General features: G+C 43.9%; 81 protein-coding genes, 2 pseudogenes and 1 riboswitch (1 of these 84 cut by a window edge). Of the genes and pseudogenes, 54 read left to right on the top strand and 29 right to left on the bottom strand.

The genetic code is table 11. The features are described from left to right. Positions 1 to 794: the 5' portion of a zinc-dependent metalloprotease family protein gene (locus AACR75_RS04095; protein WP_047687616.1), read on the bottom strand. It extends 442 nt beyond the left edge of the window; 794 of the gene's 1,236 nt are visible here — the first part of the coding sequence; it begins with the start codon at positions 792 to 794; its stop codon lies off the left edge, out of view. A 55-nt stretch (positions 795 to 849) separates the two neighbouring features. Then, positions 850 to 1,506 (bottom strand): hypothetical protein, encoded by a 657-nt coding sequence (locus AACR75_RS04100; RefSeq protein WP_047687618.1) that lies wholly within the window; start codon positions 1,504 to 1,506, stop codon positions 850 to 852. Positions 1,507 to 2,684: 1,178 nt separating this feature from the next. Here AACR75_RS04100 and AACR75_RS04105 point away from each other — a divergent pair. From AACR75_RS04105 to nhaD, 3 genes are all read left to right on the top strand, one after another. Continuing rightward, the gene (locus AACR75_RS04105) at positions 2,685 to 3,128 is read left to right on the top strand and encodes a DoxX family protein (RefSeq protein ID WP_013868258.1); all 444 of its coding nucleotides are present in this window, start codon (positions 2,685 to 2,687) and stop codon (positions 3,126 to 3,128) included. Between the two features lie 482 nt (positions 3,129 to 3,610). Continuing rightward, positions 3,611 to 4,915: a dicarboxylate/amino acid:cation symporter gene (locus tag AACR75_RS04110; protein WP_029189696.1), complete on the top strand. Its 1,305-nt coding sequence runs from the start codon at positions 3,611 to 3,613 to the stop codon at positions 4,913 to 4,915. Between the two features lie 169 nt (positions 4,916 to 5,084). After that, positions 5,085 to 6,533 carry a sodium:proton antiporter NhaD gene (gene nhaD, locus AACR75_RS04115; protein WP_156117078.1) on the top strand — a complete coding sequence of 483 codons (1,449 nt, stop codon included), beginning with the start codon at positions 5,085 to 5,087 and terminating at the stop codon, positions 6,531 to 6,533. On the opposite strand, the gene AACR75_RS04120 is transcribed toward nhaD, so the two are convergent. The 4 genes from AACR75_RS04120 to AACR75_RS04135 all read right to left on the bottom strand — a co-directional run bounded on the left by AACR75_RS04120 (position 6,530) and on the right by AACR75_RS04135 (position 11,371). Continuing rightward, positions 6,530 to 7,459, bottom strand: coding sequence for a Gfo/Idh/MocA family protein (locus tag AACR75_RS04120; RefSeq protein WP_047687693.1), 930 nt, complete (start codon positions 7,457 to 7,459; stop codon positions 6,530 to 6,532). The genes nhaD and AACR75_RS04120 overlap by 4 nt on opposite strands. Positions 7,460 to 7,564: 105 nt before the next feature. Beyond that, positions 7,565 to 8,095 carry an MltR family transcriptional regulator gene (locus AACR75_RS04125; protein ID WP_010319258.1) on the bottom strand — a complete coding sequence of 177 codons (531 nt, stop codon included), beginning with the start codon at positions 8,093 to 8,095 and terminating at the stop codon, positions 7,565 to 7,567. A gap of 61 nt (positions 8,096 to 8,156) precedes the next feature. Further along, complete coding sequence (locus tag AACR75_RS04130) at positions 8,157 to 9,305, bottom strand: mannitol-1-phosphate 5-dehydrogenase (RefSeq protein WP_026027761.1); 1,149 nt, start codon at positions 9,303 to 9,305, stop codon at positions 8,157 to 8,159. A 116-nt stretch (positions 9,306 to 9,421) separates the two neighbouring features. Further along, positions 9,422 to 11,371, bottom strand: a complete 1,950-nt coding sequence (locus tag AACR75_RS04135) for a PTS mannitol transporter subunit IICBA (RefSeq protein ID WP_047687622.1) — start codon at positions 11,369 to 11,371, stop codon at positions 9,422 to 9,424. 639 nt (positions 11,372 to 12,010) lie between these two features. On the opposite strand from AACR75_RS04135, the gene AACR75_RS04140 reads away from it, so the two are divergent. Together AACR75_RS04140 and AACR75_RS04145 are read left to right on the top strand one after the other, a co-directional pair. Continuing rightward, positions 12,011 to 12,958: a M23 family metallopeptidase gene (locus AACR75_RS04140; RefSeq protein WP_017044959.1), complete on the top strand. Its 948-nt coding sequence runs from the start codon at positions 12,011 to 12,013 to the stop codon at positions 12,956 to 12,958. Between the two features lie 8 nt (positions 12,959 to 12,966). Further along, a complete protein-coding gene (locus AACR75_RS04145) occupies positions 12,967 to 13,263 on the top strand; it encodes a bactofilin family protein (protein WP_305951630.1) in 297 nt (98 codons plus the stop codon). A gap of 127 nt (positions 13,264 to 13,390) precedes the next feature. On the opposite strand, the gene nagB is transcribed toward AACR75_RS04145, so the two are convergent. Beyond that, positions 13,391 to 14,191, bottom strand: a complete 801-nt coding sequence (gene nagB / locus AACR75_RS04150) for a glucosamine-6-phosphate deaminase (RefSeq protein WP_013868251.1) — start codon at positions 14,189 to 14,191, stop codon at positions 13,391 to 13,393. 311 nt (positions 14,192 to 14,502) lie between these two features. Between nagB and AACR75_RS04155 the strand changes: the two genes are divergently transcribed. Then, positions 14,503 to 14,754 carry a DUF3081 domain-containing protein gene (locus AACR75_RS04155; RefSeq protein WP_017044957.1) on the top strand — a complete coding sequence of 84 codons (252 nt, stop codon included), beginning with the start codon at positions 14,503 to 14,505 and terminating at the stop codon, positions 14,752 to 14,754. Positions 14,755 to 15,020: 266 nt separating this feature from the next. On the opposite strand, the gene AACR75_RS04160 is transcribed toward AACR75_RS04155, so the two are convergent. After that, positions 15,021 to 15,380 (bottom strand): DUF413 domain-containing protein, encoded by a 360-nt coding sequence (locus tag AACR75_RS04160; RefSeq protein WP_017049330.1) that lies wholly within the window; start codon positions 15,378 to 15,380, stop codon positions 15,021 to 15,023. A gap of 148 nt (positions 15,381 to 15,528) precedes the next feature. Here AACR75_RS04160 and AACR75_RS04165 point away from each other — a divergent pair, with 148 nt between their 5' ends. The 4 genes from AACR75_RS04165 to AACR75_RS04180 all read left to right on the top strand — a co-directional run bounded on the left by AACR75_RS04165 (position 15,529) and on the right by AACR75_RS04180 (position 18,846). Then, positions 15,529 to 16,419, top strand: coding sequence for a LysR family transcriptional regulator (locus AACR75_RS04165; RefSeq protein WP_013868248.1), 891 nt, complete (start codon positions 15,529 to 15,531; stop codon positions 16,417 to 16,419). A 165-nt stretch (positions 16,420 to 16,584) separates the two neighbouring features. Next, positions 16,585 to 17,949 (top strand): DNA-3-methyladenine glycosylase 2 family protein, encoded by a 1,365-nt coding sequence (locus AACR75_RS04170; RefSeq protein WP_047687625.1) that lies wholly within the window; start codon positions 16,585 to 16,587, stop codon positions 17,947 to 17,949. A gap of 1 nt (position 17,950) precedes the next feature. After that, positions 17,951 to 18,442, top strand: a complete 492-nt coding sequence (locus AACR75_RS04175; protein WP_047687627.1) for a methylated-DNA--[protein]-cysteine S-methyltransferase — start codon at positions 17,951 to 17,953, stop codon at positions 18,440 to 18,442. Further along, a complete protein-coding gene (locus AACR75_RS04180; protein ID WP_047687629.1) occupies positions 18,439 to 18,846 on the top strand; it encodes a hypothetical protein in 408 nt (135 codons plus the stop codon). Before AACR75_RS04175 ends, AACR75_RS04180 begins: the two co-directional genes overlap by 4 nt. A gap of 15 nt (positions 18,847 to 18,861) precedes the next feature. Here the strand turns inward: AACR75_RS04180 and AACR75_RS04185 are convergent, their stop codons facing one another. Then, positions 18,862 to 19,719 carry a Vmh family MBL fold metallo-hydrolase gene (locus AACR75_RS04185; RefSeq protein ID WP_047687631.1) on the bottom strand — a complete coding sequence of 286 codons (858 nt, stop codon included), beginning with the start codon at positions 19,717 to 19,719 and terminating at the stop codon, positions 18,862 to 18,864. Positions 19,720 to 19,960: 241 nt separating this feature from the next. Between AACR75_RS04185 and AACR75_RS04190 the strand changes: the two genes are divergently transcribed. Then, complete coding sequence (locus AACR75_RS04190; protein ID WP_047687633.1) at positions 19,961 to 20,827, top strand: hypothetical protein; 867 nt, start codon at positions 19,961 to 19,963, stop codon at positions 20,825 to 20,827. A 79-nt stretch (positions 20,828 to 20,906) separates the two neighbouring features. Here AACR75_RS04190 and AACR75_RS04195 read toward each other — a convergent pair whose 3' ends face one another. The 3 genes from AACR75_RS04195 to AACR75_RS04205 all read right to left on the bottom strand — a co-directional run bounded on the left by AACR75_RS04195 (position 20,907) and on the right by AACR75_RS04205 (position 22,888). Then, positions 20,907 to 21,338 (bottom strand): YccF domain-containing protein, encoded by a 432-nt coding sequence (locus tag AACR75_RS04195; protein ID WP_026027764.1) that lies wholly within the window; start codon positions 21,336 to 21,338, stop codon positions 20,907 to 20,909. Positions 21,339 to 21,411: 73 nt separating this feature from the next. Further along, positions 21,412 to 22,134, bottom strand: coding sequence for a sulfite exporter TauE/SafE family protein (locus AACR75_RS04200; protein WP_047687635.1), 723 nt, complete (start codon positions 22,132 to 22,134; stop codon positions 21,412 to 21,414). 115 nt (positions 22,135 to 22,249) lie between these two features. After that, the gene (locus tag AACR75_RS04205) at positions 22,250 to 22,888 is read right to left on the bottom strand and encodes an NAD(P)-dependent oxidoreductase (RefSeq protein ID WP_047687637.1); all 639 of its coding nucleotides are present in this window, start codon (positions 22,886 to 22,888) and stop codon (positions 22,250 to 22,252) included. A gap of 125 nt (positions 22,889 to 23,013) precedes the next feature. On the opposite strand from AACR75_RS04205, the gene AACR75_RS04210 reads away from it, so the two are divergent. The 6 genes from AACR75_RS04210 (at position 23,014) to makE (ending at position 28,637) form a co-directional block, all read left to right on the top strand. After that, positions 23,014 to 23,901: a LysR family transcriptional regulator gene (locus tag AACR75_RS04210; RefSeq protein WP_013868239.1), complete on the top strand. Its 888-nt coding sequence runs from the start codon at positions 23,014 to 23,016 to the stop codon at positions 23,899 to 23,901. Positions 23,902 to 24,526: 625 nt separating this feature from the next. Beyond that, positions 24,527 to 24,907: an alpha-pore-forming tripartite toxin MakABE regulator MakD gene (gene makD, locus AACR75_RS04215; RefSeq protein ID WP_019283038.1), complete on the top strand. Its 381-nt coding sequence runs from the start codon at positions 24,527 to 24,529 to the stop codon at positions 24,905 to 24,907. A 24-nt stretch (positions 24,908 to 24,931) separates the two neighbouring features. Beyond that, on the top strand, positions 24,932 to 25,327 hold the full coding sequence (gene makC / locus AACR75_RS04220; protein WP_013868236.1) for an alpha-pore-forming tripartite toxin MakABE regulator MakC: 396 nt from the start codon (positions 24,932 to 24,934) through the stop codon (positions 25,325 to 25,327). A gap of 11 nt (positions 25,328 to 25,338) precedes the next feature. Then, positions 25,339 to 26,403: an alpha-pore-forming cytotoxin subunit MakB gene (gene makB / locus AACR75_RS04225; protein WP_013868235.1), complete on the top strand. Its 1,065-nt coding sequence runs from the start codon at positions 25,339 to 25,341 to the stop codon at positions 26,401 to 26,403. A gap of 12 nt (positions 26,404 to 26,415) precedes the next feature. Next, a complete protein-coding gene (gene makA, locus AACR75_RS04230) occupies positions 26,416 to 27,525 on the top strand; it encodes a cytotoxin MakA (RefSeq protein WP_047687639.1) in 1,110 nt (369 codons plus the stop codon). 50 nt (positions 27,526 to 27,575) lie between these two features. Further along, a complete protein-coding gene (gene makE, locus AACR75_RS04235; RefSeq protein WP_019280791.1) occupies positions 27,576 to 28,637 on the top strand; it encodes an alpha-pore-forming cytotoxin subunit MakE in 1,062 nt (353 codons plus the stop codon). A 35-nt stretch (positions 28,638 to 28,672) separates the two neighbouring features. On the opposite strand, the gene AACR75_RS04240 is transcribed toward makE, so the two are convergent. The 5 genes from AACR75_RS04240 to AACR75_RS04260 form a co-directional block, all read right to left on the bottom strand. Continuing rightward, positions 28,673 to 29,908 carry an aromatic amino acid transport family protein gene (locus AACR75_RS04240; RefSeq protein ID WP_443089060.1) on the bottom strand — a complete coding sequence of 412 codons (1,236 nt, stop codon included), beginning with the start codon at positions 29,906 to 29,908 and terminating at the stop codon, positions 28,673 to 28,675. Positions 29,909 to 30,370: 462 nt separating this feature from the next. Then, positions 30,371 to 31,234 carry an NAD(P)-dependent oxidoreductase gene (locus AACR75_RS04245; protein WP_047687643.1) on the bottom strand — a complete coding sequence of 288 codons (864 nt, stop codon included), beginning with the start codon at positions 31,232 to 31,234 and terminating at the stop codon, positions 30,371 to 30,373. Between the two features lie 167 nt (positions 31,235 to 31,401). After that, on the bottom strand, positions 31,402 to 32,118 hold the full coding sequence (locus tag AACR75_RS04250; RefSeq protein ID WP_017044945.1) for a YebC/PmpR family DNA-binding transcriptional regulator: 717 nt from the start codon (positions 32,116 to 32,118) through the stop codon (positions 31,402 to 31,404). 89 nt (positions 32,119 to 32,207) lie between these two features. Then, the gene (locus tag AACR75_RS04255) at positions 32,208 to 32,417 is read right to left on the bottom strand and encodes a DUF3283 family protein (protein ID WP_017046863.1); all 210 of its coding nucleotides are present in this window, start codon (positions 32,415 to 32,417) and stop codon (positions 32,208 to 32,210) included. A 159-nt stretch (positions 32,418 to 32,576) separates the two neighbouring features. Continuing rightward, positions 32,577 to 32,774: a PA3496 family putative envelope integrity protein gene (locus tag AACR75_RS04260; RefSeq protein WP_017043498.1), complete on the bottom strand. Its 198-nt coding sequence runs from the start codon at positions 32,772 to 32,774 to the stop codon at positions 32,577 to 32,579. 344 nt (positions 32,775 to 33,118) lie between these two features. On the opposite strand from AACR75_RS04260, the gene AACR75_RS04265 reads away from it, so the two are divergent. Next, complete coding sequence (locus AACR75_RS04265) at positions 33,119 to 33,574, top strand: hypothetical protein (RefSeq protein WP_047687645.1); 456 nt, start codon at positions 33,119 to 33,121, stop codon at positions 33,572 to 33,574. A gap of 189 nt (positions 33,575 to 33,763) precedes the next feature. Here AACR75_RS04265 and AACR75_RS04270 read toward each other — a convergent pair whose 3' ends face one another. After that, a complete protein-coding gene (locus tag AACR75_RS04270) occupies positions 33,764 to 35,740 on the bottom strand; it encodes a replication initiator protein RctB domain-containing protein (RefSeq protein WP_017043500.1) in 1,977 nt (658 codons plus the stop codon). Between the two features lie 1,229 nt (positions 35,741 to 36,969). Between AACR75_RS04270 and AACR75_RS04275 the strand changes: the two genes are divergently transcribed. Together AACR75_RS04275 and AACR75_RS04280 are read left to right on the top strand one after the other, a co-directional pair. Next, positions 36,970 to 38,187, top strand: a complete 1,218-nt coding sequence (locus AACR75_RS04275) for a ParA family protein (protein WP_026027506.1) — start codon at positions 36,970 to 36,972, stop codon at positions 38,185 to 38,187. 7 nt (positions 38,188 to 38,194) lie between these two features. Continuing rightward, a complete protein-coding gene (locus AACR75_RS04280) occupies positions 38,195 to 39,166 on the top strand; it encodes a ParB/RepB/Spo0J family partition protein (protein WP_017044943.1) in 972 nt (323 codons plus the stop codon). Positions 39,167 to 39,237: 71 nt separating this feature from the next. Here the strand turns inward: AACR75_RS04280 and AACR75_RS04285 are convergent, their stop codons facing one another. Further along, entirely contained in the window at positions 39,238 to 40,272 is a 1,035-nt protein-coding gene (locus AACR75_RS04285; RefSeq protein WP_047687647.1) for an ABC transporter substrate-binding protein, read from the bottom strand. A gap of 173 nt (positions 40,273 to 40,445) precedes the next feature. Here AACR75_RS04285 and AACR75_RS04290 point away from each other — a divergent pair, with 173 nt between their 5' ends. The 14 genes from AACR75_RS04290 (at position 40,446) to AACR75_RS04355 (ending at position 56,372) form a co-directional block, all read left to right on the top strand. Then, on the top strand, positions 40,446 to 42,509 hold the full coding sequence (locus tag AACR75_RS04290) for a tRNA(Met) cytidine acetyltransferase TmcA (RefSeq protein WP_047687649.1): 2,064 nt from the start codon (positions 40,446 to 40,448) through the stop codon (positions 42,507 to 42,509). 308 nt (positions 42,510 to 42,817) lie between these two features. Further along, the gene (locus AACR75_RS04295) at positions 42,818 to 43,081 is read left to right on the top strand and encodes an STAS domain-containing protein (RefSeq protein ID WP_017044940.1); all 264 of its coding nucleotides are present in this window, start codon (positions 42,818 to 42,820) and stop codon (positions 43,079 to 43,081) included. Between the two features lie 23 nt (positions 43,082 to 43,104). Then, positions 43,105 to 43,464, top strand: a complete 360-nt coding sequence (locus AACR75_RS04300) for a response regulator (RefSeq protein ID WP_026027193.1) — start codon at positions 43,105 to 43,107, stop codon at positions 43,462 to 43,464. Between the two features lie 59 nt (positions 43,465 to 43,523). Continuing rightward, positions 43,524 to 45,680 carry a chemotaxis protein CheA gene (locus AACR75_RS04305; protein ID WP_047687652.1) on the top strand — a complete coding sequence of 719 codons (2,157 nt, stop codon included), beginning with the start codon at positions 43,524 to 43,526 and terminating at the stop codon, positions 45,678 to 45,680. A gap of 21 nt (positions 45,681 to 45,701) precedes the next feature. Beyond that, entirely contained in the window at positions 45,702 to 46,232 is a 531-nt protein-coding gene (locus AACR75_RS04310) for a chemotaxis protein CheW (protein WP_017044938.1), read from the top strand. Beyond that, positions 46,232 to 46,696, top strand: a complete 465-nt coding sequence (locus AACR75_RS04315; RefSeq protein ID WP_013868216.1) for a chemotaxis protein CheW — start codon at positions 46,232 to 46,234, stop codon at positions 46,694 to 46,696. Before AACR75_RS04310 ends, AACR75_RS04315 begins: the two co-directional genes overlap by 1 nt. Positions 46,697 to 46,706: 10 nt before the next feature. Continuing rightward, positions 46,707 to 48,725, top strand: a complete 2,019-nt coding sequence (locus AACR75_RS04320; RefSeq protein WP_047687654.1) for a methyl-accepting chemotaxis protein — start codon at positions 46,707 to 46,709, stop codon at positions 48,723 to 48,725. Then, positions 48,710 to 49,570 (top strand): CheR family methyltransferase, encoded by an 861-nt coding sequence (locus tag AACR75_RS04325; protein ID WP_047687656.1) that lies wholly within the window; start codon positions 48,710 to 48,712, stop codon positions 49,568 to 49,570. Before AACR75_RS04320 ends, AACR75_RS04325 begins: the two co-directional genes overlap by 16 nt. A 10-nt stretch (positions 49,571 to 49,580) precedes the next feature. Then, positions 49,581 to 50,222, top strand: coding sequence for a chemotaxis protein CheD (locus tag AACR75_RS04330; RefSeq protein WP_017049349.1), 642 nt, complete (start codon positions 49,581 to 49,583; stop codon positions 50,220 to 50,222). Further along, positions 50,219 to 51,262: a protein-glutamate methylesterase/protein-glutamine glutaminase gene (locus tag AACR75_RS04335; protein WP_047687658.1), complete on the top strand. Its 1,044-nt coding sequence runs from the start codon at positions 50,219 to 50,221 to the stop codon at positions 51,260 to 51,262. The genes AACR75_RS04330 and AACR75_RS04335 overlap by 4 nt, the downstream gene beginning before the upstream one ends. 44 nt (positions 51,263 to 51,306) lie before the next feature. Beyond that, complete coding sequence (locus tag AACR75_RS04340; RefSeq protein WP_017049351.1) at positions 51,307 to 52,485, top strand: methyl-accepting chemotaxis protein; 1,179 nt, start codon at positions 51,307 to 51,309, stop codon at positions 52,483 to 52,485. 9 nt (positions 52,486 to 52,494) lie between these two features. After that, on the top strand, positions 52,495 to 52,794 hold the full coding sequence (locus tag AACR75_RS04345; RefSeq protein ID WP_017049352.1) for an STAS domain-containing protein: 300 nt from the start codon (positions 52,495 to 52,497) through the stop codon (positions 52,792 to 52,794). 18 nt (positions 52,795 to 52,812) lie between these two features. Further along, on the top strand, positions 52,813 to 54,507 hold the full coding sequence (locus AACR75_RS04350; protein WP_017049353.1) for an ATP-binding SpoIIE family protein phosphatase: 1,695 nt from the start codon (positions 52,813 to 52,815) through the stop codon (positions 54,505 to 54,507). A gap of 188 nt (positions 54,508 to 54,695) precedes the next feature. After that, positions 54,696 to 56,372: a DUF342 domain-containing protein gene (locus tag AACR75_RS04355; RefSeq protein ID WP_047687660.1), complete on the top strand. Its 1,677-nt coding sequence runs from the start codon at positions 54,696 to 54,698 to the stop codon at positions 56,370 to 56,372. Between the two features lie 81 nt (positions 56,373 to 56,453). On the opposite strand, the gene AACR75_RS04360 is transcribed toward AACR75_RS04355, so the two are convergent. From AACR75_RS04360 to AACR75_RS04375, 4 genes are read right to left on the bottom strand one after another with little or no spacing between them, the layout of a single operon-like run. Then, on the bottom strand, positions 56,454 to 58,568 hold the full coding sequence (locus tag AACR75_RS04360; RefSeq protein ID WP_013868207.1) for a type I secretion system permease/ATPase: 2,115 nt from the start codon (positions 58,566 to 58,568) through the stop codon (positions 56,454 to 56,456). A 15-nt stretch (positions 58,569 to 58,583) separates the two neighbouring features. Further along, on the bottom strand, positions 58,584 to 60,494 hold the full coding sequence (locus AACR75_RS04365) for a bifunctional diguanylate cyclase/phosphodiesterase (protein ID WP_013868206.1): 1,911 nt from the start codon (positions 60,492 to 60,494) through the stop codon (positions 58,584 to 58,586). 5 nt (positions 60,495 to 60,499) lie between these two features. Continuing rightward, on the bottom strand, positions 60,500 to 61,162 hold the full coding sequence (locus AACR75_RS04370; RefSeq protein ID WP_026027195.1) for a transglutaminase-like cysteine peptidase: 663 nt from the start codon (positions 61,160 to 61,162) through the stop codon (positions 60,500 to 60,502). Positions 61,163 to 61,206: 44 nt separating this feature from the next. Beyond that, the gene (locus AACR75_RS04375) at positions 61,207 to 62,598 is read right to left on the bottom strand and encodes an HlyD family type I secretion periplasmic adaptor subunit (RefSeq protein ID WP_047687663.1); all 1,392 of its coding nucleotides are present in this window, start codon (positions 62,596 to 62,598) and stop codon (positions 61,207 to 61,209) included. Between the two features lie 297 nt (positions 62,599 to 62,895). Between AACR75_RS04375 and pdxH the strand changes: the two genes are divergently transcribed. Then, positions 62,896 to 63,531: a pyridoxamine 5'-phosphate oxidase gene (gene pdxH / locus AACR75_RS04380; RefSeq protein ID WP_013868203.1), complete on the top strand. Its 636-nt coding sequence runs from the start codon at positions 62,896 to 62,898 to the stop codon at positions 63,529 to 63,531. A 39-nt stretch (positions 63,532 to 63,570) separates the two neighbouring features. Here pdxH and AACR75_RS04385 read toward each other — a convergent pair whose 3' ends face one another. From AACR75_RS04385 to AACR75_RS04395, 3 genes are all read right to left on the bottom strand, one after another. Further along, the gene (locus AACR75_RS04385; protein ID WP_017046874.1) at positions 63,571 to 64,287 is read right to left on the bottom strand and encodes a helix-turn-helix transcriptional regulator; all 717 of its coding nucleotides are present in this window, start codon (positions 64,285 to 64,287) and stop codon (positions 63,571 to 63,573) included. Positions 64,288 to 64,597: 310 nt separating this feature from the next. Then, complete coding sequence (locus tag AACR75_RS04390) at positions 64,598 to 66,418, bottom strand: SUMF1/EgtB/PvdO family nonheme iron enzyme (protein ID WP_013868201.1); 1,821 nt, start codon at positions 66,416 to 66,418, stop codon at positions 64,598 to 64,600. Positions 66,419 to 66,574: 156 nt separating this feature from the next. Further along, the gene (locus AACR75_RS04395; RefSeq protein ID WP_026028446.1) at positions 66,575 to 67,678 is read right to left on the bottom strand and encodes a PEGA domain-containing protein; all 1,104 of its coding nucleotides are present in this window, start codon (positions 67,676 to 67,678) and stop codon (positions 66,575 to 66,577) included. A 426-nt stretch (positions 67,679 to 68,104) separates the two neighbouring features. On the opposite strand from AACR75_RS04395, the gene AACR75_RS04400 reads away from it, so the two are divergent. The 8 genes from AACR75_RS04400 (at position 68,105) to AACR75_RS04435 (ending at position 79,314) form a co-directional block, all read left to right on the top strand. After that, complete coding sequence (locus AACR75_RS04400; RefSeq protein ID WP_017042345.1) at positions 68,105 to 68,929, top strand: AraC family transcriptional regulator; 825 nt, start codon at positions 68,105 to 68,107, stop codon at positions 68,927 to 68,929. Positions 68,930 to 69,220: 291 nt separating this feature from the next. Next, positions 69,221 to 72,343 carry a bifunctional proline dehydrogenase/L-glutamate gamma-semialdehyde dehydrogenase PutA gene (gene putA, locus AACR75_RS04405; protein WP_047687665.1) on the top strand — a complete coding sequence of 1,041 codons (3,123 nt, stop codon included), beginning with the start codon at positions 69,221 to 69,223 and terminating at the stop codon, positions 72,341 to 72,343. 21 nt (positions 72,344 to 72,364) lie between these two features. Then, positions 72,365 to 73,063 carry a 1-pyrroline-5-carboxylate dehydrogenase gene (locus AACR75_RS04410; RefSeq protein ID WP_017042347.1) on the top strand — a complete coding sequence of 233 codons (699 nt, stop codon included), beginning with the start codon at positions 72,365 to 72,367 and terminating at the stop codon, positions 73,061 to 73,063. 68 nt (positions 73,064 to 73,131) lie between these two features. Next, positions 73,132 to 74,622 carry a sodium/proline symporter PutP gene (putP, locus tag AACR75_RS04415; protein ID WP_047687667.1) on the top strand — a complete coding sequence of 497 codons (1,491 nt, stop codon included), beginning with the start codon at positions 73,132 to 73,134 and terminating at the stop codon, positions 74,620 to 74,622. Between the two features lie 215 nt (positions 74,623 to 74,837). Then, positions 74,838 to 75,065, top strand: coding sequence for a hypothetical protein (locus tag AACR75_RS04420; RefSeq protein WP_013868195.1), 228 nt, complete (start codon positions 74,838 to 74,840; stop codon positions 75,063 to 75,065). Between the two features lie 218 nt (positions 75,066 to 75,283). Then, entirely contained in the window at positions 75,284 to 77,173 is a 1,890-nt protein-coding gene (locus tag AACR75_RS04425; protein WP_013868194.1) for a methyl-accepting chemotaxis protein, read from the top strand. Between the two features lie 221 nt (positions 77,174 to 77,394). Further along, a complete protein-coding gene (locus AACR75_RS04430) occupies positions 77,395 to 77,877 on the top strand; it encodes an Lrp/AsnC family transcriptional regulator (RefSeq protein ID WP_010317305.1) in 483 nt (160 codons plus the stop codon). 21 nt (positions 77,878 to 77,898) lie between these two features. Then, on the top strand, positions 77,899 to 79,314 hold the full coding sequence (locus AACR75_RS04435; protein WP_047687670.1) for a coniferyl aldehyde dehydrogenase: 1,416 nt from the start codon (positions 77,899 to 77,901) through the stop codon (positions 79,312 to 79,314). Here the strand turns inward: AACR75_RS04435 and AACR75_RS04440 are convergent. Next, positions 79,311 to 81,209 carry an SgrR family transcriptional regulator gene (locus AACR75_RS04440; protein ID WP_047687672.1) on the bottom strand — a complete coding sequence of 633 codons (1,899 nt, stop codon included), beginning with the start codon at positions 81,207 to 81,209 and terminating at the stop codon, positions 79,311 to 79,313. The genes AACR75_RS04435 and AACR75_RS04440 overlap by 4 nt on opposite strands. Positions 81,210 to 81,354: 145 nt before the next feature. Here AACR75_RS04440 and AACR75_RS04445 point away from each other — a divergent pair, with 145 nt between their 5' ends. The 5 genes and pseudogenes from AACR75_RS04445 (at position 81,355) to AACR75_RS04460 (ending at position 84,414) form a co-directional block, all read left to right on the top strand. Next, positions 81,355 to 81,492 (top strand): hypothetical protein, encoded by a 138-nt coding sequence (locus AACR75_RS04445; protein WP_013868191.1) that lies wholly within the window; start codon positions 81,355 to 81,357, stop codon positions 81,490 to 81,492. 181 nt (positions 81,493 to 81,673) lie between these two features. Further along, positions 81,674 to 81,830: riboswitch (FMN riboswitch) on the top strand. A gap of 92 nt (positions 81,831 to 81,922) precedes the next feature. Continuing rightward, positions 81,923 to 82,579 carry a 3,4-dihydroxy-2-butanone-4-phosphate synthase gene (gene ribB, locus AACR75_RS04450; RefSeq protein ID WP_047687676.1) on the top strand — a complete coding sequence of 219 codons (657 nt, stop codon included), beginning with the start codon at positions 81,923 to 81,925 and terminating at the stop codon, positions 82,577 to 82,579. A gap of 336 nt (positions 82,580 to 82,915) precedes the next feature. Further along, positions 82,916 to 83,389, top strand: a pseudogene (locus tag AACR75_RS18575) (methyl-accepting chemotaxis protein); the annotation flags it as partial. Positions 83,390 to 83,431: 42 nt separating this feature from the next. Then, positions 83,432 to 83,812, top strand: a complete 381-nt coding sequence (locus AACR75_RS18580; protein WP_405054803.1) for a CZB domain-containing protein — start codon at positions 83,432 to 83,434, stop codon at positions 83,810 to 83,812. Between the two features lie 119 nt (positions 83,813 to 83,931). Next, positions 83,932 to 84,414 (top strand): YehS family protein, encoded by a 483-nt coding sequence (locus AACR75_RS04460; RefSeq protein WP_038148283.1) that lies wholly within the window; start codon positions 83,932 to 83,934, stop codon positions 84,412 to 84,414. Between the two features lie 130 nt (positions 84,415 to 84,544). Here AACR75_RS04460 and AACR75_RS04465 read toward each other — a convergent pair whose 3' ends face one another. Next, on the bottom strand, positions 84,545 to 86,206 hold the full coding sequence (locus AACR75_RS04465) for a methyl-accepting chemotaxis protein (protein WP_047687681.1): 1,662 nt from the start codon (positions 86,204 to 86,206) through the stop codon (positions 84,545 to 84,547). 291 nt (positions 86,207 to 86,497) lie between these two features. Between AACR75_RS04465 and AACR75_RS04470 the strand changes: the two genes are divergently transcribed. Next, the gene (locus AACR75_RS04470; RefSeq protein WP_026027197.1) at positions 86,498 to 86,854 is read left to right on the top strand and encodes a YibL family ribosome-associated protein; all 357 of its coding nucleotides are present in this window, start codon (positions 86,498 to 86,500) and stop codon (positions 86,852 to 86,854) included. A 62-nt stretch (positions 86,855 to 86,916) separates the two neighbouring features. Here the strand turns inward: AACR75_RS04470 and malT are convergent, their stop codons facing one another. Then, positions 86,917 to 89,625, bottom strand: a complete 2,709-nt coding sequence (gene malT, locus AACR75_RS04475; protein WP_017046883.1) for an HTH-type transcriptional regulator MalT — start codon at positions 89,623 to 89,625, stop codon at positions 86,917 to 86,919. A gap of 586 nt (positions 89,626 to 90,211) precedes the next feature. Here malT and AACR75_RS04480 point away from each other — a divergent pair. The 5 genes and pseudogenes from AACR75_RS04480 to AACR75_RS04500 all read left to right on the top strand — a co-directional run. Further along, complete coding sequence (locus AACR75_RS04480) at positions 90,212 to 92,665, top strand: glycogen/starch/alpha-glucan phosphorylase (RefSeq protein ID WP_047687683.1); 2,454 nt, start codon at positions 90,212 to 90,214, stop codon at positions 92,663 to 92,665. A 101-nt stretch (positions 92,666 to 92,766) separates the two neighbouring features. Beyond that, positions 92,767 to 94,944, top strand: a complete 2,178-nt coding sequence (gene malQ, locus AACR75_RS04485) for a 4-alpha-glucanotransferase (RefSeq protein ID WP_047687685.1) — start codon at positions 92,767 to 92,769, stop codon at positions 94,942 to 94,944. Positions 94,945 to 95,125: 181 nt separating this feature from the next. Then, positions 95,126 to 97,315 carry a 1,4-alpha-glucan branching protein GlgB gene (glgB, locus tag AACR75_RS04490; protein WP_047687687.1) on the top strand — a complete coding sequence of 730 codons (2,190 nt, stop codon included), beginning with the start codon at positions 95,126 to 95,128 and terminating at the stop codon, positions 97,313 to 97,315. Between the two features lie 290 nt (positions 97,316 to 97,605). After that, positions 97,606 to 98,124 (top strand): Hcp family type VI secretion system effector, encoded by a 519-nt coding sequence (locus AACR75_RS04495; RefSeq protein ID WP_013868180.1) that lies wholly within the window; start codon positions 97,606 to 97,608, stop codon positions 98,122 to 98,124. Between the two features lie 141 nt (positions 98,125 to 98,265). Then, positions 98,266 to 98,517: pseudogene (locus AACR75_RS04500) on the top strand (type VI secretion system tip protein VgrG); the annotation flags it as partial.

A 98,517-nucleotide genomic window follows, 5' to 3' on the forward strand; every position in this document is an offset into this window, starting at 1 on the left:
CCAATCGCTCGCACCGAGTTCGCGTAGTCAGTGACACCACATGCTTGACCTTTACACACTTTGCTTGGGTTAGAGAATGTGTAAGAACGGCTATGAATACCAAATAAGAAACCATAGGCCATGGTCGTCGCAAATTGGCCTTGAACCCCATAACCATACGCATCTTGCTCTGTACCATTTGAAAGATGGGGTTCGCCATTGTACTGTTCATGAGCATGGTTCAAGCCCAAATTGTGGCCTAATTCGTGAATAAACGTATCATCGCCACACTCATTCAAATAGCTATGACTGTACATTCTAGATTGCGCATAACGCGCACTATTGTTCCAATACGCGGCAGGGATTATCCATGCTAGACCACAGCTCAGCATGTAAGTACCATTGCCTTTATCTTCATAATCAGGAGAATTTTTAATATCTAGATTACGAAACAGCGCCACCATATCCGCGCCAACCTGCTTACGATATTGCTCAATATCGGCAAACGCCGGATCTTGTTTATTGCCGGGAGTAATCGCATCAAGCGCCTGCTCTTGCGATTTTTTCAGCCCTCTTTGCGTATCGTATTTTACTTCTTTCGTGCCAATTAAGTTGACTTTGATGTCCAGACCACTTTGACGCAGAATTTCATTTCCCACGTTAAATCGGTGCTGGATTTGAGCCACGTGATCTTGCTGAAACCACTCAGCCGTGCCGGGTGTATAAACACCTAGAATATCAATTTCAGTGGTTGCACTACTCGGTAACGCATGTGTTGCTAACACCACGGCTAATGCCAATGACGCTATTTTCATAGAAAACTCCTACATTATTTATTTTATTAACACACAAAGCCGTGCGTTTTAGGTATCAATGGCTGGTCGAGGTTTCGTCATAGCCATGATTCGGTGGTACTCGGTAAACCCATGCTTCACTGCCGTTGCCTTCAAGCTTCACTTGACCACTGGGATGACCAATAAAACCAAGTATTGCCGTTTTGCCGAAAGTGAATGTGGCCGGGTAAACTTCCCCGTCGAGTTCAAACTGCCCAGACCAAGTCCGGACGCCTTCATTCTGAATTTCTGATGAAGTGACTTGGATATTGACTGGCTGGTTATCAGGCATAGTGACCGTGACAGCATCGCCCGTTGCCAGAACTCGGAATTGTTCAATATTTTCGATTTCGATCGCTTTGATTTCCGTCACTGCATCACTTTTTGGCCTAATGGCTTGCAACGCTGGGCTTGGGTTGATGTCGTGCCATACTTCATCAACGGTTTGTGCCGCAAGCATGCGCTCTTCAGTGATAGGCTCTGAATTCAGAGCAGAACGAGCATCTCCAGCGCTCGATGCATCTTCTCGTGGTGGCTTCATCAGCTGACGCTCATCAGCAACTGTTGCGGCTTTAAAATCAGTATCCTTGTTATTATTCGGTGCTTTTGGAGCAGGCACTAATGTTAATGAACTATGGCTAATGTAATATTTACCAACAATGAGACCGAATATTACTAATAACAAAATGGTCATTATCTTAACTTTCAAACTTTATATCTCCGACAATTAGACGTGGCATATATATAGATACATAAGATGTATGAATACAATTAAATAACGTGATCTTAAGTCAATAAAGTTAAGGTTAAATATAATCAAACTTTATAGATTTGAATGATGATCTAATTTTCAAAAAAATGAATGCAATGCGCTAAATAAAATATCAAGCCAAAAGAAAAACAATAATCCGTAATTAATAAATTAGTTATTATTGTTTGATGGCAATAAACAGAGAAAATTAAAGAAGATGGTACTCTTGATAACGACGAGTCTTATGAAAAAGGCACTTAAAAGCGCAAAAATACAGTTTAGGCTGTCTATGACTAAACAACTTGAAGTTGCAGGTCGATATGGTAAGTGAGCACCCCATAGCAATAGCTAAAAATGTAGCCAACATCGCTGCAGCTTTCAATGGGAAGGAAAAAGCCTTCATTCTCGAAGCTCTTTAATCTATGGCTGAGCACTTTTCTGGAACTGTAAACCAACTAATTTGGTATTTTATCAAAACGTAATTCACTATTTATCCTAATGACCAAACAATAAGATATTTATCTATTCGGACATAAATCTGATTATTTCTTGACACTTATTCCATTATTTTAATATTTGCACTTTTTATAAACCATGGGAAAGAGAAAACAGATGATGGATGACATTGTAAAGAAAGATATAGCTAACGACCCAAAGGTAGCCCGTTTATTTTAGTAACCTTCTTCGTTTTTTAATTCATTATCTGCTCCTTTGAAAAGACACTACTATGAAATACAGGTCAATCCGAATGCTATTAGTGTCCGTATAAATGATAATATTGTGTATAACTAAACAACTTGAAGTGGCAGGTAGGTTGGAAAGTAAGTTTCCCCCATGAGTATAGATAAACGATTTGATGAAGTGAGCGAACGTAACCAACACCGCTGCAGCTTCAAGTAGGAAGGGGATATCAGACGATCAATCGGCATGATTCATCATAGATAGAAGGTCACAACATTCCCCGCGCTAAGAAAAGTACTATATAAATCTTGTTCAATTTTTTCGAACTTAATCATCAAACAGAGTGAGTTATCTCAGGTTACGAATCACTCTACACTGGCTCCAACAGCTAGGAAGCCGCTGAGCACCTACTACCTTTTAATGAATCTGAGGACACTTTAATGAAAGCACTATTGAAACAACTAACCACATCAACTTCTGGATTTTCTGCGCTTGCGCTTCGTTTCCCAATTGGCATCATTTTTATGGCGCACGGTGCGCAGAAACTCTTTGGCTGGTTTGGAGGATATGGATTAGAAGGCACAGGTCAATGGATGGCTTCAATTGGCTTAAACCCAGGTGTGCTGATGGCATTTTTAGCGGGTAGTGGTGAATTCTTTGGGGGCCTATTCATTTTACTTGGCTTACTAACTCGCCCTGCCGCCTTGCTTCTTTCTATTACGATGATCGTCGCAATCGCTTCTGTACACTTAGGTAACGGCTTATTCATGGCTAATAACGGTTATGAGTTTGGCCTTGCGCTGCTTGCAGCCAGTGTATCGTTGGTTTTCTCTGGTGCTGGCAAATTGGCACTTGATAACTGGTTAAATAAAAAGCTTGCATAATCTATGCCTAAGGCCAGCATACCGTTTCATTGAAGGAGGCCAAGCCTCCTTCAAACGTTAAGATTTTCAGTCGATAACATTCAACTTAGTATCACTTTCCTTCCTTTCTCTACTTGTGTTGCATGCCCTTCTTTTTATGCTACATAAAAGTGCCGTTGAGACCCTATTCATATAAAGCAACCTTAATGGGTAAATATGCAACCAAACGAGCTTAAAATTGAATGAAAACTAGCGAATTACCATTAGATGAGAATAGTGATATTTGTTAACACAAAAGACTCATGTGTTGCCAAATGATAAAAAATAAAAATTTAAAACCAAAAATAGGTTATTAAAACGTAAAGGATGGGCGATTTTAAGTGATAAAGATCACGGCAATTAACCGTTAACATTATTTTACTTTTTGATTTGCACTCAGCCCTGCTAACCTGCGGCACGCTTTGAAATGATGTCGAAGTGCATAAAATAAAGGAGTGTTCACAATGAATACCAAAAAACCGATGTCGCTTACCGGCCGTGTTATTTTAGGTATGGTAGCGGGTATTTTGACTGGCTTTGCCATTCGAGCCCTATTTGCTGAAAACGGATTTGTTGACGCGTATATCGTTAACGGCTTATTCGATGTTGGCGGAAAAATCTTTATCGCCAGCTTAAAAATGTTAGTTGTACCCCTCGTGTTTGTTTCTCTCGTTTGTGGTACGAGCTCACTGAAAGATCTCACCACACTTGGCCGCATGGGCGGTAAAACCCTAGCCTTTTACATCGCAACCACTGCGATTGCCATCACACTGGCACTGACAATGGGCACTGTGTTTCAACCGGGGTCCGGAGCCGATTTAACCGCAGCAAGCTCATTCCAATCTGCGCAAGCCCCTTCTTTGGGCCAAGTGTTTATTGATATGTTCCCGACCAACCCAATCAGCGCGATGGCAGAAGGTAAAACACTGCAGGTCATCGTCTTTGCAGTACTATTTGGCATAGCCATCAGTGCCGCGGGTAAACCGGGCGAGCGTATTGCGGGCGTTTTTAATGACTTGAACGAAGTTATTATGAAACTAGTCGCTTTGTTGATGAACCTTGCTCCATACGGCGTATTTTTCCTGATGGCGAAACTGTTCACCAGCCTTGGTTTAAGTGCCATTTTGAACCTCGCAGAATACTTCGTAGTACTGACGGTTACCCTGCTGCTACACGGTTTTGTCACCTATAGTTTGATGTTGAAAGGCTTTACTGGTTTAAGTCCAATCACCTTCTTCCGTAAAATGGAAGATGCCATTATGTTCGCTTTCTCTACAGCCTCTTCCAATGCGACTATACCCGTCACCATGGAAACGGCTAAAAACCGCTTAGGGGTTGATAACAAGATAGCTTCTTTCACCATTCCGCTAGGTGCGACCGTTAACATGGATGGCACAGCGATCATGCAAGGCGTTGCGACAGCATTTATTGCCCAAGCGTTCAATATCGACCTAACCATGGGTGACTACGTGATGGTCATCCTCACGGCAACACTAGCCTCTGTTGGTACAGCAGGCGTTCCGGGGGTTGGTCTTGTCATGCTAGCGATGGTGCTAAACCAAGTCGGCTTGCCACTAGAAGGTATTGCTTTGATTATGGGTGTTGACCGCTTATTAGATATGATCCGCACCGCAGTCAATATTACTGGTGATAGCTGTGTGACTCTTATTGTGGCGAAAACAGAAGGCGCGTTAGATGAAGCTCGCTTTAATGATCCACAAGCTGGCGTGAAAGAAGAAGAAGTCCATTTAGCAAAAGCTCAAGCCTAACTTTCTTCACTTCCACTCATCAAAATCAAACCCTGTCGCTATTGCTACAGGGTTTTTCTTTATTTGCTTTACAGGTCAAGAATAAGATTAAAAATCAAGCAGATCGGAGCTATCTCACACCGAACTATCTTCAATAGATCTAGAATTTTATCAACCTAACTTTCTAGGAGTGAACACAATGATACCTCGACGCACATGGCTTCTTTTGTTCTGCACTTTACTCTTTCCTTCAGTCGCTCTCGCTTCCTCTAACGATATCGATTCGTTAGATCTAACGCACTCAACGATTGGTTATGCCTCTTTAGTCATTTTTACTCTGGCATACACTTTGGTCATGATGGAGGAGTACCTTAAGCTACGAAAGTCTAAACCTGTGTTACTTGCAGCTGGTTTAATTTGGGCCATGATTGGTTATGTTTATCAGCAGTATGAATTAACCGAGATTGCCAAAAACGCGCTAGAGCATAATTTGCTGGAATACGCCGAATTATTGCTGTTTCTGTTAGTCGCGATGACCTACATCAGTGCAATGGAAGAGCGGCGATTATTTGATGCATTACAAGCGTGGATGGTGGGAAAAGGTTTTGATTTTCGTGCTCTTTTTTGGATCACGGGGCTGCTTGCATTTTTCATCTCGCCAATTGCCGATAACCTAACCACCGCGCTGTTGATGTGCGCTGTCGTACTAAAAGTGGCAGGAAACAACCCCCGTTTTATCAACATTGCTTGTATTAATATCGTCTTAGCGGCTAACGCCGGAGGCGCTTTTAGCCCTTTTGGAGACATCACCACCTTAATGGTTTGGCAAGCAGGCCATGTGCCATTTTCACAGTTCCTTTCTCTGTTTCTCCCCTCCGTGATCAACTACCTTGTTCCTGCATTGCTGATGTCATTTTTTCTGCCCAAGGAAAAGCCAACCACCCTGCATGAACATGTCGAGCTTAAACGTGGAGCCCGCCGTATTGTCGTACTTTTCATGTTAACCATTGCTACCGCCGTAGCATTCCATGCTGTGGTGCACTTTCCACCCGTTATAGGCATGATGATGGGGCTCGCTTACTTACAATTTTTTGGCTATTTCCTCAGGAAAACCTTACCTACTTCGCTGGCCAAAAAAACCGTAATTGCGATTGCAAATAATGACGAGGCCGCCCTAAAACGTATTGGCTCTGTGGTGCCATTCGATGTCTTTAAGCGAGTTTCACACGCCGAATGGGATACGCTACTGTTTTTCTACGGGGTGGTCATGTGCGTAGGAGGGCTAAGCTTACTGGGTTATTTAGGCTTGATCTCGGAAGTGATGTATAGCCAATGGAACCCCATATGGGCAAACGTGATGATTGGGTTTCTTTCGGCGATTGTCGATAACATTCCCGTCATGTTTGCAGTACTGACGATGGAACCCGATATGTCCACCGGAAACTGGTTGCTCGTCACATTAACAGCGGGCGTCGGCGGCAGTTTACTCTCGATTGGCTCAGCCGCTGGAGTGGCTCTGATGGGCGCTGCACACGGCAAATACACCTTTGTAGGCCATCTAAAATGGACACCGATTATTGCAACAGGCTACGCCGCAAGTATTGGTGTCCACTTACTACTCAATCACGCTTTGTTTTAACGAATTTGCTTCGCAATATAATGACACAGCGCCTCTGCCAGCTGGTGCGAGGCCAAGTTACGTGCCACCACTTCTGAAGCCAGCTTTCCACTATTTATCACGCCAATCCAATCGTCAATCATGGCGCTAAAGCCTTTACTGGCAAGCATTGGCGTCCAATCTTTTAAACTAAGGGCTTGCTCTTGCCCTTGATGCCAACGTTTTCCTTGTGTAAACGAATCAAACTCAAAACCTTCATTCACAAAGCTCGCGCTGACTCGCTCAGCGGTTATGCCGAACTGGCGATTCATTGAGGCATGCAGCAAACTTTCGCCGTGTTGCCATTGAACATCCAAGCGGGATAACTGACCTTGATGCTGCTGGTAGGTAATATAAGCATCATCCAATGTGGCTTTAGCATTCACGTTTACGCTGTCTAGCGGATGGATAAAATCATCAAAGATAAAGGTGCGCACATCACCGGGCAGATCATAGCGGTGCTTTTCCCAACGAAGCGAACGTAAGTCGTTTCTATTACCAGTTTGCACTGCATTTAGGTGTTGGTTATAGAGCGGAATATGACGGCGATTAAACCCCACATACAAAGGTTGACGATGCTTTTCTGCAAGCTCATACAACATTTCACAGGCGCTTGCACTGTCGGCTAGCGGCTTATCAACAAAGGTTGGAATTCCGTGTTCAAGGAAAAATTGGGCGATTTGAGGGTGAGCCGAGGTCGCCGCATGGATCATAACCGCATCAACGTTATAGCCAAGTAGCTCTCGATAATCCGTGCAATTCTCTGAAATGCGGTAACGCTGCGCTAGTTGCGTAACAAGAGCTGGATTACGAGTACAAAATACCAATTCTAAATCTGGGCGCTGTGTGATGACCGGAAGATACGCCTTTTGCGCGATATCACCTAGACCAATAATGCCAATTTTCATCATCAAATCTCTTTTCGTTAGATGAAGGTTAGGCTAACACAAGAAGATTAAAAAGGGAGGTGTAGAACTCAGTGAAAAGGCAATCCTTGCCTGTCTGGGATGAGGTTAAAATGGGCTCTCTTTGTTCAGCTCATTGCAAATTTCGACAATCGCCAATGAGAGCCCGGATTTGATGATTTGTTGCTGACGCTGAAGTTGAAGCTGGTAAAAATCCAGTTCAATGTCGCCATCCGGTTCCAATACTTCCAACTGCACCATGCCCATTTTGGCCACCAAATGGAGCTTTTTTATCGGCACCAAAATTTTCGGGTCGGTGAACTCGTATTCAGCACCATCACTGTTGAGTTGATTACGCAGTTTGATGATATCTTCAATATCGTGGTAAACATCATCAGGTAATACCCCAAGGCCAAACAGCAGTTTTAGCCTGACAGACAAGTTGCCGAGTGGTCCAGAATCTTGCAATAGAGGGCCAACTACTGATTGGACAGCGAAGTTATCTTTGCGAAAAATGCGTTGCATTAATGCATCAATCGCCTCATTGAACACTTCAACCGTCGTAATAAAGAATCCGCGCACCGAATGGGCACTATTCAGTCGTTCAATTATATCGCTTTCGTTAATTCTATCTGCCATACGCTGTACTAATTGTTGTTATAAAGGGAGGGCATTAGCGCCCCCCAAAGTATTTATGTGATTAAAGCTGTTTGTAGATCGCTTCGATTTGCTTAACCTGCTCGCTCTGCTCATCTAACCCTGTGTAATGGGCCAGTGTTTTACATACGCCATATTGGTTCAATGATGTTTGAAGCTCGACCGCTTGAGGATCGCTGTCGTTGGTATATTTAAGGGCCGCCGCAATCCCTTTCAATAGCGTTTTGTTTTCAACACCGTACTCGATTGTACCGAGTAATGGCTTGATTAATCTATCATTGGGGCCTAATTTTCGTATTGGCTGACGACCAACGCGATCCACTTCATCCACCAAATATGGGTTGGCAAAGCGGCTCAATATTTTTTCGATATAAGCGGCGTGCAATTCACGGTCAAAACCGTAACGACGAATGAGTACTTCACCGCTTTCATGCATGGCTTGCTTCACTTGCTGACGAATTGCAGGATCTTCAATCGCTTCACGAATCGTCTTATGACCACTCAAACAACCCAAATAGGCGGTAATGCAGTGCCCAGTATTTAGGGTGAAGAGTTTACGCTCAACAAAAGCCATCAGATTATTGGTTTTTTCCATCCCTTCAATGTTGGGGATCTCACCTTTAAATTGCTGTTCATCAACAATCCATTCGCTGAAACTTTCAACCGTCACGGCCAACGGGTCATCGTTCGCGGCTTCGACAGGTGGCACAATGCGATCCACCGCGGAATCGACAAAACCAATTAACTCATCGGTTTTAGCATGCAGCGATGGGTCTAGATATTTATACACTTCGCCTTTCAGGTGTGTTGTACCGCGAACCATGTTTTCACAAGCGATCACATTGAGTGGCTGCTCATTGCCCGCTTCAAATCTTTTGGTGATGCCTTTGGCGATCGTTTTCGCAATGATATCAAGCACTGCAGGGCCGACAGCTGTAGTAACTAAATCCGTTTTTACAATGCGATCAATCACATCATTACTGGCTGAATTCACCGCAGTGACATGAGTGACAGTATCAATTTTGCACTCAGAACCCACTACCTTTACTTTGTATTCTTGACGATGACTCAATTGATCGACCAAAGGTTCATTTACATCGGCAAAAGTCACTTCAATGTCTGCATCGGCCAATAATTTACCAATAAAACCACGACCAATGTTACCCGCGCCAAAATGTACTGCATTTTTCATAATCTTACCTACCAAAAACTTATCTAAAAGAGAAAAGAGCGCTTAATACTTCAATTGAGGTGAGGTCAGCAGTATAGGGGAACAGCCGACCTCGTTTTGCCTCAGGAGCAAAAGCGTTACGCTGCTTGGTTACCCGATAGGATGGCCAAGATATCGCTCACGTCTCTGGTTGAGGTGAGCTTCTCGATAGCATCAGGCTCATCGAGTGCGTTGGTAATGGTGGTAATAACTTGAATATGTTCATCATTTTTGGCGGCAATACCGATAACCAGTTTCGCTACGCCATCTTGGTCGTCCGTAAACTGCACACCAGCAGGATATTGGCAAATCACAATACCCGTTTTAATCACACGGTCTTTGGCGGCGACGGTGCCATGAGGAACGGCAATCGATTCTCCAAGATAAGTGGATACCATTTTCTCACGTTCAAACATGGCATCAACATACTCAGGCTCCGCATAGCCAAGCTCAACTAACTTATTGCCAGCGAAACGAATGGCTTCTTCTTTATTAGCGGCATTCAAACCTAAGTGAATGTTTTCTTTTTGGATTTGAAAAACGGACGTTTTTTGAATTTCAAAGCTGTCGTCATTCGCAGCGAGGATGGATACTTTAACCACATCGCTATCATTCGCCGCCTTAGGGCGTTGAGCTGCCAAAAGCTTAGTCACAAGCTGGTTGTACATTTCACTGTCTAAAAAGTTGCTCAGTGAAATATGCTGTGCACTGGGTGCATGTGTGCGTGCGCGGCCAGTCAGGTCTTTATGAGTAATCACGATTTCTGCGTTCTCCGGCAAACTATTGATGGCAAGGTTAGTGACGTGAATCGCTAAACCCGCATCTTTGATTTTTTTACGCAGCATGCTTGCGCCCATTGCGCTTGAACCCATACCCGCATCGCAAGCAACAATAATGCTTTTCACGTTGGCTAAATCAATATTGCTTTTTTGAGAAGCCGCCGTCACATTGCCCTTTGCGCTCGATTTCATCTCTTTCATTTGTGATGTGGCTTTTTCTAACGCCGCTTCATCACCTTCTTCCTCGGTGCTGCTCTGTGCTTTCATCAATAATGACGCAACGGTAAAGGACACACCTGCCGCACCAAATATTGAGCATAATACGCCAACAATCGATCCTTTCTGTGTCATCAGTAGCACTGCAAAGATAGAGCCAGGAGACGCTGGAGAAACAATACCTGCATTAAAGAGAGTCAAAATGAATACCCCTGTCATACCACCAGCAATCGCTGCAAGAATCAGACGTGGATTCATCAGTATGTATGGGAAATAAATCTCATGGATGCCGCCGAAGAAGTGAATGATGGAAGCGCCACCAGCTGTTTGACGTGCTGTACCTTTACCAAACACCATGTAAGCCAACAAAATACCGAGACCGGGGCCAGGGTTTGCTTCAATCAAGAAGAAGATTGACTGACCCATTTCACTGGCTTGTTGAATACCTAACGGTGAGAAAATACCGTGGTTAATCGCGTTGTTAAGGAACAAGATCTTCGCGGGTTCAACAAAAATAGAAGTCAGTGGTAAAAGGTGTGCTGAAACTAAGAAGTTTACGCCTGCCGCTAAACCACCAGAGAGCACTTTGACAAATGGCCCAATAAGGTAAAACGCCAAGATTGCGCCAAGCATACCAATAATGCCTGCCGAGAAGTTGTTTACCAACATCTCAAAACCGCTTTTTACTTTACCTTCAACACGTTGGTCAAAGGTTTTGATCGCCCAACCACCCATAGGACCAACCATCATGGCTCCCATGAACATGGGGATATCTGTTCCGACAATCACACCCATTGTGGTGATAGCACCGACAACAGCGCCACGTTCTCCACCAACCAATTTACCACCCGTGTAACCAATCAGCAGTGGTAATAAGTAAGTAATCATCGGCCCAACCATAGACGCTAACGTTTCATTCGGTAGCCAACCCGTTGGGATAAATAGTGCGGTTATAAAGCCCCACGCGATAAACGCGCCAATGTTTGGCATAACCATGTTAGATAAGAAGCGACCAAAATTTTGTATCTTGATCTTTGCATCTGGTGATATCATGTGGATTCCCCGTTCGATGTTCTGATGAATATTGTTGTTGTAACGGTTCTGCGAAAAACCGTTGATTGCTTAGTACACAATCAATTTACCACACAATTTCATTCTGGAGCTGACGACGGGTTTTTCGTGATCAGCCCCTCATAAATCCTAGCTTACAAATCATTTCTTCGTGATCATGGTCATTAAATTGACATGTAAATTTACAACAAAAAACAAAAATACAACTTGTCAACAATATTTAATCGATCAATATCATACTTTTTGAATTTTAACTTTTGATAAAAAAGAGATTCAAATCACAATTTCACTCTAATTATTAAAAATTAAAGAACCGAAAGTGATAAACATCACAATTACATCTTTATTTCACTAATCAAAATAAAGCCACCACTTCCATATTGTCTATTTTGTAACTTATATACACAAAACCATATTAATATTAGCTCATACATTAATATGGCTTTTTTTACTAACAACATCGGAGCTTCCTCTAAAAGCAGGCCAAGGATACGCTCCAATTCACAAACCGAACAATAAGAGGTGGGACGAGTATAGCCTTACAACGCAAAATGTTTTGACCCTGAGCATTCCCTGTTAGAATCGGCTGTACTGTTAACCATAGACGCTGTGAACGAATTCATGAAAGAAAGAGTGGTTGTTTCCGTTTCATCCATCCATGGGACGAAGCACTTTCATCTCGGTAAATGGTTCCGACATTTTTTAAAAGGTTTTGGCTATGTGCTGGTTGCCAGCATTCTCGCCACTGGCGGCGTTATCTATTACCTTCTTGATGAAGTTGATTTTGCTAAACTCAAGCAACAAGAGTTAGAGAGCCAGTCGATGTCACTGACTGAAGAAGTCACCTCTTTAAAGGAGCTAAAAAACAGCTTAGAGAATGACCTGCTCGAACGAGAAGAAAAGATGCAGGTTGTTTCAGACAGGCTCGGCGATCTTGAAAAAGTATTGGGTATGGATGAAAGCGGAGCGGAATTAGAATCACGTTTAGACACCGCCGCTATCACTTCTTCAGTTAGAATGGTGATGCTGACCCAAATACCCAGCGGTGCACCTGTGCATAATGCGAGAATTTCGTCAGGATACGGTGAGCGTATTCATCCTGTCACCGGCAACGTCAAAATTCACCGCGGGCAAGATTTTGCGGTTAACATAGGCACGCCAATTTATGCACCAGCCGATGGCGTTGCCGAAGTCACTCGCGCCAGTGATAAAGGGTCAGGCAATTTTTTACGCTTACAGCACTCTTATGGATTTACCAGCTCCTATTCTCATTTGCAAAAATTTGCCGTGAAAGGGGGCGATTTTGTACAGAAGGGCGACTTAATTGCTTATTCTGGAAACAGTGGGTTATCTTCTGGCCCACATTTGCACTATGAAATTCGATTTGTCGGCCGTTCATTAGATCCAAGACCTTTTGTTGATTGGGGCGTGAATGATTTTGAAACGATATTTAGTAAGGTAAGAGGTATCCGATGGGAATCTTTAGTAAACAAAGTCGAGCTAAGAGTCAGCACTCAGCTACAACTCTCATCGCAAAAGGCTGTTCCATTAGTGGGGAACTCAGGTTAGAAAGCGACATTCAAATTGACGGGTCGGTAGAAGGTCAATTGCACGTTGATAAAACCATCGTCATTAGTGAAACAGGCACGGTTAATGGTGAACTGTACGCAGGCCACATCATCATTAATGGCGAGTTCCAAGGCACATGTCACGCGACTAAAATTGAAATTTTAAGCAAAGGGAGCGTCACAGGGTCTATTTATAGCGACGACTTGAGCATTGAACAAGGTGGGCGCTTTAATGGAGTAACCTACCCTGCCCCGGAGAAACAAGTAGTTGAATTAAAAGAAGCGAAAATCGCTGCTGAAGGTTAATTCAACTACCGATTTCGTTCGCACTTCCCCATTTGATAGAAAGTCCCATTTGCTACAAAGTGTAAAAAGGCCTGCTGATGTTAGCAGGCCTTTTGTTTATGAATGTCCTTTCCCAGCAGGGAGAGACTTAGAAACCTTCGATATTTTTTGCTTCTAATTCCGCAAAGTATTTTACGGTTTTCACTTTTAGTTCTTGAGTCGATGGTTCATCACATACAATCACTGATTTCGCGTGAAGTTGTAGTGCGGAGACTGTCCACAAATGGTTGACGCTTCCTTCCACGGCCGCTTGCAAAGCCAGCGCCTTATTGTGGCCTGTTACCAAAATCATGATCTCTTCTGAATCTAGCAGTGTGCCTACACCAATCGTTAGCGCGTATTTAGGAACTTGGTTGATATCACCATCAAAGAATCGAGAGTTTGCAATGCGCGTATCTTCTGTCAGTGTCTTAATGCGAGTGCGCGACGAAAGTGAAGAAGCAGGCTCGTTAAACGCGATGTGCCCATCATTACCCACACCGCCCATAAATAGATTAATGCGGCCGTATGATTTAATTTTGTCTTCATAGCGCTTACATTCTGCATCAACATCTGGTGCGTTGCCATTCAGTAAGTTGATATTTTCTTCTTGAATATCAACATGATTGAAGAAATTGTTATACATAAATGAGCGGTATGACTCCGGATGATTTTCAGGAATACCAATGTATTCATCCATATTAAATGTCACGACATGCTTAAAGCTCACCTCGCCTGCTTTATGCATTTCAATCAGTGCATTATAAGTCGTCAATGGTGTACCACCAGTAGGTAAACCCAATACAAAAGGACGGTCTGCCGTTGGGTTGAATGCGTTGATACGTTTTACGATGTGTGCTGCTGCCCACTTGCCGACTTGTGCAGCCTGTTTTAACGGGATAAGTCTCATGATTGGCCCCTAGTTATTGGAATATTATGGTGTAATAGAACATTAATTCGCATTATAAAATAAGTATTAGGTAACTGCCATTGTTTTAGGTCAAATTTTCGTTCTTTCTTCAAATCTCAACCAGAAATGCGCTTAAATTTGTAGCAATTTCTACAGGTACGCTTAACTAATACGGCACATGCTATAACCAAATGAGATAAAAATTCATCTATAAAATTAAGTAAAGTTTGAGTCGCTATCACTCCACTATCTGGCGAAGCGTGCATTCATTACCCATACTTGGAGTAACAAGCAAGAAAGGAGCAAATGCCATGAAAAACGAACTTGAACCCGCGAAAATTCTCCATGCTTATGAAACAGTAATGGCGCATGGTACACCGACTGAATTCGGGAAAATCTATGAAGGTATCGAAGCTTTTTCAGACTATGACGGCTATAACATTTACATGCGAGGAAATGGTGTGGAGCTAAAAGTTGGCTTCCACAATACCTACCATCTCGATTATGACCAAGAGCATCTACGCGACAGCTTTTTGAAAAAAGTAGCCATTTTGGCTAAGTAGCGGTGTTGACTCAGCTCATGGATTGGCTAAGCGCGACCACATGAGCGGAGTGGCGATAATGCAAAGCCCGAGTGAGTCATCAATACTAGGACTTTGAGCGAAAGCACTTTTCTCATCTTGATTGAGTCACACTCTTTTGCACAGAGATCTCTTATATGAAAGGCGATGCGAGCAAGTTTGTCAGCCTTATTGAGACAATAAGGCTGAAGAAATAAATGAGAAAGCTGACCAAATTACGGCTTAAGATCCTGCATTAGAGATACAGATTAATCTTCTTCCGTTAAGCTGACTTCTTCATCATTATAATCGTCACCACTTTCCGGTTTATTGCGACCGTTCAACGTATGGAAACGCTTACGACCACGAGCAAGTTGAGTGTATTTCAACCAGACACGCTCTAACTTAGATTTCGCTTTACCTGGGTTTTCAATCGCCTTAACAAAATGAGCTTCTTCGGCATTCTCTGGCGTGAGTTCACCAGATTCAAGACCAAGCATGGTACCACCATAAATGGTGAGAAGTTCTTCTTCTGCAAGAGTAAAATCACCAGACTTAGCAAAGCCTCGTGGAAACTTTGTATTGTCGTAAAAACGTTTTTTTCCGTGACGGAATTCAGTCTCAGACATATCAACCTCATGTGAATGGCGCTACTACCATGTAGCGATAGATCACGCGAAAATTAGGCGTAAATCTCCGAAAAGAAAAACAAAAATTTTTTATCGTCATAATTGCACTTCCTTGTTAATCTGACGGGGTAATTTCAGAGGATTTAATATGGATGTAAAAGTTTTTCGCACTTTTCTCGAACTCGCCAAAGTACGTCATTTTGGGCGAGCAGCTGAAAACCTTTATTTGACCCAAGCCGCCGTCAGCGCACGCATCAAGCAATTAGAAAATTATTTTGATGCTCAGCTGTTTACGCGTGATCGCAACAACATAAAGCTCACATCGGCAGGAGAACGACTCGTTGGCTATGCCGAAGTGATGGTGGCAACCTTGCAACAAGCCAAGTTTGAGCTCTCTTTGGAAAATGGCCGAGCTTTACAGCTGACATTAGGGGGAACGCCCAACGTTTGGGATGCTCATCTACAAAACTGTTTAAGCGTTGTGACTGATGCTTTTAGCGGTTATGGCTTTATGGCGGAAGTTATGGGGCGCGAGCAGCTCAACCGCAGCCTACTGGAGCGTACCTTAGATATGGCGTTTGCCTTTGACCCAATTAAAGCCGAAGAGCTAAACTGCAAAAAAGTCGCAGATTTAGTACTGGTGTTGGTTTCGACGCGTCCTGACACACTGGAAACCGCCTTTGATAATAAATACGTGTACGTCGATTGGGGAAGCCGTTTCGCCTCAGAGCATGCTGAGCGACATCCGAAGACGCCGACCCCCTATTTGCGCACCTCGACCGCTCGTATCGCACTTGATTTCATTTTAGAAAAAGGGGGAAGCGCTTACCTTCCTACCTCACTTGTTGAACCTTTTATCCACTCTGGCCAATTGTATCGAATTGACAATGTGGAAGATTGGCAGCGTCCCATCTTCCTCAGCTACCGAAAAAACAGCTCATCGATAGAAGCCATTATGCAAGTGGAAAAGTTAGTCAAAAACATCAACCCTAGTAGTGCTTACTCATTACAACAAGCAGGCGAGGTCATTCTCGACTGACCCAACAAATTCATAACGTTGTAGCGGGTATTGAATACAGCGTTATGAATATCCTTTTTCAAGAGAAGCCGCAGGAAAATCCATCCAGTTCCGAAAATGGCTAGTATCGACAGAATTCATGCATACACTTAGCTTATAAAAACTGCATAAGGCTCGTTATACCAAATGACACCATGGATGGAACTCGATAAAGAACAATGCCAACAGGCTCGCACTAGCCGTGATCCGCGATTTGATGGACGATTTTTCGTTGCCGTCAAAACAACCAACATCTTTTGTCGCCCAATATGTCCGGCAACCCTGCCAAAAGAAAAGAATGTTGAATACTTCGCCAACTCCGCACTGGCTCTACAAGCGGGTTATCGGCCATGCCTGCGTTGCCGTCCAGACAGTGCACCTCATTCTTGGGCATGGAAAGGAGTTGAAACCACCTTTTTGCGTGCAATCAAGCTTATTGAGCAAGGTGAATTACAATCGAGCAATCTGGCTCAATTTGCCGAACGTTTGGGGATCAGTGACCGCTATCTACGACAACTGTTTCAAACTCATTTAGGAGTGTCACCGAAACAATATGCTCAGTACCATCAGTTGATGTTTGCTAAGCAGTTGTTGCATTCCAGTGCTCTGTCCATTACCGATATAGGATTCGCTTGTGGGTTCAACAGTACCCGCCGCTTTAACGATGCGTTTATCAAAACGTTGAAACTGACCCCCAGCCAAGTGCGGCAATCTAAAACTGCATTGATGACAAAAAACCTATTAACACTCTCTTTTCGCGGCCCTTTCGATTGGCAACATATGCTAGATTTCTATCGATTACGTGCAGTAAACGCCATTGAACAGGTCAGTAACAATCATTATCAACGCACCTTCAACATACACAATACGACTGGCTGGTTTCGTGCCAGCTTAACCTCTGAGACCCATTTAGAGGTTGAATTCGAGTTGCAAGACATCACCAAACTGCGTTACTTGGTGGCAAAACTACGCCGCCTATTTGACCTCGAAGCCGACATCAGCCACATCGAGGCCTATTTGGAAGACTGCGCTCCGGGTTTAGTCACTCGTTCAGGAATCCGCATTCCCGGCGTTTGGAATTGTTGGGAGGCGGGAGTCAGAGCTATTTTAGGTCAACAAGTTTCGATAAAAGCAGCCATTCGCCAGCTCAACCTGTTAGTCGATGCGGTAAACCCAGCTCAAAATACGAGCAGTTACTTTCCAAGCCCGGAACAAATCGCACAGCTTGACTTGCACTTTTTAAAGATGCCACACAGCCGAAAAGAGACCTTAACACGCTTTGCTCAATTCATGTACCAACACCCTGAAGCCGATGTGGATGCTTGGCTTTCACTAAAAGGTATTGGGCCGTGGACCGTAAACTACGCTAGGTTAAGAGGTCAGTCCGATTCAGATTGCTTTCTAGACACTGATTTGGTGGTTAAGAAGGCCTTAAGCCATTTTCCTGAGCTGAACGCAGACAAGGTTTCACCTTGGGGAAGTTACGCCACCTTTCACTGTTGGAATTACTAATATGAATAGCTTCACCCACTATCACAGCCCCTTAGGAATCATGACATTGCAAGCCTGCGAGCAAGGTTTATTGGGGGCTTGGTTTGAAACCGAAACCACCATGCCAACAGAGTTAGGGGTAAAATCCGAATACTGCACTATACTCATCAATACTATCAAACAGTTAGATGAGTACTTTTCCGGAAAACGGACTATATTTACTTTACCTTTAGCGGCAAAAGGCACCGAGTTCCAACAATCTGTGTGGCAAGCATTATGCAAGATACCTTATGGCGAAACTTGGAACTACCAACAGATTGCAGAGGCGATCGGTAACCCCAAAGCCGTAAGGGCTGTCGGCTTGGCCAATGGTAGAAATCCAATTTCGATCATCGTTCCTTGCCATAGAGTGATCGGAAAAAGTGGTAAACTCACTGGCTATGCGGGGGGCTTAAACCGTAAAGCGAGCTTATTAGAACTTGAGCGAACAACAACAGAGGTTGCAGCAACATGATAAGATCTACGGCAAAATCAATCAGTATTCTCGTCCTTACAGCCACTTTGCAAGGCTGTTTTCAAGATGACCTTGAACGTTGGTTAAACCGTGAAACTTATGAGTTCAAAGGGACTTATGACAACCAGTTCAATGATGACTTATTAATTTTCGAAGAGGGTATTGTACGTGCTGAATCTAAAACTCAGCACTGGTCTCGCGCTTACAGCGTGGATGGTAATCAACTGACGATCCAGCTACGCAATAACTCGAAAGAAAAACGAGAAGATATCGTGCTTGTGATCCATGGCAAAGGAGAAGTGCTCACATGCAGTGTCTGCGCCATGTATAAATTGAGTAACGTATGGGTAAAAACAGGCAATGTTGAAGCCAAACCGTCTGGAGTAGAAAACGCGAGCCAATAACTCGCGTTAATATTGTTACCAAGTACGCTCACCCATATTCACTTGCGCACTTAATTCAAGGTCCTCTTTACCTGGAAGCGCTGGATAAGCTGCGACCATTTTAGATACCACTTGTGCCGAGTCTTTCGAGGTTGAAATAGCCTGTTCGAATTTCGCCAAGTAGGTTTTAGTAAATTTTACGGCTTCGACACCCTGCGGTATATCAGCAAAATAATGTCCAGGAATGACTTTCTTTGGCTTAAGCATCTGCATTTTCTCTAAAGCTTGAACCCACTCACCACGCGCTTTCGGGGTTTGGCTATCAGCCGTCCAAACATGCATACCAGAGACAACCGCTACACCACCGACAATCGTTTTCTCAGAAGGCACCCATAAGTAAGCTTGGTGTGTATTAAGCTCTTTCACTTCGATCTTCTCACCTTCTAATGAAAACTCGCTGTGGTCAAAAATCTTAGGGACAATAATTTTATTTGGCGCACTCTCTCCTAGTATCGGGCCCCAAAACTGTAGCTTAGCGTCTTTCGTCGACTTGATATGCTCAACAATCGCTTGGCTTGCTAAAACATCAACGTTAGGAAACGCCGAAACCAACGGTTCCAGACCAAAATAATAATCAGGATCACCAGCGCTAATATAGATGGCCTTAAGTTCTTTACCTGACTGCTTAATCATGTCTACTAAAGCTTGGCCATCTTTTGTACCAAACTGAGCATCAATTAAAATCGCTTGTTTCTCACCACTGATCAGTGTTGAGCTAACTGGAAAGACTCCATTTTCCCCTGGGTTGTACGTTTGAAACGTCAATGCGGCTAAGCTTGAGAAAGAAGTGCTTGCTAGCAAAAAACCCGTTATCAACGGTTTTGAAATTGTCATTGTGTTTACCTTTCATTCATTGTTCGAAGTAATAACATCTTATTGTTTTTTATTTAGAACAAATAGATCCAATAATGAACTTCACTGATTCAATTTAAGATACTAATAAAAGCATTATTCACTCAAACCACTCCGTTTTTTAAAAACGATCTCATGCTCTCACACTGTCATTTATTAAAAATTCAAGTAAGGTAGGGATATCAATCTGTTGGATCGATTTCAAGAGAGATAGGAGAGAACGATGGTAGAAAAACATTCAACCTCGGCACTGGCTAAATTGCGTAATACAGACGCTAAACAACTATTCAGTAACCTCCAAAAAGCAGGGTACATTAACCGCTTCGACAACAAGTGGGTATTAACAGAACTGGGAGCAAAATTTGGCGGCGAATACGCCCAGCACACGCAATATGGCCAATTTATTGTCTGGCCGGAAAACTTGCTCGTCGACACACAAGCCACCAGCGGGAAAACGTTAAGTGCCACTCAGCTTGGCAATCATTTCAGGCTCAACCCAAAAAAAATAAATCAGCTATTGAGTGAGTTAGGCTGGATATCTAAAACAGAAAAAGGCTGGCAAGTAACGGAGGCTGGGCTCAGAGCTGGCGCCCAGCAACGTGAAGACAAAGCTTCTGAGCAATTATTTGTTGTTTGGCATGATACGGTGACTCGCCATAAACGTCTGAAACAATCCATTGTCGAATTTTTAGGGCAAGAGGCTCACAGCCAATCGACCGATAAATCATTGTCCCACTTTCGCCAAAAATTTGAGGCAAAACATCGCACCTTAGATGGCCACTATGTTCGCTCAACCGGCGAATTATTGATCGATAATTGGCTCTATTTGGCGGGCGTCGTCCACGCTTATGAGCGTCAGTTGCCGATAGAAACTGATGTGATGTGTGATTTTTATCTGCCAACAGGGAAAGTCTATTTACAATATTGGGGTTCAGATAGTGGCGCAACCGACGAAAAAACGCGCTTACAAACTCAAGCGATTTACCACGATCACGGCTTTGCTCTGATTAATATTCATCCGCAAGACATTGCGCATTTAGATGACATTCTGCCTAGAAAACTGCGAGAGTTTGGGATTAAAGCGTATTAATCGCGTTGGCAAGATGCCCCCTTCCCCTCGTCACTGAGAGAGCAACACGAGAGAAAAGGAGCAAAAAACAAAACCTATATTAACGATAAGAAGAATAGCGAGCTCTCGCCGCCTCTTCTTTCGGGACGATGGTTTTACCAATCGGAGCCAAAGAAATAACCGCGAGTTTCAAATGCTGTAGTGCGAAAGGGATGCCAATGATGGTAATAAAACACGCCACCGCCGATAAAATATGACCAACGGCTAACCAAAAACCAGCGAAAACAAACCAAATCACATTGCCGATTAAGCCAAATGGGCTGGTACCAATATCTTGCTGATTGGTCAATTCATCACGGGAAATCGCCTCTTGTCCAAAAGGAAAAAACGAAAAGTTACCGATAACAAAGCAAGCACGCCCCCATGGAATGCCAATAATGCTGATAAAGGCAAGGAGACCAAAAAACCACCAAGCGAGCCCCATAAACACTCCGCCCAGTAAAAACCAAATAATATTGCCGATTGTTCTCATCACTACTACTCCGTACAAAATAGATCCATAAACCCTTTCAGTATCATTGCATGACCTGAACGGAAGATTAACGCTAGGATAAACCATGCCATACCGCCGTAACGCCGCTTATCGTACAAAGCAGCAACGCAGCGAAACGGATGTTATCTTTGGGCAGTGATTGCGTGGTCATCATCGCCAACTTATAGCCCAACCAAGCTGAGGGGATAAGCGGAATCGTTATCCATAAATGATGCAACGTCAGAAAACCTGCCGGTATTTGAATGATCAAAGAGATGATCGAGCTAAACACAAAAAATGCCGAAAGATTACCACGCAACTGATTCGCTTCTTGATGCTGTAGGATCAACGCCATCGGCGGCCCACCAATCGCGGAACTGGTGCCAAAGAAACCGGAGAAAAAACCCGCAATACCCATTTTTATCGGGGTAGGTTCGATGCGATACGGCAATAAACTAACAGCCACGGCAAATAACACCAATAAACCAAGCCATAACGCCAGTACATCCGTCGAGACTAAAACCAGAAGGATACCGCCCGCAATTGAACCGGGAACGCGACCAATCAGCGCCATTTTTAAACCGCCGAGCTCAATGTTCGAGCGATGCTTTAAGGCGTTCAAGATAGAAATAAACAGCGCCACGATACAAATGGGGGCAGGAACGTAATCGGCGGAGATCAAGAACAGCAAGGGCGCTGCGACGATCGCTAAACCAAAACCAATCGCCGTTTGCACAAATGAACCCAAGAAAATAAGAAACATGGCGATAAGCGCCGTACTACTGAACATTTCCATTAAAATGCCTATAAGCGAAACAAAGAAAAGTAATGCCCATAGAGAGCATTACTTCGTTCACGTTATCAGCAATTTTCGATCAAGAGAATAGCCAAATGGATCTATCGGTCTGGTATCAGTAAGCAACACCAATACGTTGACGAGGGTGAGCGGCACTTTCTAACTCATCGATCATCGCGAGGGCATAATCACTGACTGAGATTTTGCTGTTGCCTTCAGCATCAGACAATAGAGTGTCACCACCCACACGGTAAGCACCTTGCTTCTCACCCGGAAAAATCTCAGCGGCCGGGCTAACAAATGTCCAATTAACCTTGCTTGTACTCGCACGGAAGAGATCCAACGCTTCGCCTTGCGCTAATGCTTCCCCTTTGTACTCTTCAGGGAAACCTTCTACGGTCACCAATTTGATACCGGGAGCGACTTCCAATGAACCCGCACCACCAACCCACAGTAGGCGCTCCACACCCACTTGCGGTAGATCCGACAGCAGTTTTTGCGCCGTAGCCGCAACAATATCGTGGTTGCCAGCTGCACGTCCGCCGATAGAAGCGATCACGACATCAACACCAGCTAACGCAGCGCTAATTTTTGACAAAGGCTGTTGTAAATCAAATTGTTGAACGCTAACACCTTCAGCATCAACTTTACTTGAATCACGCACTAACGCGATCACCTCGTGGCCCCGTGCTTTTGCTTCATTGACAATGTGACTACCAATCCAACCTGATGCGCCTAATACTGCAATTTTCATAATTTATTTCCTCATTCGGTTTCTGTTTCTCGACAACAATTGTAGTCTAGTAGTTAAACGAAGGAGGAAAAACACCCAAAAATGATGTAGATTGTATCAATATTCGTATCTAATAAAGGCCTACCATGGACAGACTAACCGCCATGCGCAGTTTTATCGAAGTGGCAAATACTGCCAGTTTTACCAAAGCCGCAGACAACTTGAGCTTAAGTCGATTACAAGTGTCACGTCATGTCCAAGAAGTTGAGGATTGGTTAAAGCAGAGGTTACTGCACCGCACGACACGCAAAGTCAGCCTAACCACCGCCGGTGAAGAGGCTTTAATCCGTTGCGAACAAATTTTGCACCAAACTGCCGAACTTGAAACACGGGCGTTGGAACAGTCACAACTCTTAAACGGTACCATTCGCATTGCCGCGCCGATAGGCCTTGCTCAAAACATGCTATTGGCCGTTGTTGAAGACTTCACGCAACGACACCCCAATGTGTTAATTGACATTGTCGCTTCAGATCGCCTTTCACAACTGGTCGATGAACGCGTGGATATTGCCCTGCGTTTTACCCAACAGCCGGATGATACGCTCATCGCTCGCCGTTTAATGAGCGTCGGCACCGTCATATGCGCTTCCCCTAGCTATCTCAACCAACACCCTCCTATCAATACACCCAATGACTTAACCCAGCACAACTGCTTTGTGCACATGAGTAATAACAAGTGGGATGTGGTTAAAGACAATGAACAGCTCTCTGTCACCGTGAATGGCAACATCCGCGCTAATGATATGGAAATTTTATGCCGTGCTGCCCTACATCACAAAGGCATCGTACGGCTACCATGCGATCTTGCAAATGTCTTTATCGCCTCAGGAACACTAGTACGCGTTTTGCCAGAGTTTCACAGCCCAAGCAGCGCACTATGGGCTGTGTATCTTTCTCGTAGCTATCAAACCCCATTGGTTCGCCAATTCATTGATTTCATCGCTCAAAGCTGGAAAAACGATCTCATCGCTTAGCGTTAAGTCATTCTAGCTAATAATTTAATCAATATTATTAGCTAGATTAAACATAGTGTTAATGCCAAAAATGAAATTATCTATAATTAATATTGTAGATGACCTCATTTATCTCACAGACATACTACCTACCTATTAAAAAGTTAAGTGAAAATAAAAATATATTTTTACTTACACTAAAACAATCAACAATAAATGTTGATAAGTTACTTAATACTATTAGTAAAAATAACCAGCATTGTTGAAATCATCATTTAACCCTGAAATAAAAATTTCATCAAGTAAATGAGCATTTATTATCCCTTTCAATATCTCACGAAAAAACATGATTAAGCTAGAAAATTAAGCGCTTAATAAATAACAAAAATGAAATTAAACTTAAGATCTATCCATGAATATCATTATAAAATTATTTTATGTACATACTGATATGTACATATTAGTTATGCAACCTTGATTAACTGAAATCACTAACTATATTTATCCACATAAAGATTATAAACATGTAAATATCAACACTAATATCAATAAGATTTAATAGATATAACCCAAAAAACCATTCGAAATGGTTAAATCAGTACAGTGATATTCTGTGGATCCATAAATAAACGTCAGTAGGTATTGAATGAAAAAAATAGAAATACTTATCGTGGTTGATTGTGCCGGAGCATTAGCAACCACGAGCTTAATGGATAACGTTTACTTAATTGATAGTAACCAATGGCTTGGTTCTTGGGATGAAGGAACGTGCCAACTCCACACGGTATCTCAAGATGGTCAGTTTATTTGCTGGCGTAGCTGCGCCATTTCGCCAGATGACGAAGTCAATATAACGGGATTCTCTGGTGACATGATTGATCAAAACGCTTGCTTACCAAGCCCTGTTAATGACGCGTGGGAAGGCAGAGTTCAGACTCGCGGGGATACTGGGCGTTATCTATATACCATTTCTCTTTCAATAAACGGAATAACAATGAATTTTTCACCTTATCTCGAAGTTCAATAACTCCATCTAAATAAGGAACATTGTATGAAAAAAGTAGAAATACTCATGGTCGTAGATGCAGCAGCAGCGCTGGCAAGTCGAGATCTGCAAAGTAACATTTATCTCATTGATACAAATAAATATATGGGCTCGGGTAATGAAGGCCAAGCTGAGTTAAAAACAGCCTGTAAAGACGGTCAATTATTATGCTGGCGAGTTGTCGCTATTTCACCAGACAATGAAGTTGATATTGTCGAGTTTAATGGGCAAATGATAAATGACAGAGTTTGTATACCCACTAAGCAAGGACTAAGCGGTGATGAATTCTGGGAAGGCCGAGTTGAAGCGCAAGGACAAGCCAGCACACAACAATACAATGCGACCTTGTCTATTGATGGTGCAAGATTAACGTTTGATCCTTTCCTCGTTATTTCACTGTAGAGGGCGAACTCATGTTAAGCCCAAATGTTGATACCGCATTAAATATGCTGACCGACGTATATACTGATTTTTTAGGTATTAGTAACTACGATGCAACCTGCAACTCTCTCTTTATTGGCCATGTAGCAAAAGATCCAAACTGGCTCGTAGAAGTTCGAAGCAGGACTGAGATCTTAAGAGCGGTAATGAATGAGTTTATGCAGCAAAAGCCTAAAATTTTTGCGCAAATTATTACATCGTTTATTAATTATCAGACCACGTTCGATGCCTGCGCACAAAACAGTAAGGCGATAACAAGTACGAAGCAATGGATTGAATGCTTACAATTATTGCAAAAAACGTTAAAGCAAAATATCACGTTAACAAATGAAGCTCAGCAAGTTTTCACGAAATCTTACAGCCAAGCGAAAAATGCAGAGGAGCTGCTCGCATCCAGCATTCAAGATGGCTGGAATGAACTTGCGAGCGAAGAACAAGCAATGGTACGCATTGCAACAGAGATAGGCTCTCTATCGCAATCCATTGCCAGTTTAGGAGCCAATGTTACGGCGGCCCAATTAAGAGCAGGAAAAGCTTACATACAAAGTATGGTCACTATTTCCTACGGTGTCGTAATGGGAGCAACGACGTCTGTACCATTCCTTTCCTTTGCTGGTGCGCTATTCACGGTTGGTTACAGTGCATACAGCACAATATCGAGCGCGAAAGAGGTACAACAAGATTTAGACAAACTCACTCAATTACAAACACTAGCCAGTGAAGAAGCACAAGCGGCTGCCATTACTAAAGCCATTATTCAAACCCTCAGCAACATGAGCGAAGAATTCCTAAAGATTGATGATAGCTTGCCAGCACTTTCATTGTTATGGCAAGACGAATTAGACAAGGTAAACGAACTGATCAACGCCTTACAAAGCGGTTCAGACCCAGCCCTATTGACTGATTTGCAAACTATCAAGATTGCTTCAGCCTCATGGAAAACCATTTCAGAATTTGTGCAACTCATTAGTTTACCGCCAAACGTTGGAAAACCCGTTTTAGTCAACACACTAAATAACACCATTCAAGAACAGTAAAGGAGATACACAATGTCACAACAAGTTACTCAGTTGAACCCAACACAGCAAACCACTCAATCTGCATTTTTGGCAACCACAGTCATCACAGCGCAGTGCCATGCCATTTTAAACACACAATTTACGCCACCTACGGTAAAACCAGATTGGTTTGATGACCTGAGTAAAAAATTAGACTCAGCCAAATTGGTTGCTAAGCAATGGATTGACCATTTGGGACCACAAGTATCAGCATCGATTCCCTCCAGCGTAATTAATTTTGACGCCACTTTCCAAGCATCAATCGATGCCATTCATGAGTTATATAAAGCGGATCCAACAGCAAGTGGCAAAGACAATACGACGGTTCAGCAAGCTTCACAGATTATGACCGCCCTATCTTCTCAAGTCAGCGGTATCGAAGCCACAGTCAAAGGGATGAATAAGGAACTCTCTGATTGGGGGGTGAAAATGCAAGCAGCACATGATGACTTAGTCAATGGTGCGACCAATATTCAAAAAACAATTATCGATTTACAAACAGATATTGAAAGTATGAATAACGCAATAGACAACAATCGTGCAGCCATTGAGAAACTGAATAAAGATCTAGTCTATGCACAAGTTGCGGTTGGTGTTGGCATCTTTATGCTCGTCGCAGGCGTTGCGCTTACCATCGCAACCGCTGGTACCGCAGCTGTAGTCTCCGGCGGTATCGCAGCCGTTGGCGCGGCATCGATTATTGCTGGTGGTGTTACGTGGGGCGTATTACAAAATCAAATTGATGATGACTACGACAGCATCGCGCAAGAACAAAAGCAAAAAGCTGAAGATCAACAACAGATTATCGCTTTACAGGGGCTTTCCAATGCCAGTAGCGCCGTCGTTTCAGCGATTGAAACATCGACATCAGTATTATCTGATTTTGAAACGACGTGGACTGTCTTTGGTAACGAGTTAGATGATGTAGTAACCAAGCTTAATAATGGTGCATCCATGCAGAGCATTATTATGGAAAAAGTGATGTCTGACGCAGCGAAAAACGAATGGGATGATGCGGTTGAACTTGCTAAACAGCTAGCTAGCGCAAAAATAGCTATCGAAACGAAAGAGTTAGCACCTGCAGTAAAACAAGCAGCTTAAACATTACTAAGGGGGGTTACGCCCCCTTTTATTCTTTTTCGAGGACCATCATGAATCAATCAGCCAGCGAGCAACTTCAAACCGACATTCCTGCATCTATTAGCGCTATGGTGTTACTAAATTCTGCATGCCAAGGCGTTGTTGAAACTTATATTGATCAAGGCAATGCAGAACATTGGTATGCTCAGGTAGAACAAAATTTAAATGCGGTGCAAAAACTGGTACGGCAATGGCGTTTGAGTGGTAATTTATATTTTTCAAATGACATTATGGACAGTGTTCTTTCCATTGCGAATACATTCAAAGATTCTAATGTTCAAATTTTAACGTTATTCAAAGCACTAGAAACCCGTTTTGACACCGCTCAACTAAAGCAGCTAACTTCATTAATCTTAACATTACAAAATCCGATTCAAAGTCTTACATCAAATATAAAACGTTATGATGAGGGATTGAATTCTTGGGCTCGCCAAGTGGAAGATGCTCATAACACATTGCAACAAACTATTGCACAGATCCAGCAAGAAGAAGTTTCCATCCAAGCAGAAATTATCGCCACTAACGCCCAAATTGATCTAATGAAACAGCAGATAGCAGCATTTAAAACCGCCATTGCGAATGCTCAATCGCAGCGTAAGAAAGGGATATTTGAAACGATTTTTGGCGTGGTGCTTGCTCCGTTTACACTGGGAGGTTCTTTGATATTGGCAGGGTTTGGTGTTAGCTCTATTGTAGAAGCACAAAGTGAAATATCTAGCCTGCAAAGCGATATCCAATCATCTTTAAATACCATCAACCACGATCAACAAACGCTCTCTCAAGATCAACAACAAATCGCGTCTCTCAATGCCCTATTGCTAAGTGTCGATCAAGTTAACAACGATTGTGCGGCGATCAGCCGATCCTTAGATACACTACAAACCACGGTGCTCAGTTTATACAATGAAACCAACAACGTCGTTTCTAACCTTACCAAAGCACAAGATTCACAAGCGGTCATTCTGGAGCAAGTTTGGTACCAATCAGCTTACAATGAGTGGCAAGATATTCTGGAGGTAGCATCAACGCTCAATAATGCACAACCTCAAATAACAAAAGCTCAAATCAAGTAATTGATTTGGCTCCAGTGACGGAGCCAATGGCTGATTTAATTGAGCAAGTTATAAAGCAATGCCGATACCGCCAATAACCCTATCGCCATGACAAAGGGTGTACTCATCTGCTGTTGATACTTCGCCAGCGATGGCACTTTGAATACAGCAATCATCGGCATAATAAACAGAATCATAGCGATCACGGGGCCTGAAAACGCTTCCATCATTCCCAGAATGCTGGGGTTGAGTATCGCGACAATCCAAATCGTGACAAACAAAATCGCAATGGTGAGTCGCCCAGCAAGACGCAATGACAGGCCAAAGTTTTTACACAACAGCCCAGTCAGGCTTTCTCGCGCACCAAGGAAATGCCCTAAAAAGGAAGAGGTAATGGCAATAAACGCCACTAAAGGGCCTAGAGTAGCGATGAAGGGATTATCTGTGACATTGGCAAGGTAAGTCAGCACTGAAATATTTTGCACTTTTGCTTCTTGCAATGCTTCTGGTGATAAAGCCAATACGCAAGAAAACACGAACAGCAAGACAAACAGAATTAATACAAGGCTGGTGTAACGCAGAATCTGCTCTGATTTTTTATCCGCTAGCGCGCCATAATGACGACGTTGAACATTGGCAAAACTTGAGATCGCCGCTGCATGGCTAAAAGAAAACACCACGACAGGAATGGCTAGCCACACTGTGTGTAAGAAATCACTCGTTTGCGGCAATGCTAATGACGGCACTGACCAATACGGGATCAAATAGAGCGAGAGACATAATAAAATAGCCGCCAATGGATAAACCATAACAGCAAAAGCGCGCAACATGATCTTCTCGCCACCCAGCATAATGGCAATTAACGCAAAGACTAAGCCACCAGAAAGTAGCACCCGAGGGGGAGCGACCATCTGCGCTTGATTAACCAAAAAGCTATCAACCGTGTTAGTTAGACCTACACCGTAAATCAGTAAGATTGGGAAAATAGAGAGGAAATACAGCAAAGAGATCAAGCGACCAGCCCTTTGGCCAAAGTGTTCTTCAACAACGTCGGTAAAATCGGCATTAGGACGGCGCGATGAGAGAACAAAACGAGCAAGACCACGATGAGAGAGATAAGTCATCGGAAAAGCGAGTAAGACCATTAACACTAATGGCCAGAAACCACCTAACCCAATGTTGATTGGCAAAAATAGAATGCCAGCCCCAACGGCCGTACCAAATAAACTGAGTAGCCAATAGGTGTCGTGTTTAGTCCAATTGGAAATCTGAACATGACTAAAATGAGCCATTTCCTTAGTGTCTTTCACTGCTTTTTCACTTATATAAAAATAATAATGTCGCGAATCCTACTCCTATTAATCATTATGATCATTTTGAGACCTTGGTCATAATCACTATAATCAAGGGGCCTAGCTTGGATTGAAAACCATGAAAACACAGAATTAACAGCATATTAAACTGGCTTCATGTTAGTTTATTGAAACTAAAAACCAAATTTTAAAATTTTTCAGTAAATGTAATTAGCTGACGATTTATCCAGCACTGTCACGCACAGCAAACAAAAATGAAGGACATTTGTCCTCCCTAATCGGTAGGCGATCATGGTTTTATACAATTATTTTTCAAAAAGAGGCACACAGATAGACACTGTAGGTATGCGGAGCCAGAAGATAAATAGGAATCGATTTATAGGTTTACAGTGTAAATGGCCCTAAATAGGGCCAATTGAGTCTATCTCTGAGCTGTGATATTTATGAATTAACGGCTTTGATAAGGATAGAAGTATCCATTCTTCCCTCACCTTGCTCAGACAAGGCTTGGTAAGCATGATAAGTTTTTTCTGTCATCGGCAATTTTAGATCGTTTCGTTGCGCTTCATCCAAACAAAAGCCCAAGTCTTTGATCATCCAATCAATGGCAAAGCCGTAATCAAATTTACCTATTGACATGTTCACAGCGCGGTTTTCCATCTGCCATGAGCCTGCGGCTCCATTTTTCAAACAATCAACCAAAACGCCAATATCTAACCCTGACTTTTCCGCTAAGATCAATCCTTCCGACAGGCCATTTAATACGCCAGCAATGCAAATTTGATTGACCATTTTTGCGCGTTGTCCTTGCCCTGCTTTCCCCATCAGCACCGATGACTTGCCATAAGCACGAAATACGGGTTGTAGCCGCTCAAACAGTTCGGCATCTCCACCACACATAATGGTTAGCACACCATTTTCAGCCCCTGCTTGGCCACCAGAAACAGGAGCATCCATAAAGCGAATGCCCGCTTTATGAGCCGCAGACGCCAGCTCTTCGGCTAACAGTGCCGATGTGGTGGTGTGATCAACCAAAATTGCGCCGCGTTTCATCGCCCTTATCGCGCCGCCGTCACTGGTCGTCATGCTACGGACATCATCATCATTGCCAACGCAGGTTAAAACCACATCGGCATCTTGCACGCACTCTGCGACTGTTTGCGCTGCATGCCCATGATACTGCTGCGCCCACTGCTGCGCTTTAGCTTGAGTGCGGTTGTAGACGCTAACATCAAACCCTGCATTTTTTAGATGCCCAGCCATAGGGTATCCCATAACCCCTAATCCAATAAAACTGACTTTCATTAACTTCTCCTTTTATTATTACCCAGCAGCCCAAACGGACGAACACACGTAACTGAGTGTGGGCTGTATGTATCCTTGCGTCATTCTCTATGAATAAGACCACGGTTAGCAATGCACAGATAAAAAAAAGCCGAGTCAATCACTCGGCTTCTCATTAATTCGCTCTATTACAGCTCAGCGTTATGGTAAACCTGCTGAACATCATCACAGTCATCTAGCATGTCGAGGAATTTCTGGAATTTCTCCGCCTCTTCGCCCGTGACCGGTGTGTGTGTTTGTGGAACGAACGTGATTTCTTCCACATCGATAGTCAAATCAGGGAACTGATTATTTAGCGATGTTTTCACTTTGAAGAATTCAGTGTTAGGTGCAAATACAGTGATCACACCATCTTCCAGTTCAACATCCGTCACATCGACATCATCCATCATCAGTGCTTCAAGGATAGAATCTTCATCATCCCCTTTGAACTGAAATACCGCTTGGTGATCAAACATGTGTGATACGGTACCTGGAGTACCAATTTTCGCACCCGTTTTAACAAAGCATTGACGCACATCTTGGAACGTACGGTTGCCGTTATCTGTTAAGCAGTCAACGATAACACTTGCGCCGCCAGGGCCAAAACCTTCGTAACGAGCAGGTTGGTAGTCTTCACCACCACCACCACTGGCTTTATCTAGCGCTTTATCAATAACGTGGCCTGGAACTTGGTCTTTCTTCGCTTTTGTGATCAGGTGGCGCAAAGACAAGTTCATGTCTGGGTCCGAACCACCATTTTTCGCACACATGTAAATTTCTTTACCGTATTTGGAATAGACTTTAATTTTTGCGCCTTGAGTTTTCGCCATTGAGGCTTTGCGCACTTCAAAACTTCTTCCCATAGGGATGATCTCTCTAATTCAATTTAACGCGAGGGATTTTAGCAAAAAGTGGGATCATTTCAATTTTCCACTTAGCAAAGACATGAATGCTACGCAACACCCATCACTCTTTTGTATTTGTTCACCGATTGTAAAAACCACTCTTTTTCGGCCTCACTGGCAATTTTAGACTGCTGCTGAGTGATCGCTTCAGGCCCTGCTTTTCCTTGCTTGAGTTTCCAAACAAGAAAGGAAGCTTGTTTATCGAGCTCTACTTTGTTTTTCTCTTCAGCGGCAAGTAAAGATAGGTTGAAGGACATGAGTTAGCCTAGATCGGTAAATACGTGGCACGAAATATAGCATAGGACATAGGAAAATTAAGAGCATAAATGTGCAATTTATCGGTATGAAATCAAGAAAATTGGAAAATATAAAGGGTGGCTATGCGCCACCCTTAGGGGATTAATGGTGAGAACTCGTCAGTGAAGTATGCCTAGCTCCTTCGCTTCTTCAATGGTTAAACCACTTTCTCGAATCTCTCTTAATGCTTCAATACGACGGCGAGCTTCGGCTGATTTAAGGTTTTTAACTGGTTTTTGAGTTTCTACTTCTTCCGTGAAGTCCCACTTATTTGCAATATCAGTCATTTCGTCATGGTCAATAGAATTTATGGACATTGTTACCTCCGAACAAACCACGTAAGGGACATGTAATCTGTAGCAAACGACATTTGATTTGTTAAGCATATTTCGTCCATATTGTGATTTTGGCGATGGTTTAGAAACCTTATTTTTAAAACTATTAATATTACTTTGCCAACCTTGCTAGACGAGGCTAAATTTAAATATTGCATACATGAATTCAAGCGTTTTAGCGCTCATTTTATTCTGTTGCATACTATCGCAGTCCCCCCCTTTCAATGTGCTGATTTTTAGCTCATGGTTCCCCATTTCTGTTTGGCAAATAAGCTTGAAATACACCAGACTGTAGTTAATACATTTAAAGTTGTAGGTAAGACGCGATGTGTAAGCTTCACGACTGGTTAACCGAGATCCATCAATGGCATCTGAACAAGCGCTATGATCAGGTGGCTCAATTACAACCTCTGATCCTTAATGCTCCACAGGAGATCTGGGGGCCGGATCTGAGTGATGATCAAAGTAAAGCAATTGCTTGTTGGCTTGATGCTTGCCTGCGCCAATATGAGTACTACAAGCTCATTGACGGTGAGCTTGCCTTCCAATATCTGCAGCTTGCTTACGCTCGTTTTCAGCGTTGTGTCTCGGAGCCGAATAGTGAACTTGAGTTAAAATCTTGGTGTATAAAACGGATGCAGCAGTTGATGGTACTGAGTTTGGAGCATCTCAACCAACAGCACGTTGATGAGGCCTTATCCCGAAGTTTAATTGATGCTCATGTTCGATTTCTTGCATATTACGCGTGGAACGATGATCAAGGTATAAAGCGAGGGTATTAATTGATTGCAGGGATCAACAGATAAAAAAATAGCGAGTTATATAACTCGCTAAAAACATATATGAGCCAATCTATTAATTCATCAGATAGGACAAAAGGTTGTCTATTCGTTTTCTATACTAACGGACCTTCTAAAACAAAATGTCAGCTACATGTCAAGGTTGTGTTGTAAATTTGCTTTAAATACCTTTTAAATACCAATAGCGACTTCATCAAGTGCCCGGAATACGGATTCATCTAAATGCCCCTCGTACACTTGCTTGCACACTTTGCGGCGTACCGCGAGACCCGAGATCAAACGTTCGATCGATAAATGTTTATTCTCGTTTTTCGTGTTATAGAGCTCGATCAATTTACTTAACGTCTCATAAGAGATCGCCTCATTTCCAACCCTCAGCCAATCCAGCTTATCAATCAGCTCTGTACACTCTTCCTTGATAGAGGATGGTGGATGTCCAGTCATTGCTGATAACGCCGTTATACTGCGTTCTAGGGCCTCTGGAGAGGTATATTTAGATAAGGTAATCGTAATTTCATCGGCATTGATCTCTACTAGGTGTTTGCGCTGCTTGACTCTTCGTCCCAGCTTACCCTTTGGAGACGGTGCTTTACGTTGAATCGGTTCAAATTCACCATCAATGATCTCAGAGAGCTCTTCTAATTTTTGCTTAGAAACCATCTCATTGCGCAGTGGGTTAGGCAACGTTGGAGCCATGTTGCGTTTGCCTGCATTGGTGGTACGAGCGCGCGAGTAGCGCAGGACTTCTTCCACATCACACTTAATGTCGACTTGGTAATCCATCACTTTTTCTTTATCCACCAGTGTGGTGACCGTCAAATGATAGCCCCAAAGATTCACGACAAATAACGAATCGCTGCCCTTTCCTTCCGATAATCGTTTTAGCTCACGGACAAGATCCATCGAAAAACGACGCCATTCGATATTACGGGCCAACTTTTGGTTCAATTCACTCAGTAGCATGCTGTCGGTATGGCGACGCGACATGCGACTGCGAAAATAGGAGTAGAGTTGGAAGACCAACGTATGTTGCTTTAGGATCTCTGGTGGAAACAAGAAAAAGTAATCGCGAGTGAGTAACTCTTCGTAGAATGAAGGCTCCCACACCAAAATGTACAAATTAGGTTTGATCCTAATTTCACCATCAGCCCCTTCCGTTGGCGCTTCTTCAGAAGCGGTGATCGTTCTTGCTAGGAACCGAAAACGATCACTCTTAAATCCTTCTGGCATGTTTTCACTCAGCCAACGGCCGGTTAACTCATGCAGTTGGAAGTCTGTAAATTCAATCCGATCAATACTATCGCGAATAGAATCTCTTGCTGGGCCACTATCTTTTTTACCGCGAAGCGACAAAATGTCAGTAATGTACAATGGGGTTTTATTCGGTGTGTGTTTGGTATTAAGTTGGTAATCTTCTTGGTGATGATCGTGGTATTGCACCGTTAAGGTGAACAGTGCAAACAGTGTCATTAGATCATCCACTGTCATGATATTTTTGGAAGAACGAGTTTCAATGATCGCACGGGTACCAGAAATCGACACCATTGATTTCTGGTAGCTTTTACGAGTTCTCGGTGGAGCTAATGCTTGATCAATGATCCCAGCCCAATTGGTGGGTGAAACCACAAACTGATCCGCTTCGTCTTTCATCGCTGGTGGAATATTTAGCCCATGTTCTGTCAACAAACGCTTATTGACCTGAGTTTGAGCCAGCGCTTTTGAACGCTTGCGTTTTTCTGTCTGTTTTACTGATTCAGTTACTAGACTGGTTGAACCAAGCACAGAGATGAGCTTATTTGGGTTAACAAATTTATGCAGCATTGTCTTGCCAGCTAAACCTTCTTCAAATCTCACCGGGATCTGTTTAAATAAACCAATACTTACTGCAGCACGCAGCCGTTGCTGAATAGCCGCTCTGGTCAATTGGCCATCGGTTGCTTCAATTAACTCTGTTGTTGAGACTAACCCATCTTGGCTGCGGAAACCTCTTAATGAGATCAGGTTAAGAAGTTCAACGATACTTTTGGTAACACCTTTAAAATGTTGGTATTGATCAACCCAATCAACAGCAGTTTCTGAAACTTCAAAAAGATGCCCATCTTTGTGGCTCCTTGGTGCTTTGATCAATATTTTTTCGTCTGCGTTCATTATTAGATCCGTATCACACTAGCCGTAATATCGCTATAGTTCCAATAGAATAAAGAAAAAGAGATCATAAATAAAGAAAAACTTATTGCTTTTAAATAACTGATCTTTTTGATTATTCTGATCTATATTGCTTATATGATCTAATGATCAGGCCTTAATGAGCAGCCTAATTGATTGTTTTATAGGGATAAAAAAAAATCCCCTTCAGAAGCATGATCATAGAAAACTGAAAACATGATCATTGTAGAGAAGAAAGCATGATCAATCACATTCCGAACGATGATCATCAGACGAATGAATCAATGATCAAACACTTTCTTAAAGCATGATCATGGCTCATGCACAACTTATCCACATGATGAGTTGAAGTGATTATTTTATTTGAGCTAGATGAAGAATATGGGCTTGGTTTTTCTTTGGAAAGATGATCAAGGAAGTGCATTAAATGTTCTTTCAAAGTCGATTTTGGCATAAACACGAATTGAAATGACAAATAACTCTTTTAACGGCTTCTATTATAAGGAGTGAGAGTGTATCGAAAGCATGATCAAGAGCGTATTGAAGAAGGTTTTGTTATTTGGTGTGTTTTAAATTTTACTTGTTATGTACTAGGTATCTTGCTCAGCCCCTATTCCATCTGCAATCCCCCGTAATTATGCGCTATTTTTACATGCTTCCGAGCTTAAATCACACTTGATCATTGATCCGATGAAGATCCATTTGTTTTCTGATTATTTGCTGATAAGGAAGGCGCTAATTCCTCTTGATCATTGTTCCTGTGGCGAGGGATCTCTTCGGACGCATGATCATCATGTTAGCCTTGATCATGCGTCCTGGTACCCTGACGAAAAGGATAAGTTTCCCCTGCCCTATCGCTCTAGTTATTATTATTCATGTTCTACGATTATTTAATTGATCTGCCGGGGGTACATCATTCCAAATGACACATACCGTAAATTATGCTGCTTCTCTAATCGTTCCGGGTATTTTAAGCTCATTTACAATGTAAATAAGTTACGTTGTAATATTTTTAATGTTCAAATAAATAATGGACTAAGTTACCCATTATTTAAGGAAAAATGATGACCATAATGAGGTCAATTCATTAAATTCCGATATATTTTTCTATTTATTGTGATATTAATCTAAAAGTGAATGTTCACCTTTTTGTTGAGTATTAAATTTTTTGCTGTACAATCTGCGTTAGGTACTTATTATGGAATTTGGCAATGAAAAGAGAACAAACCATAGCGAATCTCTACCAGCTCGCCGAGCAAACTCAACAGGTGCAAGCTGACCGAATTGAAATTGTTTTAGAAGAACGTAGTGATGACCATTTTCCTGCGATGTCAAAAGCGCTAATGGAAACTCGTTCAGGCTTAACACGCCGTAAGCTAGATGATGCCATTTCCAAAATGGAACAAGCTGGCCATCAATTTACTAAAAACAATGCTAATCACTATTCAATTTCTTTAGCGGAAGCCCACATGCTCATGGATGCCGCTGGTGTGCCTAAGTTCCACCAAAGGAAAAAGCATGGTGATCATAAGCCTTGGGTCATCAATGTTCAGAACCAAAAGGGGGGGACAGGTAAATCAATGACTGCTGTCCATCTAGCCGCGTGCCTCGCCCTGAATTTGGATCAGCGTTACCGTATCTGCTTGATTGACTTAGATCCGCAAGGTTCATTACGGTTATTTCTCAACCCGCAAATAAGTTTATCAGAGCACAGTAATATCTATTCTGCCGTTGATATTATGTTAGACAACGTGCCTGAAGACACTGAAGTGGACAAGGCGTTCTTACATAAGAACGTGATGTTGCCAACCCAATATCCCAATTTAAAAACCATCTCTGCATTTCCTGAAGATGCAATGTTTAACGCAGAAGCGTGGCAGTATCTTTCGCAAAACCAATCGCTTGATATTGTTCGACTGCTGAAAGAGAAACTTATCGATAAGATTGGCGATGATTTTGACATCATTATGATTGATACTGGCCCACACGTTGATCCATTGGTATGGAATGCAATGTATGCTTCCAATGCATTACTGATCCCGTGCGCGGCTAAGCGATTAGATTGGGCGTCAACCGTCAATTTCTTTCAACACCTTCCTACGGTTTATGAAATGTTTCCAGAAGATTGGAAAGGGTTAGAATTTGTACGTTTGATGCCGACGATGTTTGAAGATGATAATAAAAAGCAAGTCTCGGTATTAACGGAAATGAATTACCTGTTGGGTGATCAAGTCATGATGGCGACGATTCCGCGTAGCCGAGCATTTGAAACCTGTGCTGACACCTACAGCACCGTTTTTGATCTCACCACCAGCGATTTTGAAGGTGGTAAAAAGACGCTAGCGACTGCGCAAGACGCTGTGCAAAAAAGTGCACTGGAGCTTGAGCGAGTGCTTCACAGTCATTGGTCATCACTAAATCAGGGGTAAGTAAAACATGGCAATTAAAACGTCTGAACTAAATGCGAAACTGTTTGGTAAAGCGAATAAGCGACGTGCAACCACCCCGCAAGAAGCCCAAACGGCAGCGAAAGAACAAGCGCAAATCATCGAATTGGCGGTTGCGGGAGAAGAGTTAGTCACTTTCGAACTGGTCAGGATTCCCGCTGAGCAAGTAGCGGAAAAGACGATTGTTTTTACGCAGAATGCGCGTGAACAAGCTTTTCTGAATGAGCATGCTCTATCTGATGTATTGAGTACATTACGTGAGCGTGGTCAGCAATATCCTGCGGTTGGTCGTAAAACCGCTGGGGGCAAAATTGAAGTCCTTGATGGCAGCCGTCGTCGAATGTCTTGTATCTTGGCGGGTAAAGAATTTTTGGTTTATGTTGCTGAAGACATAAACTCGGAACATGCGAAGTTTCTTTCGGATGTGGCAAACGCGCACAAGCCGCTTTCTCTTTATGAGAAGGGTAAAGAGATGCAAGCGAAGCTGGATAACGGTGAAGCGGAAGACCAAAAAGCTTTAGCCAAGATATTTCAATGCAGTGAGGCCCTAGTAAGTGGTGCTCTAAAAGCAGCGGCTTTGCCACTTGAGCTATTGCAAGCTTATCCAAATGTGGTTGAATTAGGTCGTCCAACCATAGTTAAATTGCATAAACAATTTAATGAACTCGATGCAAAGCAACAAGCAAATTTGTTGGAAAAGTGTCAATCTGAAGATGGATTTGTTTGGCAGCGTAGTAGCGTACAAGGTGTTGCCCGATTGACGAAAGAAGTCACAGAGACAATAGAGTCTTGGATACAAGAGTTGTTGCCACCTAAGCGCACTGAGCATGTAAAAATTGATCTGATCAAAGGCCGCGTAAGTTACAGTCGTAAAGGCAGTAATTTAGCGCTTAATTTGAAAAAGGTGGATGATGCTACGGTGCAAGAAATATTAGATTTTATCCAATCTAAGCTTGATTAAGCATCCATCATGTAAAGAATAAAAACCCGCCACGGCGGGTTTTTTAGTAACTAAGTCTATTCAGTTCGAATCTATTGATTTCTTAAACGCTGCCAGTATTTTTCGTAGATAGCGAGCGCTTCAGGCCCAACATCATTAATGAATTCCCCTTTAGCCATATCTTCATCGGCTGGAAAAATCGTTGGATTGTCGCGAAGTTCTGCTGGAAGCAACGCTCGGCCGCTTTTTGTTGCCGATGCATAACCTAAGCTATTCACAATCTCAGCTTGGTTCTCTGCTTGATACATGAAGTTGATGAATTTATGCGCCAACGCTTTGTTGTTGCTGCCTGATGGAATAGTAAAGTTATCCATCCACAAGACTGCGCCTTCTTCCGGCATTACAAATTTTAGCTCTGGCATCTCAACTTGGCCTTGGTAGGCATTCCCGTTCCATTGCATCCCTAACGCTGCTTCACCTGAGACATAAGGCACATGTGGTGCATCAGAGTTATACAACAGTACATTATCTTTTAACGTGACCAATGATTGGTAGGCTTTTTCAATCTCTTTTTCATTTTTTGTATTAATACTGAAGCCATTTAAGATCAGCGCCATACCAAAGACATCGCGAATATCGTCAATCAACATCACTTGTTGGCTATATTTCTTATCCCACAAATCAGCCCAGCGAGAGACACCTTCTGGTACTAATGATTCGTTATAGCTGAGGCCAGTGATCCCCCAAATATAGGGCAGGGAATAACTATTTTTGGGATCGTGTGCTTGGCCGAGTAGTGAAGGCATGGCATCTTTCATGTTCGGGATTTGTGCATGATCCAGCTCGGTTAGTAACCCTTCACGTCCCATTTTTTCAATGAAATACGCTGAGGCAAAAACCACATCATAACCGCCACCTTTGAGCAACTTGAGCTTGGTATACATTGACTCGTTATTTTCAAAGGTCGAATAGTTAATCGTTACCCCTTCCTGCTGCTCAAACTGCTTGAGGGATTTTTCTGGAAGATATCCTCCCCATGCATAAACGTTGAGTGTTTTGTTGTCTGCGCTTACGTGTGAAGAAGTTAGAGCTGCTGCCAAAACCAATCCTTTGATGAAAGTTTTCATTGCATTTGAATTCCTTAAATAGCCCAGAAGTGTACTGGGGTGTAGGTGAATAATTAGTTAAAAATGGTCACGATTAAAGCAAATATAATTTGTCGTAAAGAAAAATATTTTTAACGACGCACAGTGATTATAGCGGCTGTGCTACCATTGCGTTTCAGCGAGGTGGCGTAAATATGAACATGATAGCGGCTTATTTAGATGATTTGATGGTGCAGGCTGAGAATAGCCTATGGCGTATGGGGCTCTTAATCCGTGGTGAGCCTCAATGGCAACAACACGTGCTTATGCATTTTCTCGCAAAAAATGAGGGGCAAGCCATATTTCAGTTAGGTGGAGAACCGTTACCATGCGTTCGTTATGCCCCCTTCAACAAAGGGCAGCAGTTTCTTGGTCAAGAATGCCATTTACTTATTTGTGACAATCACCATGGTTTTGATGCGAACAGTTTCAGTGCTGCGCTGGGTTCACTGGTCGGTGGTGGGTTACTGTTGATCATTGAAGCCCCTCAGCGTAACGACTCTTTTGCTGAGCGCTGGTTAACGCGAGCGTTCGAACAGCTTGTTGTTATAGAACAGAATCAACCTTGCCCTCCTTTACCCGTTTATCCACGAGTCAGCTCTCAATCACCGATTTATAAACAGCAAGTTGATGCGGTTTCAGCAATTCTTCGTGTGATGGATGGGCATCGCAAGCGACCATTGGTTCTCACTGCCGATCGGGGACGAGGGAAAAGTAGTGCGCTTGGTATTGCTGCGGCTAAATTGATGGCGTCTCGTTCATTAGATATTGTGGTCACGGCACCCTCAATCCATGCCGTAGCGCCGATATTTGAACATGCGGCTAAAGGTTTAGCAGGCGCTCGCGTCACCAGACAATCCCTTACTTGGCAAAACTCGTCATTGACGTTTGTGGCACCGGATGAGCTGATTTTGCATCGGCCACAGTGTGATCTCCTATTGGTAGATGAAGCGGCCGCGCTGCCTTTATCAATGTTAAAAAACTGGGTTGAACACTATCATCGTGCGGTCTTCTCTACCACCATTCATGGCTACGAAGGGTGTGGGAGAGGGTTCACGCTTAAGTTTCAAACTTGGTTAGCACACCATCGAGCTGGGACTCGAACTCTCCATTTAGATCAGCCGATCCGTTGGCGTCAGGGTGATCCGTTAGAAGCGTGGCATTACGATACTTTCCTCCTTCGTTATGATTTAGCTACATTGCCGACGATGACATCAGAACAGTTAGCGACACTTAACATTGAGCATCTGGATAAGGCTCAACTCATTGCCAACCCGACACGCTTAGCCGCTATTTTTTCGTTATTAGTGAATGCTCATTACCAGACATCACCGAACGATCTATTTCATTTTTTAGCGGACGATAAAGTTCAGCTAGTTGCTGCAATGGTAGGCGAGGTTTGTGTCGGTTGTTTGCTGACAGTACGTGAAGGTGGGCTTTGTAACGCTTTAGTGGAAGAGATCCAACGAGGAAAGCGACGTCCTAAAGGTCATCTAGTTCCTGTTTGCTTAGCTAATCAAGTTGGTATTACGCAGGCTGCGCAGAGTGTTTGTCAGCGCATCATGCGTATTGCAGTTCATCCCGAATTACAAAATCAAGGGTTGGGCAGCCGCTTGATTGAAGCGTGCATGCTGGAAAATGATGCCGACTATTTAGCGACGAGTTTTGGCGTAACGAGCGATTTAATGGCTTTTTGGGCTAAGAACCAATTTGTTCCGATAAAACTAGGGAGCCACAGAGACAGCGCGAGTGGCTGTTTTTCCTTAATCATGGTCCAAGCGAAAAAATTGGATTGGTTAACTCGGGCTGAACAAATTTTCGAGCAGCATTTCATTTTCTCGCTATCTGATTCTTTGCAAAGTTTAGAGCCGGCTTTGGTTCGGACCATCTTGTCATTAGTCCGAGATCGTGTCGCATGCGCGGATTCAAATGAAGTTAATTTCCTACCTTATTCATTGCTACGTTGTTACGCACAAGGCGGTGCGGATTATGAGAGTGTGAGTGTATGGATTCATCGGCTAATTACTTCATTGGATAAAGCTGCTCTATCACTGTTATCTGATGTACTTATTGTCAAAGTATTGCAAAGGAAAAGCTGGCAAGAGTGTGCCAGTCAATTAAACCTCACTGGACGGAAAATGATTGAGGCTACCCTCCGTCATGACCTTAATCGACTATTAGATGATTTACACTGTAAAGTTGATCATTCAACGCAATGAACTGCAGCCAATTTACAGTGTAAAGCGTGAATAATGTAAGAGCAGACACTTTCTCCAGGTGTACTGTGCTTGTCATATGACAAAAAAGTCCTACTACTTACGTCTTAAGAGTAGGATTTTTTGTTCTAGTCACAGAATAAAAAAATCCAAACTATATTAATGAGTTAACCATACGGTCCCCCTTATTGTGAGGTTTTTATTTTTGTTCCTAACGTGTTCAATCATTTGCTTAATGAGTATTCCCTCCTACACTCAAAGTCAGGTGTTCTCCTAAAAAATAGAATATAAATAGTACGTAAGGATGAGATATGGATTTTTTGTTGGCGGAGTCTTTGGAAATTTCAACGGTACTAGATTCCAAAGCAAATTATCTTCAATGGCTAAGCCTAACTCCTCCTTTAACGATAGATGCATCACGAGTTAATAGCGTGGATGCTGCCGGTCTGCAACTGCTTGCTTCTTTGTTTATGACAGCAGAGCGAGCTGGAATTGAGATTACTTTAGTTAACGCAACAAACACGCTCAATGAAGGTATTGCGCTACTGGCTTTAGAAAGCTTGTTCGCAGAGTAATGAGATTTTGCAAGGAAGGGGCTATGACAAAGATCCTCGCGGTTGATGATTCGGTTTCAATTCGTCAAATGCTAAGCCATACATTGAAAGATGCAGGCTATGACGTTGAAACCGCTACTGATGGAAGTGATGCATTACGTAAGGCACAACAAACCAAATTTGATGTTGTTATTTCGGACGTCAACATGCCAGTGATGGGTGGTTTTGAGTTAGTTAAAGCAATACGTGGTAATGCTCAATATAAGTTTATACCTATTTTGATGTTAACCACTGAAACGAGTATGGAAAAGAAACAAGAAGGAAAACTCGCGGGAGCTACAGGATGGTTGGTCAAACCGTTCAACCCTGAGACGCTATTGAAAACACTAAAACGGGTCATATAGAACACCGTATTTTATTAAAAGCTTCATTCGTTAAACGACGTTAACTGGCAGGAAGAGCTATGGCTTTAGACATGGAACTGTTGCGCAAGATGTTTTACGAAGAGTGTCGTGAAAATCTTGAAGTGCTTGAAAATGTACTGCTTAATCTTGACCCTAATCAGGTTGAGAAAGAGACTATTAATACCATTTTTCGGGCTGCCCATTCGATTAAAGGTGGCGCTGCGACCTTTAGTTTACTGGATATCAGTGAATTTACCCACTCTGTCGAAGCGTATCTTGACCTCGTCCGTAACGAAAAATCAACTCTCACTGCTCAAAGTGTGGACATTTTACTGAAAAGCGGTGATTGCATTCGCAATATGCTCGCGGGGCATGAGAGCCACGGTGAGGTTGATAGTGAGCTTCAGCAGAGAGTCAGCCAGTCACTGCATGCTTTACTTGCTGACAATTCAACGGTTGATCATGAGCTAGCAGACCATCACCCGCTTGACGCCGAAGATGAACAGACGTCATCGCTCTTAAAGGCTTCTGACAACGAGAACAACTTAGGTTGGAAAGTCGTTTTTACTCCGCATAGAGAACTTTATTTCAGTGGTAATGATCCACTTCGGTTGCTGCGAGAGCTTTATGAACTGGATGATCAGTGCAGGGCGGAAGCTCAGCTTGAGCACCTTCCCGAATTGGTGGAAATAGAGGCTGAGCTTTGTTATTTAAGCTGGACTATTTTTCTCAGTAGCCAAGTGCAAGAGAGTGATATTCGCGAAATTTTTGAATGGGTTGAAGATGAATGTGACTTAATTGTTGAACCTTTAGTACAAGAATCGACGACCCAAGGTATGATCAGCGAGAGTGAGGAATCTTCGGCCGAGGTGCCACCTACGTTTCATGCGAACGCTGTTCCCCCTACCGAATCGGCAGAGCAAGTTGATCTCATAAAACCCATCGATCTCATAAAATCAATAGAGTCTACGCCCGCTGTTGCGCCCAAAGTGGCTAAAGCAGAATCCAGCGTAAGCTCTATTCGCGTCGATATTGAGAAAGTCGACAGCCTGATTAATTTGGTTGGGGAACTTGTTATCACCCAATCAATGCTGACCGAAATCGGCAACGATTTCACCATGGATAAATTAGAAAAGTTGCAAGCAGGCCTAGTTCAGCTTTTGCAAAACAGTAAAGATTTACAAGAAAATGTGCTCAATATTCGCATGCTGCCGATGAGCTTTGCTTTTAGCCGCTTTCCTCGCCTTGTGCGAGACTTGTGCGGCCGACTTGAAAAAAAAGTAGAACTGAACATCATTGGTGAGCATACCGAGCTCGATAAAACCGTCCTTGAACGTATTGTTGATCCATTGGTTCATTTAGTCAGAAATGGTATTGACCACGGAATTGAACAGCCACACATTCGCCTTGAACAAGGCAAACCAGAAATCGGCACCATTGAACTACATGCTTATCATCAAGGTGGCTCGATAGTGATCGAAGTGAAAGATGATGGCGCGGGAATCAACTGTGAAAGAATATTTCAAAAGGCGCTAGAAAAAGGTGTATTACCTAAAGATACACGGCGTGAAGATATCACCGACAAACAGATCCTTAACCTTATTTTTGCCGCAGGGTTTTCAACAGCAGAACAAGTGTCTGATATTTCAGGTCGTGGCGTCGGTATGGATGTTGTAAAACGTAATATCGAAGAGTTGGGTGGGCATATTGATGTCGAATCCACGTTAGGTAAAGGCAGCCATTTCACTATCTGTTTACCACTCACTTTAGCCATCCTCGATGGGCAATTGATCAAAGTAGGCGGGGAAGTTTACATCATCCCACTGCTCACCATTATCGAATCTATCCAAATCAACCTAGCTAATGTGAAGTATGCCGCCGGTGGGGTTGAGCTGTACCGGCTTCGTGACGAAAACATTCCTATCTTACGTCTGCAAGATGAACTGGAAATGGGATCAAGTGGTGCTTTGCCCGATAGAATACTCTGCTTTGTTGAAGCCGCTGGGTGTCGCGTTGGCTTATTGATTGACGAGCTGCTAGACCAGCAGCAAGTGGTTATAAAGAGCTTAGAGTCAAATTACTGCAAAGTGGCAGGCATATCAGGAGCTACGATTTTGGGAGATGGTTCCGTTTCGCTCATTTTAGATATTCAAGGGTTAATCTCCACGTACTCGAATCGACGTTCAAGTTTATCTCCCAAGATTATTGCCGCTTAGTGAAGGTGACAGAGAAGAGCCATGGAATATGATTATTCACCAAATCATCAACAAGAGAATCAAACACAGAGTGTTTTGAATGCTGTTTATGAAGAAAGAAGCTGTGAGGCCGATTTTCTGAGTTTCCGGTTAGCGAATGAGTTGTACGGGGTAGCAATTCAAGATGTTGAAGAGATTCGAGTGTGGGAGCCACCTACGCCTATTCCTCGCGCGCCTAGCTTTGTGAAAGGTGTGATTAATTTACGCGGCATGATTGTGCCTATTATCGATCTGCGCCTTCGATTTGGCATGGAGGCTTGTGGCTACTTTCCCACGACTGTGGTGTTGGTACTTCGTAGCCTGCAACAAGAGCGGCCTCGTATTATGGGCTTAGTCGTTGATGCAGTGAGTGATGTGATTGGCCAGGGAGATAATGTGCTGTTTCCTGCCGTGGGGGAAACACCTGCCGCTGCGTATTCGCTCGGTTTGCTCAATGTTGGCGAAGAGGTCATGTCACTGCTCGATACCCAAGGGCTCCTTGATATGCACCGAATACTGAGTGAGGAACCCTGATGTCTAAACAAGAGTTTCTTAGTTTCGTGCTAGATAACGATGAGTACGCTGTGCCAATCCTTGAGGTCCGAGAAGTTCGCGGCTGGAGTGATGTGCGCTCTGTACCCAATGCACCGGATTACTTAGTTGGCTTACTCAATATTCGTGGTGAGTACGTACCGATTGTTGATCTTCGAATTCGTTTTCGTCTGCCACCTGCACAGATTGGGGCCACGACAGTTGTTATCGTTTTGAATGACGCGCAACGCAATCCGCTCGGCATTATTGTCGATGGTGTTTCAGAAGTGTATGACTTAGCCGCTGAAGAGATAAAACCTGTACCAGCCTTATCCACCACGGTTGAACCACAATTTATGAAGGGAATTGCTAGTGTGGCTAACGGTCATTTGATCCTAATTAATATCGAGACCCTTTTTGATGTACCTGGGTTAAATCAGACATTCGTAGAAGACGCTATTTTGTGAGGGAATACTCATGGCATTTTGGAACCGCAAACCAGAACCAAAAAAATTTGTTGGGCAGATAGAAGATCCATTGGTCGATGAGAATGAAGGGCTCTCCAATCAGCAGCTTCTTTCTGCTCTTAATGCAGCAAAAACCGCATTGATGATGATTAACCGAGATTTTCAAATCACCTATCTCAATAAGCAGTCATTGATTCTACTCAAGCAGCATGAAGTGCTTTTTCAAAGTGTCTGGCCTGATTTTAAAGCTGAAGAGTTGTCATTGATTGGCTACTGCATCGATGGTTTTCACGTCAATCCACAGCATCAACGCCAAATGTTGTCGAATCCAGCCAACTTGCCTTTCACTACCATGATTACTATTAAAGGAGTGAAGATCGAGCTTAATGTTGGCGCCATTATTGATGAAGACGGTATTTATATCGGGAACACATTAGAGTGGCGTGATGTCACTCAAGAGATTGCAAAAGAGCAAGAAATAGGCCGCTTAGCTTCGGCAGTCGAGGGGATGACAACCAACCTAATGATGGCCGATAAAGAGGGTATTATTCAATACTTAAACCCTTCATTGACCAAGTTGATGCGTACAAGAGAAAGTGAGTTGAGGACAGTATTAACAAGCTTTGACGTCAATAATCTGGTCGGACAAAATATCGATATCTTTCATAAAAACCCGGGCCATCAACGTAGCATTATTGCCAACCCTGATCGTTTGCCATTTTCATCCAACATCAAAGTGGGGGCGCTGCAATTTAATTTAACTTGTATTGCGATGCACAATCACAAAGGGGAATACATTGGCCCTGCATTGCAATGGATCGATATTACCGAACAACAAGATGGTCAATACCAAGTAGAGAGCCTCATTCAAAAAGCTATCGCAGGGCAGTTGAATGAACGAATTGATACCACCGTGTACAGCGGATTTATGCGGGAGTTGGGCGAGGGGATTAATAACTTGCTTGATACCTTAGTTTCACCGCTGGCTCAGTGTATTGACGTCATGAGTAAAGTGGCGGATGGCGATTTGAATACCAAGATGGAAGAGGGTAGCCAAGGTGAGTTTGGTCAACTGCAAAATGCGGTCAATACCTCGATTGCTAACCTGCGCGATATGGTTGAAAAAATCACCATTTCTTCTGCCAGAGTGGCTACGGCGTCAACGGAAATCGCGCAAGGCAATAATGATTTGAGCCAACGGGTGGAAGCTCAAGCATCCAATTTAGAAGAAACGGCCGCCAGTATGGAAGAGATGACAGCGACCGTGCGCCAAAATGCAGATAACGCCAAAGGTGCGAACGATCTAGCGAGTGATGCTGCCAAAAAAGCCAGTAAAGGTGGTGAAGTGGTGGGGCAAGCGATCTCGGCCATGTCGGAAATTAATCGTTCGAGTAAGAAGATTGCCGATATTATTGGAGTGATAGACGAGATAGCCTTTCAAACCAATTTATTGGCTTTGAACGCAGCGGTAGAAGCGGCAAGAGCCGGAGAACAAGGGCGTGGGTTTGCTGTTGTTGCTGGAGAGGTTCGGAACCTTGCGCAGCGCAGCGCAGCAGCGGCGAAAGAGATTAAAGGGCTGATTAAAGATAGTGTTGAGAAAGTAGAAGAGGGATCGCGTTTAGTTGATGAGTCAGGAGCAACATTGAATGAGATTGTGGACGCTGTAGCAAAAGTATCTGATCTCATCGCCCAAATTGCATCATCCAGTATTGAACAATCGACGGGCATTGACGAAATCAATCGTGCAATTACAGCCATGGATGAGATGACGCAGCAAAATGCCTCTCTTGTTGAACAAACCTCTGCGGCCAGCCAATCGTTGAAAGATGAAGGGAAAGAGCTGATTAGCTTGATGAGCTATTTCACCACCGATGACAACATCAAAACGTTCGAGCCCAAAAGAACACCCATCTCCGCCCATCAACCCAAACCCAAGGTCAAGAAAGTGGCAGGCATTAAAGCCACCAATAACGTTGCCAATTCTGGGCTCAACCTCAATGAGGATGGAGATGAATGGGAAGAGTTCTAACAGATAGCCATCCAATCATGATGAACAATGACCAAGAATTTGAACTCACTGCAAAGGATTTCAAATTCATCCAGTGGTTTATGCACAAAACGGCCGGCATTTACTTATCAGATGCGAAGCGCGCGATGGTTTACGGCCGTTTGAGCCGTCAGATGCGTCGACTGGGGATTCAGCGTTTCTGTGATTACAAGGAGCTTATTGAGCATAATGAGCGAGAGCGGATCAACTTCATCAATGCGTTAACGACTAACAAAACCCAGTTTTTTCGCGAGTATCATCACTTTGAGTTTTTGGAAAAAGTACTGCTCGATGAGTGGCGATCACAGGGCGTGCGTCATCCTAAAATTTGGTCTGCTGGATGCTCTAGCGGTGAAGAGCCATACAGTTTTATTGCGTCGCTATACAGCAGCGGTTTATTTGATTTCGCGGATAATATTGATATCTACGCAACAGATTTAGACACACAGGTTTTGGCACATGCGCAAGCGGGCATTTATACCGATGAGGCTGTGGCTACTATTCCACAGCACTATCTCAAAAAGTGCTTTGTAAAAGGGCGCGGTATCAAACAGGGAAAAATAAAAATCGCCAGTCAATTGCAACGTTTTGTCCATTTTCAGCAACTGAATTTATTATCTCCTTGGACGTTACCTAAGAATTTAGACCTCATTTCGTGCCGAAATGTGATGATCTACTTTGATAAACCCACTCAGGAGGCTTTGCTCGAAAGGTTCTATGAATGGTTGAAACCGAATGGGATTTTATTTCTGGGTCATTCAGAAAGTGTGGGGCGCTGTGCTGATGTTTTTCATCATCTCGGCCACACCATTTACGTGAAAAAATGAGGAACAATGAATGGCCTCGTTAGCGATGTATTTGGCAACAGATAATCGGAATTTCAGTCGATTTCATCATCCCAAGCAGAAAGTGGATTGGGTTAAGGTGCTACCCGGTGGGTTGTATAGCACTATGCAACAAGAGGTAATTTACACTGGGCTCGGTTCTTGCGTAGCGGCTTGTATGTGGGACCGAGAGGCCAAAGTCGGGGGGATGAACCATTTTTTATTACCTTTTGATCAGCATTCGCAAATTGATCACTGGCATCCAGATGAAATTGAGTCCACGGCTTCTCGTTATGGTTGTTACGCAATGGAGTTACTGATTAACCAATTGATCAAAATGGGTGCCGAGCGTAGGTGCTTACGCGTCAAGCTGTTTGGTGGCGCACAAATGCTGGGTTTTAAGGCCATGATTGGCCAGAAAAATATAGATTTTATCAAAAACTATGTTGAGCAAGAAAGGCTTATTGTTGAAGCCAGTGACTTGGGGGGGGACGAACCGAGAAAAGTCATTTTCGAACCTCTGACAGGTAAAGTGTGGTTAAAAAGAATTCCATTAACTGAAGTGAACCAGTTAAGTTTTCAAGAAAAGATTTATGCCACGCAGTTAGATCGTAAAGCGCATAAAGAGAGTGATGATGTGGAGTTATTTAAATGAAAAAAATCAAAGTGTTGATTGTCGATGATTCTCCCGTTTTTAGAGCACTGCTCTGCGAGCTGATTAATGCTGACCCCATGTTAGACGTTGTCGCAATGGCACAAGACCCTTACCAAGCCCGAGAGCTTATCAAGCAGCACAATCCTGATGTGCTAACGCTAGATATTGAAATGCCAAAGATGAATGGCGTGCAATTTTTAAAAAATATCATGCGGTTACGCCCCATGCCGGTGGTGATGATTTCAACCTTGACCCAGCATGGCGCGCAAGCCACGTTAGAAGCATTGGAGCTTGGTGCGGTGGATTACTTCCCTAAACCGTCGGTCGAAAATACGGCTGAAATGGCAAGTTATAGGGAACTGGTGAACGAAAAAATAAAAATGGCGGCAGGGGCCAATGTCGTTCAAGCGCATCATTCTGCTGCGGTTAATCAGGTCGAACTGATAGCGGCTAGCCACCAAGGGGCGCGTTATCAGTTGATCGCGATTGGAGCCTCAACGGGCGGAACAGAAGCATTAAAAAGCATATTCTCTGTTTTACCAGCAGGGTTGCCACCGATCGTGATCACTCAACATATCAGTGCGATGTTTACTCGCCCCTTTGCAGAGCGTTTGAATCTTTGTAGCGCCGTAGAGGTAAGAGAGTTGTCCGCTAATCAAGCGCCTTTAGTGAATGGATGTGCTTATGTTGCTCCCGGAGATAAGCATCTGATGGTGATAAAAAAAGGCACTCACCTTTACTGTCAAGTTGACGATAGACCTGCGGTCAATCGTCATAAACCGTCAGTAGATGTGATGTTTGATGCGGTCGCCGAAAATGTGGGAGACAAAGCCATCGGTATCCTCTTAACCGGGATGGGTAAAGATGGAGCGCAAGGCATGCTCAAAATGAAGTTGTGTGGCGCATTGACTTTAGCTCAAGACGAAAAAACATCAGTGGTGTGGGGAATGCCCAAAGCGGCAGTAGAGATTGGCGCAACACAGAATATCAAAGCGTTAAATGCCATACCACAATGGATTTGTGATGAACTCTATCGCTAGTGTTGTCTCATTAAATAAGCTCAACATAGATAAGCAAGGAATGGGTGATGATAAATAAAACAGTGACACCAAAAGCAAAATATATTTTAGCTTTAGTTTTGCAGCTAATGGCCCTTTTTGCCGTCATGCTTCACTCCCCTAATTTATGGAGCATAGGACTGGTGATTTTTGCGGCAGCAATACCTTGGCTAGTATTGTCCATGAATTTTAGTGAACAAAACAAAGCTAAAGCCAACCAAAATAAGGTTGAAGAAGAGTCCACTCTTGAAACGCAGCAACATCTACAGAGTATTGAAAAACTGTTCAAAGAGACGCTACCTAAAGTGAGTAGCCCTTTGACCATGCAGCACACCGTGATTGAAGGCTCAGTAGAGACATTAAACAACGCATTTTTTAGCTTGCAAGACATCAGTGAAAAGCAGAGCCAAGTTTCGAGTACCTTGGTCAATAATTTATTGGCTAACCAAGGTAGTGAATATGATCTTACCACCGTGTTGCCAAGAACTGAGGCAATTATTGACGGTTTTGTTCAGATTCTAGTAGACATTTCGGAGAAAAGTATTTCAGCGGTACACAGTATTCACGATATGTCAGAACAGCTAGATGCGGTCTTTAAATTACTTAATCAAGTCCGAAACTTATCGGAACAGACCAACTTATTGGCATTGAATGCGGCGATTGAAGCGGCTCGAGCAGGCGAGGCGGGGCGAGGCTTCGCGGTCGTGGCTCAAGAGGTGCGCGATTTGTCGGTTAAAGCAAGAACGCTGAATACCCAAATTGAATCTGAAATTAATGTTGCCCAACAAACGGTGCTGCAAGCAAACAAAACCGTTGGCGATATGGCCTCGATAGACATGACACTCATAATTGAGTCTAAAGGAAATGTGGATCACATGCTGCATGGCGTTCAGCAAGTGAATATAGAAATAGAGCAAGAAGTGCAAAAAATTCAAGAATTAGGACAAGAATTAACCCAGCAAGTGAGTAATGGCATCCGTGCCCTTCAATTTGCTGACATTGTGGTTCAACAAAGTGATTATGCGCATGCGTCTATTGATTATTTGCAGGAAGCAAATGAGCTATTGAACGCTTTACTAACACAAAGCATGACTAAAGCAGCATGGGCAGAACAACTTCACCAATTGACAGAGCGCTTGCACAATAGAAGTGCTCCTGCTGCAAATCAAACCAATATGGATGAAGGCGAAGTCGAGCTGTTTTAGGAGAATATGATGAGTATAGAAACGGTAATAGATAGCACTACTAAGCACATTACGATCGTAATTGAGGGGGCCTTTGGCTTTAACCTAGTTAAAGAATTTCGTAATAGCTATTCACCTTACCGAGGCTTTAGATTCACCATTGATTTACGCAAGGTGGACTATATTGACAGTGCTGGTCTTGGCATGTTGCTCAATATGCAGAAATATCTTGAGCAAAGTGATGGCATGATCCGAATTACTAACACCTTACCTCAAATAAGGAAAGTTTTACTGATTTCTCGATTTGATAAGAAATTTAGTATCGAATAATGCTTAAGGAATAAGCCGATGCGCGTAACGATTGTTGATGACCATAAATCAAATAGAGAGCTCTGTCGGTTTATCTTATTGCCTATTGCCGAGCATATCGATACCTTCGAAAATGGCGCTGATGCTGTTGAGGCGATGCTCGTCATGGACGTCTTACCCGACGTTATTTTGTTGGATGTGATGATGCCAGTTAAAGATGGTTTCACCACCGCAAAAGAGATCCGAGACTCTTTTCCAAATCACCATATCCCAATTATATTTTTGACTGTGCTTGATGATCATGATTCATTTGAACGCTGTTTATCGCTGGGCGATGATTTTATTCTTAAACCAGTAGAGCGAAGCGTACTGCTCGCTAAAGTGCAGGCTCATTACCGTATTGTTAAAATGCATAATGAAGTGACTCAGCAGCGAGATAAACTCAATTATTTCAACGAACAAGTACAATATGACTACGCCATCGCCGAATCCATTTTCACCAACTTAATGGAGGAGATGAGTGCAAAAGTCAACAATATCTATGGCATCAGTTATATCTCCACACCTTCGACCATTTTTAATGGTGATCTCATCATTGTGGCGAACCGGCCCTATGGTGGCGTGTACGTCATGATCGCTGATGCCACTGGGCATGGATTACCCGCCGCGATTTCAACGATCCCTGCCACGCGTACGTTTTTTTCAATGGCTGAAAAAGGGATGTCGCTTGGCGAAATGGTCGCTGAACTTAATAGTGCGCTAGTAAAGTTTTTGCCTGTTGGCATGATGCTTGCGGCCAGTGTATTTGAGATACGAGCCAACGGCTTCGAGGTTTCGTGGTGGGGAGGTGGTTTGCCTGATGGTTATTTACTGGATGAAGAAAGCAACATCGTTCGTCGTCTCGTTTCCACACATATGCCGCTGGGAGTTCTGGATGCTGATGAATTTGAAGTAAATTTAGTTCATCTCAAATTAAAACCTAACCAAACGATCCTCTGTTATACCGACGGTATTACCGAAGCGATGAATGAAAACGGGGAACAATTTGGCCAGTTGCGACTCGAACAAGTTTTGCAGCGGAACGTTAAGACTCAGATTTCAGATTTGTATGATGAAGTATGCCAGTTTTCCAATCGTGGCCATGGTGATGATCTCTCAATTCTTTCAATGACATTTCCAATTACCAATAATAATGAAATATTAGCGTCGCAAAAAAACCGATTTCTTAGCCATATACCAATGCAAAGCCATCTCTTTTTTCCTGCTTCAATTCTTAAAAAGATTTCAGTTATGGTCGAGATGCGTAACATTGTTCGCGGTTTTATCAGTGGTGGTGAGCATCTTGATCTCGTTTGCTCTGTATTGTCAGAACTGTTTGCTAATGCCATTGAGCATGGGTTATTAAAACTTAACTCTTCACTAAAAGATGACCCAGATGGATTTCTCACTTTTTACCAACGACGTGAAGAGTGTATGGATGAGTTAGATGAATCGTTATGGATTAAACTAGACATTGATTATGACCCAACGGTGGGACAATTGAGCTTTTCACTCGAGCATAATGGTGAAGGCTTTGAATACCAACATACGGTTGCAGACGGCAACTGTACACATGGTCGAGGGATTATTTTGGTCTCTAAATTGTGTGAGTCATTGGAATATTCAAAAAATGGTTGCACTGTTAAGGTGACTTACGCCTTTAACAGTAAACATGATTTTCCGATATTGTCTTAATACTGAACAGATTATTTACACTGTAAAATTCTGCGTAACTCATTCTTTCGTTTATTTTTAGGTTGTACGGTTCGTTTCGTCGTGACTAAGTGATGTAGCCCTTAATTTAGTTGCCTAAAGATTTAGTCCATACTGTAAATTGTATACACTGCCATACGAACGGAATCTAACCATATGGGTTAAGTAGTATGTGGAAACGCTTAATTTCGCTTTCAGAGGACAAAAAACAAGTCATTGCCCAGCTGCCTGGGACGGAGTCCATCGACAAAAATTTTGACCAAGCAGGCTTGAAAGAAGCATTGTTTGAGTTATCTGCATCGACATTTTTCTTAAATGAAACTGAAGTTACCCGCTTTATCAACTGTGCAAAAGAGGGTAAGGGTGAAGCATTCTCTGGAATCACCATTGCAGAGAAAAAGAACGCTTCGGTGGAGATTGAATTTAGTGATCGAGATATGTTAGCCAGCATGGTCGTGACGGGTGCATATGGGGGCAGAGCATTGCGCGGTAGTGAGTTGGTGTATGCATTGGCTCACTCCCATGTGACAAAAGGCATCAACAAACTGGCTTTAAAGAAAGTGTTAATGGTAAGTAATACCTTGAAGCCAGGGGAGGTATATACTCAGCCTGTTGCGCAGGGGCGTGAACCCATTCAAGGTAAAGACGCACAATTTATTCCTTTGGTTGAGGATGTCAGTAAGCGCGTGTTAGCACCGACCAAAAAGCAAGGACAGAACAAAATTGATATGCGCAACTTAGGTGAAACCATCACTGTTGGTCAAGATGATGAAGTGATGCGTCGAATTCCTGCAACAAAAGGAACGCTAGGCTATACCGTGCAGGGAAAAGTACTGGATCCTAAACCAGGTAAAGACTCGGCCTTAGTTGCAGGAAAGGGGTCTTACATCTCACCCAATGACCCGAATGTGCTACTGGCCAGTCAAGCGGGCATGCCTATCCTGAAAAGTAAAACGGTTGATGTCGATAACGCTTTATGTTTAAACAACGTCAGTGTAGCGACTGGCCACGTGAAATTTAAAGGATGTGTTGTCATCACGGGCGATGTCGAGCCTGGGATGATCGTGAGAGCGACGGGCTCAATCACCATCGGTGGGTTTGTTGAGTCTGCTGATGTTCAAGCCCAAGGTAATATTGATGTTGGTAAAGGCATTATTGGCCATACGGTGTTTGATGATGAAGCAAGAACATGCATTATCAAATCAGGAGGCTCTATCACGGCTAACTATGCTCAATTTAGCGAACTGCAAGCGGCAGATGACATCAATTTAGCGGTTCACAGCATGAGCAATGAATTGCGCTGTGGCAATGATCTAAAAGTATTAGATAGTAAAGAGAAGCAAGGCACACTCAGCGGTGGTCACGCGAAAGTTGGTGGTAAGATCGTTTGCTTCAATCTAGGCGTTGAAGGCGATACCGCCACGGCTGTGCAGGCTTTTGCTCGTTATGCTGTGTATAAAGAACGGGTCGCGAAACACAAAGAGCATTATAAACAAGCGCAAGAAGCGACGATGGAAGTGATCCGCCGTGAGATTGAATTTAAGAAAAAGCCTAAAGCGGAACGCTCGGAAGAGGAACTGCTAAAAATTGATGAATTTAAGAAACAGACTAATGATCGTTTAGAAAAAGCAAAATTGGCGTTGGATATGCTGGGAGAGGAGTTTGATCAATTGCTCGAAATGAATACGATCGAAGTCAAAAATAAAGTTTATACCCATGTTTCGGTGCAATTTGATGATGAGCGGATCATCACCAAGCGGGCTCATGGCGCTAGTATTTTCTCATTTAACCAGTATGAGATTAAATGTGCCTCGATGCTTGAAGATGAAGATGTCGGAGGGATCTAACATTCTTATCTCAGAGTGCTAAGCAAAAAACGAGGCATTTTGCCTCGTTTTTTGCTGATTATGCTATTTCTAGTAAGGTGGCTATTGCACTGATCTCACTTTGCCCTGTTTGAGATCGTTTAACACCATCGATTTAGGACCATCGGCAATGACACAGCCTTTCTCCATCACAATGACGCGATCAACCACATCGAGCATTGACGTTTTATGAGTAATTAATATTAATGTCTCACTTGGTGTCAATTGAGACAGTTGATGTTTGATGTGCATTTCAGAACGATTGTCCATGGCGCTGGTGGGTTCATCAAGTAGCAAAACGGGTGGGCGTCCGAGCAGTGCACGAGCAATGGCTACCGCTTGCCTCTGACCACCAGACAACAACAAGCCGCCTTCACCCACTTGTCGTTCTAACCCCGCGGGGTCTTGCTGTGTGAACGCGGTAACTCCCGCTCGGTTAGCGGCATCCATCACATCTCTATCATCAACTAATGGACGCCCGAGCGTAATGTTATCGCGAATTGAACCGTAAAATAGGTTGCTGTCTTGAGGTACGCAACCAATATTACGTCTCACATCAATGTGATGCAGTTGCGCGATATCGGTGTCATCAATGCGAACATTCCCCTCGGTCGGTTGATATAACCCCATGATAAGGCGCTCTAAGGTGGTCTTCCCTGAGCCGATGCGGCCTATGATCGCTACTTTTTCACCCGGATGAATCGTTATACTTAAGTCACGTATTGATGCAACAGGCGCATTAGGGTAGTGAAAAGTGATTTTGTCTAGCTCAATTTTACCTTGCACAATCGGACGATGAATATAGCGTTTACCTTCTTCTTGCTCATCGGGCATTTGCATCACTTGCTCAATGATTTTTAAGGACGATTTGGCTTGGTTGTAGCGTGTTGAAAGTAATGATAGTTGCACCATTGGGCCAATCGCACGGCCGCTGAGCATGGTTGCGGCGATGAGCCCACCCATAGTTAAATCGCCGTTGGATATCAGATAGACGCCTAAGATGATCATGCCAACATTCGCGGCTTGCTGAACAAAGCCGGCAGTATTTTGAATACCATCAGTAATTCTACGGCTTTTAATGTTCCAGTTCGCCATGTGCGCGACCGCTTCTTCCCAGCGATATTGAAACTGACTTTGAGCGCCAAAGAGTTTCACCGTTTCAAGTCCAGCTAAACTTTCAATCAGGTTGGCGTATTTTTGTGATGCCAGTCGAGAGCCCTCTTCAATCGCCCGTCGTAGAGGTGCTTGGATGAGCAGAGAATAGATAGCAATGATCAGTACACCAGCGATAGGTACCAGCACTAAGCTGCCTGCCATTAGCCAGATCAGCACTAAAAAGAGCAGTGCAAATGGCAGGTCAATCAATGATGAGATGGTTGCTGAGGTAAAGAATTCGCGTATGGATTCGAACTCTTGTAAATGTCGTGCAAACGCACCGACAGAAGGAGGACGAGACTCCATTCTGATCCCCATCACTTTACTAAAGAGCTTGGAAGAGATCAGAATGTCAGATTTTTTGCCCGCTACATCAATAAAATAACTGCGAAGTAGTTTGAGGAGCAGATCGAATAAGAAGATCACAAAAATCCCGCTCGCTAATACCCACAAGGTTTCAAACGCAAGGTTAGGCACGACTTTGTCATACACTAAACGGCTGAACATTGGTGCCGCAATGGCAAACAAATTGATTAAAATGGAAGCGATCAACACATCGCGATAAATGTGCTTTGACTGCCATAACGTACCCCAAAACCAGTGGCCATCACGGGTCTTTAATATTTCTGGTGAGCGCTCGTCATAGCGAAACTGTTTTTTCACCATGAAGTAGCGGCCAATATAGCGTTCAGTCAGTTCCTCTAAGGGAATAGCTACGGGGATTAGACCAGACTCCGCAGTGACGACCTCAGCTTCTTGATTCGCTTCGTTGATGCTGCTGAGCACACAGGCTTCACCGCCTTTTAAAATTAAGATAACGGGGAAAACCAATTTTGGGATTTGATCCAATGCTGAGCGATTTTCCTTGGCGATTAACCCCGCTCTTTCGGCTGCTCGAGGAAAGAGAAAAGGCGTCAGTTTCCCATCTGATAAAGGTAGGCCGTTGATCAGTGCTTCTGGGGAATTCGCCAATCCATAATAACGACTCACATAGATAAGCGAATTGAGTAGCGTGTCTTGCATTACATCTGACCTTTTTTATTTATCCACAATAAAGCCTTGGAAGACTTCTATAAAATGCTCGGAAAGGAAATCAAGTTGAGTTTGCGTTTCTACCCTTGACGCAATTGTGGTGATTCCTAAATTGTGTGCTGTGCGAGAAATCGACGTTAAGGTGAATTTTTGCTTTTCATCGTCGAGATGGTGAGTAAATAGATAATCGAGTTTCACGTATTTTGGACGGTACTCGTTGATGTAGTCTAATGATTGGAAATTCCGGCCATAGTTATCGACACCAAAGTCTGCGCCGGCTGCTCTTATGGCATTACAAAATAGCGCCGTATGGTGAGGGGCGTTGAGGAATGCGTTTTCCGGTATTTCAAAGTGTAGGTTCTCACAGATAGAGCGATGCTTCGCCAGAGTCTGAGTGACCCAACGAATAAAACTGGGTTGAGAAAGGCTGCTTTGAGCGATATTAATGGCTAATGGTTCGGCTATCTCTCCCGTTTCGAGCTTGCGAATCATCGTTTCAATAACATATTCATCAAAAATATGGCTGGCATTGAGTTGGTCGAGTGCAAATAAGTATTGGTTAGCGCTGTAGCGTTTACCATCGTGCTCAATCGCTGAAAAAACTTCGCGGTGGAAAGTTTGTCCCCAGCTATTATTGGCTGACTGCAAACGGAAACTGAACCAATCGTTATGGATAGCTTCTTCAACCAATGCTTTCCATTGCTGTTTACCCATCACAGTTTGTTTGGTTTCACTGCTGACAAAGCCGTAAATCAGCTCTGGATTTGCAGTTGCAATGGCTAACGCGTTGTCGAGCAAGGAAAGTAACTGCGTTGAAGATTTTGGTTCTTTATTATGAACAACACCTAAAGAGACTTTGGCTGATGCCATGCCAGTCGGGTCGGCTAGAGTGTCTTGCACAAAATTCATAATACTATCGGCGATGATTTTGAGTTCACTCTCTTCCATGTTGGGCAAAATAAAGCCAAACTCTTCGGTAGAAATGCGTGCCAGAGTCACATCAGGTGAAGTAATCGACACTTTTAGATGCTCAGCCAAATGGCGCACCATACCATCGCCTGCTTCATAACCCTTTTCTTCGTAAAGCTCTTTAATAAACTCTGCTTGCAAAATAGCAGCGCCACCTATGGCACTTTCTGATAGCCAACTACTGAGTTGACTCATGTAATAGGCGCGGTTGCCAAGTTGAGAAACTGGGTCAATATAAGCACGCTCACGCAGTTGCTGCGCTTCTTGCGCCTGAGCTTTGAACGCTTTTTCAACCTGCGCTGACATGCTATTGATACCATCAACTACATAAATCAGATCTTTGGTCGCTGGCCGCGGTAGCGGTTCACCAAAATGGTTGCGTGCGACTTGCTCCATTTTTTCGACAATCATCTGTAGCGGGCGTAAAGCGCGCTTCAGAATGAAAGCGATGGCGGCAAGGCCAATCACAAAAATAGCGCTAAACGCGATAAGTAGCCGAATCAGCGCCTTCCATAATTGCGCATAGGCCTCGCCAGGGTGGCTGACAATTTCGACTTCAGCAAGCTGCATCCAACCACTGGTTACAACGCGTTGATCATGGATCGGTGCAAACAGGTGTAAATTGGTAAACCATTGCGGAACGTTATTGGGTTTTACAGGGTAAGATCGCAGAATCTCTTCGTCATCGTCTAGAAAAATCAATCGTACGACTGAGTAAGAGCTGCCATCAAACAAGGCATTGATAACCGACTCAACCGCAATCTTATCTTTCTTCTCCAAATAAGGTGCCAGCGCCAAACCGACGGTGTTGATGGTGTTGTTGACTTCAGAGCGCTGCTGCTGCTCTAAGTTGTTGCGGGTCGTATTGAATTCAATAATAAAGACTGAAGTCATCAGCATAATGAAGACGGCAATCATTCCCGCGACAAGTTGTTTATATAGCGTCATATTACTTACTCATCGTAACTTACAATTGGTTTATTCAATTTTAGCGAGCGTTCCCGTTCACGTAAGTCATTCCAAAGACTTAATCGTGAAGAGTCTCCTGCAAGCTGGCCATTTTTGGATTTCATTAGCCATAAATTTTTACCGTTAAAGCTGTAGATCGGTAACAGATCACGGCGTGTTGATGCTGGCTTAATCTCAGGGTTTATATTGTCTAAAATTAAGGGCTCGGCATTGGGTGTTGAATAGTACGCAAGAACCATATGAAACTGATTTAATTCAATGGCTTTAACATACACGAGGCGCAACTTTTTATCATCGATACCCAGTTCAAGCAGGGAGAAGTACTTCGCAATTGTGAAATCTTCGCAATCCCCTGCGTTGCTTCCTAGAAACTCAAGTGGTGTCGCCCAGTAGTCATTTTTCCCCCATAAATCGATATCATTAACAAAGTACAGCTGATTGAAAAATCGATTTATTTCGGTCAATTTGTCACGTTCGGGAGCATTTTGGTGCTTGGCAATTTCTTTGCGCCATGTTTCGACGCGTTTTCCCGCTCTTGTGCCATAGGTAAGCGCGACCGCATCGACCCACTGCTGCTCTTTGGTGTTGAGCGCTTGGGGGGATGAGGGCATAAATAGCAATAAAACCAGTGGCAGCCAAAACTTCATCAAAAACCGTCAATCATGAATATATTAAAAAGCATAAGTGAACCTTATTCTCTTAGCGCATTTTTTTGTGCACTGAGTATGGGCTTTAGTAGATAATCCATCACGGTTCGTTTACCCGTAATAATATCAACAGAGGCCGTCATTCCTGAGATGATAGGCAGGTTAGCATCATGCCCTAAGCTGGTTTGATTGGTCCTTACTCGGACTAAATAATAGCTTTTGCCTTCTTCATCTTGAGTTGTGTCGGCACTGATATGCTCAAGTGTCCCTTCCAAGCCGCCATATTTGGTGAAATCATAGGCGCTGAATTTTACGATGGCGGGCAACTCTGGTCTTAAGAAGGCGATGTCTTGTGGGGCAATTTGCGCTTCAACAAGCAAGGTATCCTCTGTTGGGACTACTTCAACAATATCCATACCGGGCTGGATAACACCGCCAACGGTGTTGACGTAAAGCGTCTTAATCGTTCCTGTCACAGGCGATAGCACAACAGTGCGATTTACCTTATCTTCAAGCCCAACGGCTGATTCTGTGATTGCTGAAAGTCTATCTTGGGCTTCGTTCAGTTTGTCTTGCTGCTGTGAGCGAAACTTTTGAGCCGCATCAATACGGTTGAGCACCGCTTCGCGAATCGCTGATTTTAATACTGGGATGTTAAGCTCGCTGGTGGTCATTTCACGGCGAGTATCGTTTACTTGGCGCTGTAGTTTCAGCAGCTCAATTCGTGGCACGACACCTTCGTCTGCTAAAGGTCTAGTGATCTCAAGCTCTTTATTCGCAAAATCATAACTTTGGCGTAAATTTTTCACGCGCGCTTGTATTTCAACCAACTCTTGTAGTTTCTGTTTGACTTGTTGATCTAAAAGAGAAAGTTGGTTGCGTAAGTTATTAAGATCTTGCCGGTAGGCGGCCCTTTGTCTATTAACTAAATCGGGTTGGTTGTCTGTTAACAGCGGTGGAAAGGCGAGTTTGTTATAGTCAATTTTGACGCTATTTTGCCAGTTGTCATCATCAATTTCTTCGTTAATCATCACGCTAGTAATGGAAGCGGATAGCTGTAGAACACTGGCGGTAAGGTTAGCGACTTGTTGTTCACGTTCGCGGTAGTCTGAGCGGAAACGTGTGTCATCAATTAATAACAGTTGTTGGCCTTTTTGCACTCGTTCACCTTCGCGAACCAATATCTGTTTGACTAAGCCTCCTTCCAAGTTTCGAACCACTTGAACTTGCGATGACGGAACGACTTTGCCTTGTCCAACTGTCACTTTGTCGACCTGTGCCCATGAGGCCCAGACGATGGCTAAGAGAAAAAAACAGACCATAACCCAGAGCATCACGCGTGCACTGTTGGGCGTGTTCAGTAGCAGAGCCGCCGTTTTGTCGTCTACGTACTCCAATTCTGTCGAAGAGAGTTTGTTATAACTCTTGTTACTCATCGCTTATCCTTTGCGCCTAATCGTAGTGTATTTCCCTTTTCTACTTAAAGCTGTAGAGGGAGGCTACAACTGTAAGTTGTTTGGGTATAGTTGCTTGATTTTATTACTTGTCTAGCAAAATGTTAAGGATTTGCCACTCATCATGAGATTACTATTCACCATTTGAATTGATTGTACTTCCTATTGCGTACGTTCTACAGAGTTTAGCTGTGAATTACTGATTTTGTTGAACCTTAGCACTCTTGAGTTATGACGATGATAGGCGCACAATCGTCAAAAATTTCATAAGGAGCAGAGATGGAACTTTCAGACATCCGCCGCGAATACATAAAAGGCGGTTTAAGACGCAAAGATTTGCTTTCAAATCCCATTGAGCAGTTTAACCTTTGGCTGCAACAGGCCATTGATGCCGGTCTTACCGATCCCACAGCGATGACAGTGGCAACGGTTGATGAAAATGGACAACCTTTCCAACGTATAGTGCTATTAAAAAATGTCGAAAAAGACAGTTTTGTTTTCTACACCAATTTAGGCAGTCGCAAAGCGCAGCATATTGAACACAACAATAAAGTCAGCTTGCACTTTCCTTGGCACCCATTAGAGAGACAAGTGCACATCACAGGAACGGCTGAAAAATTGTCGGCTTTTGAAAACATGAAATATTTTACTTCTCGTCCTAAAGATAGCCAAATTGCCGCGATAGCGAGCCGCCAGAGCAGCCGTATCTCAGCACGTGGTATTTTGGAAGGTAAATACTTGGAGTTAAAAAAGAAATTTGAACAAGGTGAGATCCCAGTTCCGAGTTTTTGGGGAGGATATCGCGTTAAAGTTGAATCGATAGAATTTTGGCAAGGTGGTGAGCATCGTTTGCATGATCGCTTCTTGTTTACGCAACATGATCAACAATGGGACGCTGAACGTTTAGCGCCATAAGGCCTGCTTGTTAAAAGTCAGTCGCAATGAATGCCTCATCTATATGGGGCATTCACTATTGAGTACCACGGATAATTGCGTTTTGAGCAAGGTCTTGGGGATGTTTGAGCCATAACCTTGGTCTAGAGCCATATCGATAAGTTGCTCTTTACTGTGGGCTGCAAATTTATGTCGCAATTTTGCTTCATAGCCTTCCACTGTTTTTATCGAAATCTTCATCACCCGAGCAATGTGTTTGGGCTTTTTTCCGTAAAGCAGAAGAAAAAGAACTTCAGATTCTCTTGTGGTTAGGGGCCCGGAAATGGGTTCTAGAACACCTGTGGAATGCTGTGTGGTCGTTAAACCTGTTGCTCGGCATATCCAATGGCCTACTTCCAAAATAGCGGTATCAGTTAGCTCTTGCCCGAAAAAAATTGTACCTTGAACCTCACCTTGTGCGTTGAACCATGGGGTTTTGGTGAAAATATGAGCGCGCCAAGAACCGTCAGCATAGGGGTGGATATCCAGCACTTTTAACGGTTTTTTTGTGGAGATTACACATCGATCTTGTTGCTGGAATTCTGCGGCGCAAGCGGTTGTCGGGCTTGGCATTTCAAAGTCAGTTAATCCAATGCACTGTTTTGCATCACTAACACCAATTAATTTGCCATAAGCATTGTTTGCGTAAACAAAAACCGAATTAAGATCTTTGCAACCCCAATATCCCGGAAGCTGTTGAAACAATGAAATTTGTTCTGCGCTGAGGAAATTGACCATAGCGGGTTCTCCTAACAATGATATTGATATAATACCAATGGCATGGCGGGTTGTAATCCATAGCGGTATTTGAACATAAAAAAAGCCAGCCTGAAGAAGGGCTGGCATAAATACAAGAATTGCTTCTTGTCGACGTGCAGAAGAGGTTCTATGAATGCTGCGAGGGTGTTGCAAATTCATAGGGATACCACATGGATATCAAATATCAAACGTGTTTGATATTCAACACCACTTTAGACGACGAGAGTACAATAACAAAGGGGGGAATTCCCCCCTTTGTTATATAAATGGTTGGGCTAGTTCAGCTTACCTAAAGTTCCCTAATAACCCTGAAGCCAACATAATTTGCCGAAGTAGCAGGAGCAATAAACAAATTACCATAAGCCGCCGCCGTTGCAGGGGAGAAGCTCCATGCTCCACCTTTTGCTTGACCTCTTGAGTCATTTGTCCATTCCCACACGTTACCGACAACATCATAAAGGCCTAGGCCATTGGGAGCGAAAGACTTCACAGGAGAGGTGCTTTTATTTGACCAAGGTGTACCACTCCAGCCAGTATTCGCTTTCCCAGTTCCGAAATCATCTCCCCACCAATAGTCTGTTTGTGTACCAGCGCGAGCGGCAATTTCCCACTCTTCTTCAGTCGGCAAACGGTATTTATAGCCAGTTTCCTTACTTAGCCAGCGAGTATAGGCCTTCGCATCATTTTGGCTAATACACACCACTGGCGAGTTGCTCAACTGCTTAAAACCAGGGTCGCGCCAATAGCTACCTGCAATCGGGGTAATTTCAGATTCGGCGACTGCTGTGCACAGTTTTTGTAGCTCAGCATCAGTTTGGTAGGTGGTTTGATTCACAAAGGTTTCAAATTGACCCACAGTTACGGGGGTTGAACCAATTGCGAAAGCATGATCAAGGAAAACTTGTTTCGATGCGTGCTCGCCAATCAAATATTCGCCTGAGATCAAAGTGACTAACTCAGGAGCTTTAATATCCCCTTTGAGGGAATCAGCAAATTTATGTCCAGGTTTAAGTAGGTTGTCTTTTTCTCGTAGGTTCGCTCTTAATGTATGATCTGAGGTGATTTTCAGCTCTTGATTAAATGAGTAATACCCTTCTTTCTCAATCGTAATCATGTGCGGTCCCACTGGAAGCATCACTTCGACGGGAGTACTGCCATAGTTCACATTATCGATAGAGACTTTATCACTGTATTGGTTCGAGCGAATCGATAGGGTAACCCAAGCAATTTCTTTCTGTTTTTCTGTATTGGCTGAGTATTCGCCTGGAGCGAAACAGTATTGTGATTCGACATTCAACAACCGACATGGTGTGTTTTCATCCGGTCTTGCATCAAGCTGAACATCTAGTACGGCTTTGTACTTATTGCCATTGTAGAAACCTGAATCTACGGTTTTATGGCGCAGTACATGAATATTAAAAGAGACATTGGCCAGATGTTGTTGGACGAGCTTGGCCTCACTTGTGGCCTCTATTAACTTGGTTTGATACTGGTTTACCGCTTTCTGGAGCGCTAAGTCAGTGGTCTGTTTCGAGCATTGAGCCAATGTCATATCGGCACTACAAGCGTTAGTAAAGCTAACTTTCTCGGTGCTACTCTGTTTGAGTTCATCTCTTAAGCGCTCAACTCGCGCGCGTAATTTATGCTGTTCTAGCTCATTGATATTTTTGCTGACCGTGTTCTGCTCGGCCCTTTTTTGTGCCAGCAGTGCTTCTGACTCTTGGCGTTTTTGCTCAGCTTCTAAACGGTTTTTTTGATTCTGCTTTACATTAGCCCAAGCTGCTTGGTAGGCATTTTGTGAAGGCATGATGTCCAGTTCAGGATCATCAATCATTTTCATGTAATCGCGTTCTAAGTCAGTTTTTGCTTTTGCAAGTGCCTTATCAAAGAGTTGGGCTTGCTTTGTTAGCCTGTCTAACTCACTGTTGTGGTTGTTCACAACCACTTGTTGTTCATGGGTGGCCTTCTGTGCTGCCTGTAATTCGGACTGTTTAGTAAACAACGCATCATCAATGGCAATTACTGAGGAAGGCGTTCCTTCTGCCATCGTCGATGTTGCCACTAAGCAAGGCGAAAGTGCTAATAAGAGAGCGGGTAAACCTTGTCGCATTATTATCTACTTCAGTTAAGTTATTAGTTCATTGTGTCTATTCTAAACGAAAACACCATTTTGTCTGAAGTCATCTTTCAATAACTTAATGACAAAATGGCGTTTTAACCGCATCTTTGTGAATTACGACAGAAAAACAGAGTTTTTTTGAGGTAATTAACCCTCTTTATTCGGTCTTAGCTTTATCCAAACCGTATCATTGCCGTTAATTGTTAATACCCGGTTGTAGGTTTCGTAGCCATCTTTAGAGACGGTAACTTGGTGGCGGCCATTGGGCAAAACAATCTCCACAGGTGTACTGCCGTAGTTAATACCGTTGATGGTTACGGCATCGTTGTATTGATCCGACCTTACGGTCACATTTGCCCACTGTTTGTCATTTTTTTGCGTACCTTCAGACACGCCGCCTTTCAAACAGTATCGAGTTGACACGTTAAGCAGTTTACACGCAGCCACCGCTTCTGGTTTCGCTTGAAGCTGAGCTTGCATTTGGGTGAAGTATTCGTTGTTGCCTTCAAAACCACTGCGAATAATTTGGCTATCTTGTACATGGATGTTAAGTTCCACGCCTTTCAGGTTTTGCTTGGCAATGACCGATTCGGTTAGGTCATCAAGCAACTTGGCCCGAAACGTTTTTACCGCTTTTTGTTTGGTAAGGTGCTGTCCCTGATTTGAACACTCACCGAGTGTCATTGTCGTTGAACAGGTGGTTTTATAGCCAGTTTCAAGAACACTACTTTCACGCAGTTCGGCTTCGAGACGTTTGACCCTAGCTTCAATGCGCGACTCTTCGAGGTTCGCATACTCATTACTGAGACGAGCTTGCTTCTGTTTGATTTGAGACAAGCGCATTTCAACTTCGGTCATCGCTTGATTATTCTCAAGGCCTTCAGCTTGGTTCTGCTTCACTGATGCCCATGTTTCTTGGTACTTCTTTTGAAACGAGGCTAAATCTGTGTCTGGATCATCTAAAAGACGGCTATATTGTTTGTCCAAAGCAGACTTGGCTCGATTGCGTTTAGCATCAAGTTCTTCACTTTCTCGTTTAATACGAACATGTTCATTTTTAAGTTGTTGAAGCTTGGCTCCCTCTGCTTCGTATTCTGCAGAAATCGCGTCGATTTCCGTCTGTTTAGTAGTCATTTTTTCATCGATAGCGGTGACAGGATCTACCTGAATAACTTCTTCCGCGTACACCGATGCAGATACCCAAAAAGGGCTTAGCGCAAGCAATAGCGCTGGGATGCGACGTGTGATCATAGGTCCCTGCAACAAATTAACGTTTAACCACAAAAGTGGGAAAGACAAACTTTTGACAGCTTTAATGGATAAGCTGTATTCATAATGCAAAATTTATTCCGAACAATAGCAAAATTCACTTAAATCTATTACTAGGTGACTGATTTTGTAAATTTTATAATTGTGCATCTTCATTTTGAGCCTAATAGCGAAATATGCAAGTCTCTATTTTCGATCTATTTAGGGGTTTTGGGATTGAACACACATTGACCGTAATTTATGTGCACTTGATCATTGTTCCGTTTTGAAAAATCGATCTCATTTCACCCCTAAACTTAAGCTTCATATGCACTTTGATGTTTAATTTTTAAAAAAATACAGCTTTGTTTTCGCTCCTGATAGTTTTGTTATAACATCAGCTTCTAACCTCAACCATGATGCAGCAATATGAGTGACTTTTCTTCGGCTAAGCTATCTAACTATCAACAAAATGACAAAGTTTTGTCGCCTAGGCCGGCAGAGTTAGTGACATTACCCTCGTACATGGAGTGTCATGATCATAGTTATACCCAAGTCGTTATCGGATTAAAAGGCCAAGCTGAGTTTGAAGTACAGGGTGTAGGCAATTTGGTGGGGCCGGGGCAAGGTTGTGTCGTTACCTCTGGAACTGGCCATGCGTTTGGTGGTGTCGTTGGGCAGTCGGATATCTTAGTGCTTAACCTTCCAATCTCCTGTGGAGATGACCCTTTGCTTCTACAAAAAATGAATGAGTTGTCGAATGCGGATATTTACTTTCAGCTGGATGGGCAAATCCAAAAGCTGATCCAATTGCTAGTTAAAGAGATGCAATCGAGTCCTGATGATTTACTGTTGAGCCGTGCCTGCAATGACACCGTGATGGCATTACTGCAACGCCATATTTCTGTATTTGAAACGCATCGCAAAGAATCTCGTTTTGATCTTGAAGCGATTGATCGTTATATCGATCTGCACCTTGGTCGTAAAATTTCAGTCGCTCAATTAGCGGGCCGCGTTTATTTAGGTGAAAGCCAATTTCATATGTTGTTCAAAGAGCAAATGGGGATCACGCCTCATCAATATTTGTTAGGTAAACGAATTGATATGGCAAAAGATTTGATTGAGCAAGGTTGTTTGAGTTTTGGTCAAATTGCGGAATTAACGGGCTTTTCTGGACAAAGTACCTTCACTCATTCATTTACTCGCTTGCAAGGTATTTCTCCATCGCAATACCGAAAATTGTGTCGTCGCTAATTCTTTATATCCCTGCCTCTTTTTTGTTTGTAATTCCCACATCATTTTTATATTGCTTGCCTTGAACTATCGGCAACACGTGCACCTTTAGTTAAATTTTGGAAACAATGTTGCTATTTTCTGCTTTGTGCATGATGTCAATTGATGTGATTGTGTTTTTATTTTGTTAATAGCCAGAGTTTTTAGCAAAAAACTCGGAGTTTTTGACAAGTATTCTTCTCCCGCTCAAAATACACTGCCAGCCATTGCAGGAAACCCGACCTTTTTCGGGAGTGAGATTGAGGAAAACGCATGTTTACAGCAACAGATGTGTTGAATACAGAGTTTATCGAGCAACCGCTTGATAAGCTGTGGTCGCTGATCTCTCCACTTTATATGGTGGACGAATCTCAATGGCTGAAGCAGTTATTACCGCTGGCAACAGCTACAGAATCAGAAAAATCGGCGATATTAAATAAAACAACCCAGTTAATCGAAGCGATCCGAGCCGACAAAAAAGCGGTGCAAATGATCGATGCCTTATTACTTGAGTACAGTTTAGATACGCAAGAAGGTATTTTGTTGATGTGTTTGGCTGAAGCTCTGATGCGCATTCCCGATGCGGAAACCGCGGATGCTTTTATTAAAGATCGCCTCAGCGTTGCGGATTGGAAATCTCATCTGAAAAATTCTGACTCTGTCTTTGTCAATGCGTCCACGTGGGGGTTGATGCTGACTGGTAAAGTGATTGGCCTTGCTGATGTGGATACGACTAGTCCAACGCAGGCGGTTAATCGTCTAGTGAATAAGCTTTCTGAGCCAGTGATTCGTAAGGCGATGCACCAAGCGATGAAGGTGATGGGCCACCAATTTGTGCTAGGCCGAACCATTGAAGAAGCACAAAAAAATGGCCGTCCTATGCGTGATAAAGGGTATACCTATTCATTTGATATGCTCGGTGAAGCGGCGTTAACCACGGCCGATGCCAATAAATATTTCAAAGATTATTTGATGGCGATTGAGGCGGTTGGCCGCGAGAAATATGGCTTATCAACCAGCCCGGCACCGTCCGTATCAATCAAGCTTTCTGCATTGCATCCGCGTTATGAAGTGGCTAATCAAGAGCGCGTGCTGAGCGAGCTTTATAGCACACTGCTACAGCTTTTAGCCCGTGCTATCGAGCTGGATGTGGCGATCACTATCGATGCAGAAGAAGCAGACCGTTTAGAGCTGTCATTAAAGCTATTTGAAAAGATATATTGCAGTGAGCCCGTGAAAGGGTGGGGGAAATTTGGTTTAGTTGTACAAGCTTACTCTAAGCGCGCTTTACCCGTTTTAGTTTGGCTTAATGGGTTGGCGAAACAGCAAGGTGATGTGATCCCACTGCGTTTAGTCAAAGGGGCGTATTGGGATAGCGAAGTGAAGTGGTCTCAGCAAAGTGGCTACAGCAACTATCCGGTATACACACGTAAAGAAGCTACTGATGTAGCCTATTTGGCTTGCGCTCGTTTTCTTTTAAGCGAGGGTGTTCGTGGTCATATTTTCCCTCAATTTGCCAGTCATAATGCACAAACCGTGACCGCGATTGCGGTGATGTCACAACACAAAGATTTTGAGTTCCAGCGTCTGCATGGCATGGGTGATGCTCTTTATCATCATGCAATGAAAGCCTATCAACAATCGGTGCGAATTTATGCTCCAGTAGGTAGTCATAAAGACTTACTGCCTTATTTAGTTCGTAGATTGCTTGAAAATGGTGCGAACAGTTCGTTTGTGCATCGTTTAGTCGATGCTCGTTGTCCTATTGATACGTTAACGCAACATCCTGTCGATATGTTGCTCTCGTTTGATTCTTTACCAAATACCAAAATCCCTTTGCCACCGCATATCTTTGCCGAGCGCGTTAATTCCTATGGCGTCAATATTGATATTGAAAGTGAGGCAACGCCTTTTGAAGCGAAAGTAGAATGTTGGCTCAGTAAACAGTGGCATGCTTCTCCTATCATCAATGGTGTTGCTCTACTCGAAAGCATGATCAAGGCAGGGGCATCGCCGGAAGTTGTGACTGCGCCGTATGACCGTAGGAAGCATGTTGGACAAGTGGTATTTGCCAACCTTGATCATGTTTCCGAAGCTATCTCAATAGCGGAGCAATCCTTTGCAGCTTGGAAGCAAGAAGAGCACAGTGTTCGCGCGGGCAAACTTGATAAACTTGCTGATTTACTCGAAGAGAACTTGGCTGAACTGGTCGCCATTTGTCATCACGAAGCAGGGAAAACCATTCACGATAGCATTGATGAAGTCCGCGAAGCGGTAGATTTTTGTCGCTATTACGCCAAACAAGTTTCCGCGTTAACACCCTTTGAAGTGACGAGTTTTGACAATGAAAAGCGAAAAGTGAGCCGTGAAGGTCGTGGTGTTTTCGTGTGTATTAGCCCATGGAACTTCCCTCTTGCGATTTTTCTTGGGCAAATCACGGCAGCGTTAGTTGCGGGTAATACGGTCGTTGCCAAACCCGCAGAACAAACCAGTTTGATTGCTTCGCGTGCCGTGGAACTGATGTTGGAAGCTGGCTTTCCTGCTGGCGTTATCCAATTGTTACCTGGACGTGGTGCAGAAATTGGCAGTGCGCTGACTTCTCACCCTGCCATTGCAGGTGTCGCGTTCACTGGATCAACGGCGACCGCGCAACGTATCAATCAAGCTCTTGCTCAACGTGACGCCGCGCCAGTGCCGTTGATTGCAGAGACGGGTGGGCAAAACGCGATGATCGTTGATAGTACGGCTTTACCCGAGCAAGTGGTGAGAGATGTGATTCGTTCTGCCTTTGCTTCGGCTGGGCAGCGCTGCTCTGCATTACGAGTGCTATTTGTTCAACAGGATATTGCCGATCGCATCATCAGCTTGATTCATGGTGCGATGAATGAGCTCAAGATTGGTCTTCCTTACCTCCACAGTACAGATGTCGGCCCTGTTATTGATGAAAAAGCCAAACAAAAGTTGTTCTCTCACATTGAACAGATGACCAAGACACAGACCAAAGTTGCGCAATTAGAACTCAGTGCGGAGTGCCAACACGGCGATTTTGTACCGCCAGCGGCTTTTGAAATTTCAGATATTCACTGCTTAACCGAAGAGCAATTTGGGCCGATCTTGCATATCGTGCGCTTTAAAGCGCGTGAGCTGGCCGATGTCGTGCAGCAAATTAATCAAACTGGTTTTGGTTTAACCATGGGGATCCATAGCCGCAATGAAACGACGTATCGTTGGATAGAAAAACACGCCCGAGTAGGTAACTGTTACATCAACCGTGATCAAGTGGGTGCGGTGGTGGGCGTGCAACCATTTGGTGGGCAGGGGCTTTCTGGTACCGGACCAAAGGCAGGTGGCCCACATTACTTATACCGTTTTACTCAAACTGAATTTTCTCAGTAATAAAGGCTCAGGAGAATTAGCATGGTTCATCAAGTAACACGTTTTTCTGACGCTTTTTCAGCATGGGAAAATTGGAATATCACCGATTTTGATTCTAAATGTGAGTGCTTACTTTCATTTAAAAATCTACTAGAAAGCGCTATGCCACAACTGGCAACAGTGATTTCTTACCATCTTCATCAGGCATCGGCGCTGTTGGCGCATTCGCATCAATTGATCGGTCCTACTGGAGAAACCAATGAGCTATACACCGCAGGTCGGGGCGTGGCTGTGATCATCCAAGGTGAACACAGTGATAAAGCGCAACAGGCGGTGGCAGCTCAGCTTTGTGCCGCTCTTGTAGCAGGCAATAGCGTCGTCTTATGTAGTGACGATGCGATGTTGATTCGAACACTGCAAGCGGCATTTGAGCAGTCAACACTCCCTACTAATCTCATTCAGTTTACGTCTTTTGATGCTTATCATCCGTTGATGGCGTCGGACGTTCGAAGTGTAGGTTACGTTGGGAACACTTCGGTTGAGCGTAGCCTCAACCGTCAGCTAGCTGATCGTAATGGTGCGATTGTCAGCCTAGTTTCTGAAACGGACTTGAGCGCGATCCCCGTGGCTCATGATCCTCACTTATCGTTGCGCTTTATTACCGAGCGTACTCGCACAATAAATATAACAGCAGTGGGTGGTAATGCGACCTTGCTTGAGCTTGGTAGCGAAACCCATTAATCCTTTCTGTTTTATCCTCTTCTTCGGAAGAGGACATGGAAGGCGATCTTTTAAAGAGGACAAACACAATGGAAAATAGCTTTGCTATTACAACCACCTTTATCCTGTATCTTATTTTGATGCTGGCTATTGGTGTGGTTGCATACCTTCGAACGAAAAACTCCGCAGATTATTTCTTAGGAGGGCGATCACTGGGCCCTTGGCCTGCGGCTTTATCGGCGGGTGCATCTGATATGAGCGGTTGGTTATTGCTCGGTTTACCTGGTTACGCGTACGCCGCTGGTATTGAGGCTTTCTGGCTAGCGGGTGGCTTATTATTGGGCACATGGGCGAACTGGTTAGTGAATGCTAAGCGCTTGCGCACTTATAGCATCACGACAGATTCATTAACATTACCTGAATTTTTATCACGCCGTTTTAATGATAAATCTAAACTGATTCAAACCATTTCAGCCTTCTTTATTTTGCTGTTCTTCCTCTTTTATACCAGTTCTGGCCTTGTGGCTGGCGGTAAACTATTTGAAACGGTATTTGGTTTAGATTATTCAACCGCAGTTATTATTGGCACCATTTGTGTGGTGTCTTATACACTGTTTGGTGGATTTTTAGCCGTTTCTTGGACTGACTTAGTGCAAGGCCTATTGATGGCAGCGGCATTAATGATTGTGCCCATCGCGGCAATCAACGGTGGTTTGGGTCAACTGAGTCAAGATCTATCCGCAATAAACCCAGAGCTATTGACGCTGTGGCATGATGTGAAAGGTGAGCCGTTAACAGGTGTTGCCATTATCTCATTAATGGCATGGGGGCTTGGTTATTTTGGTCAACCCCATATTTTGGCGCGCTTTAAAGCGTCTCGCTCAAATAAAGATCTCACCACTGCACGTCGTATTGCGGTCATTTGGACTGGTTTATCCATGGCGGGAGCCCTATTAGTTGGCTTAGTTGGGCTTGTTTATGTGACGAACACAGGTTCGCTGGAGCTGGCAGATGGTGAAAAAATCTTCATGCTGCTAGTGAATGCGATTTTCCATCCAGTTATTGCAGGTATTTTGCTTGCGGCTATTCTTGCGGCAATTATGAGTACCGCTGACTCGCAATTATTAGTTTCTTCCTCTGCGTTAGCGGAAGATTTTTACAAGCAAGTCATCAAGCAAGATGCAACGTCGGAGGAGATAGTTCGTGTTGGCCGCTTTGCTGTGATTCTAATTTCTATCGTTGCGTTAGTGCTGGCCATGACACCAGATAGTTCCGTGCTCGGCTTAGTCTCGTATGCATGGGCGGGCTTTGGCGCCGCATTTGGCCCTGCAGTGGTATTGAGCCTTTATTGGTCTCGAATGAACCGCAATGGTGCACTAGCCGGCATTATTGTTGGTGGCGTGACAATTGTGGTTTGGAAACAACTGTCTGGCGGTTGGTTTGATGTGTATGAAATTGTTCCTGGGATCATTTTCTCTGTACTTGCGATCGTTGTGGTGAGCTTAGCGACAGCTGAACCCGAAGAGAGCGTGAGAGCACAGCACATGACCTTTAAAAAGCAGCTGGTTGAACTAGATTGACATTCATACCGTTGTTCAATAACTAGCCCCTTTCTGAGGGGCTTTTTTGTACAGGTTAGATTGTGTAGTGTGCTTAGCAGAAAATAAGGAGATTGGGATGGACGTTTTTTGAAGATAGCTCACGAAACACACACTAAAGTTTGAGAAAAATGAACCTGTAGGCGCAAAATGTGTCAATTATCAATAATGATGCAAATTGTAGGGATTATTGGACCATGTCAAAAGCTTATTGCACCTGTTGTCGTAAAGAGACACCACATAAAGTCGTAATGAAGCGCTGTCAGTCAGAACCTTGTTCAACGTGGCAAGGTGTTCAAAAGTTTTTTGCGCTCATTATACAAGGTGAACCTCATTACAAAATGGAAAAGCAAGGTTTTTGCCGAGTATGTAATCACCCATCAACATTGAGCCACACCGACTTCTCACGCGTCCGCGTTCTCTAAATACTTCCAGCACTGCGCTAAGTTTTTTGGCGTAGTGCGCCTCTCGCTCAAAAGATAATTTTGCTTTTATTCGGCTGACTAAGTTTGATTTAGCGCACATTCACGTGCCGTTCTATTGCACGAGTGTCAAGTATTGGGAACTTAGGCAAAGTAATAATCCATAGTTGTAATACTCTCAAGCCCATTACTTTGGTGAACAAGCTTCAAGGAGCATTGCAATGCAATTGAGTTTAAAGAGAAAAATGGTGTTCTCTGTGGTTGCTGCTATTACATTAACAGCCGCTGCATTGGTTATGGTTGGCTATCAAACCTTTAAAACCGATAGCTGGAGAGCGATTGAGAGTGAAGCGCGTAATACATTACAGGCTCATGCAAAAGGGATTGGTGACTGGTTTAATGGTAAACAAAAAACGCTGCTAGGATTAAAAAACGAAATCGAGCGTAATCCACAATTAGACATTGTTCCTCACCTACGCCAAACCTTGGAGTCTGGTGAATTTGGGCTGAGTTATTACGGTAATGAACAGGGCGATATGATCCGCAATGACGGATCGCGTAACCAAAATGGTTATGATCCTCGTGAGCGTGGTTGGTATAAAGAAGCCAAAGTCGCGGGTAAACCGATCACAACCGCCCCCTACGTCAGCGTCACCATGCAAACCTTAGTGGTGACATTGGCAGAACCCGTCCGTCAAAATGGCCAACTGATTGGCGTCGCCGCTTCCAATTTAGCTTTGGGTAAATTGATCAAGGACGTCTTAGCCATTGAGGTTCCCGGGAAGGGCAATGCTATTTTGGTGAATACCAAGGGGCTAATTGTTGCCCATCCCAATCAAGAGCTTATTTTAAAACCTACCCAAGAAATGGCCTCACAACTGACCATTCAAAGCATATCAGAGGCGGCAAATTCTCAATTACCACTCTTTGTTGATATTGATGGTCAGGCCAAAGTATTGATGGCGCAAAGTATTGAACATACTGACTGGCTGTTGGTTATGGTGATGGACAAAACTGTTCTTGAACAGCCACTCAATGACATGCTATTGAAACAGAGCTTGATTGGCTTGATGATTTTAGTGATCTTGGCATTAGCGACCTCATGGTTCGTCGCTCGTCAGTTGAATGAGTTGAGTAATATTGCTCAAGCTTTGTCAGATATCGCCGAAGGTGATGGCGATTTAACCCGTCGTTTAGCCGTTCGCAGTGACGATGAAGTCGGTATCTTAGCGGATAAGTTCAATAAATTTGTCGATCGCATCCATGTCATGGTGCAAAGCGTGCGTGATGTTTCCGTCTCCCTTAACCAAGGAGCGACACAGGCCGCGAGCTCAGCCAGTCAACGTAGTGAACGGATTCGTACTCAACAAGATGAAATTACTATGGTTGCAACAGCGGTAACTGAAATGGCGTCTGCGACCGCTGAAATTGCGGGCAATGCTGATAATACCGCTAAAAATGCCAATGAATCGGTTGAGCTTGGTGCACAAGGCTATCGCCAGATGCAGCAAAGCAAACAGTCAATCAATCAGTTAGCACAAGAGCTTAGCAGTGCTGTGGGCATCATTGGTGAATTAGAAGTGCACGCTAATGAGATTTCAACCATTCTGTCGACCATTCGCTCGATTGCAGAGCAGACAAATTTGTTGGCCTTGAATGCGGCGATTGAAGCGGCGCGCGCCGGAGAGCAAGGCCGTGGCTTTGCCGTTGTAGCTGATGAAGTCCGAGTGCTTTCTCAGCGTACTCATGCCTCTACCGAGGAGATCCAGTCTAAAATTTCCGGTTTGCAGAAGGTAACGACCAATGCTGTTTCTGTCATGACGGAAAGCCATAAACTGGTCGAAACAAGTGTGCAAGATGTGAACCACACAGGAGAAAGCTTACACGCAATCAGCGAAGCCATTCAGATGATCAGTGATATGGCGACACAAATTGCATCAGCAGCAGAAGAGCAATCTTTGGTGACAGCGGATATTAATGGCAATACCGAATCGGTACGTGAAGTCAGCGACCAACTCGCCAGTGATGCGCAAAATGCAGTGCAACAAGCTCATGAAATGCACCGTTTAGCGAATGAGTTAGATAAAGAAATTTCTCGCTTCAAACTGTAATCATCTCAACGTACTCAAAGTAAAGAGGCGATAAATAGATTACAACCAAGAAAGTGGGTGCTTGCTCACTTTCTTTTCCTTTTTTCTCCTCAGTCTTTTTATTCTAACGTTCCCCTATTCTATGTGATTTATATCACAATGCCTTGTGATGATAGGTTGGTTTAACGCTGTAAGCCATTATTGTATGCCATATCACTTTTTTTTGAGCGCCGTGCAAAACCATGAGCCTAGACCGCATCGACCAACAGATTTTACGTATTTTGCACAGTAAAGGACGGCTTCCCGTTGTTGAGCTAGCAAAGTTGGTGAATTTAACCACATCTCCTTGTTCTGATCGTGTCAAACGCTTAGAAAAGGAAGGGTATATCAAAGGCTACCATGCAGAACTTTGTCCAGAAAAGTTAGGTCTGGATGTACAAGTGTTCATTCATATTCGATTGGATCAAACCAGTTTCTCTATTTTTGAGCGCTTTTCACAAGCAGTGGCGGACATCCCAGAAATTGAAGCATGTTATTCATTGTCCGGTGATTTTGACACCATGATCAAAGTGAGAGTGAAAGATATGAAAGCCTACCAAAGTTTTATGTCTGGCAAGTTGGGTACATTGCCGGGAGTGATTCAAACGCGCAGTGAATTTGTGATTGAAGAACATAAAGCCAGCTTTGGCATTAATCCTGAGCTCATTTCCAAGACGCTGCCTTAGCTGCGAATGAGGTGAAATACGGTGCAAGAAACAGAACAGCAACAGCCCTTAACTAAAGACGTTACGACACTTTTTACTAGGTTAAAACAGCAGACAATAGCAGAGCCGTATCCTAGCCTTGAGCAAAGACGTATTTGGTTGCAGCGCTTAAAAACCGCGTTACTCAGTGAACAGGCCGCGTTCGTTGAGGCCTTAAATCAGGATTATGGTTATCGGAGTCGCTTTGATAGTACGGTTTGCGATCTGCTACCGGCCGTTTCACACATTAATTACACGCTAAAACACCTCAAATCGTGGACAAAATCGCAATCGCGTCATGCAAGTTGGCTATTACTGCCGTCGACAGTGAGCGTTCACTATCAACCCTTGGGTCTTGTGGGGGTGATTGTACCTTGGAATTTTCCTATCGTGCTCAGTATGGCTCCATTAGTCACCGCATTGGCAGCAGGTAATCGCGCTATGGTCAAATTGAGCGAATATACGCCCTGCACCAACCAAGTGTTGATGCGTATTTTTGCGACGGTCGATGAAGCGGTTGATACTGTAGAAGGTGGGGCTGACGTTGCCGCACAGTTCAGTGCGTTACCCTTTGATCATCTGTTATTTACGGGGTCAACACCGGTAGGTAAATTGGTTGCCCAAGCGGCTGCGAAAAACCTAACACCAGTAACGTTAGAGCTTGGCGGGAAATCCCCCGTGATCATTGCACCTGATGCTGACCTTGCGCGTAGCGTTGATAACATCATGCTTGGCAAAGCCATCAATGCAGGGCAGATCTGTGTTGCTCCTGATTATGTTTTACTGCCGGAAGGCAAACAACAAGCCTTTGTGGAGCTCTATCTGCAACGCTTTAAGCGCTATTTTTCCACTAAAGATGGCTATGATACGTCACATATTATTAATCAAACCCAGTTTGATAGGCTGCAACAATACTTAGACGATGCTAAACAAAAAGGGGCCACATTGCATCCCGTAAAAGGCGATGCAAAAGCGGGAACGTATCAATTTTTGCCTTGCTTAGTGACGAATTTGAAGGTTGATATGTTGTTATCCCAACATGAGATATTTGGCCCCATATTGCCGGTATTGAGCTATCACAGTTTGGATGAAGCGATAGCTTATATCAACGCTCGCCCACGTCCGTTAGCTTTATATTTAATGAGTGATGATCACGAGGTGATCAAACAGGTTAGTACACAAACGCATAGTGGTGGCCTAGCTGTGAACGATACTCTGTTACATGTGGCCGCCGATGATGCCCCCTTTGGCGGTATTGGCGATTCTGGGGTTGGGCACTATCACGGGATTGAAGGTTTTAAGACCTTTTCACACGCCAAAACCGTATTGTTTTCTAAGCGTTGGTTGCCACGTAGCCAGTGGATGCTGCGTTATCGTTTAGTGATGCTGGCAATATTACGCAGGCTATTTATTCGCTAATCAATGGACCACACATTTTTAATATCAGGCCATCCCCAGTTGGTCAGTGCAACGTCTTTGAGCACACCCTGAAAACGTAATGTTTGCTTATGGTGGAACAAAGGGACGAGGCAGTATTCGTTGATCAAACTCGATGCTAGCGGTTCCAACGCGATAAGGTAGTGTGTCAATGGTGTCGTTGACCGAATATCGATTAACGCTTTGAGCAGCCATTGGCTCTCTGCGGGGCCAATGCAATGGTGTAACATTGGGTTGCCAAATAAGTGACTAAATGCACTGAAATGCCGGTTGTCATCTAAATTAATATTGGTGATAACTATGGTTTCGTACAATTTGCCTTGCTGGGCCAGAAAATTCAATTCTCGGTAGGAGTAAATGTTGACGGCAGCAGCCAGCCCCATCTCCTCTAAAATATGTTTCACACCGAAGGCGCAATGAATCAGTACCGTGTAGTCATAGACGGCAATCGAGATTTGATTTGGCAGGCTTGCTTTGGGCGCTGGTAGTCGCACCACAGGTTGCCATACTGGCAGTAGGTTACTGGCAACGACTGCGTCAAACTTAGTTGGTTGTTGTGCTAAATAGTGCTCTAGTTTTTCTCCAGATATCTCGGTAGCTAGGTAGCGTTTCTGATTTTCATTGAGAGGTGAATGAGCACCTTGATTGAACAAAATAAACATGCAGCCATCTTCCACTCTTGATGACTGATTAGAGGTGATGATCGCCAGTTCTTCAACGTTACTCAGCTCTACATCGTGGTGGCAAGAGATGTTTTGTAGCTGATTTTTTTGCTTAATGTGCATGCCTTGAGGGTACAACTCGTCTTCATTTAAAATCCAAATTGTGACGTGATCCGTTAAAGCTCGGCAGCCATAGAATTGGTCAAATGCGCTTAAAATGAGTTTGTGAGGTGAGTGATCTTGAACTTGAAATGGGCCACAACCTGTCACCATTGGGGAGTATGCATTGTTCACTTGGCTAGCTGGTTGAATTGAATATTTAACGCCAGAGAGCAACCCTGCAAATCCTAAATCAGATTGATTAAGAGAAAATACTACTTTTTGTGGTTGTGGTGCGCTTACATCAACCAAATGCGCGAGCTCTTTTTTGTACTCTTCCAAACTAGAGAGTTTGGCAAATAAACTCACGATCGTATTAGCATCAATCGGTGAGCCATCATGAAACGCTAATCCGGGGCGAAGATAAAATACCCACTGAAAATGTTGCGCATCATACTCCCAGTGATGGGCTAATTCTGGATGAAAGCGTCCTTGTTCATCACACTGGATGAGGCAGCAATAGATTTGCCTGAGCAGAAATCGCTCACTACTACGTTGTATTTGATGGGGCACTAGCCGTTCAAATGGTCGTTTATACGTCAGTTGAATGTGTAAGCGACCTTCGCGAATAGATGCGCCGGAAGTACTTTGCAACAAACGCCCAAACACTACCTCATCATTATCTAGTATGGTTAAGGCTTTTTCATATTTCCCAGCCAAAATTTGCTCTTTCGCGAGCGTTTGTTTGATTGTGTCTAAATCGAGGTTCAGGCGCAGTATCGAGCGTTGGTTACGTCCGACTTTGGGTTGCCAATTGAGCCAACCTTGTTGCTGCATTTTAGCCACCAGATTTCGTGCATGACGCGGTGAGGTGAATAAACATTCTGCAACCTGTGTTAACGACACTTTAATCTCTTGACCCACACCAAGCACGGTCAGGCGTGTGTAATAACGTAATAAAGTAAGATCAGACACTCGCAAATCCTCTGGATGAAAGGGAAGAGATAGGCAGTTCAGTTCTTCGCACGGCCTTGCGCTTTGCCCTCCTTGATGGTCAAGTTGTTTGGGTATAGTAGCGAATTTATGAAGAACTAAATAAGAAATATTAATGATCATTTGTTCCTCATTGATTGATTTTTAGTTTTTAAATATCGTTTTAAGGCTAATTTCGATGATATGAGGAATTAAAAAATAAAAAATTCTCAGTTTTTGTATTCCTTGTTTTGATTCACAATCAACGCATCGATAGCTGAGGAGGTGAATGATGAACGACCCCATAACGACTGACACCAAACAGCCAACACCGCTGGCGATCTATTACCGCCAGCGTTTAGAAAAATCACGTAACCCTATAGAGGTAATGGCGATTTTAGCTCTGATTCATTTATGTCACTGGTGACCATGAATAAAGGCATCTTGCATACCCTAAACTCTTGAGTTAGCTATGCTCCTGTTACCCCCAACTGCATAATTGCAGGATGCCTTTCCTTTTCGATGCACATCACTTTTTCGTCGTCCTACTTTTCATCTTTATCGTAAACGACTACCATGACATCGCTTTTTTAAAGCCAATTTATATTTTAAATTCTCAGGGCGGGGTGAAATTCCCCACCGGCGGTGTATTTGTTTTTTCAGTTGAGAAGGCAGATGAGCCCGCGAGCGCTCGATGTATCGAGGTCAGCAGATCTGGTGAAAAACCAGAGCCGACGGTTATAGTCCGGATGAGAGAGAATGAAGAGACGCCAGTTAGTTCGCTAGCTGGTGCAATTTGTTTTGGATTTGATCCCTCATAGCAGCCCTGATTCTGGTGATTTTTTAGGAGTACAACCATGAATCAGCTATCTCTACTTGCCAAATTTGGCGACCCTATTACTCGTGTTGAAAACGCACTGTCTGCGCTTAAAGAAGGGCGAGGCGTGTTGTTGCTTGATGATGAAGATCGTGAAAATGAAGGCGATATCATTTATGCGGTTGAGTCACTGACCACACAACAAATGGCACTGATGATCCGTGAATGCAGTGGCATCGTCTGCCTATGTTTGACCGATGAACAGGCTAATCAACTGCAACTGCCCCCGATGGTCATGCATAACAATAGCGCAAACCAAACCGCTTTTACTGTCTCGATTGAAGCAAAAACAGGTGTAACCACGGGCGTTTCAGCGCAAGACCGAGTGACCACAATAAAAACCGCGGCCCGCTTTGATGCTAAAGCCGATGATCTTGCACGCCCCGGCCATGTTTTCCCACTTCGCGCTCGGGCGGGGGGCGTTTTGGCTCGTCGTGGGCATACAGAAGGGACGGTTGATCTTATGAAAATGGCGGGTTTAATGCCTGCGGGCGTATTGTGTGAACTCACCAATCCTGACGGTTCCATGGCCAAAACACCCGAAATCGTTGCGTTCGGGCAAAAGCACAATATGCCTGTATTGACGATTGAAGATATGGTGCTGTATCGAACAAGACTTGAACTCAAACAGGCTTAATGAATGTCGAAGGGAGGCTAGGTGCGTCCCTTCACATTACTCCGATTTAATCTTCTCATTTTGAAATGAGAAGTGCATAAAATTATTAACGTTCGATTAAACTTATGTAGATTGACGATGTTATTTTTGCCGAGGTTGAGCATGCTATTTAATAAGAAAATGCAAAAAGAAAATGATGATTTGAAGGCTCAGATAGCTGAATTACAAGCACAGCAAAGACTTGAGCAACAAAAGTGGCAAGATGAAATTCAGCAGCTAAAAGAACAGCTGGCCTTATTGCGTTCATCAACTCAATTAGAGTCTGATTTGATGGCCAGCCATTTGAGTGGTAGCCACATGCTAGAAGCCATTCGTTCTGGTCTGGCTCACAATGCTGAGAATTTATTGCGTGAGAACGAATCACTGAAGCAACTGAATAGTATTTTTGGTCAGACAAGCACAGCAATTAATCACTTATCTTCTCGAGCAGAAAAAATTGCAGAATACGCTCACGCTAGTATGGAATCGGTGACTGTTCTAGATAAAACAACCATTTCGATTGGCCAGTTAGTCGGCACGATCCAAGAGATTTCGCAACAGACCAATTTATTGGCACTGAATGCAGCTATTGAAGCGGCACGCGCAGGTGAAGCGGGTCGAGGTTTCGCGGTCGTGGCCGATGAAGTACGGGCATTAGCTTCCAAAGCCAATGATGCCAGCACTAAGATTGAATCTTTAGTTGGGCAAGTTCAGAACCAAACAGAAAGTATTAAAGGTTCAGTGAATCAGAGTCAAGAATGTGCAATCGAAGTAGAAAATGCTTCAAATGAATTAAAACAAACGGTAACAATCGTTTTAGACAAATCAAAACAAATGCAAGAAGTTATTCGTATTGCGACGGCGTGTTCTTTTCTTGATACGGTGAAATTGGATCACGCAGTTTGGAAAAATGAAGTGTACGATCACATCCTCAATCGTCGGTTTGAACATGGGATGAATACTCATCAAGAGTGCCGTCTAGGTAAATGGTATTTTGAGGGTGATGGTGCGCGTGAATACAGCCAGCTTCCCAGCTTTGCTGGTTTGAATGCTCCTCATAAATTGGTGCATGATTCAGGAAAGAGTGCACTGAAGTCTGGTCAGAATGGTGATTGGACACAACTGATTAAGCAAGTTGATACTATGGAATTGGCCAGTAAATCGGTGGTTGATTCAATAGACCGATTACTAAAAGAGGTAGTAAACACACATTAAACTCAGACGGTATTACGTAAAATAGATAGGTGTCCGATCGCTCTTCTGCTACAGTGGCGTGCTATTTCTTCACAGTCTGTCATCTTGATGGCACTGGAAATCTAACCCTAGGATCTATTTTGACCAATAACGATATTTTACGCCGTATTCGCTACACTTTTGACTTTAAAGACTCAGCTATGGTTGAGATTTTTGCTGCGGCGGACGGCTGCGTTACTCAAGAGCAAGTGACTACTTGGCTAAACAAAGAGACGGAATCTGTGTTGAGTGATGTGGATCTAGCGATATTTCTCAATGGCTTAATCAATACAAAGCGTGGTAAACGCGATGGTGAACAACCTCAGCCTGAAACACGCTTAACCAATAATATGATTTTCATGAAATTGCGTATTGCGCTGGATATGAAAGCAGAAGATATTTTAGACACATTAGCTTTCATCGATTTTCGTTTAAGTAAGCACGAGCTCAATGCATTTTTCCGCAAGCCTGACAATAAACACTACCGTGAATGTAAAGATCAGATCCTGCGTAACTTTTTAATGGGTGTTCAGCGTCAACTGCGTCCAGAAGATAAACGCGAATATCAAGAAAAAATCGATTAAACCAAAGAAATCTCCTGTAAGTCATTAGGGATCTCTTCATTGAAAAAAGCCATGTCGACATGGCTTTTTTACTTTAATGATCAACGATTTTCATTCTGACGCTTACGAATATCAGTTTTACCTCTTCTTGCTAAACTTTAAAGCGGTCCACCAACTCATAGAGTTCGTTGGCTCGGCTATTCAACTGCTGGCTACCCGCTTGGTTCTGATTAGCCAGTTCAGCCGATTGACTACTTTGATCAGATATCACCACAATACGCTCTGATATCTCTTGCCCAACAATACTTTGCTCTTCTGTTGCAGTTGCGATCAGTGCGTTCATATCCATAATCGTGGCAATAGAGTCTTGAATTTTTTGTAATGCTGTCGATGCGGCATTGGCTTTTTCTACGGTGCTTAAGCTACGACTTTGGCTTGAATCCATCGCTTTAACTGCGGCATCAGAGGCATTTTTCAGTTGCCCGATCATGGCATGAATTTGCCCTGTACTGTCTTGGGTACGGCTGGCTAATTTTCGGACTTCATCTGCTACTACGGCAAATCCTCGTCCTTGCTCGCCCGCGCGAGCCGCTTCAATCGCTGCGTTTAACGCCAGTAGATTGGTTTGTTCCGCAATATCTTGGATAACCGCAAGTAGAGACGAAATGTTTTTCACATCGCCTTCCAGTTTTGAAATCACAAGGCTCGCTTCAGCGACCTCTTTGGCGAGATCCTGTACCGATTGTGCGGCCGAATCAACAATCTCATGGGCATCTTTGGCGTTGTCGTCAGCATCTTTTGCTGATTGAGCGGCATGATGGGCGTTGTTCGAGATCTCTGTTGCAGTCGTGGTCATTTCTGTCATCGCTGTCGCTACTTGATCGGTCTCTTCACGTTGCCCTGATGCAATGGCGTCAACTTGTTGTGCTCGTTGTGTCATGTCATTGGTTTCATCCACAACCTGTTGCCCAACTTGGTGTACGCGCGCAATGATACTTTGCAAGCTGGAGACAAAGGCATTGAAGTTATCACTTAGTCTTGCAAATTCAGGGGCGTTGAATTTTTCCATTCTTGCAGTTAAATCAGCGTCACCGCTTGCAAATGAACGAATCGATAAATCAAATAGCTCGAGAGGACGCATGATACTGCGATTTAAAATGATGGCGAAAAAACCGACGATGAGGATAATGATCAAGCTCATCAAACCGATATTGACTAAACTGCTTTGCATATTTTCCGCAGCGAGTGTTTCCATGTTGGCGATTACGGCATCAATGTCATCGGTGTAAAAGCCAGTGCCTATTATTAGATCCCATTGTGGCAAATAGGTAGAATAGGCCAATTTAGGTAGTGGTGTCGTCTCTCCCGGCTTGGGGAAATAGTAGGTAGTGAACTTATCTACTTTGGCATTTTTGATTAAATCTTGGATTAAATAGTTGCCATGCGTATCTTGCATGTTCCAAAAGTTATCGCCTAAACCAGCATTACTTTGGCCCAGTAGTAGTCGATCCCCTTTGCTATTGTAGCCAAAGATATAGCCACTATTTTCAAACGCGATGTCACGCAGTATGGTGATGGCTTCGCTGAGGGGAGCGTTCTTTTGTTTGAGTGATTTGAGCGCTGTATCGGCAATTTGCAGATATGAACGCAGCTCATTTTGTTTCATCTCCATCATGCTAGCGCGGGTAGCAGCCATTTGTTCGTGATTCAGTTTTTGTGTTTCTGAAAAACTGAGATACATCATACTTAACGAAATAATCAGTAGCGGAACAATGGATAGCACGTAGAGTCTTTGGCGAATAGTCAGGCTCATGGTTATTTCCTGTTGTTATGTTATTGGCCTTGGTACTTTAACTGACGGTTGACATGCTCGTTGTTGTTATAAATATAGCTTAGCTAAGTTTGCGGCACCGCGTCTTACAAAGAGCATATTTTCATATGAAAAATGGGTGTTATGTCAAATTGGAATGCTAAGTAGAGTTGTTGTGCCCTCTATGACTTGCCAGTGGCTTTCATTTCACCGGTTTAAGCTTAATTTCTATATAGAGTATAGATAGGCTGTGATATACTCCGCGCCCACTTTACTTTCGAAGAGCCAGTGACCATGAGCCTGAAAAATGAAATTCAACAACTCAATAACCGTTTAGATACGTGTCGCCATAAGCTCGATGCGGCTAAAGGTCGTGGCGATCAAGTAATGATCAGCAAATTTACCGATGAAGTAGAACAACTGACGAAAAAGCTCGCTCAAGCAAAACACAAGCAAAATTATACGGTGAGCAAAGAGCGTAAGAGTTTGCTCGATATGCCATTTTCTCGTGAGTTGACCAAAGCCGAACAGGCGGATTTAGGTCAATTGAAAAAGTCAGTTAAAGGTTTAATCGTGGTACACCCGATGACAACAATGGGCAAAGAACTGCGTTTAGAAGTGATGACTGGTTTCGCTCCAAAAACCTTCTAACCATCATTTTTTACGACAGAAAAGAGCCAGATAATCTGGCTCTTTTTGATCGTACCTGCGACTCAATAGCCCATAAGTTGCAATAAATTCTCGGCGGTGTGGATTGCCTCTTTGCGGTTAGCAATATTCAGTTTTTGGTATAGGTTGCGGATGTGGGTTTTGATGGTGGTTCCTGCGACATCCAGCTCTTGTGCAATTTGCTCATTGCTAAACCCAGAGTAAATAAGCCCCAAGACTTGCCATTCACGTTGAGTGAGTGGGCTGGTACGAACCAGCTCAGGAATATTTGGGTGATTAACCAGCTTCTCAACAAACTCTTCGTCGAAATGGACTGATCGGCTGCGCTGAGTGGTAGAGATCTCTTTCATTAACTGTTGTGCGCGGTGGCGTTCCAGATCTCCCAATTCGGATCGGCTAGAGAGTTTTTCCAACAAGTGGCCGATCTGCGAACCATCGATTAAAAAGTTACCCACCATACCCGTCTGATTGGTTAGCTGTAGCGCCTCTTTGAGTTTTTCTTTCGCCACTTCTTCGTTGTGCACTGTGGTGGCTAGAACGGCTTCGAGGATCAAATTACGGTTTAGGTCAGTAATCAACTGATAAGTTTGCGCTTCGTGCTGCATAAACGTCAAAGTTTGAGTCGCATCTTCCAAATGACCTAAGTGAATCTGAACTCGAGCAATATTGCGCCATTGAAGCTGTGAAAAGTGATTGCATGCTTTTTCTGGTCGAATGGTGGTCTTGAGCCACTGCAACATTGCTTCATCATTGCCACGAGCTTGCCAAAATAGAATCAGTGAGAGCGAAGCATTCGCCGTCCAGTCTACGTGATAAGTCGATTGTTTCAGTAAGTGCTGTATTTGTTCGATGAATTTACCCGCTTTATCGAGTTCACCACGGCCAATAGCAATACGTGCCAGCATCGAATAACTGTGCAGATGCTTGCTGGGAGAGTGGTTGCCCAATACGCGTAGTCCTTTATAAGCGCACTCTTCCGCTTCATCCAAGCGGTTCCAGCACCACAGGATTTGGGCACGTATCCGTAGTAAGAACTCATGCAATGGCACTTGCTGTAATTGCTGCTCTTCAATTAATTTGAAGGCAATATCTTGTACTTCAAAAGCGGCTTGCACATAACCTTGGGCAATCAAGATCTCGCTTTGCTGTAGTAATGCCCATAGCGCTTGGTGGTAAACCTGATACTGGCGTGCCAGCTTTTCGGTTTGTTGCATCATCGAGAGTGCACGGCTTAATTGACCGAGCACGTGGTTCACTTCGCCGACGACTGAAGTGGCGACAATACGACTGCGGTAAACGGTGTGATCCAGTTGGCTCAGTGCTAACTCCGCAAGTTCTAAGGCTTTTTCTGGCTCATTTTGGTTGATCGCGACTTGAGCACGTAGGGCATTGAATTCGCCTTGTTCTTTGGTGCTTAGCTGAACATTGAGCGCTTTCATCTCGTTGGTCGATTTGGTTAGCAGATCCCCAACGTCAAAGTAGCGGTGCTGACTTTGAGCCAGCCAAGCTTGTAGCATACACAGTTTAGGCTCGCGATAGAGTTGGGCCGGAGAGAGTTGGTTAATGGCCTCTTCGAGAGCCAAAAGCTCGCCTTGGTTGAACATCTTCCAGCCAAATTGCGTCAAGATAGTAGCGAGTAAGTCAGTATCGTTGGCGAGCGTGGCGTGACGCAACGCTTGATGAGGTGTAGCTTCTTGCAACCAAGCGTGCGCGGCGGCACGGTGCAGATCGTGCTCCTGCTGCGGGATGCGCGCCAAGCGTTCATGAGAGAGGAATTCCGCAAATAAGTTGTGGAACCGGTACCAGTTGTGCTCACCTTCCAGTGGATAAATGAATAAACCATAGCGGTTGAGCGACTCAATCATGCTCAGCGCGTCGTCACGTTTGGTGAGTGCAGAGACTAACACGTCATTAAAGTGATCGAGCACCGAGCATTGCATCAAAAATTGGCGCGTTTCTTTATCGAGTAGATCAAACACTTCCTCAACTAAGTAATCCCATAAATGCGCATGATTAAACTGCGATACCGACTCCGCTGTTTGAGCCAACGTGCGCTTTTGGTGCTGTGCTTGTAAGGCAATCAATTGCAGTGCAGAGGGCCAGCCTTCGACATAGGTGCACAAGTTGTTGGCAGTATCATCATCCACGCCATCAGAGACCCGTTGATTAAAGAAGCGTGTTGTTTCTTCTGTATCAAAGGCGAGTAGCTCATTACCAATTTCGATCATCAAATCGCGTACGCGCAAGTTGGCCGTGCCTAATGGTGGTGTGGCACGGCTAGTGACGACCAGCGTTAGGTTGTCTGGCATGTGTTTGAGGAAAAAGCGCATCGCTTCGTGGATATCGTCATCGGCGATCAAATGGTAATCATCGAGAACCACATAGCACTCTTTGTTAAAGCCAGACATTTCCGAAAACACTTCACTAAATAGCGAGTGTAAAGAAGAGAACTGGCGTCGCTCGGCCAGTTTTTGGGCATTTGGACAACTTTGCTGAGTCGCTTTATTAATCGCTTGCAGTAAGTAGTTGATAAATCGGAACGCATCATTGTCGCTTTCATCAATGCTATACCAACCCACATTGGTCTTGTCTGATAACCATTGGGCCGCCATGGTGGTTTTTCCATAACCAGCAGGCGAGCGGAATAGCACGAGTTTGTAGCAAGGTGCTTGGGCAAGCAGCTCTAACACACGCGGGCGAACGATGGCGTTGTGTAGGCGGCCGGGACGAGTAAGCTTAGAAGGTATCCACATCTTCCAGATTCCATTTATTGTTCTTGTTACTGACTTAAAAGCTGATCCCAGCTTTGGAGGTGCTTAGTAAGAAGAGCATCATTATTTAGGAGTACACAAGTGAACTATCACTCATTTTGTGTGGATGTTACTTGATGTCGTGACGCACGTTTATTGATCCATCCCGAGATTCTTGCAGGATTCACATTTACTCATCATCTACGCCCTGTAATTGTGACTTTAATCACTAAAACTTCTTTGTTATGCGCTATATAAAAACTGAGCATGTACAAAATCTCATGTAATTTGTAAATGAAGCTCATTTTTTTGAGAGCCAATTCTCATATTGAGAGATTGATATTCCCGATCGAAACCTTAGCGTCATGAGCGGTATTTAGGCTAGTGAGCAAGGTGATGTGATCACAATCACTGCTTATGAACCGCTATGTGCAACGAATGAGAGATAGATCACTGCGACTCTGGTGCTCGCCCTCTACGCCCTGAGCCCTCCTCCTAAACGAGGTCATTTTTAGGAGGATGCCGACCTTGCGTAGCTGATGCACGATATGCCGAAGATGAATTAAAACGACTAAGTGAGATTTCGCTAATGAAACCTACGCAACAGAAGAAGTTTGATAAAGCTTCGTTCCAAGACAACGTAAAGAAACACCTGACTGCCACCTACGCTACCACCATTGAAAATGCAGATAGCCGTTCATGGTATCTCGCAATGGGGCGCGCACTGGCTGAATTAACGATGTTTGATCTACTCGAAACTGAGCAAGACGAGCGCATTGTTAACGCTAAGGGTCTGAACTACTTATCACTTGAGTTCTTGATTGGCCGTTTAACGGGCAACAACCTCATCAGCATGGGCCTGTATGAGCAAATCACGGAAGCGATGGCTGATTTAGGTCATAACCTAACGGATTTATTAGAAGAAGAACGTGACCCATCCTTAGGTAATGGTGGTTTAGGGCGACTTGCGGCATGTTTCATGGATTCGTGCGCTGCGCAAGAGTACCCAACCGTAGGTTATGGTTTACATTATGAATACGGTTTGTTTAAGCAATCTTTTAGTGAGGGCCACCAACAAGAAGCTCCTGATGAGTGGCGTTGTGTTGAAGGCTACCCGTGGGAAGTGGCACGACCACACCTAGCACAAGAGATTGGTTTTTACGGCCATGTTGACGTTATCAATGACAATGGTGTGGAAAAACGCCGTTGGATTCCGAGTATGTTTGTCCAAGCAATGCCTTGGGATTTACCGATCGTCGGCTATGAAAGCGACACGGTTTACCCACTTCGTTTATGGGAATGTCGCGCAATTGCGCCTTTCTCACTGGCTGATTTCAACAACGGTAACTACTTTGAAGCACAGCATGCCTTGATTGATGCAGGCAACATTACCAAAGTACTTTATCCAAACGATAACCACGAAAAAGGCAAGACACTGCGTTTGATGCAGCAATATTTCCATAGCGCGGCGTCAATGCGTGACATTTTGCGTCGTCATGCGGCGGCGGGTCATGACATTGCTGATCTTCCTAAATATCAAACCGTTCAGCTAAACGATACTCACCCAACGATTTCCATTCCTGAATTGATGCGTATCTTGATTGATGAGAAAGGCATGGGCTGGGATGAAGCATGGGCGATCAGCTCAAAAACGTTCGCCTATACCAACCATACGCTACTGCCTGAAGCACTCGAAACGTGGAGCGAGTCGTTGATCCAGCGTTTGCTTCCTCGCCATATGGAAATCATTTACGAAATCAACCACCGCTTCCTGCAAGAAGTACGAGCCAAGTGGCCGGGTGATGTGTCGAAACAGCAAAAACTCTCCATCATTCAAGATGGTTTCCACCGTGTAGTGCGTATGGCAAACCTTTGTGTGGTTGGCTCTTACGCTGTGAACGGTGTGGCGGCGCTGCACTCGGAGTTGGTAAAACGCGATCTTTTCCCAGAATTCCACGAGCTTTACCCAACACGTTTGCACAACGTAACAAACGGCATTACGCCGCGTCGCTGGTTGAAATTTTGTAACCCAGGTTTGTCGGCGCTTATTTCGGAAAAAATTGGCACTGAGTGGCCAGCGCACCTTGACCAGCTAGAAGCGATTGCGCAATACGCTGACGATGCGAAATTCCAAAAAGAGTTTATGGCGGTTAAGAAACACAACAAGCAGCGTCTGGCTGATTGGGTATCAGAGAACATGGGTATTGAGCTTGATACCAATGCCATCTTTGATGTGCAGATCAAACGCTTGCATGAATACAAACGTCAGCATTTGAATATGTTACATATTCTCTCTTTGTATCATCGTTTAGTGAATGACCCAACGTTCGATATGACGCCGCGCGTGGTGTTTTTCGCGGCTAAAGCGGCACCGGGTTACCACCTAGCTAAAGAGATCATCTACGCCATCAATAAAATTGCGGAAAAAGTAAATAACGATCCTCGCATTGGTAACAAGCTAAAAGTAGTTTTCATTCCTGATTACCGCGTGAGCATAGCTGAAATCATCATTCCTGCTGCCGATGTATCCGAGCAAATTTCTACCGCAGGTAAAGAAGCATCCGGTACCGGTAACATGAAAATGGCGCTAAATGGTGCTTTAACCATAGGTACGATGGATGGTGCAAACGTGGAAATTCGTGAGGAAGTGGGTGATGACAACATCTACATCTTCGGTTTGGAAGTGGACGGAGTCGAAGCATTAAAAGCCAGTGGTTATAACCCATATGATTACTACAATGCGGATCCGCTGCTTAAGGCTTCACTGGATTTGTTGGTGGGTGAAGAGTTTACCCCAGGCGCTCCGGGTAAATTGAAAGCCACGTTCGATAGCTTGCTTGATGGTGGTGATCCATACCTAGTGCTGGCTGACTTCGCTTCGTATGTACAAGCGCATCAGGCGATGGACAAGCAGTACCGTGACCAGGCTGGCTGGGCGAAGAAAGCGATTCTTAACACCGCGTTGGTGGGTAAGTTCAGCTCTGACCGCAGTATCCGTGACTACGTTAACAACATCTGGAAATTAGAAACCGTTAAACGTTAATTTTCAAGTAAGCCAAGGCCTTAGAGCCTTGGCTCTATGATGACTCATTATAATAAAACCCTACCCATTTGAAGGGGAAAGAAGTCCCTTCGGAGAAAGCGATGAAACAACTAAACGCATTAAAACAAGTAGCGGCGATGGCGAACATTGCCGACAGCTACATAAGCGCGTGGGGCGACGAAGCGAAAGTGGAAGATGAAACCATTATCCGCTTATTGGCGTCTTTGGGCTATGACACAACCAATGATGAAACGCTGCTGAAATCAGCAGAAAAGAAACACAAGAAAGATGTATTAGATCCTGTTCTCGTTATTCGTGAAGGTGAAGCGGTGGAAGTGCCACTTTATCTAGGTGCCAGCGCACGTGAAAGCGAATTTAACTGGCGCTTAGAAACCGAGCAAGGAGAGGTACTTGAAGGCTATCTTCAATCGCAAGTCGTTCGTGATGAACGCGCTGAGGGTGGCCCTTTAGTGTTTGCATTGCCAAGCGATTTGGCATGGGGATATCACAAACTGTTGGTGACACGGAAACGCCGTAAAACACCGTATGAGCTCACGCTGATAGTGACGCCAAAAGCCTGTTACAAACAAGCACCTATTACTGAAGGTAAAAAATTGTGGGGCCCGAGTGTGCAGCTTTACACGCTGCGTACTCAGCACAACTGGGGTATTGGTGATTTTGGAGACTTAAAACAGTTAGTGGCGGATATTGCCTCTCGTGGCGGCGATTTTGTCGGCCTTAACCCGATTCATTCTCTCTTTCCTGCAAACCCTGAAGGGGCGAGTCCTTACAGCCCATCGTCACGCCGTTGGCTTAATATTTTATACATTGACGTGAGTTCAGTGCCTGAATTTGCTTTGAGTGCGGATGCGCAGCAAAAAGTAGGCAGTGCGGAGTTTCAGCAACGTCTTCAGAAAGTACGTGAAGCGCATTGGGTAAACTATACCGAAGTTGCAACATTAAAAATGAGTGTCTTGCCACTCCTGTTCACCGAATTTAAAAAACGCCATTTAGATAAAAATAGCGATCGCGCACAAGCCTTTTTGAATTTCGTTGAAGAAGGTGGTGAGAGCTTAGTGCACCAAGCGGCATTCGATGCGCTGCATGTCGATTTACATGCCCAAGATCCGAATGTATGGGGCTGGCCAGTTTTCCCTGAAAAATATCGTCGGTTTGAAAACAGCGCAGTACAGAAATTTATCGAAGACAATCAAGATAAAGTTCACCTATACATGTACTTGCAGTGGATTGCTGATGGCCAAATTAATGAAGCCCAAGCACTCGCGGAAGAAAAAGGCATGGCGGTCGGCTTATACCGCGACCTTGCGGTGGGTGTGGCTGATTCTGGCTCTGAAACTTGGGCTGATGCCGGTAACTTGATTTTAGACGCCAGCATTGGCGCACCGCCCGATATTCTTGGACCACTGGGTCAAAATTGGGGCTTACCACCGCTTAATCCACAAGTATTACAAGCAACCGCTTACGATGCTTATATCAAGCTACTGCGCGCCAATATGAAACATTGTGGTGCGCTACGCATTGACCATGTACTTGGTTTACTGCGCTTGTGGTGGGTACCAAAAGGTGAAAATGCCACTAAGGGTGCTTACATCTACTACCCAGTACAAGATATGCTCGCGATTTTAGCGTTGGAATCTCACCGCCATCAATGTAGCGTGATTGGCGAAGATTTGGGTACAGTACCTGATGAAATCGTCGATATTTTAGCCGACGCGGGTGTTCATTCTTATAAAGTGTTCTTCTTTGAAACCGCAGACGATGGCGGCTTTATCTCACCGAAACATTACGCCGCTCAGTCGATGTCGGCACTGTGCACACATGATATGCCAACGTTGCGTGGTTTCTGGCATTGCGATGATCTCAAAATGGGGAGCGAAATTGGTTTGTACCCCGATCAAGCCCAGCTCGAAGCCTTGTTTGAGGACCGTTTGAAATGTAAACAAGGCATTTTGGATTCGGTGGCATGGCATGGTTATTTGCCTGAGGGTGTGGGGCGCGACGCAAGCCTTGTTCCAATGGATTCATATTTAAGTGAGGCGCTGCAACTGCACGTTGCATCTGGTGCATCGACCTTGTTAAGTATTCAGTTAGAAGATTGGTTGGAAATGGATAAACCCGTTAATATTCCGGGCACCGTTAATGAGTACCCTAACTGGCGTCGTAAACTTTCAATGAATTTGGATGAAGTATTTGCGCGTGATAATGTCAATCGCATCGCTGCACGTTTAACGGAAGTGCGAGCGAGTGTAAGTAAATAATCACTTACTGAATAAACCTTGATGTGACTTAGTGTTATCTTTCTTAATCATGGCATGAAGAATTTTAGTCTAGGTCACTCAATGTAACAGCAGAGTTCGGTACACTGAACCTCGCTAGTATGCCCGCCATTTTAGCGGGCATTTTTATACGTTTAAAGAAAGTTAGGTTAGGAGTAGGGATATGAAAACAAAAAAGCTTTCAAAGCTAAAGCAGGCATATAGCCAACTTTCCCATGCATCATTTACAGATCCATTCTCATTTTTAGGCCCTTACCTTGCACCCGATCAAGGTGCGCTACGCGTTTGGATGCCGGGTGCCGAAAAAGTTGAGCTGGTGGTGGAAAATCACCCCCGCATTCTGCTTGAGCGTGAAGATGAGTCGGGTTTCATCCTAAAATCAAATATTGATTTACGTTTTACCCACTACCAATTGGCGGTCGATTGGGCAGGTGTCGAACAGCTCATTGATGACCCATATCAGTACCATGGTTTATACGCTGAATATGATGATTTGCATACGCCGAAATCGATGTATCACCACATGGGTTCGCAGTTTGTGACCATGGAGCGTGGTGGTAAACAAATCTCAGGTATCCGTTTTTTAGTCTACGCACCGCATGCAAAAGCGTGCAGTTTGATTGGCGCATTTAATCAATGGGATGGACGTCGTAATCCAATGCAGCGCCTTGATTACGGTATTTGGGGAATTTTCATGCCCAACTTACCCGAAGGTACGCAATACAAATTTGAATTGAAAGGGCCTCATGGTGAAGGGTTACCGCACAAAGCCGATCCTTGGGGTTACTACGCCGAGCAGTACCCTTCATTTGCCTCGGTAACATACGATCATCGTCGCTATGAATGGCAAGACAGTACGTGGCAAGCTCGCCCCATCACCGAAAAGCGCAAGCAAGCGCTCTCTTTCTATGAGTTGCACGTGGGCTCTTGGCGTCGTAATTCGGCGGGTGAATTTTTAAATTATCGTGAGTTGGTCGATCAACTGGTGCCTTATTTGGTCGATTTAGGCTATACCCATGTAGAGCTTATGCCCGTTTCTGAGCATCCATTCTATGGTTCTTGGGGCTATCAACCTGTTGGCTTATTTGCGCCAACGAGCCGTTTCGGTACGCCTGATGATTTTAAATATTTCGTTGATCAATGTCACCAAGCCGGTCTTGGCGTGGTGCTCGATTGGGTTCCCGCACATTTTCCTGCCGATAGTCATGGCTTAGCCAATTTTGATGGCACCCCTTTGTTCCATGACCCTGATCCGCGCCGTGGTTGGCATCAAGATTGGAGTTCGTATATTTACGACCTTGGCCGCGAACATGTGCGCCGTTTCTTAGTCTCGAATGCGTTATATTGGTTTGAACAGTTCCATATCGATGGCATTCGAGTAGACGCCGTTGCTTCTATGCTCTATCTCGACTACTCACGCAGCCATGATCAATGGATCCCAAATGTGGATGGCGGTAGAGAAAATTACGATGCGATTGCCACCTTAAAGTGGATGAACGAAGAAGTGTACAAACACTTCCCGAATACTATGACCATTGCTGAAGAATCAACAGCTTTTCCCGGCGTTTCAGCGCCAACCTTTATGGGCGGCTTAGGCTTTGGTTTCAAATGGAATATGGGCTGGATGCATGACAGTTTGGCTTATATAAAAGAAGATCCCGTCCATCGTAAATACCATCACAACGTCATCACCTTCCCGTTAGTCTATGCACACAGTGAAAACTATGTGTTGTCGCTATCACACGATGAAGTGGTGTATGGAAAAGGTTCGATCCACAACAAAATGCCCGGCGATGAGTGGCAACAAACGGCAAACTTGCGTGCTTATATGGGTTACATGTATGGCCAGCCGGGTAAAAAACTCAACTTCATGGGCACTGAATTTGGTCAAACGGCAGAATGGAATCATGATGACCAACTTCAGTGGTTCTTATTGCAGTTTGAACGCCATCAAGGAGTGCAGAATTTAACGCGAGATCTCAATAAGATGTATCAAGCCGAGCCTGCACTTTTTGAGTTAGACAGTGAGCCTCGTGGCTTTGAGTGGCGCTTACAAGATGCGGCCGATGCGAGCATTCTTGCGCATGAGCGCATGAGTGACTGTGGTGAACGTATTTTAATTATCACCAATTTTACCCCTGTTCCTCACCAAGCTTTTCGTTTAGGTATGCCTGTCAAAGGTGAGTATCAATTACTGCTTAATACAGATGATAGACACTATGGCGGTAGCGGTTTTGAAGTCAAAAACCGTGTACTGACTGAAAACGTTGAGAGTGAGGGTTTAGACCAATCTATTTTGGTCTGTGTACCGCCACTGGCAACTCTCTACTATAAGCTAGAGACAAGGGTATAGTTGTCAACCCCATTGCAATTTAATGAGTTGAATGGTTCCTTGTGAAGTCTCAACATCAAAATCCCGATTTACAGTGTGAATCGGGATTTTTACATCTGGCTGTCTCAGAATGAGGGTAAGTTTTTACCCATCGAAGCAATATCTTGCTCATGCTGGGCAGGTTTTTGCTCAATCAAAAATACATACAATATAAGTGTTTGATTTTAAATGGTAATAGAGTTGGCACTGACTTTGCTCTATGACGAGTGAACTTGTTTCATACCATTCATCATTAAAGTAAGGAATTTGCAATGCCAACTCCATGTTATATCTCTATCGAAGGCGAAACTCAGGGCCTGATCACTGCTGGTGCTCTGTCTACTGATTCAATCGGTGATGCGTTCGTTGAAGGTCATGAAGACCAAATGTTGGTTCAACAATTTGACCACGTTGTAACTGTACCGACTGATCCACAATCAGGTCAGCCTTCTGGTCAACGTGTTCACAAACCATTTAAATTCACCGTAGCGCTAAACAAAGCGGTTCCTCTTCTTTATAACGCACTGGCGTCTGGCGAGAAGATGAAATCGGTTGAACTAAAATGGTACCGCACTTCTATCGAAGGTAAGCAAGAGAACTTCTTCACTACTACACTCGAAAGCGCGTCTATCGTGGACATTCACTGTGAAATGCCACATTGCCAAGATCCAGCGAACGGCGACTTCACACAAAACGTTACGGTTTCTATGTCTTACCGTAAAATCCTGTGGGATCACGTGAATGCGGGTACTTCAGGCTCTGACGACTGGCGCAAGCCTGTTGAAGCGTAATCACGCTTAGTTTTTGGGTCGCTCACTCGTGTTTCATGTCCTTGGGGTGAGTGGCCCACACCAAAACCTTAAGCTCAGTACGTAGCCTAGTTATGTATTGAGCTTAAGGTTTTTCGACATTCAAATGTGGAAGGTAAAAAGATGGCAAGGTTAAGTTTTAGGCTCACCGTGGAGGGTTTGGCAGACGACACGTTGGTGGTGCGTGAATACCAAGGCGTGGAATCGCTGTCTGATAGCGCGCAAGCGGGCCTGCGTTGCTACGGTTTTCGCTATGAGATAAAACTGGCCAGTCGCCAATCTGGCTTAACGGCGCTGGAGCTGGTGGACAAAACCGCTCAGCTTGAGATGCTGCGTGATGACCTTGTCGTGCAGCGCGTGCACGGCATTGTGCGC

This window comes from Vibrio sp. ZOR0018 (genome assembly GCF_963865925.1).
Classification (GTDB): Bacteria; Pseudomonadota; Gammaproteobacteria; order Enterobacterales; family Vibrionaceae; genus Vibrio; species Vibrio anguillarum.

Excerpts from the sequence above, each read along its gene's own strand:
- AACR75_RS04350 (WP_017049353.1), top strand. The coding sequence starts at position 52,813 with ATGCGCGTAACGATTGTTGATGACCATAAATCAAATAGAGAGCTCTGT.
- AACR75_RS04445 (WP_013868191.1), top strand. The coding sequence starts at position 81,355 with ATGATGAACGACCCCATAACGACTGACACCAAACAGCCAACACCGCTG.
- AACR75_RS04310 (WP_017044938.1), top strand. The coding sequence starts at position 45,702 with ATGGAATATGATTATTCACCAAATCATCAACAAGAGAATCAAACACAG.
- pdxH (WP_013868203.1), top strand. The coding sequence starts at position 62,896 with ATGGAACTTTCAGACATCCGCCGCGAATACATAAAAGGCGGTTTAAGA.
- AACR75_RS04175 (WP_047687627.1), top strand. The coding sequence starts at position 17,951 with ATGAATAGCTTCACCCACTATCACAGCCCCTTAGGAATCATGACATTG.
- ribB (WP_047687676.1), top strand. The coding sequence starts at position 81,923 with ATGAATCAGCTATCTCTACTTGCCAAATTTGGCGACCCTATTACTCGT.
- AACR75_RS04465 (WP_047687681.1), bottom strand. The coding sequence starts at position 86,206 with ATGAGCCTGACTATTCGCCAAAGACTCTACGTGCTATCCATTGTTCCG.
- AACR75_RS04190 (WP_047687633.1), top strand. The coding sequence starts at position 19,961 with ATGGTAGAAAAACATTCAACCTCGGCACTGGCTAAATTGCGTAATACA.
- malT (WP_017046883.1), bottom strand. The coding sequence starts at position 89,625 with ATGTGGATACCTTCTAAGCTTACTCGTCCCGGCCGCCTACACAACGCC.
- AACR75_RS04325 (WP_047687656.1), top strand. The coding sequence starts at position 48,710 with ATGGGAAGAGTTCTAACAGATAGCCATCCAATCATGATGAACAATGAC.
- AACR75_RS04295 (WP_017044940.1), top strand. The coding sequence starts at position 42,818 with ATGGATTTTTTGTTGGCGGAGTCTTTGGAAATTTCAACGGTACTAGAT.
- AACR75_RS04330 (WP_017049349.1), top strand. The coding sequence starts at position 49,581 with ATGGCCTCGTTAGCGATGTATTTGGCAACAGATAATCGGAATTTCAGT.
- AACR75_RS04120 (WP_047687693.1), bottom strand. The coding sequence starts at position 7,459 with ATGAAAATTGGCATTATTGGTCTAGGTGATATCGCGCAAAAGGCGTAT.
- AACR75_RS04170 (WP_047687625.1), top strand. The coding sequence starts at position 16,585 with ATGACACCATGGATGGAACTCGATAAAGAACAATGCCAACAGGCTCGC.
- AACR75_RS18580 (WP_405054803.1), top strand. The coding sequence starts at position 83,432 with ATGCAAGAAGTTATTCGTATTGCGACGGCGTGTTCTTTTCTTGATACG.
- AACR75_RS04100 (WP_047687618.1), bottom strand. The coding sequence starts at position 1,506 with ATGACCATTTTGTTATTAGTAATATTCGGTCTCATTGTTGGTAAATAT.
- makD (WP_019283038.1), top strand. The coding sequence starts at position 24,527 with ATGAAAAAAATAGAAATACTTATCGTGGTTGATTGTGCCGGAGCATTA.
- AACR75_RS04410 (WP_017042347.1), top strand. The coding sequence starts at position 72,365 with ATGGTTCATCAAGTAACACGTTTTTCTGACGCTTTTTCAGCATGGGAA.
- AACR75_RS04250 (WP_017044945.1), bottom strand. The coding sequence starts at position 32,118 with ATGGGAAGAAGTTTTGAAGTGCGCAAAGCCTCAATGGCGAAAACTCAA.
- AACR75_RS04195 (WP_026027764.1), bottom strand. The coding sequence starts at position 21,338 with ATGAGAACAATCGGCAATATTATTTGGTTTTTACTGGGCGGAGTGTTT.
- makB (WP_013868235.1), top strand. The coding sequence starts at position 25,339 with ATGTTAAGCCCAAATGTTGATACCGCATTAAATATGCTGACCGACGTA.
- AACR75_RS04280 (WP_017044943.1), top strand. The coding sequence starts at position 38,195 with ATGGCAATTAAAACGTCTGAACTAAATGCGAAACTGTTTGGTAAAGCG.
- AACR75_RS04210 (WP_013868239.1), top strand. The coding sequence starts at position 23,014 with ATGGACAGACTAACCGCCATGCGCAGTTTTATCGAAGTGGCAAATACT.
- AACR75_RS04265 (WP_047687645.1), top strand. The coding sequence starts at position 33,119 with ATGTGTAAGCTTCACGACTGGTTAACCGAGATCCATCAATGGCATCTG.
- putA (WP_047687665.1), top strand. The coding sequence starts at position 69,221 with ATGTTTACAGCAACAGATGTGTTGAATACAGAGTTTATCGAGCAACCG.
- AACR75_RS04400 (WP_017042345.1), top strand. The coding sequence starts at position 68,105 with ATGAGTGACTTTTCTTCGGCTAAGCTATCTAACTATCAACAAAATGAC.
- AACR75_RS04480 (WP_047687683.1), top strand. The coding sequence starts at position 90,212 with ATGAAACCTACGCAACAGAAGAAGTTTGATAAAGCTTCGTTCCAAGAC.
- AACR75_RS04425 (WP_013868194.1), top strand. The coding sequence starts at position 75,284 with ATGCAATTGAGTTTAAAGAGAAAAATGGTGTTCTCTGTGGTTGCTGCT.
- AACR75_RS04370 (WP_026027195.1), bottom strand. The coding sequence starts at position 61,162 with ATGAAGTTTTGGCTGCCACTGGTTTTATTGCTATTTATGCCCTCATCC.
- AACR75_RS04105 (WP_013868258.1), top strand. The coding sequence starts at position 2,685 with ATGAAAGCACTATTGAAACAACTAACCACATCAACTTCTGGATTTTCT.
- AACR75_RS04245 (WP_047687643.1), bottom strand. The coding sequence starts at position 31,234 with ATGAAAGTCAGTTTTATTGGATTAGGGGTTATGGGATACCCTATGGCT.
- AACR75_RS04285 (WP_047687647.1), bottom strand. The coding sequence starts at position 40,272 with ATGAAAACTTTCATCAAAGGATTGGTTTTGGCAGCAGCTCTAACTTCT.
- AACR75_RS04260 (WP_017043498.1), bottom strand. The coding sequence starts at position 32,774 with ATGTCCATAAATTCTATTGACCATGACGAAATGACTGATATTGCAAAT.
- AACR75_RS04290 (WP_047687649.1), top strand. The coding sequence starts at position 40,446 with ATGAACATGATAGCGGCTTATTTAGATGATTTGATGGTGCAGGCTGAG.
- AACR75_RS04205 (WP_047687637.1), bottom strand. The coding sequence starts at position 22,888 with ATGAAAATTGCAGTATTAGGCGCATCAGGTTGGATTGGTAGTCACATT.
- AACR75_RS04275 (WP_026027506.1), top strand. The coding sequence starts at position 36,970 with ATGAAAAGAGAACAAACCATAGCGAATCTCTACCAGCTCGCCGAGCAA.
- AACR75_RS04110 (WP_029189696.1), top strand. The coding sequence starts at position 3,611 with ATGAATACCAAAAAACCGATGTCGCTTACCGGCCGTGTTATTTTAGGT.
- AACR75_RS04155 (WP_017044957.1), top strand. The coding sequence starts at position 14,503 with ATGAAAAACGAACTTGAACCCGCGAAAATTCTCCATGCTTATGAAACA.
- AACR75_RS04125 (WP_010319258.1), bottom strand. The coding sequence starts at position 8,095 with ATGGCAGATAGAATTAACGAAAGCGATATAATTGAACGACTGAATAGT.
- AACR75_RS04495 (WP_013868180.1), top strand. The coding sequence starts at position 97,606 with ATGCCAACTCCATGTTATATCTCTATCGAAGGCGAAACTCAGGGCCTG.
- AACR75_RS04185 (WP_047687631.1), bottom strand. The coding sequence starts at position 19,719 with ATGACAATTTCAAAACCGTTGATAACGGGTTTTTTGCTAGCAAGCACT.
- makE (WP_019280791.1), top strand. The coding sequence starts at position 27,576 with ATGAATCAATCAGCCAGCGAGCAACTTCAAACCGACATTCCTGCATCT.
- AACR75_RS04470 (WP_026027197.1), top strand. The coding sequence starts at position 86,498 with ATGAGCCTGAAAAATGAAATTCAACAACTCAATAACCGTTTAGATACG.
- AACR75_RS04160 (WP_017049330.1), bottom strand. The coding sequence starts at position 15,380 with ATGTCTGAGACTGAATTCCGTCACGGAAAAAAACGTTTTTACGACAAT.
- makA (WP_047687639.1), top strand. The coding sequence starts at position 26,416 with ATGTCACAACAAGTTACTCAGTTGAACCCAACACAGCAAACCACTCAA.
- AACR75_RS04135 (WP_047687622.1), bottom strand. The coding sequence starts at position 11,371 with ATGATATCACCAGATGCAAAGATCAAGATACAAAATTTTGGTCGCTTC.
- AACR75_RS04345 (WP_017049352.1), top strand. The coding sequence starts at position 52,495 with ATGAGTATAGAAACGGTAATAGATAGCACTACTAAGCACATTACGATC.
- AACR75_RS04200 (WP_047687635.1), bottom strand. The coding sequence starts at position 22,134 with ATGGAAATGTTCAGTAGTACGGCGCTTATCGCCATGTTTCTTATTTTC.
- AACR75_RS04300 (WP_026027193.1), top strand. The coding sequence starts at position 43,105 with ATGACAAAGATCCTCGCGGTTGATGATTCGGTTTCAATTCGTCAAATG.
- AACR75_RS04385 (WP_017046874.1), bottom strand. The coding sequence starts at position 64,287 with ATGGTCAATTTCCTCAGCGCAGAACAAATTTCATTGTTTCAACAGCTT.
- AACR75_RS04375 (WP_047687663.1), bottom strand. The coding sequence starts at position 62,598 with ATGAGTAACAAGAGTTATAACAAACTCTCTTCGACAGAATTGGAGTAC.
- AACR75_RS04305 (WP_047687652.1), top strand. The coding sequence starts at position 43,524 with ATGGCTTTAGACATGGAACTGTTGCGCAAGATGTTTTACGAAGAGTGT.
- putP (WP_047687667.1), top strand. The coding sequence starts at position 73,132 with ATGGAAAATAGCTTTGCTATTACAACCACCTTTATCCTGTATCTTATT.
- AACR75_RS04360 (WP_013868207.1), bottom strand. The coding sequence starts at position 58,568 with ATGCAAGACACGCTACTCAATTCGCTTATCTATGTGAGTCGTTATTAT.
- AACR75_RS04130 (WP_026027761.1), bottom strand. The coding sequence starts at position 9,305 with ATGAAAAATGCAGTACATTTTGGCGCGGGTAACATTGGTCGTGGTTTT.
- AACR75_RS04430 (WP_010317305.1), top strand. The coding sequence starts at position 77,395 with ATGAGCCTAGACCGCATCGACCAACAGATTTTACGTATTTTGCACAGT.
- malQ (WP_047687685.1), top strand. The coding sequence starts at position 92,767 with ATGAAACAACTAAACGCATTAAAACAAGTAGCGGCGATGGCGAACATT.
- AACR75_RS04255 (WP_017046863.1), bottom strand. The coding sequence starts at position 32,417 with ATGTCCTTCAACCTATCTTTACTTGCCGCTGAAGAGAAAAACAAAGTA.
- AACR75_RS04395 (WP_026028446.1), bottom strand. The coding sequence starts at position 67,678 with ATGATCACACGTCGCATCCCAGCGCTATTGCTTGCGCTAAGCCCTTTT.
- AACR75_RS04440 (WP_047687672.1), bottom strand. The coding sequence starts at position 81,209 with ATGATCATTAATATTTCTTATTTAGTTCTTCATAAATTCGCTACTATA.
- AACR75_RS04355 (WP_047687660.1), top strand. The coding sequence starts at position 54,696 with ATGTGGAAACGCTTAATTTCGCTTTCAGAGGACAAAAAACAAGTCATT.
- AACR75_RS04320 (WP_047687654.1), top strand. The coding sequence starts at position 46,707 with ATGGCATTTTGGAACCGCAAACCAGAACCAAAAAAATTTGTTGGGCAG.
- glgB (WP_047687687.1), top strand. The coding sequence starts at position 95,126 with ATGAAAACAAAAAAGCTTTCAAAGCTAAAGCAGGCATATAGCCAACTT.
- AACR75_RS04335 (WP_047687658.1), top strand. The coding sequence starts at position 50,219 with ATGAAAAAAATCAAAGTGTTGATTGTCGATGATTCTCCCGTTTTTAGA.
- nagB (WP_013868251.1), bottom strand. The coding sequence starts at position 14,191 with ATGAGACTTATCCCGTTAAAACAGGCTGCACAAGTCGGCAAGTGGGCA.
- AACR75_RS04165 (WP_013868248.1), top strand. The coding sequence starts at position 15,529 with ATGGATGTAAAAGTTTTTCGCACTTTTCTCGAACTCGCCAAAGTACGT.
- AACR75_RS04180 (WP_047687629.1), top strand. The coding sequence starts at position 18,439 with ATGATAAGATCTACGGCAAAATCAATCAGTATTCTCGTCCTTACAGCC.
- AACR75_RS04240 (WP_443089060.1), bottom strand. The coding sequence starts at position 29,908 with ATGGCTCATTTTAGTCATGTTCAGATTTCCAATTGGACTAAACACGAC.
- AACR75_RS04420 (WP_013868195.1), top strand. The coding sequence starts at position 74,838 with ATGTCAAAAGCTTATTGCACCTGTTGTCGTAAAGAGACACCACATAAA.
- AACR75_RS04365 (WP_013868206.1), bottom strand. The coding sequence starts at position 60,494 with ATGACGCTATATAAACAACTTGTCGCGGGAATGATTGCCGTCTTCATT.
- makC (WP_013868236.1), top strand. The coding sequence starts at position 24,932 with ATGAAAAAAGTAGAAATACTCATGGTCGTAGATGCAGCAGCAGCGCTG.
- AACR75_RS04140 (WP_017044959.1), top strand. The coding sequence starts at position 12,011 with ATGAAAGAAAGAGTGGTTGTTTCCGTTTCATCCATCCATGGGACGAAG.
- AACR75_RS04270 (WP_017043500.1), bottom strand. The coding sequence starts at position 35,740 with ATGAACGCAGACGAAAAAATATTGATCAAAGCACCAAGGAGCCACAAA.
- AACR75_RS04315 (WP_013868216.1), top strand. The coding sequence starts at position 46,232 with ATGTCTAAACAAGAGTTTCTTAGTTTCGTGCTAGATAACGATGAGTAC.
- AACR75_RS04390 (WP_013868201.1), bottom strand. The coding sequence starts at position 66,418 with ATGCGACAAGGTTTACCCGCTCTCTTATTAGCACTTTCGCCTTGCTTA.